The sequence below is a fragment of the Microbacterium sp. TPD7012 genome (genome assembly GCF_003075395.1).
In the GTDB taxonomy this organism is placed as follows: domain Bacteria; phylum Actinomycetota; class Actinomycetes; order Actinomycetales; family Microbacteriaceae; genus Microbacterium.
This window is the reverse complement of sequence record NZ_QDFV01000002.1, coordinates 115,344-228,815: the sequence shown is the minus strand read 5'-3', so window position 1 is coordinate 228,815 and position 113,472 is coordinate 115,344. Positions and strand designations below refer to the sequence as shown.

Sequence of the window (113,472 nt, the reverse complement as noted above, 5' to 3'; positions counted from 1 at the left end):
CTCCAGGGCGGTGCCCTTGTCGACGCCCTGCGGGGCGATGTCGAGCCACGCGGTCCAGCCGATCGCGTAAGAGACCTCGTTGAGCCCGGCATCCGCCACCAGCCGGTGGAAGTCCTCCTCGTCGTGGCCCGGCGAGACGACGACGATGCGCGAGACCGGCTCGGCTCCCAGCTCGTCGAAGTCGACCTGGCGGCCGCCGTCGAGGGTCCAGTCGTCGAGCTGCGCGGTGTAGAGACGCTGCGCGGAGGCAAGCTCGACCATGTATCGCGCGTCTGGCAGGCGCTCCTGCAGCAGCGCGAGGACCGGCCGCGGATCGAAGGTCTCGATCTTCCAGCGCTCCCACTCCCCGTCGACGCGGCGCATGGTCACGGCGCCGTTCGAGCAGACCACGTACTCCGCCGTCAGGCCGAGCTCCTCGACATAGCGTCGCGTCGCCATCCAGCTGCGGCCGGTGGCGATGGTGACCTCGTGCCCCGCCTCCCGCACACGGGCGACCGCCTCGGGCACACCGGGACTCATCGTCTCGTCCTGCAGCAGGATCGTGCCGTCGACGTCGAGGCCGACGAGCCAGGGTTCGCTCATGAGGTGGATCCCTGCGGGCGGATCACGTCGAGTCCGCCGAGGTACGGGCGCAGCACCTCGGGCACGCGCACCGATCCGTCGGCCTGCTGGTGGGTCTCGAGCAGAGCGACGATCCAGCGCGTGGTGGCGAGGGTGCCGTTGAGCGTGGCCACGTGCTGCGTCTTCGCAGCCCCCTCCGCTGCACCCTGGGTCCCCGAGCCCGTCGAAGGGGCGGGCCGGTGACGCACGTCCAGCCGGCGCGCCTGGAAGGTCGTGCAGTTCGAGGTCGACGTGAGCTCGCGGAACGCCCCCTGGGTCGGAACCCAGGCCTCGATGTCGTACTTGCGTGCGGCGCTCGACCCCAGATCGCCGGCCGCGACGTCGATCACGCGGTAGGCGAGGCCGAGCGAGGTGAGCATCTCCTCCTGCAGCGCGACGAGGCGGAGGTGCTCGGCCTCCGCGTCGTCGGGGTTCGTGTAGACGAACATCTCGAGCTTGTTGAACTGGTGGACCCGGATGATGCCGCGGGTGTCCTTGCCGTGCGAGCCGGCCTCGCGGCGGTAGCAGGTGGACCAGCCGGCGTAGCGGAGGGCGCCGTCCGTCAGATCGACGATCTCGTCCTTGTGGTACCCGGCGAGCGCGACCTCGCTGGTGCCGACGAGGTACAGGTCGTCGTCCTTGTCGAGGTGGTAGACCTCGTCGGCGTGCTCGCCGAGGAAGCCGGTTCCCTGCATGATCTCCGGCCGCACGAGGGTCGGCGTGATCAGCGGCACGAAGCCGTTCTGCAGCGCCTTGTCGAGGGCGAGGTTCATGAGGGCGATCTCGAGGCGCGCGCCGATGCCGCGGAGGAAGTAGAAGCGCGCACCCGACACCTTCGCACCGCGTTCCATGTCGATCGCCCCGAGGAGCTCGCCGAGCTCGAGGTGGTCACGGGGCTCGAAGTCGAAGGCGGGCACGTCGCCGACGCGGCGCAGCTCGACGAAGTCGGCCTCGCCGCCCGCCGGGACGCCGTCGATCACGACGTTCTCGATCCGGGCGAGCGCCGCCGCCGCCGACTCCGATGCCTCGTTCGCCGCCTGCTGCGCCTGCTTGACGCGGTCGGCGAGCTCCTTGGCCTGGGCGACGAGAGCCGCCTTCTCGTCCTTCGGCGCCTTCGCGACCTGCTTGCCGAACGCGTTCTGCTCGGCGCGCAGCTCCTCGAACGTCGTCAACGCGGCACGACGCGATCGGTCGGCCTCGAGTGCGATGTCGACGGTGCCCTGGTCGTTTCCACGGGCGGCCTGCGAACGGCGGACGATCTCCGGCTGGTCGCGGAGGAGTGCGAGGTCGATCATCCACCAAGTCTAGAGCGCGTGCCGGGGGCGTCAGCCGCGCCCGGTGAGCTCCCGCCACGCCTGAGCGAGACGTGCCACGCCCTCGGTCAGGTCCTGCTCGCTCACCTCCGAGAACGACAGACGAGCGAACCCACGGAAGCCCTCACCCTCAGCCGCGAACCACTCGCCCCGCTGGTAGGTGACGCCGCGGTCCTGTGCGGCCTCGAAGAGCTGCGCGAAGTCGAGGTCACAGCCGAGACGCGCCCACGCGAAGAACCCGCCCTGCGGCTCCGCCACCTCGACCGCGTCGCCGAACTCCGTCCGCAGCGCCGTGACCAGCACCTGGGCCTTGCGGGCGTACCCCGCGCCCGCCGCGGTGATCGAGGCGTCCAGTCGCTCGTCGCCCAGCATCCGCTCGACGACGGCCTGAAGGATGCCGCTGGTCTGGCCGTCGAGCCGGTTGCGCAGGCGGGTGACGCGCTCCGAGAGCCCGGCCGCGAGCACGATCCAGCCGAGACGCAGTCCGGGCCCGAGCGTCTTCGAGAACGTGTTCACCGCGATCACCCGATCGGACGCGCGGAACGCGCGACGGTCGGGCACCGCGACGCCGGGGAACGAGATGGCACGGTAGGGGTCGTCGGCGATGATCGTGAACCCGTACTTCTCGGCGAGGGCGACGAGTGCGGCTTCCTTCTCGGCGCTCAGCGTGACTCCGGACGGGTTCTGGAACGTCGGGACGGTGAACAGCGCCTTGGGGCGGAGCCCGGCACGGAGGCGCCGCTCGAGCTCGTCCACGTCGATGCCGTCCGGTCCCACCGCGACGGGGGCGACCTCGACGCCGATCAGGTCGAGCACACGGAGGAAGAGCGGATACACCGGGTCGTCGACGACGATCAGGTCCCCCGGATCGAGCGTGCTGAGCACGGCGAGGGCGAGGCCGTGCGCTCCGCCGTTCGTCACGAGGATCCGGTCGGCGGACACGCCCTCGCGCGCGGCGATCGCCGCGCGCAGCTGCGGCAGGCCCGGGGCGGGCGTGTACTTGAGGAGCGGCGCGAAATCCGCGCTCTCGGTCACGGCGCGGAACGCGTCGCGATAGATGTCCAGGGGAAGCAGATCCGTGGCCGGGTTTCCGCCGCCGAGATCGATCGAGCCCGGTGCGAGCCGGATGAGCGTCGCATCGCCGAAGCCCTGGCGCGCAGGGAGCCCGGCCAGCAGGGTGCTCGGAGTCGGGGCGAGGTCGGTCATGGGGGTCCGATCGGTTCAGGGGCGGAGGGGGACGAGCCGGGGATCGGCGTCGCCGTCGAGGTCTCGAGCGATCAGCTCGCCGAGCAGGGGGGCGAGCGTGACGCCGCTGTGCGTGAGGGCCACATACACATCATCCGCGACGGCGCCGACGAGCGGCATCCCGTCGGCGGCGTGCGGGCGCGCCGCGTGGTCGACGCGCACGCGCGCCGCGGCGGGGACTCGCCATCCGAGCGCGTGCTCGATCTCGTCGCGCAGGGCCGGCCAGACCGTGTCGACGGATGCCGTGACGCCGGCATCCCGCAGATCGGCTTCGATGCGCAGGCTCTGCGCGGCGATCCGCCCGTCGCCGTCGGGGCGCACCTGGAGCCCGGCGACGGAGCGGATGCGGTCGATCGGATGCCCGTCGACCTCGATCCGTGCCAGGAAGCCGTCGTCGCCGGCCGAGGACGACAGCCGCTGCACCCGCGGAGACACCGCCGCGACCAGCGCAGCGGTGCCGGTGCCGGCCGCCACGACGATCAGGTCCGCCGGGCCGACGAGGCCGCGCAGGTGCTCCAGCGAGGCCACAGGCGTCGCATCACGCACCGTGCCGCCGGCGCTGCGAAGATCGGCGAGCTGCGCCGCGAGGAATGCCGCCGTGTCGACGTAGCCGTCATCGGGATACAGGACGCCGTCGATCTCGGCTCCCGTGCGGATGAACCACGGGATGTCGTGTGCGGCGGAGCGCTCGGCGTGCCGACGCCGACCGTCGGCATTCAACCGCCGATACGACGCCGGTTCCTTGCCATGGTCGTTCACCCAGGCGAAGCTCGCCCGTGAGGCTTCCGTGCTCCCGGCCGGCTCGGCGGCGAGCAGGACGACATCCGCTCCGCGCTCGGCGATCCGCGCCGCGACGCACGCGCCGACCACGCCCGCCCCCACGACGACGACACGTCGGCGTGCGAGGGCGGCGTGGTCACGGCGCGCGGTCGACGTCATCCGTCGATGAAGTGCCGGGCGATCCGGTTGCCGATGAACTGCACCAGCTGCACCAGGGCGATCAGCACGATGATGATGAGGATCATGACGGCGTAGTCGAAGCGCTGGTATCCGTACGTGAGGGCGAGGTTTCCGAGTCCGCCGCCGCCGACCGCTCCGGCGACGGCTGTCGCGTCGATCAGCGCGACGAAGATGAACGTCAGCGACAGGAGCAGCGGCCCGAACGCCTCGCGCACCACGAACCCGAAGAGGATGTGCAGAGGCGAGGCTCCGAAGGCCTTGGCCGCCTCGATGACACCGGGATCGACCGCGACGAGATTCGACTCGGCGACGCGCGCGATGCCGACGGAAGCCGCGATCGTCAGCGGCAGGATCGCGGCAGCCGGCCCGATGCTGGTGCCGATGAGGGCGCGGGTGAGCGGCGTCAGGGCGATGAGCAGGATGATGAACGGGATCGGGCGCAGCGTGTTCACGACGATGTTCAGGGTCGTGTGCACGATGCGGCTGTGCAGCAGCTGTCCCGGGCGCGTGGCGTAGAGGAAGATCCCGAGGATCAGGCCGATCACCGAGGCGAGGAAGAACGCGACCGAGACCATGAAGAGCGTCTCGCCGAGCGCGCGGGCGACCTTCGGGATCACCACGTCGAGGTCGAGGACGTCGAGGCTCACCATGTCGTCACCTCCGTCCGGGTCGAGAGCGCAGCCACGAACCGGTCGACGGCGGCGTCCTCACCGTGGAGCGCGAGGCTGAGCTGCCCGTACGGCAGGTTCTTCACGCGCGCGACGCCGCCCTGGATGATCGAGAAGTCGACCTCGTGGATGCGGGCGAGCGACGAGAGCAGCGGCCCTTCCGCGACCGCGCCGTCCATCGCCACCGAGATGCGGCGACCGGCGAAGCTCGATGCCAGCTCGGCGCGCTGCGCGTCGCTGAGGAACGTGCGCGTGTACGAGCCGACCAGGTTCGCGGTGACCGGATGCTGCGGCCGGGCGAGGATCTGGTGGATGTCCCCCGATTCGACGACGTCGCCGTCGCTGAGGATCGAGACGCGGTCGGCCAGCTGGCTCATCACGTCCATCTCGTGCGTCACCACGACGATCGTGATCCCGAACTCCTGATTCACCGAGCGGAGCAGGTCGACGATCTCGGTCGTCGTCTGCGGATCGAGCGCGCTCGTCGCCTCGTCGGCCAACAGCACCGACGGCTTCGCCGCGATCGCGCGGGCGATCCCCACACGCTGCTTCTGACCGCCGGAGAGCTGCCGCGGACGCGCGAAGGCCTTGCCGCCGAGCCCCACGAAGTCGAGCAGCTCGGCCACGCGCCGCGAGATCTCGTCGTCCTTCCATCCCGCGAGCTTGAGGGGCGTGGCGATGTTGCTGAAGACCGTGCGCGAGTTCCAGAGGTTGAACTGCTGGAACACCATCCCGATGCCGTGCCGCAGCGTGCGCAGCTCGGCGGGCGGCAGTGCGTGCACATCGACACCGTCGACCAGCACGCGCCCCTCGGTGGGAGCCTCGAGACCGTTGATCATGCGCAGCAGCGTGGACTTGCCCGCTCCGGAACGCCCGATCAGTCCGTAGACCTCTCCGGCATGCACCGTGATGTCGACATCGCGGAGCACCCGGACGGGCTCGCCCTTCCCTCGGGCGGGGTAGTCCTTCGACACCCCGGAGAGCTGGATGCGCTCTGTCATTCGATCCTCGGTCTGGTCGTGCGGCTGCTCCGCACCGTGGCGGACTACTGGGCGACGAGCTCGGCGAGCGCCTTGCGGAGGTCGTCGACGGGGAGTTCGACGATGGTGGCCTCGCCGCGCTTCTCCTCTTCGAGGGCCGCGACCACGCGCTTGTCGCGGTAGGTCTTCTCCAGCAGCGCCCAGGCCGGGTCGTCGGCGCGGTCTGCGGTCGTCGCGACCACGATCACGTACGGGCTCGACGTGGTGGCCGAGGAGTCCTCGAGCACGAGGGCGTCGTCGCTGGTGATCTCGAGCGCGGGGTCGAAGTCGTCGGTCGCGATCACGACGGCGGAGATGGTCGGGTCGCTGTAGCTGGTCTGCACCGATTCGTGGGCGATGCGCACGAGCTCGATGCCGCGCGGGTTCGACGTGATGTCCTCCTCGGTCGGGAAGACGCCGGCGTTCTCGTCGACCTCGATGACACCGGCCGTCTGCAGGATGAAGAGGGCGCGGGAGAAGTTCGCCGGGTCGTCGGGCACGGCGACCTTGGCACCCTCCGGGATGTCGTCGGCGGAGTCGAGATCGTCCGAGAACAGTCCCCATGCCGAGATCACGGTCGAGAAGACCGGCGTGATGTCCGACCCGTTCTCCTTGTTGAATTGGCTGAGCCAGGCGACGTGCTGGAAGGAGTTGCCGTCGACCTCGCCCTCGACGAGGGCGGTGTTCGGCAGGTAGGGGTCGTCGAAGTTCACGAAGGTGAGGTCGAGCCCGTTCTCCTTGCCGACCTCGATGATGGCGTCCTGGAAGTCGCTCTGCGCGGTGTCGGCGATCGTCAGGGGGATCAGCTCCTCCGCGCCGTCGCCGGAGGCCTCGGGGGCGGAGTTCTGCACGACGATCGGGATCACGAACGCGGCGGCGATCGCGACGACCGCGACGGCCCCGCCGATCAGCCACAGGCGCGTGCGCGACTTCTGCTTCGAGAGGTGCGCGTCGATCTCGTTCTGGGTCTGGTTCTGCTCTGACATGTCGTGCTCCTGCGAGGTGGGCCGGTCGTCGGGAGTGCGTCCATCGTCCGCGCCGGCCGATCGGGACGGCGGCGCGGGGAGATGCGGGATGACTTCCGACGTTAGCCGCGGGGCGAGGGAGCACACGATCCCGGAGGTAACGCACGGAAACACGGGGGCCTGCGTCGCCGGAGAAGAGGGGGCCGATGCCGGGATTAGAGTAGCGCCATGACCACGAGCGATTCCGCCCGACGACAGGCGGCGCTCGTCTACAACCCGATCAAGGTCGACGGCAAGCGACTCCGCGCCGCGGTGCGCGATCTGTCGAGGGAGGCCGGGTGGGAGCATCCGGCCTTCTATCCGACGACCGTCGAGGACGCCGGCCAGGCGGCGACCGCGCAGGCGTTGGCCCGCGGCGTCGACGTCGTGCTCGTGGCGGGCGGTGACGGCACCGTGCGCGCGGTCTCCGAGGCGATCGCGAACACGGGTGTGCCGCTGGCCATCCTGCCGAGCGGCACCGGCAACCTGCTGGCGCGCAACCTGGGACTCCCGCTCGGCGATCCCGCGGAGATGATCCGCGCGGCGCTCGGCGACTTCCGGCATCCGATCGACATCGGCTGGGCGCGCGTGAGCCGCGCGAACGGCGAGGAGTCGGAGCACGCCTTCGTGGTGCTGGCCGGCATCGGCCTGGATGCCGACATGATCGCGAACACGCGCTCCGACCTCAAGAAGTCCGTGGGCTGGATCGCCTACGTCGACGGTGCGGCGCGGTCGCTCCCGCGGGCCAGGCCCTTCCGGGCCGTGTACCAGATCGACGACGGACGCCTGCACTCCACGAAGGTGCACAGCATCCTCTTCGCGAACTGCGGCACGCTCCCGGCCGGGATCGCGCTGATCCCCGATGCCTCCATCACCGACGCGACGCTCGACGTCGCCGTCATCCAGCCCACGGGCGTGCTCGGCTGGCTCGGCGTCTGGCGGAAGATCTGGTGGGACAACTCGGTCCTGCGACGCTTCCGGGCCGGACGCCGCGTGCTGAAGCGTCGCGGCAGAGACGCCTCGGTGCACTACTTCCGAGGAGCGGCGGCGGAGGCCGCGGCTCCCGGTCCGACTCCTGTCGAGCTCGACGGAGACGAGTTCGGCGAGGCGGTGCGCATCACCTGCCGGGCCGACCCCGGCGCGCTGCTGCTCGCGCTGCCCGCCGGGCACCCGGTGTCGATGCTCTGAGCCCGGCGGAGCGCCGGGCACCGGTCAGCTGCTGAGCACCTTCACGGTGCCCTCGAGGCCGCCGCCGGTGAGAGTCAGCGTGAAGTCGTCGTCGTCCACGTCATCGTCGGGGAAAGCGATGATCGTCGCCCGCGGCGCCATGTCCATGGTGCACACCTGGTCGGCATCCGTGACGAACGTGACCGTTCCCGAGTTGCCGGACCCCTCGACGGCCTCGACGACCGGAGCGCACGAGGAGGAGCCCCACGTGAGCAGCACCAGGCTGCCGTCGTCGAACCAGCCGGCCGACGGCTGATACTCGGTCGAGCTCCCGGGCTTCCCGGTGAAGGCGGCATCGCCGTCGAGCTCGACATCGTCGACGATGTCCCCGTAGGTGACCTGCAGGGTGATCTCGGCGGTGGGATCCACTCCCTCGGGGAGGGCTCCGATGCTCGCGCGCGGCGCGAAGTCGGCCGTGCACACCTTCTCCTTGCCGTCCTCGGCGTCGAGGTCCACGAGGTTCACGGTGACCGTCTGGCCCTCTGCCGAGACCTCGTCGACCTGCGGGATGCACCCGGACGACCCCCAGGTGACCACGGCGAACATGCGTCCCTCGTCAAGGAGAACGCCCTCGATGTCGCCGGCATCGTCACCGGTCGTCGAGCTCGGTGCGGGTGAGTTCGTCGGCGTCACGGCACCGGGCGTCGCCGTGCAGCCCGCACCGAGGAGCGCGATCGCGGCGAGGGACGAGAGGACGGCTGCGAGACGCGTGCGTGTGGCCATGGTCACAGGGTACCCGCCCGATATTCCGGTTTCATCCCCCAGACCGACCGGGATCGCGGCGGATCACTGCAGAGCGGAGGTGAGGCGTGCCAGGTTGTCGAGCACGGTCGACCGGAGGGGCTGCTGCATCCACTCCTCCAGGGTCAGCTCCCGGCTCAGGGAGCGGTACTTGTCCTCGACGGCCCGCATCTCGGTGACGAACTCCTCGCCGCGCACGAGCATCGACACCTCCAGGTTCAGACCGAAGGAGCGCATGTCCATGTTGCTCGAGCCGATGACCGCGACCTCGTCGTCGATCGTGAGGCTCTTGGTGTGGAGGATATAGGGCTTGCGGTACATCCAGATGCGCACGCCCGCCTTGAGCAGCACCTCGTAGTAGCTGCGCTGGGCGTGATAGACCATCGCCTGATCGCCCTCTTCCGAGACGAAGAGCTCGACCTCGACGCCGCGGTCGACGGCTGCCGTGACGGCGAGCAGCAGCGCCTCGTCGGGGACGAAGTAGGGGCTGACGATCATGATGCGGTTCTTCGCCGCGTAGAGCAGACCGAGGAACAGACGCAGGTTGTTCTCGACCTCGAAGCCCGGTCCCGACGGCACCACCTGGCAGTCCAGGTCGCCCGATCCGATGTTCGCGTGGGAGATGTCGATCTCCTCGAGCACCTCGTCGGTCTCGCTGTACCAGTCGCTGAGGAAGATCGCGTTCACGCTGAGGACGACCGGCCCGTCGATGCGCACCATCAGGTCGACCCAGTTGAGACCCCGCTTGATGTTCTTCGGGAGGTTGTACGTCGACGCCGTGACGTTCTGCGAGCCGAGGAAGGCGACCTTGCCGTCGACGACGAGGAGCTTGCGGTGATTGCGCAGGTCGGGCCGCTGCATCCTGCCCTTCAGCGGCTGCACCGGGAGCATGAGCTGCCAGTCGGCGCCCATGGCGTTCAGCCGCTTGACGGTGGCCCGGTAGCGCGGCTTCCAGCGGTTCGCCCAGTGATCGAGGAGCACGCGGACCTCGACGCCGCGGGCTGCGATCTCCTCCATGGCCCGGAAGAAGTTGTCGGTCGAGTCGTCGGACTGGAGGATGTAGAACTCGATGTGGACGTAGTCCTGCGCCTCGCGGATCGCGTCGGCCATCGCGTCGAGCGATTCCTGATAGTCCGAGATCAGGTGCGCGCCGTTGTCGCCGGAGAGGGGGAGGGCGCCGAGCTTCTGGTTCATCTCGACGATGGGGCCGAACCACGCCGGAGCGTGCGGCCGCAGGGTTCCGAAGTGGAGGTGCTCGCTCGTCTGCGCGATGTACTCGTTGATCTGGTCCTGCTTGCGGCGGCGGGCGCGCGGGAGGCGCGGGTTCCCGATCAGCAGGAAGAGGAAGACGCCGATGAAGGGGATGAAGAACACGGCGAGGAGCCAGGCCATCGCCGCCGTGGGACGGCGATTGCGCGGGATCACGATGATCGCCGTCGTGCGGATGACGAGGTCGAGCAGCAGCAGGAACGCGGCGGTCCACCAGGCCACGGTCTCCGGCGTCATCGTCTCCCCTTGCTCCGCCGGCGTCGATCACCGAGGGCTCGCGCGGTCGCCCGCGCATTGGCTACACAGTAGCCGATGGCTCGGACGTCTCTCAGGCGCGAGGAGGGAGGCCGCGCGCGGCGCGCTCCTCGGCCTCGATGCGCGCGTGCACCTTGCGCTCGGTGCGGTCGGAGCGGATGATCCCGCGGAGCACGAAGAAGAAGACGGCGCTCACTCCGATGGTCGGCAGGATCGACCATGCCGCGGCGAGCCAGAAGTTCTCCATGTGTCCATCGTACGCGAGCGACTCTTCGTCCACATTCCTCGCCTTTCGCCCGAACACTCCACAGGGGGCGCTATCGCCCCCTGACCGGTCGGGGTTCGATCACACTCCTGGAATGACCACCGTGCTTCGTGCCTCCGACTCCACCGACTTCCTCCGCGTCGTCCCCGCTCTCGCCGGGTTCACGCCTCGACAGAGCATCGTGCTCCTCCCCTTCCGCGGTACGCGCACCTACGGTGCGATGCGCCTCGACCTCCCCGATGACGGCATCTCCCTCGAGGAGTACGCCGACGCGGCGGTCGGGCTGGTGTCGCGCGTGGAGGGGACGGATGCCGTGGCCCTGGTCGTCTACACCGACGCCGAGGCGCACCCGACGCGCGACGGTCTCGTCCTCCCCTTCGCGGTCGAGGTCGACGAGCTGCTCGGCTGCGCGGAGGACGCGGGTCTCCGGGTCGTCGACGCCCTGTGCGTGACCCCGGCCGGCTGGTCGAGCTACCTCGTCGACGAGCCCGTGATCGGCCTGCTCTCCGACATCGGGGCCTCGCCCGCCCTTTCGTCGGAGGGCGACGTGTCCGGAGACCAGTTCGCCGGCGTCGACCTTCCGCCCTCCGACCTCGCCGAGAAGGAGCGGGTGGGACGGGCGCTCCTCGAGCTCACCGAGATGCTCTGCCTCGACAGGTGCGGCACCCTCACCGGGCGGGAGAACCCGATGGCGATCGCCGCCCTCGTGATGCTGGAAGACGTGCCGGCGTTCTTCGAATCGGTCCTCCGAACGCCGCAGGACCTGCCGCCTTTCGCCACGGCTGCGCTGCTGTGGAGCCTGAACCGGCCGCTGCTCCGCGACGTCGCCATCGCGCAGTGGGCGACGGACCTGGCCGGCGGCATGCGCACGCTCGCGGCACAGCTCGCCTTCGCCGGCTCCGGCACGACGGTCCCCGACGATCTGGGTCAGGTCTTCCTGGGCCGCGGCCCCGCTCCCGATCTCGACCGTCTCCGGCTCGCGCTGTCGGTGGTCCGCCGGGCCGCGGCGCAGGCGCCCCGCGCGTACCGACCGGCGCCGCTCACGGCAGCGGCGTGGTTGTCGTGGGCGCTCGGCAGGTCGACCCACGCGGGCCGGTATCTCGAGATGGTGCGCGAGATCGATCCGCAGTACGGCCTCGCGGCGCTGCTCGAGACCATGATCGGCGGTGCGCTGCTGCCGGAGTGGGCGTTCCGACGCGGCCCAGCTACTTGACCAGCGGGAAGAGGATCGTCTCGCGGATGCCGAGCCCGGTGATCGCCATCAGCAGACGATCGATGCCCATTCCCATGCCACCGGACGGCGGCATGCCGTGCTCCAGTGCCCGCAGGAACTCCTCGTCGATGGGCATCGCCTCGACATCACCGCGCGCGGCGAGCTTCGACTGCTCGACGAAGCGCTCGCGCTGGATCACGGGGTCGACGAGCTCGGAGTATCCCGTCGCCAGCTCGAAGCCGCGGATGTACAGGTCCCACTTCTCCACGACGCCGTCGATCGAGCGGTGCTCGCGCACCAGGGGCGACGTGTCGACCGGGAAGTCCATCACGAAGGTCGGGCGCACGAGGTCGCCCTTCACGAAGTGCTCCCAGAGCTCCTCGACGAGCTTGCCGTGCGTGGCCTGCGGCGGCAGATCGACTCCGCTCTGCTCGGCGAAGGCGATCAGGTCGTCGACCGAGTCCTGCGGGGTGACCGTGCGACCGGATGCCGCGGAGAGCGATTCGTACATCGAGATGCGGTCCCACTCGCCGCCGAGATCGTACTCGGTGCCGTCGGCCCAGGTCACGGTGGTCGAGCCGGTCACCGCGATCGCGGCCTGCTGCACCAGCTCCTGCGTGAGTGCGGCCATCTGGTTGTAGTCGCCGTAGGCCTGATAGGCCTCGAGCATCGCGAACTCCGGGCTGTGCGTCGAGTCGGCGCCCTCGTTGCGGAAGTTGCGGTTGATCTCGAAGACCCGCTCGATGCCGCCGACGACGGCGCGCTTCAGGTAGAGCTCCGGCGCGATGCGCAGGTAGAGCTCGGTGTCGAAGGCGTTCGAGCGGGTGATGAACGGGCGAGCGGATGCTCCGCCGTGCTGCACCTGCAGCATCGGCGTCTCGACCTCGAGGTAGTCGTGCCCGGTGAAGGTCGCGCGAAGGCTCGCGTTCACCGCGGCGCGGGCGCGGACGGTGGTGCGTGCCTGCTCGCGCACGATGAGGTCGAGGTAGCGGCTGCGGACCCGCCCCTCCTCGCTGAGCTCGGAGTAGGCGTTGGGCAGCGGGAGGATCGCCTTGGAGGCGATCGCCCAGTCGTCGGCCATGATCGACAGCTCGCCGCGGCGGCTGGAGATCACCTCGCCGTGCACGAAGACGTGGTCGCCCAGGTCGACGTACTCCTTCCAGTCCGCGAGGGACTCCTCGCCGACGTTCGCGAGCGAGATCATCGCCTGGATGCGGGTGCCGTCGCCGGCCTGCAGCGTCGCGAAGCAGAGCTTGCCGGTGTTGCGGCTGAACACGACGCGACCGGCCACTCCGACCACGACGCCGGTCTCGGCGCCCGCCTCGAGCTCTCCGTACTCCGCGCGGAGCGTCGGGATGGTGTGCGTCACCGGGACGCCGACCGGGAAGGCGCCGCCCGCGGCATCCGCCCGCTTCTCGATCAGGCGCGCGCGCTTGGCGAGACGGACGGTCTTCTGCTCGTGGGCGTCCTCTTCGTTCGAAGGGTCGGACGAGGCCGAATCGGGCGCGGCGGACGCGTCAGTCATGTGCGGGGCTCCTTGAAGTCCTCCCCAGTTTACCGAGACGGCGTGCCGACTCCTTCGCGCAGGCTGGGTAGCCTCGAAGCATGACCGCCACCCGGATCATCCGCGCGTTCGCCGCCATCGCCCTCGCCGTCGCCGCGGTCGCCGCCCCGACGTCGGCGACCGCCGCATCCGAGCCTGCCGACGCACGATCGACGGGCGCGCCCGCGAGCACCGTGGCGGACGCGGACGTCGACGACTTCTCCTACGCCTCCTGGGACGCGCTCTACGAGGTCGGGCTCGATGAAGAGGGCCGCGCGCGGATGCACGTCGTCGAGACGCTCGTCGCCCGCTTCCCCGAGTACGACCAGAACCGCGGCATCGTCCGCGGGCTGCCCACCGCGTACGAGGGGGCCGGCATCGACACCCGTGTGCTGTCGGTCACGGACGAGAACGGCGCCGACGTGCCGTACGAGACCGAGGAGGAAGACGGTCTGCTGCTCGTCCTCACCGGGAACGACGACTTCGTGCAGGGACTGACCACCTACGTGATCGAGTACGAGATGCGCGACGTCATCCTCGCGGCCGACGCATCGACCGGCTCCTCGACCCGCCAGAGCGTGCGCGGACAGGGCGAGGGGAACCCCGCGGTGGACGAGTTCTACTGGGACCTCCTCCCCCTCGACAGCACCCAGGCGATCGAGCGGTTCCGCGCCGACATCGTCTTCGACGCGGCGATGAGCGACCGCCTCACGGGAGCCGCGAGCTGCTACACCGGATACTCGGGATCGACCGACGAGTGCGACCTGCAGGGTCCGGCGGTCGACGGCGACGTCGCCACGTTCCGCGTCGAGTCGGGGGAACGCGCGGCAGGCGACGGGGTGACGGTCGCGATCGGATTCGCGCAGGGCACGGCCGTGCAGCCGTCCGCGCGCACGCCGAACCCGGTCACCGACACGGTTCCTCTGGCCGCAGCGATCGGCGCGGGAGGACTGTCGGTCGGCGCCTGGATCGCCGTGTCCGCCTTCAAGCGCCGCCGCCGCACCGCCACCGGTGTCATCGTCGCGCAGTACGACGTTCCCGACTCGATGCCCCCGCTGCTCGCCGCCGCCCTCCTGCCGAGCGCGAAGGATGTGATCCCCGCCGAGATCGTGCATCTCGCCGTGCGGGGAACGCTGCGCATCGAGGAGGGCGGCTCGCCCGAGCATCCGCGGCTGCGCCGCATCGCCGGGCCGCGCATCCCCGATCAACTCGACGTCGAGGCGCTCGACGCCCTCTTCCTGAAGGCGAACGACGGCGGCGTCGTCGACGTGCCGAGCGCCAGCGAGGCCTTCGCCATGCGCATGGTCGCTCTCCAGGAGGCGGGGAAGACCGCAGCGAAGACCCGCGGTCTCACGACCACGGCGCGCAGTCGCGGCGCGGCGATCGTGCAGTGGTGTGCGATCGCGATCGCGGCCGTCGGCATGGGACTGAGCGTGTGGGGCGTGGCCTCCGGCCGACTCTCCGCCGTCCCCGCTCTCGTCGCGATCTCCTTCGGACTCGTGCTCGTGCTCATCGCGAGCTTCTTCTCCTTCGCGAAGCACACGGTGCTCACCCCCGAGGGCGCCAGGGAATTCGAGTACCTGAAGGGCGTCGAGGAGTTCATCCGGGTCGCCGATGCCGACCGTCTGCGCATGCTGCAGTCCTACACGGGGGCGGAGCGCCGGCAGGACGGGACCGCCGACGTCATCCACGTGTACGAGCGCCTCCTCCCCTACGCGATGCTCTTCGGGATGGAGAAGGAGTGGGGCGACGTGCTCGAGACCGCCTACTCCCGCGAGCAGCGGGGACCCGGGTGGATCGGCGACCCGACCACCCCGTACCTCGGCGTCTACCTCTCGGCCTTCACCTCGTCGTCGCATGCCGCCGCGACCTACACCTCGCCGTCGTCGGGCAGCTCGTCGAGTTCGGGCGGGTCGTTCGGCGGCGGCTTCTCCGGCGGCGGAGGCGGCGGAGGGTTCTCGGGCGGACGCTGATGCTGCCCGTCGTGCGGGTCAGATCAGCGGCGGAGGATCGGATGCCTCGCGCAGGGCGCGCTCGACCGTCGACTGCACGAGCGCCGAGAGGTAGCCGCCGGGGTTCTCGACGCCGATCTCGCGCAGCCGCGCCGTGGACTGGCCGATGATCGACCGGGAGAACTCCGTCGCGGTCTGGATGGCGTCCGCGTAGGCGGGGCGATCCTCCTCGGCGATCACGATCGGCTCGCATCCCATCTCGACGGCGAGCGCCTGCGCGATGGGCAGCACCGGGGCAGGGGCCGTGACCGCGGCGAAGCCCGCCTGCAGCTGTCGCAGGTCGATCGAGGTCCCCGTGAACGTGATCGCGGGATGCACGGCGAGCGGGATCGCGCCGCGCTCGGCAGCGGGCCGCAGCACCTCGGTGCCGTGGCCGGGATCGGTGTGCAGCACGAGCTGACCGATCTGCCACCCGCCGACCTCGGCGATTCCCGCCACGAGAGAGGCGAGCTGGTCCGTCGGCACGGCGAGGATCACGAGCTCCGCCCTGCGCACGACCTCGAGGGCGTCGAGCACGGGCACCTCCGGGAGGACGGCCGACGCGCGCTCGTCATCCGATCCGCTCGTGATGCCGACGATCGCGTGGCCGGCGCCGCCGAGCGCGGCGCCGATCACCGGTCCGACGCGGCCCGCGCCGATGATGCCGACGCCGAGACGCCCGTCGCGCACCACGGGGTCACTCCCCGTTCGTGGGCGGCGCGGGCGGCGGCACGACCGGAGGTGCAGGCGGCGGCATCACCGGAGGCGCGTACGTCGGCGGTGCGACCGGAGGTGCAGGCGGCGCCGCGACCGGAGGCGCAGGCGGCGGTGCGACCGGAGGCGCAGGCGGCGGTGCGACCGGAGGCGCAGGAGGCGGCGTCACCGGAGGCGCGTACGTCGGCGGTGCAGGTGGCGCGGCCGGAGGCGGCGTCACGCCTGGCGCCGGGAGCGCGACCGGTGGTCCCGCAGGCGCCGGGAGGTTCGCGTACGCCGGAGGAGCCGGGTTCGCCGGAGCAGCCGCCGGAGCGTGCTCGCTCCAGCGATGGCTGGTGTCTCGCGACGCGGCTTCGGCCGCGGCGCGGCTGACATCGCCGAGCAGCGCCAGCGCATCCTCGCGCTCGAGTCCGGAGAGGTACCCCGTGATCGGTCCCGGTGCCGTGTGCACCTGGGCGCCCGAGACGCGCTGCGCCCGGTCGATGGGACCCTGCGAGAGCGAGACGCCCTGCAGACGGGCGAGCGGGAAGACCGCGAGCTTGCGCCACACGAATCCACGGCGCAGCAGGAGCCCGAAGTCGGCGATCGCATACCCGTGCCGCTTCCAGGACAGCGGACGACGCCACCAGGCACGTCGCGGCATCCGCCGGAACGGATCGCCGTCGGCAGGCCCGACGATGCCCTGCTCCCAGAGGAACGGGATGCTCGCCGCCGGCACGTCCGGCAGCACGAGGCCGAGCACGCGCTCGACATCGGCGCGCTTGCCCACCGGCAGCACCACGTTGAACTGCTGCGCGTTGCCGGACTGCTGCGCCGCCGCGCTCTTGCCGCTCATCCGGTTGATCTTGATCGTCCACCAGCCGAAGGGGCGCCACAGGAGCGACTGCGACACCTCGACCGCGAAGATGCGTCCGGGCGGCAGCGTCTCGGTCACCGTGGTGAGCAGACCGTACGTGATACGCACCCCGTCGGGCGTCGGCGCGATCGAATAGCGCAGCGACTTGGAGATCTGCGCCCAGGTGATGCCGACCACGGCGATGAGCATGGGGATGCCCATGGCGAGGCCGATGCCGAGCAGCACCACGCCGCCGCCGGTGTCGCCGTCGGCGACCAGGCCGATGATCGTGCTGCCGAGCGCGATCGCGAAGATGATGCCGAAGAAGAACAGCCACAGCAGCCCCGAGATGAGCTGCGATCCGATCAGACGACCGGCCGGGATCTTCACGACGCTCTCCGGAGCGACATCGGCGAGGTCGACTCCGGCGATCAGGCTCGTGACGCCCTCGTTGACCGAGCCGCGCAGCTGCGCCCGCGTCGTCGCGGGGACCGCAGCGGCATCCGGGCCGGACGCCGGGGCCTGCGGGTTGAGGGCCGCGTGACGCGCGGCCCGTGCCCCGGAGGCGAGGCGCAGGATGTCGGCGCGCACCGACTCCGCCCGAGTCGTCGCGAGGTACTCCAGGTCGACGTTCGCGTCGTTGCCCGCGCCGACCACTTCGAGCTTGGCGAGTCCGATGATCCGGGCGGGGAACGGACGCGTGAGGTTGACGCCCTGCACGCGATCGAGGGGCGCGCGCCGGTGCGAGCGGAAGATGATGCCCTTGCGCACCTCGACGTGATCACCGGTGATGCGGAACTGGTGGAAGCGCCAGAGCATCCAGAACACGAGCACCAGCACGACCACGAGACCGAGCACTCCGAGGAGCACCAGCAGGATCAGGTTGTTCTCGAACACCCAGTCGACCGGGTCGCGGCCGGCGTAGTCGCCGTAGTGCGCCTCCTCGGGCGTGAAGAGCGTCACCAGCCAGGTGATGATCCGGTCCCGCATGTTCGCGATCAGGATGCCGGCGACGATGATCAGCACCAGCCCGCCCTTGAACAGGGGCGTCAGCGGATGCATCCGATGCCATTCGCCGTCCGCCAGAGTCGTCGACGCGTCGCCGACCTGCGTGGGCGCCGGTGCGTGCGGGGCGGCGGGGAACTGCTGCTCGCTCACAGGCCGGTCCGGCGGGTCTCGGCCACTTCGATGAGGGTGTCGCGCAGCGCTTCGGACGCGGGCTGGGTGAGGCCGGGGATCTGCACGCCGGTGGTGGCGGCGGCGGTCACCATCTTCAGCTGGGAGATGCCGAAGGCGCGGTCGAGCGGACCCTGGGTGATGTCCACGAGCTGCATGCGCCCGTAGGGCACGGCGATCATCCGCTGCCACAGAATGCCCTTGCGGAAGACGATGTCGTCGGCGCGGAGCATGTAGCCGATGGCCCTGGCCTGTCGCGGCAGGATGATGAGCGCGATCACCGTGAGGAGCAGGATCACGCCGGCGGGGATCCACACCCAGTCCTGCTCCAGGAAGATGTTGAGCACCACGGCTGCCACGACCACCACGACGATGAAGATCACGTTCTGCACGATCTGCGAGACGACATAGCGGGGCGAGATCTGGTGCCAGGTGCCGTCCAGTTCCAGCCGCGCCTCGTTCCGCGCGGTGCGCAGCCGCGTGTAGGTGCCCTGGTCGAGGGCGTCGAGGTCAGTGCCCTCCGCCGGGTTCAGGGGCGCGGTCTCTGGGTTCTGAGTCATCAGGATCCTTCGGCAGGGTGCAGAACTGTTCGGCGACGAGCGCGGCGATCACGAGGACGATCGCGCTCCCGATCAGGGCCAGCATGGCCACAGTCGACCCTACCGGCGGATCGATGGGGCGGGTGAGGAGGAACACGAGGAGGCCGGCTCCGAGGCCCGCCATGATCGCGCCGAGCAGACTCGAGGCGCGGGCGAGGGTCGCCGCCCTGAGTGCGCGGAAGGGATCGATCCGGATGCCGGAGCGCACGCTGTTCCGCACCGGCCAGGCCACGCCGAGAGCAGCGGCCGCGATCAGCAGGAGAAGCACCGGCAGCAGCAGCGACGGGGTGAAGGTCGCGCGACCGCTCGCGGTGAGCAGGTGATCGACCAGGTACCCGAGCCCGACCCCGAGGAGGGCCAGAACGGCGAGGAGGCCGACGGACGTGCGCCTCATCCATCGCCCCGATCGCGCAGCTCCGCCGCGAGGTCGGCCACCCTGCCGTGCCCGATGAGCTCGGCGTCGGCATCGAGATCGAGCCACGGATCCAGCACGAAGAGGCGCTCCGCAGCGCGCGGATGCGGGAGCTGCAGGTGCGGCTCGTCCGAGACGACGTCGCCGTACGCGATGAGGTCGAGGTCCAGCGTCCTGTCCCCCCAGCGCTCGCGGCGCTCCCGGCCGTTCTCGTCTTCGATGGCATGCAGCATCCCGAGCAGGATCTCGGGAGCGAGCCGGGTCGTGACCAGCGCGACGGCGTTGACGTAGCCGGGCGCCTCGGGGTCGGGCCCGTCCACGCGCAGCGCGACGGTCTCGAACAGCGGGGACAGGCGCACCTCCCCGACGAGCGGCAGTCGCGCGATCCGCTCCGCGGCGGCGCGGATGGTCGCGTGACGTTCGCCGAGGTTCGCGCCGAGGGCGACGACGGCCACGGTTTCCGGACGACCCGGACGGCGCTCGGGGGCGTCCATGGGCTGGGCGAGATTCCGACTCATGCGGTGATGTCCTCCAGGCCGGGAGTGGGGCGGCTGCGATGAACCGTGACGGCCACGTCGGCGAACGTGAGCGGGATCGGGGCGTGCGGCTTGTGCACGGTCACGGTGACGCCCTGCACCCGGGGGTCTTCGAGGGCGGTGACGGCGATGCGTTCGGCGAGGGTCTCGATGAGGTTCACGGGTTCCCCGGCGACCACGGCCGCGACCTTCTCGGCGAGCTCTCCGTAGTGCACGGTGTCGCTCACGTCGTCGGATGCCGCGGCCTGGTCCAGCGCCAGCCGCAGGCGGAGGTCGACCGTGAACTCCTGCCCGTCCTCCCGCTCGTGGTCGTAGACGCCGTGGCGTCCGAACACGGTCAGCCCGGTGAGGGAGATCTCGTCGAGGAAGTCCATGTCCCTAGCGTACGGCGGCGGTCGAGCCGCCTCACCCCGTCCAGGCGTGGGCGATGGCGAGCGCATCGCGGGTCGCGGCGACGTCGTGCACCCGGACGGCCCACACGCCGGCGCGTGCGGCCAACGCGCTGGTCACGGCGGTGGCGAGGTCACGGCGAGCCTCCGAGATCCCGCCGGTCTCCCCCGCCTCGGACGGCAGCGTCTCGGCGAGGAACCGCTTGCGGGAGGTGCCGATGAGCACCCGGGGTCCGAGCGCCACGATCTCGTCGAGCCCGCGCAGCACGTCCCAGTTCTGGGCGCCCGCCTTGGCGAAGCCGATGCCGGGATCCACGATCAGTCGCGAGGGGGCGATACCGGCTGCCGCGGCCTCTCCGATGCGCTCCTGCAGCTCTCCGGCGACCTCCCTGGCCGCTCGGCGGTACTCGGCGTTGGCGTACATGTCGGCCGAGAATCCGCGCCAGTGCCCGACCGCGTAGTCCGCACCGGATTCGGCGACCGCCGCCCGCATGTCGGGGTCGGCGAGACCACCCGAGACGTCGTTGACGATCCGGGCGCCGGCGCGCACGGCCGCCGCGGCGGTGGCCGCGCTGAGCGTGTCGACGCTGATCGGAACGCCCGCCGCGGCGAGCTGCTCGATCACGGGGATCACGCGCTGCTGCTCGACATCCGTGCCGACGCGCTCCGCGCCGGGCCTGGTCGACTCGCCGCCGACGTCGAGCACGCTCGCGCCGTCGGCACGCAGTCGCAGGCCGTGGGCGACCGCCCTGTCGACATCGAGATAGCGCCCGCCGTCGCTGAACGAATCGGGAGTGACGTTGACGATCCCCCAGATCCCGGTCATGCGTCGGATCCTGAACCCGTCGGACGATGGGGCGCTTCGTCTCGCTGCGGTCGCTCGACGACCGGAGCGGCGCCCGAAGCGCCGATCAGCGTGATGAGCTCGGCCCGCGCCGCGGCATCCGTGTACTCGCCGCGCGCGGCGATCGTGAGCGTCGACGCCTCGGTCTGCCGACCGCCGCGCATGGTGACGCAGCCGTGGCTGGCGTCGAGCACGACGAGGACGCCGCGGGTGTCGAGGTGCTCCGCGATCGTGTCGGCGATCTGCTCGCCGAGACGCTCCTGCACCTGCGGGCGGGCGGCGAGGATCTCGACGACGCGCACGAGCGCGCCGAGTCCGACGACCTGCTCGCCCGGCAGATACGCGAGGTGCGCGTGGCCGGCGAACGGCAGGAGGTGGTGCTCGCAGACGGAGCGGAAGCGGATGTCGCGCAGGAGCACTGCCCCGGACGGGAGGGTGTCGGGCGCCGGCCCGCGGGTCACGCTGATCGTGCGCGCCAGCGGCTCCGCGGCATCCGCGCCGACGCCGTCGAAGAACTCCGAGTACAGCTCGGCCATGCGGGTCGGGGTCTGCTTCAGGCCGGGCCGGTCCGGGTCTTCGCCGATCGCCTCGAGCAGCTCTCTGGTGAGCCGTTCGACGCGCTGCCTGTCGACGGTCACGTCACGCCGTCGCGGGACGGGGGTTGCTCACTCCGGCGGATCCCTGCTGGGCGCGCGGCGTCGCGGAGGGCGCCTCGACGGATGCCGCGAGCGACACGTCCTTCTTCGGCACCTCGATCGGGGGGCGCTCGGAGACCGGGCGGTCCTCGCTCGACAGCCACAGCGGACGCTCGGGGAGCTTCTTGATCTCGGTGAAGATCTCGGCGATCTGGTTGTGGTCGAGGGTCTCCTCCTCGAGCAGCGCGAGGGCGAGCTTGTCGAGGATGTCGCGGTTCGCGCTGATCACCTCGTAGGCCTCGTTGTGCGCCTGCTCGATCAGGGCGCGCACCTCGGCGTCGACCCGCTCGGCGACCCGCTCGGAGTACTCACGGCCGCGACCCATGTCACGACCGGCGAAGGGCTCGCCGCCCTCGGTGCCGAGCTTGACGGGACCGACCTGCGTGGTCATGCCGTACTCGAGCACCATCTTGCGGGCGATCGAGGTCGCCTTCTCGATGTCGTTCGAGGCGCCGGTGGTCGGGTCGTGGAAGATGATCTCCTCGGCGACGCGGCCGCCCATGGCGTAGGTCAGCTGGTCCTGCAGCTCGTTGCGGGTGACCGAGTACTTGTCGTCCAGCGGCAGCACCATCGTGTATCCGAGCGCCTTGCCTCGCGGCAGGATCGTGATCTTCGTGACCGGGTCGGTGTAGTTCATCGCCGCCGCCGCGAGTGCGTGTCCGCCCTCGTGGTACGCCGTGATCAGCTTCTCCTTGTCCCGCATCACGCGGGTGCGGCGCTGCGGACCGGCGATCACGCGGTCGATGGCCTCGTCGAGGGCGCGGTTGTCGACCAGCTGCGCGTTCGAGCGCGCGGTCAGGAGCGCCGCCTCGTTCAGCACGTTGGCGAGATCCGCACCGGTGAACCCGGGGGTCTTGCGGGCGACGACCTCGAGGTCGACGCTCTTCGACAGGGGCTTGCCCTTGCTGTGCACCTCGAGGATCTTCTGGCGGCCCTTGAGGTCGGGGGCGTCCACGCCGATCTGACGGTCGAAGCGACCGGGGCGCAGCAGCGCGGGGTCGAGGATGTCGGGGCGGTTCGTCGCCGCGATCACGATCACGTTCGCGTTCGGGTCGAAGCCGTCCATCTCGACCAGCATCTGGTTGAGGGTCTGCTCGCGCTCGTCGTTGCCGCCGCCCATGCCGGCACCGCGGTGACGGCCGACGGCGTCGATCTCGTCGATGAAGATGATGGCGGGGGCGTTCTCCTTGGCCTGGCCGAAGAGGTCGCGCACACGCGAGGCGCCGACGCCGACGAACATCTCGACGAAGTCGGATCCGGAGATCGAGTAGAACGGGGCGCCGGCCTCACCGGCGACCGCGCGGGCGAGCAGCGTCTTCCCGGTTCCGGGAGGGCCGTACAGCAGCACGCCCTTCGGGATGCGGGCGCCGATCGCCTGGAACTTGGCCGGGTCCTGCAGGAACTCCTTGATCTCGTGGAGCTCCTCGATCGCCTCGTCGGCACCGGCGACGTCGGCGAAGGTGACCGTCGGGGTCTCCTTGTTGACGAGCTTGGCCTTGGACTTGCCGAACTGCATGACCTTGCCGCCGCCGCCCTGCATGGACGAGAGCAGCCACCAGAACAGGAGGCCGAGCAGCACGAGCGGCAGGAGAAGCGAGAGGAAGCCGTCGAACCACGTCGCACGCGGCACCGCGTCGTTGAAGCCGTCCTTCGGGGCGGCCTCGTTGATCGCGGAGACCACCTCGTCGGCACGGGCGTCGACGTAGTAGAACTGCACGTTCTCGGAACCCTCGAACGGCTTCGACAGCGTCATGTCGACTCGCTGGTCGCCGTCGGTGTTCACGACCTCGGTGACCGAAGAGCCCGAGAGCAGCTTCAGACCCTCCTGGGTCGTGATCTGCTTGGGCGCCCCGAGGTTCGAGATCAGGAGGAAGCCGCCGAAGAGCAGCACGCCGATCAGCGCGACGTAGATCAGCGGATTCCGGGTGAGCTTCTTCACATCCATGATCGGATCAGCGTATCGCGCGAGAACTAGGCACCCGCTGTGCGTTCACCCACGGCGTACCCCTCGTCAGGCTCAGGGACCCATGCACCGCTGGGCGCCCCACCTGGGTCGCTGAGCGTGTCGAAGCGTCAGCTGTAGACGTGCGGCGCGAGGACGGCCACGTCGCGCAGGTTGCGGTACCGCTCGGCGTAGTCGAGGCCGTAGCCGACGACGAAGTCGGTGGGGATGTCGAATCCGACGTACTTGCAGTCGATGACGACCTTCGCGGCTTCGGGCTTGCGCAGCAGCGCCAGCACCTCGATCGACTCGGCCCCGCGCGACTCGAAGTTCTCGAGCAGCCAGCTGAGGGTCAGCCCGGAGTCGATGATGTCCTCCACGATCAGCACGTGCTTGCCGTTGAGGTCGGTGTCGAGGTCCTTGCGGATCTGCACGACGCCGCTGGACTTGGTGCTCGCACCGTAGCTCGACACCGCCATCCAGTCCATCGGGGCGTGGAACGGCAGTGCCCGTGCGAAGTCCGCCATCACCATCACGGCGCCCTTGAGCACGCCGACCAGGACGAGCTCCTTGCCCGCGTAGTCGACGGCGACCTGGGCCGCGAGCTCGTCGAGCTTCGCGAGGATCTGCTCTTCGGTGACGAGGATCTGGGCAAGGTCGTCCTGGATTTCCGCGGCGCGCATGGATCGATTTTAGACTCCCTCCGACCCGGCATCCGCACTACTGTGAGCGGTGAGACGGGCGGATGCCCACCGACGGAAGGATTCACATGGCCCTGGACGACATCCTCAAGCAGGTGCCGATCGACGACATCGCCGAGAAGCTCGGAGTCTCGCGCGACGAGGCGAAGGTCGCGATCGAGCAGGGCGGTGCGGTGCTGCTCGGCGGGCTCGCCAAGAACGCCGAGACCGCGGAGGGCTCTGCCGCCATCCAGAAGGCGCTGCAGAAGCACGAGGGCTCCACCGGAGCCGGGAAGGTCGACGACGTCGATCAGGCCGACGGCGGCAAGATCGTCGCGCACATCCTCGGCGGGAACGAGAAGGAGGTCACCACGAAGCTCACGGAGTCGAAGGCGACCCCGGGCATCGACTTCGGCAAGCTCCTGCCGATCCTCGCGCCGATCGTGATGGGCCTCATCGCGAACGCGAACAAGGACAAGAAGGCGGATGCCGGCGCGCCGGAGTCCGGCGGCGGCATCGGCGACCTCATCGGCGGTCTGCTCGGCGGAGGCAACAGCGGCGGCGGCGCGGGCGGCGGGGGCATCGGCGACGTGCTGGGCGGCCTGCTCGGCGGCGGGTCGGGAGGCTCCGGAGGCGGCGGGATCGGCGACCTCCTGGGCGGCCTGCTCGGCGGCAAGAAGTAGTCAGCGACCGGATGCCGTGAAGACGATCTGCCCGCCTCGGCGCACGGCCGAGCAGCCGGGCAGATCGATCGGCCCCTGACCCGCCCAGTCCGTCACGAGTCTCGCGACCTCGACGGTCTGCGCGCGGGTCAGGCTGACGCCGAACTCGCTGTCGACCACGAGGCGGATGATCCGGTTCCGCAGCGCGGCGGGGTTCGCCGCGAGCGCGGCGACGCTGACCGAGATGCCCGCCTCCGCATGCTCGACGATGTCCTCGATCGTCTCGTGGATCATCTCGTCGAACGCCTCGGCGTCCTCGCGGAGCTGCTCCGCCGTTCGGGCGAGCGCCTCCGCGATACCCGGCCCGAGCTCTGCCTCGAGCACCGGGAGCACCCTCTCGCGCACGCGCACCCGGGCGAACCGGTCGTCGAGATTGTGGGGGTCGTCCCACGGGTCCAGACCGGATGCCGTGCAGAACGCACGCGTCGTCTCGCGCCGCACCCCGAGCAGCGGCCGCAGCCAGCGCAGCCCGTCCTCGTCCTCCCGCGCCGGCGCCATGCCTTGAAGGCTCGCCGCCCCGGAACCGCGCGCGAGCCCGAGCAGCACCGTCTCGGCCTGGTCGTCGAGCGTGTGCCCGAGGAGCATTGCGGATGCCCCTCTCTCGGTCGCGGCATCCCGCAGCACCCGGTAGCGTGCCTCGCGCGCCGCCGCCTCGGGGCCTCCTTCGCCGTCGACGTCGACACGCACCACGATCGCTTCGAGACCGAGTCCGGTGGCGATGCTCGCCGCACGCGCCGCGACCTCCGCCGAGCCGACCTGCAGACCGTGATCGACGGTGACGGATGTCGCCGGCATCCCCCTCTTCGAGGCCTCGAAGGCCGTGGCCGCGGCGAGCGCGAGCGAGTCGGCGCCCCCGGAGAGGGCGACGATCACCGTCGAGCCCTCGGGGAGGTCGGCGAGCGCGGTGCGCACGGCGAGGCGGATCTCGGCGACGGCGGGGTTGAGCGAGGGCACGACCCAACGCTAGCGGGGTGTGCCGCCGCCTGTCCTCTTCATCGGGCCGACCAGCCGCCGTCCATCGTGTAGCTCGCCCCGGTGACCATCGCCGCCTCGTCGCTCGCGAGCCATGCCACGAGACCTGCGACCTCGGCCGGCTCGACCAGGCGCTTGATCGCGCTCTCGGTGAGCATGATCCGGTCCAGCACCTCCGCCTCCGGGATGCCGTGCACGCGGGCCTGGTCGGCCAGCTGCTTCTCGACCAGCGGCGTCCGGACGTACCCGGGATTGACGCAGTTACTGGTGACCAGATGCGCTCCGCCCTCCAGCGCGGTGACCTTCGACAGCCCTTCGAGCCCGTGCTTTGCCGCGACGTACGCCGATTTGTACGCAGACGCCCGCAGCCCGTGCACCGAGGAGACGTTGACGATCCGCCCGAAGCGCTGCGCGTACATCGCCGGAAGAGCGGCGCGGATCAGCAGGAACGGCACCTCCAGCATGAGGGTCGTGATCCTCCGGAACTCGCGGGGATCGAAGTCCTGGATCGGGCTGACGTGCTGGATCCCGGCGTTGTTCACCAGGATGTCGACTCCGTCGAGCGCATCCGCCAGCCGGTCGTCCGCGAGTGCTGCCGGGTCCAGCAGGTCGACGGTCCAGGCCGAGCCGCCCACCGCCGCAGCGGCCGCCGCGCAGCCCGCGGCATCCCGGTCGGCGACGACGACGTGCGCACCGCGAGCCGCCAGCTCCTGTGCGACGGCCAGCCCGATCCCGCTGGCACCGCCCGTGACGAGCGCCCGTCGGCCGGCGAGCGACTGCGGCGCGGCGCTCACCGGGCGGCCCTGGCCAGGCCGTGCGTGCGGGCGTCGGCCTCGTCGACGTCGAGCAGGGAGATCCCGCGGGTCTCCTTCATCGTGATCACCGCGAAGGCGGTGACGGCGCAGGCCACGGCCACGTAGACGGCCACCGGCATCCACGACCGGTACTGCTGCAGCAGCGCAGTCGCGATGATCGGCGCCAGGGAGCCGGCGACGATCGAGGTGACCTGGTAGCCGAGGGAGACACCGGAGTAGCGCATGCGCGTGGGGAACATCTCGGCCATGATCGCGGGCTGGCCGGCGTACATCAGGGCGTGGAAGCAGAGTCCGATGGTGACGGCCGCGATGATCAGGAGCGGGTTCAGGGTGTCGAACATCGGGAAGGCGAAGAACGCCCAGGCGGCTCCGAGCACGGCGCCGGCCAGGTACACCGGACGGCGCCCGAAGGCGTCGGAGAGCCGGCCGACCTGCGGGATCACCAGGAAGTGGATGACGTGGGCGATCAGGAGCGCCAGCAGCAGCTGGCTGGTGTCGTACTGGTGCACGGTCTTCAGATACACGATCGTGAAGGACACGATGATGTAGTACAGGATGTTCTCCGCGAAGCGCAGGCCCATCGCCCCGAAGACGCCCCGCGGGTACTTCTTCACGACCTCCAGCACGCCGTAGCCGGCGGCCTTGTCGGCCTCCACCTGCGCACGGGCCTCGAGGAAGATCGGCGCCTCGCTGACGTGGGTGCGGATGTAGTAGCCGATGATGACGACGATCGCGGACAGCCAGAAGGCCACACGCCAGCCCCAGCCGAGGAACTGATCGGACGGCAGGATCCACGACATCCCGAGCAGCACCAGGGTGGCGAGGAGGTTGCCGACGGGGACAGCGGCCTGCGGCCAGCTCGACCAGAAGCCTCGCGACCGGTCCGGGCTGTGCTCGGCGACGAGCAGCACGGCGCCGCCCCACTCGCCGCCCACCGCGAAGCCCTGGATGAAGCGGAGCGCCACGAGCAGCGCGGGCGCCCAGTAGCCGATGGTGTCGAAGCCCGGCAGGCAGCCCATCAGGAACGTGGCGACGCCCACCAGGATGATCGTGATCTGCAGGGTGTGCTTGCGGCCCAGCCGATCGCCGATCTGGCCGAACACGATGCCGCCGAGCGGCCGGGCGACGAAGCCCACCGCGTAGGTCAGGAAGGCGGCGATGATCCCGTCGAGCTCGGTGCCGGCATCCGGGAAGAAGAAGGTGCCGAAGACCAGTGACGCGGCGGTGGCGTAGAGGAAGAACTCGTACCACTCGACGACGGTGCCCACCATCGAGGCGGCCACGATCCTCTTCAGCCCGGATGTCCGCGGCTCCGTCTCCGGGACGGTCGTCGTCTTCTTGCCGCTCATGGGTGCACTCCTTCGTGTTCTGCAGTGTCCGCATCGACAGCTGCTGCCCTGGCCCCGCGCTCCCTCGGGAGGGGGAAGCCCCAGCCAGTATGGGCACGACGGATGCTGTGCACCAATGACCAGTCAAGCAGAGGCGTGGTGCAGAATTGCAGATGTGAACGCATCGCCCGGAAGCTCCGCCAGCCCTGACGATCTGCTGATCCTGCTCGCCGTGTCGCGGACCGGGCGCTTCACGACCGCCGGAGAGAGCCTCGGGCTGAACCACACGACCGTCTCGCGTCGGATCGCCGCACTGGAGGCCGGCCTCGGCGGTCGGGCGCTGGCCCGCACCCCGGGCGGGTGGGAGCTGACCGACCTGGGGCGTCGCGCCGTGCGGGCCGCCGAAGACGTGGAGACCGCGATGGCGAGCATCCACGAAGACGGCGAACAGTCCGACCAGATCACCGGCGTCGTGCGCATCTCCGCCACCGACGGGTTCAGCGCGTTCATCATCGCCCCCGCGCTCGCACAGCTGCACCGGAGGCATCCGCGTCTCAGCGTCGAGATCGTCAACGTCACCCGCCGCGCTCTCCAGCACCGCTCCGGTCTGGACATGGAGGTCGTGGTCGGCGAGCCGCAGGTGCACCGCGCCGAGGCGATCCTGCTCGGTCACTACACGCTGGGCATGTACGCCGCGCGCAGCTATCTGGACGAGTTCGGCACGCCCGCCGGCATCACCGAGTTGAGCGCGCATCCGCTGGTCTACTTCGTCGACTCGATGCTGCAGGTCGACGTCCTCGATGCGCCGCGGCGCCTCGTCCCCGGCATGCGGGATTCACTCAGCTCCACGAACGTCTTCGTGCACGTCGAGGCCACCAGGGCCGGGGCGGGGATCGGCTTCCTGCCGTGCTTCCTCGCCGACCGGCATCCGGACCTGGTGCGCCTCCTCCCGCAGGAGTTCGCCGAGCGCCTGCCGTACTGGCTCGTGCTGCGGCCCGACTCGCTGCGCCAGCCGGCCGTGGCCGCGGTCGCCGATGCGCTCCGGCGCCGCACGGCCGCCATGCAGGACGAGCTCCTGGGTGCGGTGACGGACGTCGATGCCTGACAGGTCAGCGCGAGCGGTCTAGTCTGGCGCCGTGACCGATCGCACGAGCCTCCGCTTCTCGACCGAGCGCTTCAAGGCGTTCGCCGACGCCGTCGTCGCGATCGCGATGACGCTGCTGATCCTCCCGCTGCTGGAGGCGGTGTCGGATGCCGGCACGAAGGGCCTCGCCACCGGAGAGTTCTTCGCCGAGAACGGCGGGCAGCTGTTCAGCTTCGCGCTCAGCTTCCTGCTCATCGCGAACTTCTGGATGGAGCATCACCGGCAGTACACCGAGGTCACGGCGATCACGCCTGCGCTGCTCTGGATCAACATCGCGTGGATGGCGACGATCGTCTGGCTGCCGGTGCCGACCGCGATGCTCGGGCAGATGGACACGGACCCACTGCAGGAGACGGTCTACATCGGCACGCTGATCCTCACCCAGGTCGCGACCCTCGCGGCGAAGCTGTACCTGCTGCGGCATCCCGACCTCACGAGCGCGCCGATCGCACGCGTGCGGCAGGACGTGGCCGGCGACGTCGCGGCGATCATCCTCTTCGGCCTGGCGCTCGGGATCGCCGTCGCCATCGGCGACCAGGGCTACTTCGCACTGTTCCTGCTGCTTCTCACGGGCATCCTGGCCCACGCGCTGAACCGGCTCTGGACCCGGCGGGCTCCGGGACGCGCGGAGGAGACCGTCGGAGACGACGGACCCGGCGCTCCCCGCGCACGCGGGTAGGCTGGTCCGCGGCATCCAACCGTCTTTTCTGAGGAGCACACGCATGGGCGCACACGACGCCGTCATCGAGATCCCGCGCGGCAGCCGCGTGAAGTACGAGGTCGACCACGAGACCGGACGAGTGCACCTCGACCGCGTGCTCTACACGACCTTCGGGTACCCGGCCGACTACGGCTACTTCGACAACACCCTGGGCGAGGACGGCGACCCGCTCGACGTGCTCGTGCTCCTCGACCACGCCATCTACCCCGGCGTCGTCGTCGAGGTGCGTCCCGTGGCCGTGCTCAAGATGAGCGACGAGGCCGGCGGCGACGACAAGCTGGTGGCCGTGCTGTCCAAGGACCCGCGCTGGGCGCACATCCAGGACATCGGCGACATCGCCGAGTTCACGAAGAAGGAGATCGCGCACTTCTTCGAGCACTATAAGGACCTCGAGCCCAACAAGTGGGTCAAGGTCGACGAGTGGGGCGACGCCGCTGAGGCGCAGCGCATCCTCGACGAGGCGATCGTCCGCTTCGGCGAGCAGGGTCACTGACCCGCTGACGCACGGATGGGTCGCTGAACCTGTCACTGATGGGTCGCTGAGCCTGTCGAAGCGAAGACCCCCGGCCGCTCAGCGGCCGGGGGTCTTCTGGCGTCGAGGACGACGGCGCTCAGATCCAGATGTTCCGGTCAGCCATGAAGTCGGCGGGGTTCGTGTAGCGGCCGTCGATGTAGACCTCGAAGTGCAGGTGGCATCCGAAGGAGCCGCCGGTGTTGCCCGCATAGGCGATGACCTGTCCGGCCTCGACCCAGTCGCCGTTGCTGACCGCGAATCCGCCCGGCTTGATGTGCGCATAGCCCGTGGCCACCCCGTAGCCGTGCTGGATGCGGACGTAGTTGCCGTAGCCGCCGTTGTAGAACGCGGCATCGACGGTCCCGGAGTAGGCCGCGTAGATCGCCGCGCCGCATCCGTTCGCCAGATCGATGCCGTAGTGCCAGCTCGACGAGCATCCGTTGGAGTTGCACTGCTGCGAACGGGGGCCGTAGCCCGAGCTGCGCTCGCCGCCGTGCGGGCGCACCCAGCCTCCGGTGCCCGGGGTGCCTCCTCCGCCGCTGTTGCCGCCGGCATTGGCCGCGGCCTCGGCCGCTTCTCGTTCCCGCCGCGCCTGAGCCTCGGCCTCGACTCCGGCCTGGTATCCGGCGACCGTCGTGGCGGTGGTGTCCTTGAGAGCGGCGAGCTGCGCCTGCATGGTCGCGAGGTAGGTCGACTGCTCCTCGAGCGCGGCCTTCGCGGCATCCGCAGCCTGCTGCGCCGCCTGCATCTTCTCCTCGGCGACCTTCTGCAGACGGTCCCGCTCGTTGCGGGCGACGACGGCCTGGTCGCTGAGGGACTGCGCGGAGTTGCGGGCGGCGACGGCGTCGTCGTAGACCGACTGGTTGTACTCGAGGAGCTTGTCCATCGTGCCGAGACGGGCGAGGAGCTCGTCGGCGTTGTCGGCGGATCCGGCGAAGAACAGCTCGAGCGACGTGTCGTCTCCGCCGTTGCGGTAGAGCTGGGCAGCGACCTGTCCGGCCTTGCGCGCGGACTCGACGGCGATGGCGGACTGCTCATCGGCCTTGGCCTGCAGCGTGTCGGCCTCCGCGATCGCGGCGAAGTAGGCCTGCTGCGCGGCATAGAACTCGTCGGACGCCAGCTTGGCGGCGGCCTGCGTCTCGGCGACCTTCTGGGTCAGCGCCTGGATGAGGCCCTCGATACGGGTGACCTCCGCGGCGGCGGCGGCCTCGTTCTGCTTCGCGGCCTGCACGTCGTCCCAGCTGGGGTACGAGGCGGCGTACGCGGCGGAGACACCGGACGAGACACCGAAAGCACTGAGCGCGACGACGCTGAGCACGCCGATGCCGAGCGCACCGCGACGGCTGATCCCGGGCTTCGAGAAGGCGCGCTGTTCTGTCGGGCTGGGTGCACAGCCGCATTCCGCGGATGCAGCCTCAGCAGCATCCAGCGTGTTCCTGTCGTTCACTCGGCCCCTTCCGCCGGTTTCACACATGTCACACTAACAACAACATTCACTTCCGCAACAGGGTGTGGATACGGATGCCGTGACACATCTGACGTGTCCATCGTCCTCCTGATCCGTCCGTCGAGGAAGCCGCCGCGCCCTCGATTCGCGATTTGCCCGAAACATCCCTTATGCTTGAGCGTCGGCAAGGAAGTCCCCCGGGACTGACTCGGCCCCATCGTTTAGCGGCCTAGGACGCCGCCCTTTCACGGCGGTAGCACGGGTTCGAATCCCGTTGGGGTCACTCCATCCGATATAATTGAAAACAAGTATGGCCCTGTAGCGCAGTTGGTTAGCGTGCCGCCCTGTCACGGCGGAGGTCGCGGGTTCAAGTCCCGTCAGGGTCGCTCTAAGCGTCGAGCTCTTTCTTCGGAGGGGGCTCTTCGTCTAGGAAGCGACAGCATCGCCGTCGCTCGGCTCTGTAGCTCAGTTGGTAGAGCGCACGACTGAAAATCGTGAGGTCACGGGATCGACGCCCGTCGGAGCCACAGGGTGATCATTACAATCACCTTAGAAACCCTCGCCTAGCTTCTACATGGCGGGGGTTTTGCTTTGCCCCGGCGGAGCTCCCGTTCGTCGAGCGAGCGAAGCGAGACGAGACGCCTGCGACTCCTCGGGGCGTCTTCGTTCCGTCAGTCCTCTTCGGGAAGAGCGAACCAGCTGCCTTCCGAGATGACGCGAACGCTGCCGTCCATGACGGCGATCGCCGTCTGATCGTCGATCGCATACGCCGGTCCCCCGACCTCGGTCGCCCACTCACGCGCGCGCTCCGCCGTGTTGGAGTCCCATCCGGGATAGTCGAGGTGCGGGAAGATCGAGAAGTCCACGAGGCCGAGGCCCTCGTCGCCCTCCTCCGGCCGCCACTCCGCGAAGTCCGCGCCGATTCGGGGCGTGAGGGCCATGCTGCCGCCGCTGACCCCGACCCAGACCATGTCGGTCAGCTCCGGCAGCAGCCGTTCGAGACCCGACTCCCGGATCCAGTAGGCCAGGTAGATCGCCTCTCCGCCCTCCACCAGGAGGACGTCGGCATCTCTGACCCAGGGCTCCCACCGATCATGGCCGACACTCGGCAGAGCGGTGAGCTCGAGCAGCCCCACCGACTTCCATCCCAGCTCGACGAGATCCTGTCTCTCCGGCCAGCCGCCGGCGACCGACCTCCACGCCGAAAACGGCGAGCACATCGGGTGCCCCCACTGCGCCGTCGGGATGAGAAGGGCCGTGCACTGCTCGATCGGCTTGCCGAGCATCTCGATCAGGGCGTCGCGGATCGAGGCATTGGTCACGCCGCCCGAGGTCAGCAGCAACTTCATCATCGGCTCCCTTCGGCTGACCCTCATTGTCGCCTCCCGTGATCGCGAGGGGAACCCGGCGCGAGAACACCCGCAGCGAGGATGAGAGGATGCATCCGACGCGTCTCGCCGATCGCAGGAGCACCATGCCCGAATCCCCCCGCCGCATCGAGCTGACCATGCACAAGCCGTGGTTCGCGCTGTATGCCGGCATCCGCCCCACCCTCGTGCTCGCCGGAAGAGGGCAGCCGACCCAGTGGGGACTCGGAACCTGGCAGGTCCCGACCGACGAGACCGTGACCGTCGGCGTCTTCCTGTTCAACCGGCTCTGGCGGTTCGGTCAGGCGGAGTACGCCCTCGCCCCCGACGACACGGCGCTCGAGTACCGGGCGCCGGCGCTGCCGTTCCTTCCCGGCCGGATCGACCCGGCATCCCCCTCGCGGGCTCCTCGCGCCTAGGCTGCCGACATGGCCTCGGACCGCGCCCTCCCGAACCTCCCGTCGAGCGACTTCGACGTCACGCAGCGCTTCTACGAGAGCTTCGGCTTCCGCCCGACGTTCCGAGACGACGGCTGGATGATCCTGCGACGAGGCGCCGTCGAGATCGAGTTCTTCCCGCATCCCGAGGTGGATCCGCTGACCAGCAGCCATCAGTGCACGATCCGCGTGGACGACCTGGACGAGCTGTGGCAGGCGATCCATGCGGCGGGCGTGCCGATCGCCGACCGAGGGCGTCCGCGCCTGCACGAACCCCGCGTCGAGAGCTCCGGACTCCGGATCGGCTACCTGATCGACACCGACGGCACGCAGCTCACGCTGATCCAGAACTAGGCACGGCGTCCCTGCGCCCCGGCACCCGTCGGCCGATGAAGAGCAGACCGAGGCCGATCGCCGTCAGCACGACACCCGCGCCGGCGGCGACCCACGCCGTCGATGCGGGGATGTCGAGGTACACCGTGATCCCGAGGATCCGCGACAGCCCCCACGGGAGCAGACCCATCTGGTCGTTCCACGCGGTGAGCGCTCGCTCGAGCCCGACCACCGCGATGACCGCAGCCGGCACCGCGAGACCCGCGCCGACGGCGGCGAGCACCGCGCCCGTCGCGCGCCGCGCGCCGATGCGGGCGGCCAGCGCCCAGCCGACGGCGACGAACAGCCAGACGAAGAGCGCGAACGCCACGGCGATGTAGAGCGAGCGGCGCACAGGATCGGTCCAGAACGCGAACCAGTAGCCCCCCGGACCGCTGAACGACAGCGCCGTGAGCACGAGCGCGCAGCGCAGCACGACGACTCCGCCGATCGTGGCGAGCACCGCCCACCCCCACCGTCCGCGGAACAGCACGAGCAGCAGGGCGACGAACACGGCCCACGCTCCGAGCGTCACCGCGAGATGCACCCAGGACAGGAAGGACGTCTGCACCGCCCTCGTCGCGACGAGGAGCGCACCCGGCACGAGGACCAGCAGCACATGGTCGGCCCGCAGCATCCCGAGCGTCGACTCCCCCGCCCGCCACGGACGGGTCGAGCTGACCCAGGTCGCGCGCGCCGCCATCGCTCCCGGACGCCGGACCAGTCGCGTCCGCGCGGACAGGATGCCGATCAGCACCCATGCCGCGGTGAGCACCAGCAGCACCCGAGCCATCCACGCCATCGCGAGATCGCGGTCGCCGCGTTCGATCCCGAGCTCGGCGGCCGTGAGGTTGAACGCCGGGTGGTCGACGTCGCCCTCGTACGCGGCGAGGTGGGCGGCGGCCTGCGCCGTGTAGGCGTCACGGGCCGTCTGCCATGCGGCGTACGAGTCGGCGGAGAGCGTGTCGTGCCACGCTGCCTGATGCAGGATCGTCGCCCGGTAGGCCCCGAGCAGGTCGAGCGTGTCCTGCTCGTAGTCGAGGCTGCCGAGGAACGCCTCGCGCAGCCCGGCGTCGCGCCAGGTCGATGGGTCGGTCCCCTCGATCAGCGCGCGCATCCGCTCCACGGCGTCGGATGCGACATCGCCGCCCTGCACAGCCTCGTCGAGTCGGTCGCGGGAGATCGTGTAGATCACGTCGAGCACCGCGGAGTCGCCGGTGAGGATGTCCCACTCGAAGATCCACATCATGGGCGGGGGCTCCAGCCCGATCGCCGAGACGCGCTGCTCCGCGAACGGCGGGATGTACAGCCCCTGCTCGATGGCGGTGCGCGACAGCGCCATGGCATCCGTGATCGCCCGGACGGTGGCCGGGTCGTCGGAGAACCACTCCCGAGCCCACCCCTCCGTGATCTCGGCAGGGTCCGCGTCCGGATCGCGCGCGAGCTGCACGGCCAGCTGCGAGTTCAGGTCCGCGAGCTGCCAGAAGCCCGCCTTGTCGTAGAGGATCATCGGTCCCGCGCGCCACGGGCCGCCGTCCTGCGCCCACGCCCAGATGCCCTCGATGCGATCGTTCGACGCGAGCAGCTCCTGCAGCGCCCAGGCGTACTCCGCACCGAGGTCGTTCGGGAACGCCCCGTTGTTCTCGAACTCGCGACGACTCTGGAACTCGACGATCCGCCGCTGCTCGCCCTGCTGCAGGGTGTCGTTCAACGGCAGCCAGCTGTAGAAGTCCCCGAGCGTGTACTTCGTCGACACGATCAGCGCCGGCGAGTCGACCCCGCCGAGCACGGCCTCGTACGACGCGGCGTTCGTGTGCATGTCGCCGACGGCGCCGACGCCGACGCTCCAGGTGCGGAAGATCACCTCGCGTCCGGAATCCTCGGCCTGACCGGTGAGCGCGGTGAGCATCGCGCGCACTGCCTCGGGCGTGGTCACGGCCAGCGCCGAGTAGTAGTCCCAGCCCGCCACGTCGTACACCCGCCCCGCCTCGCCGATGCGGATGAGCACGCCGTCGAGCGCGGGCTCGGCGGCGTAGAGCTCGTCGAGCCCCGCAGCATAGACATCCCAGAGCTCGGGTGACGTGGTGTCGAGGGTGCCGAAGCGGTCGGTGAGATAGGCCTCGAGCGGCGAGGTGAGGGTGAGCATGTCGGTGCGCAGGAACACCTTCATCCCGAGCTCCTCGGCGCGGTCCCAGAACGGCCCGAAGGCCTCGCGCAGCGCGAGCGCCTTGGCCACGTGCTCGTCACCGTCCGCATAGACCCCGTCGACCTCGTCGAAGGTCGCGAACTCGACGAAGCCGGGGAAGGAGATGGCGTTGTACCCGTCGGCGATGACGCGGCGGAGGTATCCGTCGTAGTCGTCGTAGGCCGCGGCGAGCGCCTGCTCGTCGATGTAGGGCGCCTCGGGGAGGAACACATCCGCGAACGCCTTCGACGCGTGGGAGTAGTCGGTTCCCGGCAGCCATTCCGCCGGGTCCGCAGCGACGCCGACGGCACCGAGATCGACCATGCGGAACGGGAGTCGCGACGTCACCGGGGTTCCGATGCCGGCGGTGATGTCCTTCCCCTGCCGGATCGCGGCCGCCAGGTCGTAGATGCCGCGCGCCGCCCCCGCCTCCCCGGCCTCGATGCGCAGCGCATCGGGCGTGCCCGCCAGCAGATAGCCCTCGTCATCGACCGCACCCACGTGGGGTTGCACGAGCACGACGGTCAGGGTCGCGCTGCCCGCGGTCTCGACCCCCGCCAGCGCGGCATCGAGCTCGTCGACGGCGACGCGCATCCGCTCGGACCCGCCGGCACCGACCACGGTGATCTGCGGAGGCGGGACGGATGCCGGCACCGTCTCGACCGCGCGAGACTCCCCGCCCATCCGCTCGGCGGGCTGGGCCCGGATCCCGAGGGCGTCGCCGACCACCAGCCCGACGCCGGCCCCCGCGGCCAGGAGCACGGCGACGACGATCAGCGCGAGGATGCCGCGGGCGCGCGCCGACTTCTCGGGCACGGCCGTCTTCGCTCGCATGGAGGAACTCTATCGACGTCCGGGGACGGTTCTCGCCACGGTGTCCCGCGTCGGAGCGCCCCGCTACAGCTCCTCGACCGCGCGTCGCGCCTCGGCGACCTCGTCGGCGGCGGCATCCGCCTGCTCCTGAGCCTTCGCCTGCGTCGCCTCGGCCTCGGGCGTCTCCCGCTGCACGCGGTCGCTCTCCTTCCGCACCTTCGCCAGCCGGGCCTCGAGGTCGGCCTCTTCCTCGGACAGCTCGGCGGCGCGCGAGCGGAGCGCCTCCAGCGCAGTGGTCTGCTTCGCCAGCGCACGCTCGGCCGTGGTGAGCTCCTTCTCCGCAGCGGCGACCCGTCGCTCGGCATCGCGGCGCACCCGCCGGGCCTGCAGCTCATCCGCGGGGCGCGCGGGAGCGGCCGGGAGCGCGGTGACCTCGCCGGCCACCGCGTCGCGCACGTCATCCGCGCTTCCGGTGGGCTCCAGGGCGCGGGTCAGCCGCCCCGAGGCGACCGCCGCCGCGGCACCGGGGTCGAAGAACGCGGCCGAGATGGTCTGCTCCACGGCCTCGAGCGTCGCCGGGGTGATGCGCTCGCCACGGGAACCCGCGAGTTCCGCCGCGGTCTCGGCCAGCCGTCGCGTGAGCGTGCGCCGTTCCCTGCCGAGCTTCGCCAGCGTCGCGGCATCCAGATCGTCCTGTGCCTCACGGAGCTCGGCGGCGAGCTGCAGCGCCTGGTCCAGCTGCCCCGCGCGCTCCTGGGCGAACAGGTTCACGACCCAGGCCGCGATCGACGGCTTGCGGAGCGCGCGGATCTGCGCGGACAGGGCGGCGTCGCCCACTTCCTTGGCACGGGCGTTGCGTGCGGACACGAAGTCCTCCGGTGGGCCGGCGCAGAGCCCGGCCGCGATCTCCTCGAGAGTCGGATCGGCCATGCGCCCACGATACGCGGACGACCCCGTCCGTCCCGGCAGATCGGGAACGCTACTCGATGGACAGGTAGTCGGCGGCGTCTGCGGCCACGAGCGTGCGGGCGTTGAAGCCGCCCTTGCCATTGCCCGGATAGAGGAAGAGCTCTCCCGCAGGAGTGCGTCCCAGCAGATCGGCGCGCTCGTCGCCGTTGTAGTCGACGCCGCCGGTGAGGGCGGTGAACTCCAGCCATCCGGCACCGGCCGTGCGCCGTGCGCCGAACCCGTTGACGCCGCCGGGATAGAAATAGAGGGAGCCCGTGTCGTCGATCCCGATGATGTCACCGCGCCCGTCGTTGTCGAAGTCTCCGCCGACGAGGAAATGGAACCCTTCCCAGCCGCCGCCGAGCGTCACGTAGGGCGTCGCGAAACCTCCCGACCCGGAGCCGCGGAAGATGGTCATGACTCCGGCGGCCGAGACGCCGATGACATCCTGCTTGCCGTCTCCGGTGTAGTCCGCGCCCGATGTCACGTGCAGCATGTCGTACCAGCCGTTGCCCACGACCGCGACCGCCTGGAACCCTCCGTTGCCCACGCCGGCGAAGTACTCCAGCGCCCCATCGGATCGCGCCGCGATGATGTCGGCCTTGTCGTCCCCGTTGAGGTCGGTGTGCGTGAAGTGGCGCCGGACGGTGCCCAACCCGACGTACGTGGCGGTCTTCTGGAACCCGCCGGCGCCGTTGCCGGCGCGGAGCTGGACGTCCCCGTTGCCCGCGACCGTCAGCAGGTCGGCCTTGTCGTCGCCGGTGTAGTCGGCCGAGGCGACCACGGAGCCGTTGTCGCTGCCGAGGCCGGGGAAGAACAGCGGGATCGGGTCACCGCGCCGCACGTCGCTCAGGCAGGTGAAGCCGCCGTTGATCGCCGTGTAGACCGCTCCGTTCAACCGCACCTCGAAGTGCAGGTGATTGGCGGTGGTCGCCCCGGTCTTGCCCACCACTCCGATCTGCTGGCCCCGCACGACCGCGGTGCCCGGCGGGTACCATCCGGGGGCGACCATGTGGGCGTAGCGCGTCACATAGCCGCCGGGGTGCTCGATGTCGGTGTAGTTCCCGTAGCCGTTGTTGGCCGTGCGGGTCTTGATCACTCCGTCGTACGCGGCGAGGATCGGATCTCCTCCGCGCCCGGTGATGTCGATGCCCTCGTGCGGACGGTAGTCGCCGAGGCATCCGTCCCAGACGATCGACTGGATGTTGCCCGAGGCGGGGAAGATCATCTGCCCGTCGGTGGCCGCTGCGGCCGGGGCTCCACCGGAGAGGGAGGGCACGAGTGCTCCGACGACCAGCACCATCGCGGTGACCGCGCTCACGCGCACGAGACGCCAACGGGATGCTCGCTTCATCTCGACGTTCTCTCTGCTCGGTCGGCCCCAGGGACGCAGTGTCCTCCGCCGTCACCGTACCAGGGCAGGTGCGGCCGATCGGCGAGCCTCGGCCGGGGACCGCGGGTGTCGCCCTGACGCGCATCGCCTCGGTCAGAGCAGGTCGAACGTGCCCCCGAACGGCGCGCTGTCATCGCCGTTGTCGCGGTGGTCGTACTCGACGGTGTCGACCGAGATCACCACCTGGGTCGCGGCGGAGACCAGCACGCTCACCGAGCGGTTCCCGACCACGATGAACTCGACGAAGCGCGGACCGGCCCGCACGGCCGACTCGATCTCCCCCTTCAGGTCGTCGACGTCCTGTCCCTGCGCCAGGAAGTACCCGACGTCGTTGACCGTGACCTGGGTGCGCACCATGGTCCGCATCGCACTCATTCCACTCGCCTCCCCGTTCTCCGTCATCCGGCGACACTAGACCGCCGGCGGTCGCCGCAGAAGGGGATTGCGCGCAGGACGATTCCCGGGCATGCACCGACGGACCTGCTCGGGTGTACGGTTCATGAATGGGCAGACTCCGGTACGACGGCACCTCGGATCCGATCCTCATCGAGGACAAGACCCTGGCGCATCTGAAGATCGTGATCGCGACCAAGCTCCGCCGCCAGGAGAGCTTCATGATGACGTGGCGCCCGGTCAACGGCGGCGAGGACCAGCGCGCGACCGTCTGGATCCACCCTGCGATCCCGTTGCAGTTCGGATTCGACAGCGCCGACCCGCCCGCGGTCGACCCGCACCTGATCGCCGACATGATGAAGGCCCTCAACGCCACGGGAGAACTGGTCCTGGACCACCTCGTCGACCCTCGCTGACGACACGGCGGAGGTCGCCGCCCTCACCGCCCGGAAAACCGAGCGCGCACGATGCGGAAGACGGAACTAGGCTGTATGCGCGCCCGCGCACGGCCTGACCTCCGCCAGGTCTCGGCCGCGGCGTGAGCCCATACGACCTCCCCCCACGGTCCACGTGTTCCCCGCTCGGCGGGACGGAGCTGCAGCTCCGCGACGTGGCCTCGCCAGAAAGGCTTGCAGCTCATGAGCGAATCCTCCGGAAGCACCGATCGCGACGAGCGGTCCCCCGACTTCTTCGATCAGCTGATCGAGACCAACCCGCGTGAGCCGCAGGCGGCCTTCACCGTGGGATTCCGCGGCTACGACAAGGGCGAGGTCGATGCTGCGCTCAGCACCCTCCGCACCCAGATCGAGCAGCTGACGACCGACCTCGCCGCGACCAAGGCCGCCCAGGCCGAGGCCGTCGAGGCCATCCGCGACGAGGAGCGCGCGGCCCGTGAGGCGCTCGAGGGCGAGCTCAGCGCCGCGGCGGCGAAGGCCTCCGACGCCGAGCAGCAGATCGCGACCCTCACCTCGGAACTCGTCGACGCCCCGCAGCCGGATGGCAAGGAAGCGCCGTCCCGCCAGCAGTTCGAGGCGATCCTCCGCGTGGCCGAGGAGCAGGCGAACGTCCTGATCCAGAACGCCGCCGTCCAGGCCGATCGCCTGATGACCTCGGCTCGTGAAGAGGTCACGGCGCAGCGCGCCGAGGCCGAGGCCGACGCCGAGCGCATCACCGCGCAGGCGCAGCGCGACGCCGATCAGGTGCGCCTGAAGATGGACACCGAGTACACGGCGCACGAGGCGCGCATCGAGCGCGAGGCCGCGCACGCCGCCGAGAAGGTGAACCAGGCCGCGCAGGAGGCGACCGCGATCCGCACCGAGGCGGAGAAGGGCGCAGCCGCGCTCCGCTCCCTCGTCACCCGCGAGACGACCCAGCTGCGCGCGGATGCCGAGCGCGAGGTGCGCGACATGAACGCGCGCGTCCTCGAGTTCGAGGAGACGCTGAGCCGCCGCCAGGATGACGCGCAGCAGGAGTTCCTCGTGCTGCACAACCAGGCCGTGGCCCACGCGGAGCGCATCACGAACGATGCCAACGAGCAGGTGGCGGCATCGCTCGAGCACGCCCAGCGCATCTCGTCCAGGGCCGAGGACTACGAGCACCTGACGCGCTCGCAGGCGCAGGCGATCGAAGCCGACGCGAAGGTGCGGGCCCGCGAGATCCTCGATCGCTCCCGTGTGAAGTCGCAGAAGATCGTCGAGTCGGTCACCGGTCACACCACGGCCGTGCTGCGCGATGCGGAGGACCGCGCCCGTCAGCTGCGCTGGCAGCAGCAGCAGCTGACGAGCTTCATGGCCGAGGTGCGCGAGCTCATCCGCCCCGACGGCATCTTCTCCGACGAGGCCCTCCCCGCGGAGATCGCCGAGAGCGCTCCGGCAGAGAACGCGGACGACGAGGTGGCCGACGACGAGTTCCTCGGAGACGAGCTGCTCGAGGACGAGCTCGACGACGACCGCCCGCTCGAGAAGATCACGATCGACGTGGTCGACGCCGAGGAGAGCAGCAAGCGCTGACGCGGTCGAACGATCGGAAAGAGGTGCGCGCGGGTGACCGCGCGCACCTCTTCTTCGTCCCGTCGGCATCCACCGATCGGTGGATGCCGTGATCCGCCGGTCCACCGCTACCGCCCACGGCTGCGCACCGGCAGTCTGGGATGCATGACAGAGAGCGTGATCGAGGTCCGCGACCTCCGCAAGGACTACGGCGACTTCACGGCGGTGGACGGCCTCAGCTTCGACATCGAGCGCGGCGAGACATTCGCGCTCCTCGGCCCCAACGGCGCGGGGAAGTCGACGACGATCGAGATCCTCGAGGGCTACCGCCACCGCAGCTCCGGCGAGGTGCGCGTGCTCGGCGTCGACCCGCAGCACGGCGGCCTGGACTGGAAGGCGCGGCTCGGCATCGTGCTGCAGTCCACCGGGGAGGCCGGCTCGTTCACGGTGCGGGAGCTCCTCAAGGAGTTCGCGGGCTACTACCCGCGGCCGCGCGACATCGACGAGGTGATCGCCGCCGTCGGCCTGGAGGAGAAGCAGCGCACGCGGGCCGCACGACTGTCGGGCGGTCAGCAGCGTCGGCTCGACGTGGCCCTCGGCATCATCGGCCGGCCGGAGCTCCTGTTCCTCGACGAGCCGACCACCGGGTTCGATCCCGAAGCCCGCCGCCAGTTCTGGGAGCTCATCCGCTCGCTCAAGGCCGAGGGCACGAGCATCCTGCTCACGACGCACTACCTCGACGAGGCCGCGCAGCTCGGCGACCGCGCCGCGGTCATCGCCGGAGGGGCCATCGCCGCGATGGGACGCATCGACGAGCTCGGCGGAGCGGAGTCGCGCATCCCGCTCGTGCGCTGGACCGACGGCACGGGGGCACGGCGCGAGGAGCGCACCGGCGAACCCGGGGCGCTCGTCGCCGCTCTGCAGCGCGACGGCGGCGAGCCCCGAGACCTCGAGGTCGTCCGCCCCACTCTCGAGGACATCTATCTCGACCTGATCCGCGCGTTCGACTCGCGCACCGAGGAGACGGCAGCATGACCACCACCACGATGAGCACGACGCCGACACGGTTCGGTCCGGGCCGCACGATCCGCCTGGGAGTCCGGCGCATCCCGTTCGAGCTGCGCCAGTACTTCCGGGCCGGAGATCAGGTCTTCTTCACGTTCCTCTTCCCGACGCTCATGTACGTCGTCTTCGCCACCATCTTCACGGGCGACATCGGCGAGGGCCCGGATCAGGTCAGCATGGCGACCTACTACCTGCCGGGACTCATCGCCGGTGGCATCCTGCTATCCGGAGTGCAGGCACCCGCGCTCGAGATCGCGGCCGAGAAGAGCGACGGCACCCTGAAGCGCCTCGGCGGGACACCGATCTCGCCCGTCACCTACTTCATCGGCAAGATCGGCGAGGTGTTCGTCACGGCGATCCTGCAGATCGCCCTGCTGATCGTCGTCGCCGTCGTCGTCTACCGTGTCGAGCTGCCGACGGACGCGGCGATCTGGGGCCGCTTCGCCTGGATCTTCGCTCTCGGGCTGATCGCGTGCACCCTCCTCGGGATCGCGCTGTCGTCCGTCCCCCGCTCGGGCAAGTCCTCGGCAGCGGTGGTGATCCCGATCGTGCTGCTGATCCAGTTCGTCTCCGGTGTCTACATCGCATTCTCGATGCTCCCCGAATGGCTGCAGAACGCGGCAGGCGTCCTTCCCGTGAAGTGGATCGCCCAGGGGATGCGGTCCGTGTTCCTCCCCGATTCCTTCCGCGTGGCCGAGACGAGCGGCTCGTGGGACATCGGGCTCATCGCCCTGATGCTGGTGGTCTGGCTGGCCGTGGGGCTGGTGCTCAGCCGGCTCACGTTCCGCTGGATCCGTCGCGATCGCTGACATCGATGGAAGAGTGGTCGGCATGAGGACGACCTTCACGGAGCGCGTGGGATGGGACCTCGCGTCGGCGGCCCTGTTCGTCGTGACGCTCATCCTCGCCTTCACCCTGCCGCCGCGCTTCCCGGGCTCGTCCTGGCTGCTCGTCGCCACCGCCTGCGGCGTCGCCGCCGTCTACGCGTTCGGCGCCCGACGCTACGTGAGCTTCCGCGAGGGCCCGGAGCCCTCTCCCCTGGTCTCGGGACTGCTGCAGGCCGCCCTCGTCGCCCTGCTGGCGATCGGCACCTCGATCGAGCCGACCATGATGCTGCTGCAGACGCTCGTGCTGCCGCTGATCTGGATGACGTCGCGCTCCACCCGGCAGTCCATCATCGTCACTCTGCTGAACGCCGTGGTGCTCGCGATCGCCTACGCCGCGTCCGACGGCTTCCGCCCGGGGACGCTGCTCGCCGGAGTCGTCACCTCCGGCCTGTCCGCGGCCTTCAGCGTCGCGCTCGGTCTCTGGATCACGCGGATCGCCGAGTGGGGCACGGAGCGTCAGCACCTGCTCGCCGATCTCACCGCGGCGCAGCACGGGCTGGAGGCCGCGAGCCGGGAGGCCGGTGCCGCCGCCGAGCGCGCCCGCCTCGCCCGGGAGGTGCACGACACGATCGCGCAGAGCCTCACCAGCATCGTGATGCTCGCCGAGCGCAGCCGCCGAGACGGCTCTCCGGAAGCGATCGCCCTCATCGAGGATGCCGCGCGCGAGGCGCTGCGCGAAGCGAGAGCCCTCGTCGTCGTCGAATCCTCGGCGGCCGATCCCTCGGGGTCGCTCGCCGAGGCGCTGCGGCGGCTCGGCGAGAGGTTCAGCCGCGAGACCGGCCTTCCGGTCTCGGTCGACGCCTCGCCGCTCGTCGTCCCGAGAGACCTCCAGGTCGTCCTCCTGCGCTGCGCGCAGGAGGGCCTCGCGAACGTGCGCAAGCACGCGGCCGCCGGAGCGGCGTCGCTCGTGCTGACCGTGGACGACGATGCCGTCCTGGTCGTGACCGACGACGGTCGCGGCCTGCGCGGCGCCCGTCCTGACGGCGGAGACATCGGTGAAGGCGGCGGGTTCGGCCTCGCCGGCATGCGCGATCGGGTCGCCCTCGTGGGCGGCACGCTCGAGGCGCGCGACGGCGAGACCTCCGGGACGACGCTCACCGTGCGCATCCCGCTCGCCGTCGGGCAGGAGACGGCATGATCCGCGTCATCGTCGTGGACGACCATCCGATCGTCCGGTCCGGCATCGTCGGCCTGCTCTCGCTGGACGACGAGATCGATGTGGTCGGCGAGGCCGCCGACGGCGCCGAAGCCATCGAGCTGGCCTCGGCCCTGCGCCCCGACGTCGTGCTCATGGACCTGCGCATGCCGAACGTGTCCGGCGCAGACGCCACCGCGCGGATCACCTCGGGACTCCCGGGGGTGCGGGTGCTCGTGCTCACGACGCACGAGGGAGACGACGACATCCTCGGCGCGATCGAGGCGGGCGCGAGCGGCTATCTGCTCAAGGCCGCGCCCCAGGCCGAGATCGTCGCCGGCATCCGATCCGTCGCCGAGGGGCACACCGTCCTGGCGCCCAGCATCGCGGCGACGCTCGTCACCCGCATGCGTCGGGAGGAGTCGACGCGCCCGTCGCTCAGCCCTCGAGAGCTCGAGGTGCTGCGCCTCGTGTCACGCGGCCGGAGCAACCCGGAGATCGCCCGCGAGCTCTTCATCGGCGAGGCGACGGTGAAGACGCATCTGCTGCATGTCTTCGAGAAGCTCGAGGTCTCGGACCGGACCCGAGCGGTCACGCTGGCGCTGGAGCTCGGTCTGCTCTGAGACCGCGCCCCGGCGCCCGGCGCTGCGGCTACGCGCGGCCGAACTGCGCGACGGCCGGGCAGTCGAACGGGTCGGCGCCGGCGGAGAGCCCCACACGGTTGAGATAGTCGATCACGATCTTGTACGACCGCAGAAGGCTCGTCTCCGTGTACGGCACGTTGTTCGCCGCGCAGTAGTCGCGGACGATCTCGCGCGCCTTGGCCAGGTGCGGCCGCGGCATGCTCGGGAACAGGTGGTGCTCCACCTGGTAGTTCAGGCCGCCCATGAGCCAGGTCGTCCACCATCCGCCGCTGATGTTGCGGGAGGTGCGGACCTGCTTGGTGAAGAAGTCGAGGCGGGCCTTGGGATCGATGATCGGCATGCCCTTGTGGTTGGGGGCGAACGCGGCCCCCATGTAGACGCCGAAGACGGCGAACTGCACGCCCATGAAGGCGAACGCCATTCCGAGGGGGAGCATCATGAACACGGGCACGAGGATGAGGGCGAACCGCAGGGCGATGATGCTGAGCTCGGTCCAGCGGCCCTTCACGTTCTTCGTCGTCGTGAGGTACTTCAGACCGAGGAAGTGGAGGTTCAGCCCCTCGAGCGTGAGCAGGGGGAAGAAGAGCCAGCCCTGCTTGCGGGTGATCAGCTTGATCAGGCCCTTCGCCTTCGCGGCGTCCTCTTCGAGGAACGAGATCGTGTCGACCTCGATGTCGGGGTCCTTGCCGACCTGGTTCGGGTTTCCGTGGTGCTTGGTGTGCTTCGAGTCCCACCACGAGTAGCTCATGCCGATGCTGGCGATCACGATGCGGGCCAGCTTGAAGTTCGCCGGCCCCGTGGTCAGGATCTGGCGGTGCGCCGCCTCGTGTCCGAGGAACGCGATCTGGGTGAGCACGATGCCGAGACCTGCGGCGATGAGCAGCTGGAACCAGCTGTCGCCGAGCAGGATGAAGCCCGTGATCAGTCCGCCGAGGGCGACGGCGATGCCGGCCGCGACGGCGACGTAGAACCACTGCGCGCGACGCAGGAGACCCGTCTCCTTCACGACCTGCGAGACCTGCTTGTAGGCCTGGGCCATCGGAGGGAACTCCGCGTTGCCGGCGTAGGTCTGACGGATCGGACCCAGCGTTGCCGCGGTCGTTTCGATCTGTGTGATGGAGATGATGCTCTCCCGTCGATCGGAGCCCTTGAGCTGTGAAAGCCCAAGGCGACTGCCCAACGCTTACCTCACGATAGCCCGACCCACATACGGCTCCGGGAATACATCCGGGGCCCTTGACGCGCCGCTTTCCGTGTGCTCGGCGTCAGGCGCGAGCGCGTCGCGGACGACGGCGGAACGCACGGGGAAGCACGAGTGCACGGCCCTGCGCGATCGGGGCCTTGGCGTGCTGGCGGCGCTCGAGAGCGGAGCGCGCGTCATCGAGGGAGTCGAAGGCGCCGAGCTCGGTGCCGTGGTTGTCGCGCACGAGGTGCGCGGTGCCGTCGAACTCGACGAAACCGGCGAATTCGCCGTTCCGGGTCGCGACGTGCACGTCGGCGTCGGCCTGCTTCCAGGTCAACGGATCGGATGGGGGGAAGGTGGTGGTGCTCATGGTGATGCTCATTGCTGTGTGGCGGGCACGCGTGGGCGCTCCGCAAGATGTGAGATTCAGAGCGGATGCCGCGCGCATCGATGTGCGTGGTCCGTGATGGCCCTGATCAGTGGCGACGTGGCGGCCGAGAGGGGCACAGCACACACGTTGCATGAACAGTGTAGCAGACCCTGCCGCACCCTCCTCCGCCTCCGTCTCACCGACTCAGTTCGAGGGCGGCTGGCCGCCTCCTCCCGGACCCCCCGCACCGCCGCCCGGTGCACCACCGGCGGCCGGCGTGGTGCTCGTGTCGACGCCGACCACGAGCGTCGCCGTGTACCCCTTCGTCGCATCGCCGCTGAGGGTGGCGAGCTGCGCGGCGCCCGCGTCGTCGCCGAACACGTTGTCGCCCGCGAGCGTGACCTGGGCCAGGTTCTGCGCGGACCCCGCATACGCGGACTGCGCATAGACGGCCGAGCAGGCTGCCTCGGGAAGCGCCATCTGCGAGGTCGCGATCGCGTTGGCGGCGTCGGTGATCGACGCGGCGTCGGGGAACACCTCGAAGTGGATGTGCGGCCATCGACCCGAGTAGCAGCCGGGGAAGATCGAGGTGAACGACACCCTGCCGTCGGCATCCGCCACCTGCACGCCGCGCAGATAGGTGACGTCCTCCAGGCCTGAGGAGTAGAGGGAGTACTCGCCCTGCGCCGTGCAGTGCCACGCGTAGACGGCGACGCCGGCGAAGGGGACGCCGCCGTTCGCCAGATCGACGATCTGGAAGGCGATGGTGAGCGGCACGCCGTCGGCCGTCGCCGCCCCGTCGATCGACGAGCGGATGTCGCGGCGGATGATGCCGGAGTCCTCGAGGACGTCCGGCCCGTTGGAGCCGTCGCCGGGATAGGGCCCCGCGGTCTCGTCGGGGATCTCCCCCGTCACGACCGCGTCCCCGGCGGTGGGCGTCGGCGTCACGGTCGGCGTGGGCGTCGCGGTCGCCCCGCCGGAGGCGGCCGGCGCGCAGGCGGCCAGCACGACGGCGCCGACACCGAGCCCGGCGAGGCCGAGGATGCCGCGGCGGCTCATCAGCGTGCCGATGTCGAAGACCACGCCCTGGTCGACGACCTCCTCGTCGGCCCGATCGAGCAGCCGCCCCTCGTAGGCGGGACCGTCGGGTGTCTGGATGGGTTCGGGGATACGGCTCATGGTCGGGCTCCTCTCGAGTGAACCGATGGTGGGTCGTCACCATGGTCCTCAACCACTCGATCAGGATGCTCTGCCCGGGCTATGGGCTTCCTATGTCTCGGAGCGCGGCGCGGTGACGGAGTCGCGCGGCACCGGAGGACGGAGGACCAGCACCACGACGACGATCACCAGGATCAGTGCGGAGAGCGTCACCGGGATCGGAAGCACGGGGTCGAGCAGCACGAGGAGAGCGCCGACCGGGACGACCGTGTTCACGACACGGTCGGCGTTCTCCCGGATCGCGATCCACCAGATGCCGATCAGGAACACGGCGATCGGGATCGTGACGGTGAACGAGGCGGCGATGTTGGAGATGTGGCTCTCGTGCGTCAGCACGTCGAGCTCCACCTCGATGCCGGCGGAGAACGCGGCCGCGGCCGCGAAGACGAAGTAGTGCGTGTACCCGTACCGCAGGGAGTTGCGGAAGCTGCTGATCGCGCGGTGATGCGGCGGCCAGAAGTAGATCCACCAGAGGGATGCCGTCACCACGAGCGTCAGCACCGAGATCGCGATCAGCGGACCGAGGGTCTCGACCTCGTCGAGCGCGTCGATGATCGCGTTCGCCGAGGCCAGCAGGCTCTCGCCGAGCACGATCAGCGTGAACAGACCGTAGCGCTCGGTGATGTGATGCGGATGCCACGGCGTCTGCTGCCGGTACTCGGCGAAGACCGGCACGCCGATCTCGATCAGCAGGAACACCACGAAGGCAACGATCTGCAAGGGACCGACCGGCACCAGCAGGAAAAGCACCCACAGCACCTGGACGGCGGCGATGCCGACGGCGTAGCGTATCGTCGCCGCACGCAGCGGTCCCGCCGAACGGGAGGCGCGCAGCCACTGCGCGACCATCGCGATGCGCATCACGACGTAGCCGAGCACCACGACCGTGAAGTCCCCCTCGTTGAACGCCCGCGGGATCCCCGCCGCGAAGACGAGGACGCCGCCCATCTGCACGAACGTCGTGACGCGGTACAGCCAGTCGTCGGTGTCGAACGAGGTCGCGAACCAGGTGAAGTTCATCCACGCCCACCAGATCGCGAAGAACAGCATGGCGTAGGAGGTGATGCCGTGCAGGAAGTCGCCGTGGCTGAGGGCGTGATGCAGCTGCGCCGAGGCGATGCTGACGGCGACGACGAAGACGAGGTCGAAGAACAGCTCCAGCGTGCTCGCGGTGCGGTGCGGCTGGGCGGGATCGCGCGGCAGCATGGTGCGAAGCTGGAAGCGCGAGGCGGCGGAGTTCACGGTCACCGCGCCAGGATAGCCCCCTCCGGAATATTGATACGTCCATTCGGCGGAGATATCTTCCGCTCACGCCATCCATCCGCTACAGTGTTCAAAGTCTGCTGTGCCTGCTGCTAGCGACCGCCGTGTGGGACGGCGAAATGCACTCCGTGAGTGGGATCACCGAGTTCCAGCAGGACCCGAGGGGTCGGGACGCAGACGATTGCCGTGAACGTGGGGTTCATGGTCTGGGGAAATCTGGGGAATCACATGTCGCACTGGGGATTTTTGCGTACATTCACGGCTCAAGGGGCCTCGGCATGACTTCCGTCGAGGATGCTCTGAGCATCTCTCGTCCGGGCTCGGTCTTCCTGCCGATCGCCGCTCCGAGAGCGACCAAGTCGGTGACGCGCACGGTGGTCACACCTCGCGCCTCCGCGACTCTGGAAAGACGTCGCCAGTGGGAGCGCCGCTATCGGATGCGACTGCGGATCACGGATGCGGCCGTCATCCTGTTCGCCGTCGTCCTGACCGCGACGGTCCAGCTGAGCGCCGGCATCACCGGGTTCGAGGTCCTTCGAGACGGCGTCCCCCTCGCCGCTCTCTGGTACTTCATGCTCAGTGCTCTGCACACGCGGGACGCCGCGTTGTTCCGTGCGAGTGCCACCGAGTACCGCGGCGTGGTCCACGCCAGCGGGCTCGCCTTCGGGATCATCGCCATCGTGGCGGTGCTGCTCGCATGGGAGTCGATGCAACTGACGCTGCTGCTGGGGCTGCCCGTCGGTGTGCTGACTCTTCTGGTGACCCGGTGGTTGTGGCGCCACTGGCTCCAGGCCCAACGCACGCAGGGGAGGTTCGCCTCGCGGACCCTCGTCGTGGGCAACAGGGATGACGTCGAGTACGTGGTGCGCACCCTGCACCCGATCGGCGCGTCCGGCTACCAGGTGGTCGGCGCGACGCTCCTCGACGGCAATGCCCGCGAGGTGGAGATCGACGGCGCGGTGTTCCCCGTTCTGGGGAACGTGAACACCGTGTCGTCGGTCGCCGCCGAGCTGGGAGCCGACACGATCATCGTGGCCAGCCGTCCCGAGGGCGAGCCCGAGTTCGTGAAGCAGCTGAGCTGGCAGCTCGAGGGGACCGCTGCCGAGCTCGTGCTGTCGAGCCGTCTCACCGACGTCGCAGGCCCCCGGATCTCGTTCGCGCCCGTCGAGGGGCTGCCGCTCATCCAGGTCAAGATCCCGACGTACGAAGGCGGGGTGCACGTGCTCAAGCGCGCGCTCGACATCGCCGTCGCCACGGTCGCGCTGATCCCGATCGGACTGCTGACTCCGGTCCTCGCCGCGCTCATCAAGCTCGACTCTCCCGGACCCGTGTTCTTCTTCCAGGAGCGCGTGGGCCGCGACGGCCGCACGTTCAAGATCGTCAAGTTCCGCTCGATGAAGACCGACGCCGAGCAGCAGCTCGCCGCCCTCAAAGAGGCGAACGAGGGCGCGGGACTCCTGTTCAAGATGAAGGACGACCCTCGGGTGACCCGCGTCGGCAGGATCCTGCGCAAGCTCTCTCTCGACGAACTGCCGCAGTTCTGGAACGTCCTCGTCGGCGACATGAGCGTGGTGGGTCCGCGTCCGCCGCTTCCGAGCGAGGTCACCGCCTACGACGGCACCATCTTCCGCCGCCTGTACATCAAGCCCGGCATCACGGGTCTGTGGCAGGTGTCCGGCCGCAGCGATCTCTCGTGGGACGAGAGCGTCCGCCTCGACCTCCGCTACGTGGAGAACTGGTCCGTGATGAACGACCTGCAGATCATGTGGCGCACCGCCAAGGCGATGGTGCAGCCGAGCGGTGCATACTGAACGGATGAGTCCAGGGAACACGGCACCCGTCGCTGAGTCCGTCGACATCGCCGGCGTCCGCGTCGACTCGTTCACCGAGGCCTCGCTGGTCGACCACGTGCTCGAGATGGCGAAGAGCGACGGCGTCGACGTGGCGGTCGGCGTCAACGCGCACGTGTGCAACCTGGCTCGCAAGGACCCGCGGTTCCGTCGCCTCGTGGACGACGGCTCCACGTACGCCGACGGCCAGTCCGTCGTGTGGGCCGCGAAGCTGCTCGGCGGGCATCTCCCCGGGCGGCTCGCGACCACCGACATCGCCGAGCCTGTGCTGCGCGCGGCAGCGGATGCCGACATCCCGGTCTACTTCTTCGGTGCTGCAGAGGGCGTTGCCGAGCGTGCCGCGGCGATCCTCCGGGCGAAGATCCCCGGGCTGCGGCTGCGTACGCACCACGGCTACGTGGCTGCCGACCGGATCGACGAGGTCCTCGACGACATGCGGTCGCACGGCACCGGCATCCTCTTCGTCGGTATGGGGGATCCGGCGCAGCAGCTCTGGATCGACGCTCACCGCGATCGCCTGCCTCCCGCTGTCCTCACCTGCGGCGGCCTCTTCGACTGGCTCAGCGGATCGAACAAGCGCGCGCCCGCGTGGATGATCCGCGGGGGTCTGGAATGGCTGTGGCGCCTCATCATCGAGCCCCGACGACTCGCGAAGCGGTACCTTCTGGGCAATCCGTCGTTCATGGCCGCCGTCGCGACGCAGAGACTCCGCGGGTCCAGGGCATGAGCGGTGCCGCGAGCTCGCCGCGCGGCGAGCTCGCCCGCGGCGGTGCGCTGAGCTTCGCGGGGTCGGCGGTGAGCGCCGTCATGGGGCTCGTGCTGATCGTGATCCTCGGCCGGCTGCTCGGCGACGCGGGCTCCGGAGTCGTGCTGCAGGCGGTGGGCATCTTCACGATCGCCCTCGGGGTCGCGCGTTTCGGGATGGACTCGGCGGCGATCTGGATCCTTCCGCGTCAGTTGGAGGACCAGCGGCAGCTGCTGCGGCCGACCGGGGCGTTCCTGCTGATCACATCCGCCGTCGTCGGACTGGTCTGCTCCGCCGTGCTCTTCGTCGGCGTCCTGATCGTCGAGGCGCAGGCCCCGGGAGACGAGGTCGCCGCGGCGCTCCGGACGATCGTCTGGTTCCTGCCGGTCGCCTCCGTCATGCTCACCGCGCTCTCGGCGACGCGGGCGCTCGGCAAGGTGAACGCCTACGTCCTGGTCGGCAACGTGGCACTCCCGACCCTGCGCCCGATCGCCATCGCCGTCGCGGTCGGGCTGGGAGCCGGAGCGGTCGCCGCCTCCTTCGCCTGGGCGCTGCCGCTGCTCCCCGCCGCGATCGCCGCGATCGCGGTGATGCTCGTGCAGCTCCGACGGCTGGGGCGGACGAGCGAGCCCGGATTCCTGCGATCCGACGTGCCCAAGCGCACCCTGCAGTACGCACTCCCCCGCGTCGTCTCCTCGGCGCTCGAGCAGCTGCTGATCTGGCTGGCGGTGATCATCGTCGGCGCGATCGCCGGCCCCGCCGCCGCAGGCGTGTACGGCTCCGCGAGTCGCTTCGTCGCCGCCGGGATGATCGTCGACACCGCGCTCCGCGTGGTCGTCTCGCCGATGTTCAGCCGGATGCTGCACCGCAAGGACACCGGCGAGCTCGAATCCGTCTATCGGACGGCCACCGTGTGGCTGGTGCTGTTCAGCACGCCCGTGTACATCCTCCTCGCCGTCTTCGCCCCGGTCGCGCTGTCCCTGCTCGGAGAGTCGTTCGCCGACGGCCAGAGCGTCCTGATCGTGATGTCCGTCGGCTCGATCGTGACCTTCCTCGCCGGCAACATCCATTCCGTGCTGCTGATGAGCGGCCGCAGCGGATTGGCCGCGCTGAACAAGGCCGTCGCCGTCGCCGTCAACGTGGCGCTCATCTATCTCTTCGTGCCCCTCTGGGGCATCACGGGCGCCGCCGTCGCGTGGGCGGTCGCCTGCGCGCTCGACGCAGCACTCGCCTCCCTGCAGGTGCGCTTCGTCCTCGGGCTGCGGGTGTCGCCGCTCGCCGGTCTCTACCCGCTCGTCGTCGCCATCGTCACGATCGGCGTCCCCGCCGCGGGCTTCCGACTGCTCTTCGGCGCGACGTGGCTCGGCCTGATCGCCACAGCCATGGTCGGCGCCGCGCTGTTCCTCACGTGGTGCCGTCTCGATCGCCGGCGTCTCCACCTGGATCAGCTGCGCCTCCCGGGCGCACGATAGATCTGAAGACAGGTCTGGTGCGGAATACACCGGCATGCTAGAGTGCCGCCTGGGGAATCTTCTCGTCTCTACGTATGAGAAGCCGCTCGGTGGGACGAGCAAATCAGAATCTGGGGAAAACAGGGGATGTCTAACGACGTTTTGGGGACGCCTGCTGCGAGAAAACGCAGCACGGCACTATGGATAGCGATCGCGGCAGTGGTACTCGCCGTCGTCGGGACGATCAGCGCGTTCGCGCTCACCGCCAACCGCGACGACCAGGCTGCGACAGGCTCAGGACCTTCGCCGACGCCGAGCGTGACGGCGACGCCCGCTCCGGCAGCGCCGCCGACCGTCGCCGGTGAGATCGACGCCGACGAGGCGCAGCTCACCATCCAGACCGCGCTGGCCGCGCCGATCGGCACCGCCGGTACGTCGGCTGATCTGGCCGCCGTACTGAAGGACGTCGCGGTCGACGCCTATGCGGCCGAGGTCGAGGCGCAGTGGCAGGAACTCATCTCGCAGGGCTGGAGCATCGACGGCTCGCCCACGCTGGTGTCGACCGAGGTCACGAGCCTCTCCGCCGACGCCGAACCTCCGACGGCGGAGATCACCGCCTGCGTCGACTCGTCCGCGGTGACGATGCTCGACGCGAACGGCGATCCGATCGGCGACGACTCGGCGAAGACGCCCCGAGCGCTCCACCTCTTCACACTCATCCAGGGAACCGATGACATCTGGCGGATCTCCGCCCACGGCTTCCCCAACGACCCGACATGCTGAACACGGCTGCTGACGAAAGGCGCCCTGCAATGACTCGCTCCACCTCACGTCGCTCCGGCCGCATCGCGGTCGCCGCGGCGACCGCTGCCCTCACGATCGCCGCGCTGTTCACTCCGGTGTCGGCTGCGACGGCGGCAGAGCCCACGCTCCCGACGGCCGACGGCCTGACCGAGATCACCGCCGCCGCGTCGTGCTGGGAGATCAAGCAGCGCAACCCGCAGTCGCAGAACGGCGTCTACTGGCTCAAGACGCAGGCCATGGTCGCCGCCGACCAGTTCTACTGCGACCAGACGTCGAACGGCGGCGGATGGCTGCTCGTCGGACGAGGCCGCGAGGCATGGTCGACGTCGACCAACGGCTCGGGCTCGCCCGAGCAGGTGCGCACCGACATCACCGGCGAAGCGGCGTTCAAGCCGCGCCAGCTGTCCGGTGAGCTGATCGATCAGCTGGCCAACAACCAGCCGATCAAGAACCTCGCCGACGGCGTCCGTCTGGTCCGTGCGACGAACACGGCCGGCACGACCTGGCAGGACTTCACGTTCACGTTTTCCAGCCCGCGTGACAAGTGGACCTGGATGTTCAACAACGAGCAGCGCGTCAATCAGTACAAGGTGGGCGGTGTGACCCGCAGCGGCGGCAACACCTCGAACTTCGGCAACGACAACAATTACGTCCGCGTCCGCACCATCACCGGTGCGACCGAGGGCTGGGCGATGGGCTTCGGCTTCGGCAGCAACATCCGCGGCAACCCCGCGAGCTCGAGCTACCTCTGGTCGAAGGACACCAACACCGGCTACGCCCGACCGTTCACCCAGGTGTTCATCCGTCCGCAGCTGTCCACCGCGTCGTTCGAGAGCATCCCCGCGACCGGCACCGCCGCGATCGCGAACCAGGCCGTCGTCGACAGCTTCGCCCAGACGCAGAACTGGGGAGTCGCCGGCCTCGGCGCCGGCGCCGCCTCGACCGAGGGCAGCAACGAGGTCTCGGCGTTCACCGAGGTCGGGAGCACGGTCTTCGTCGGAGGAAACTTCACCACCGTGCAGAAGACCGCAGGCGGTGGCAGCGCGCAGTCGCAGGCCTACCTCGCGGCCTTCCAGCGCGATACGGCCGAGTTCATCCCGACCTTCCGGCCGACCTTCAACAACCAGGTCAAGGCGCTCGCGCCGCTCCCCGGCAACCGGGTCGCGGTCGGCGGGTTCTTCACCCAGGTGAACGGCCAGAACGCTGCGGGCCTCGTGGTCCTCAACGCGACCACGGGTGCGATCGACACGGCATTCACCGGCCGCCTCATCAACGCGCTCAGCGGCGGCATCCCCGTCGTGCGCACGCTCGACGTGCAGGGCGGATGGCTCTACGCGGCCGGCGTCTTCACCCACTCCACCGGGGGCACCTCCACCACGCAGAGCTACACGCGTGGCGCCGTGCGCTTCAACGTCTCCAACGGCACGCCCGACGGCACGTGGAACCCCGAGTTCAACGGCACCGTCATGAGCGTGGACGCATCCGCACAGGGTGACCGCGCCTACTTCGCCGGCTTCTTCACGATGTCGAAGGGCCGCCCGGCCGACAAGGCGGCGGCGATGTCGACGGCGAACACCGACCTGTTCCCGTGGGCCGTCGTCTTCTCGAACCGCAACAGCGGCAGGACCGGCTACCAGCAGGCGGTCCTCGAAGTCGGCAACCGCGTCTGGCTGGGGGGATCCGAGCACTCGCTGTTCAGCTACTCCCGTGACGGTCTCACGCTGCAGAGCTCGTCCGTCGGCAACGCCGGCGGCGACTTCCAGGCGATCGCGACCGACGGCAACGCCGTGTACGGCGGTTGCCACTGCTTCGAGACGCAGTACGACGGCTCGACGACATGGAACCCGGTCGGCACGGCCTGGACCGCTGCGGATGCCGTCTACGGCTCCGGCGCATGGAGCGCCTCGACGGGTGCGCGCATCCCGAGCTTCAACGGCGACTTCGACACCAACCGCGGCGCCGGCTCCTGGGCCCTGTTCGTCGACTCGACCGGCACTCTGTGGCAGGGCGGTGACTGGACCTACTCCACCCAGCCCGGCTACGTGCGGCAGTGGTCGGGCGGCTTCGTCCGCCACGGTCAGCGCGACATCGTCGCGCCGACGACGCCGACGAACCTCGTCGTGAACACGAAGCCCGACGGCGTGGCCCTCACGTGGGGCGCCTCGACGGACAACCGCGGCGTCACGGCCTACCAGGTGCTCCGCAAGGATCGGGTCGTCGCCACGGTGACCGGCACCACGGCGACGCTCCCCGCCGCACCTGCCGACACGCTCTACTTCGTCCGCGCCATCGACGCACGGGGCAACGCCTCGGCATCGACGGCCGGGGTGACGGCGGTGGCGCCTCCGGCGCAGCCGACCACGGCCACGCTCGTCGCGGCGGGATCCAACTGGTCCTACCTCTACAACGCGACCGGTCCGACCGGCGCCTGGACGACCCCGGGCTACGACAGCACGTCGTGGCAGACCGGCGCCGCTCCGCTCGGCTGGGGACAGACGACCCTCGGCACGACGCTGACGACCAGCGTCACGCCGAAGCCGCTCGCCTCCTTCTACCGGCAGACGTTCCAGGTGGCGAACGCCGCGGTGGTCGAGTCGGTGAAGATCACGACTCGCGCGGATGACGGCATCGTCCTCTACGTCAACGGCACCGAGGTCCTGCGCAAGAACGTCGACGCCGGGACGGCGGGTGTCGGCACCTATGCCAACGTCGCCGTCGGCGCTGCCGCCGCGCTCGCGAACCCCGTGACGATCACCGTGCCGGGCAACCTGTTCACCACCGGCACCAACGTGATCTCGGCCTCGGTCCACTCGAACTACCGGACCACGCCGAGCCACAGCTTCGAACTCGAGGCCGTGGCGACGATCGGCACCCAGCCGGCCCCGCCGGCAGAGCCCGAGCCCGAGCCGGAGCCCGAGCCCGAGCCGGAGCCCGAGCCGGAGCCCGCCGTCACCACGGTCGTGTCGGCAGGTTCGGCCTGGTCGTACCTGTTCTCGAACGACGCGACGCCCGCGAACTGGGCGGCGACGGACTTCGACGCCTCGACCTGGACCTCCGGCACCGGCGCGTTCGGCTGGGGGCACACCGAGCTCGCGACTCCGCTCGACACCACGCTGAGCCCGCGTCCGATCACGAGCTACTACCGGCACCCGATCACGCTCTCGTCGGTCGACTTCACGAAGCTGACCGTGACGACGCGAGCCGATGACGGTGTCGTGGTCTACGTCAACGGCATCGAGGTCGCACGGAAGAACCTGAACGCGGGTGCCGTCACGCAGGGCACCTATGCGAACGCCGCGGTGTCTGCTGCCGCCGCCGTCAGCACGCCGTTCGTGTTCGATGTCCCGGCCTCGGCCTTCGTGGCGGGTGCCAACGTGATCGCGGTCGAGGTGCACTCGAACTACCGCTCGACTCCGAGCCATAGTTTCGAGCTGTCCGCCGTGACATCATGACGGGAGTGATCTCACAGAGTCGGCCCGGTTTCCGCGAGTACCTCGCAGACCTCAACCGCGCCCAGAAGAGCGGCGCGGGGGTGCCCGCGTACACCCGCTGGGTGAACCGTCGGCTGGCCCGTGGGATCGCTGCCGGATCCTCGGCGCTGGGGCTCACCCCCAACGCGGTCACCACGATCAGCGCGATCCTGTCGGCGGCCGGGCTGGCTCTGATGATCGTCGTAGGTCCGACGTGGTGGTCGGCGCTGCTGACGGCCGCGCTCCTGGCCCTGGGCTATGTCTTCGACTCCGCCGACGGCCAGGTCGCCCGCCTCACCGGGACATCGAGCCCGGCCGGCGAGTGGCTCGACCACGTGGTCGATGCGATCCGCACGCCGGCGATCCACCTGACCGTGGCGGTCGCGGTCGTGCTCCACCGCCCGGAGCTCGTCTGGGTCGCGATCATCGCGCTGCTGTTCACCGTGATGAGCGTCGGGCAGTTCATGAGTCAGATCCTGGCCGAGCAGCTGGTGCGCAACTCCGGCGGCGAGGCCGAGGAGGGCAGCGGGCTGCGCAAGTCGCTCTTCCTCCTGCCGACCGACACCGGGGTGCTCTGCTGGAGCTTCGCGCTCTGGGCGTTCCCGCCCGCTTTCGCCGTGGTCTACGCACTCCTGTTCGCGATCAACCTCGTGCACACGGCGGCGTCGATGCGGCGCAAGTACCGCAAGCTCGTCGCACGCTGATCCCCCGCGCCGGTCGCGTCCATCGGACGGCCGGCGCGTCGGCGTGTGTCAGGAGTCCGCTGCCACCGGGTTGCGCGCCTCGTGGCGCAGGGTCGCCGCCCGCTCGCTGCGTGCGGGGAACGGCCAGGCGATGCCCGACTCCTTGCGCTGCGCGCGCGGCAGGCCGCGCTCCGCGATCGCCCCGAGGATCCGCGTGTCGATCCCGTCGGCCTCTTCCCTGATCCAGCGGATCTCGGAAGTGGTCGTGTCACGCTCGCGCGTGACGACCACGACCGACTGCGCGACCCGCAGACCGGCGAGGATGCTCGCGGGATGAGCGGCCGACGAGAGCACGAGGAACGTGATCTCGTCGCTGCCGGCGTTCTCGATCGCCGCGTAGGTCTGATCGGTGAGCAGCAGGTCTCCCTGGTACTCGTCACCCTCGTCGGTCGCCGAGAACACGCGCAGAGAGGGGATGGTCGCGGAGGTCGCCGTGCCGGCTTCCTCCTCCTCGAGCGCGAGTGCCGCGCGCAGGTGCTCGTGGAACTCGTCCGTGCCCTCCGGGACGATGAACTGCACGTCGTGTCCTGCCTGCGCGGTCACGACCGCGAGGTTGACCGCGGTCGGCGACGTCTCCGTGCGGTGCGTCGCGTCGATGACCAGGACCGTCGTGCCCAGATAGATGTCGACGAGGAGACGCTCGCGGGTGACGCGCAGCGAATCGGCCGCGGCACCGCGCGCCGGCACGTCTTCACGCCGCGCATCGACCGTCGCGAACACCGGGGCCCGGAGCGCCCGTGACATCTCCTTGGCGTTGCGCAGCCGGCGATCGAAGGGATTCCAGACGAACGCGGCGATGAGCCCGAGGACGAGTCCTGCGGCGATGCCCGTGAGCAGGGTCACGGTGCGTCCCGGCGCGAAACCGAGTTCGTTGTCCTCGGCGGCCGAGAGGACGATGCCGCCGGTCGTGTCGACGCTCTGCAGACCGTTGCGCTGCGAGAGCAGTCCGTCGAGCTCGGTGAGGATCTGCTGGCGCTGCGTCGTCGCCTGCGCGTAGGCGGCGCTGGTCACATCGGCGCTGACGAGCGCCTGGTTGGCCTCGCCGAGAGTCGTGTTGAGCGCATCGATGCGCTCGGTGAGATTGGTCACCATCACCGTGATGCGCTCCTGCGCCTGATCGCTGCGGAAGGACAGGTACGCGGAGGCGACGGCATCCGCCCCCTTGATGGCCTCCGCAGAGCTGTCCGCATCGAAGTCGACCGTGACGACAGCCGCACCCGACGAGGTCGTCACCGTGGAAGCGGCGCGGATCTCACTCGGGCTGAGATCGCCGTCGAGAAGATCGGACGCGCGCGAGGCGACCACGTGCGAACGGGCGATGGCCGTCTCGGTCGCATCGTCGAGCAGACCGGACGCCGCCTTCTGCGCACTGAACGGCTCGGTCGTGATCACGTTGAGGTTGATCGTCGTGGTGGCCGTGACGGTCTGCTGCGCGACCACGAGATATCCCGCTGCCGCGATGCCCCCGAGCACCGTCGCGGCGAGGATCACCCGCCACTGCCGCTTGAGCACGAAAACGTACTGCTCGAATCCGAGCGTCGTCGTGCTTCCCTGATCCTCGTCCATCAACGATCTTCCCCTCGACTGCGAGCGCGCCTGTGTCGACCCCCGGGCTCCCAGCCCTCTTCAGTGTCCGTGGGCCTATCCTAGGGGCGGAGCCTGAGTGAAAACGGAGGACGCGTGCGTACGGATCTCGCCGTCGTCGGTGCGACGCCCCCGTCGACGGTCGCCCGCGCCGCCCTGCCTCGGTGGCCCTTCACGGCGATGCTCGCACTGTTCCCCCTCTGGTGGGGTCTCGGGGTCGCCGAGATGGCCTGGATCCCGCTGGCCGGATGCATGGTCGTGCTCATGGTCAGACGCGGCGGCATCCGGGTCCCCCGCGGCTTCGCGATCTGGCTGCTGTTCATGGTCCTCATGTGCGCGTCGGTCATCGGCATAGACACGTCGGGCCGCCTCATCGGGTTCGTCTACCGTGCCCTGCTGTATGCGACCATCACCGTCGTCTTCGTCTACGTGTACAACGCGAAGGAGACGCTCACCCTGCGCTACGTGCTCGGGCTGATGACGCTCTTCTGGCTGTGGGCGGTCCTCGGCGGCTTCGCGGGTGTCATGGCACCCGAGTTCGCCTTTCGCACGCCGCTGTCGTACATCCTGCCGCAGGGTCTCCAGGCCAACGAGCTCATCAGCGAGATGGTGGTGCGGCGGCTGACGCAGTTCAACCCCGAGAGCTGGCTCGCGCTCGATCCGCGACCCTCTGCACCGTTCCTCTATACGAACGGCTGGGGCAACGTCTACTCGGTGACTCTCCCGATGGTGGTCGCTTACATGACCCTCATCCGCCGCGGCAAGGTCTTCTGGCTGCTGCTGCTCGCCATCCCGCTCTCGCTCATCCCGGCCTTCCTCACCCTCAACCGCGGCATGTTCATCGGACTCGCGGTGGCCGCCGCCTACCTGTTCTTCCGCTTCGCGATGGCCGGCCGACTCCGGCAGGTGCTGCTGCTCACCGTCATCGGCGTGGTGGCGGCCGTCGCCGCGATCGCCCTCGACGTGGGCAGTAAGCTCACCGATCGCGTCGAGACGAGCTCCTCGACGGAGGATCGCGCGAACCTCTACGAGGAGACGTTCGTCCGCACCCTGCAGTCGCCGCTCTTCGGCTACGGGGCACCGCGCCCCTCGTTCACCGACGGGGCGCCGTCGGCCGGGACGCAGGGCCATCTGTGGATGGTGATGTTCTCGCACGGCTTCCCCGCACTGATCTGCTTCGTCGGCGCCCTGGTGTGGATGTACTTCGCCACGATCCGCGGCCGCAGCACCGCGATGCTGGTGCTGCACACCGTGCAGCTCGTGATCCTCGTCGAGGTTTTCTTCTACGGCGTGCTGCCCAACGGCCTGATCCTCACCTTCCCCGCCGCGGCGCTGGCCATGCGGGAGCTGAGAACGACGTTGTCGCCGCCCTCGTCGAACCGGTAGGATGTAGCCCGTCACGCCTGAAGGGGAGCGCGTGGCATCGACCAAGACTTTGGGGAGTCAATGGTGCAACCGATCGTTAGCGTCGTCATGGCGACGCGAGACCGTCCGCAGCTGCTTCGTCGCGCCGTGGCATCCGTCTTCGCGCAGGAACACGTCCACCCGATCGAGGTGGTCCTCGTCTATGACGGCACGCCGATAGACGAGCTCGACGACCTCGAGCGCGGCCCGCACGTCCTGCGCGCCGTCAACAACGCGAGGACTCCGGGGCTCGCGGGTGCCCGCAACACGGGCATCCTGGAGGCGAGTGCGCCTCTCATCGCGTTCTGCGATGACGACGACGAGTGGAAGCCGGGCAAGCTGAGCGCGCAGCTGCCGCTGTTCGACGACCCCGAGGTCGTGCTCGCCGCGACCGGTATCGAGATCCACTCCGCGGGCGGAAAGCACGAGCGCCACTCCCCCGCGTCGGTGGATCTGGACGACCTGCTGCGATCGCGCATCACCGAGCTGCATCCGTCGTCCTTCGTGATCCGCGCCGAGGTGCTCAAGGGCGCACTGGGGCTGGTCGACGAGGAGCTTCCCGCGTCATACGGCGAGGACTACGATCTGCTGCTCCGCGCCGCCAAGGTCGGCCGCGTGCGGGCGGTGCCCGAGGCGCTCACGATCATCCACTGGGACCGCACCTCGTACTTCAGCGAGAAGTGGCAGGGGATCGCCGACGGTCTGAGCTACCTGCTGGCCAAGCACCCCGAGTTCACACGGAGCGGAGAGGGCCAGGCGCGCATCGAGGGCCAGATCGCCTTCGCGCACGGTGCCCTGGGCGACCGGCCGCAGGCGCGCTCCTGGGCCCGACGGGCCATCGGCCACGACGCCCGCCAGCCGCGCGCGTACCTGGCGATGCTGGTCGGCATGGGAGTCGTGTCGGGAGAGCGGGTCGTCTCCGCGCTCAACAAGCGCGGACGGGGCATGTAGATGCCTCGCCTCTCGGTGATCGTCCCGGCCTACAACGCCGCCGGCACGATCGCCTCCGCTCTTCGATCGACCCTGAGGGCGCTGCCTCGCGACGCCGAGATCGTCGTGCTCGACGACGGGAGCACCGACGACACCGCCGGCGCCGCGCGGGGCACGGGAGACCGCAGGGTTCGCGTGCTGTCACGCCCGAACCGCGGCGTCTCCGCGACGCTCACCGATCTGCTCGATGCGACGGACAGCGAGCTCGTCGCCCGCATGGATGCCGATGACCTGGTCCTGCCCGGTCGATTCCGCCGGCAGCTCACGGCGCTCGACGGCGGTGCCGATGCGGTGTTCACCACGGTCGTCACGTGGGGCTCCGGGCTGCCCGGCGTGCCGCGCCCCACGGGGATCGACGCCGAGGACTTCGGCCTGCATCTGCTGCTGACGAACCCGGTCGCCCACTCCACGCTCGTCGCCCGGCGCTCAGCCATCGTCGATGCCGGGGGCTACCGCTCACTGCCCACCGAGGACTACGACCTCTGGCTGCGCATGGCCGAGCGCGGCGCGCGGATCCGACGGCTCGCGCTTCCGGGCCTGGCCTATCGCGTGCACCCGGGCCAGGTGACGGCATCCGAGACATGGCGACGCTCCTCGTGGGAGAACACGGAGATCGCCGAGTCGTACTCGACTCTCGCCGAGCGTCTGATCGGCACGCCCGCGACGCGCATCACCTCGCTCTCGATCGACGACTCCCTGAGCGCGAAGGAGAAGCTCGCCGAGGTGGACCGCTTCTCGGCGCTGTTCCGGCGCGCCCTCGACGGGCATCGGCCGTCGGCGCAGCGAGCGCTGCGCCGCAAGCTCGCGGAACGACGGGCCTGGCTCGCCGCACGGGTCGACGACGCGGCGGTGGCGGCGCGATGACCGCGCAGAGCCCGCGCCAGCGGTACCGGACCGCGTGGGCGGCCGATCGGCGGGCGAACGCCTCCTACCCGAAGAGCAGATTCGTTCTGCGGTGGTTCCGCAGCGCGCAGCGGTGGCGCGCAGGCCGTGGCCCGCTCGCCCGCCTCGTCTTCGTCGTGGTCGGCGGCTCCTACAAGCTCGTCACCGAGGGCTTCATGGGGATCGAGCTGCCGGTCAGCACGGAGGTCGGCCCCGGGCTGCGCCTCCGCCACGGCGTCGGGGTCGTCGTGAATCCGGCCAGCAGGATCGGCGCGAACGTCATGATCCGCCAGGGTGTGACCCTCGGCAACCGCAAGCTCCCGAACGACTGCCCGACCATCGAGGACGGCGTCGAGATCGGTGTGGGAGCGGTCGTGATCGGCGCGGTGACGGTCGGCGCCGGTGCGCGGATCGGTCCGAACGCCGTCGTGTTCCGCGACGTCCCGCCCGGCGCGGTCGTCGCCTCCCCGGCGAGCGAGATCCGCAGCTGACGCCGGTCGGGCGAACGCCCGATCGTGTCATGCGATTTGACCTCGGTACTCGAACGTGCTGTGATGAAAGCGTTATTTTCCGCGGAGGGGGTCCGACGGAATGAGTCTCCCGAATCATGCGAACCTCTCGAAGAACGTCTTTTGCTGCGCTCGGCGCCGCAGTTCTCACCTTCTCCCTCCTCAGCGGAGCTCCAGCTCTCGCCGCTGATGAGGACCTCCCTGGATGGACATTCCAGGAAGATGTCGACCTGTCCGATTCGAGCCGCTGGACGCTCGAGACCGGCCAGGCGTCGAACACCTCGTCGTACGACCTCCCGAGCAACGTCTCGTTCGGCAGCGACGGCCTGACGGTCGTCGGCGCCGAGGAGAAGCGCTCCTCGGCGGCCTACACCTCCGGTGACGCGAAGGGGCTCGACATCACGATCCCCAACTACTCGCGCGTCGAGGTGGTCGGCTCCGTCCCGTTCGGCCCCGGTCTGTGGCCGGCTCTCATGTGGCTGCGTCCGCTGGACAGTGCACACGGCGAGATCGACCTCATGGAGGTCTTCGGCGATGATGCTCGCCCGGCCGCGACGATCCACAACGAGTACGGCTCCACGCACCGCAGCCTGCAGGGATCCGTCCGGTGGGAGAACCTGCCGAATTCCGACCCGACCGGTGTGCACACCTACGTGATGGAGAAGACGCCGAATCGCATCGTGATCAGCGTCGACGGTCACGTGATGCTCGATGCGGGGCCGGAGGACGTGCGTCCCGGATTCGACTGGAACGCCATCTTCGAGCGCCCGGGAGCCACCTGGTACCCCCGCGTGACTCTGCAGATCGGATGCCCGCCGCTCGATCTGCTGTGCGGCATCGGTCTTCCCCTCACCGGCTGGCAGGGCGGTGCGATCAACCTGCAGAGCCTGAAGATCTGGCGCATGGCCGAGCCCGGCGAGCAGCCGCCCGTCGTGGAACCGCCCGTCGTCGAACCTCCCGTCGTCGAACCTCCCGTCGTCGAACCGCCCGTCGTGGTGCCGCCCGTCGTCGAACCGCCCGTCGTGGAACCGCCCGTCGTCGAGAACCCGGTCGAGGCCGGCACGTTCGCGCTCTGGCCGGGCAAGGAGGTGCGCCACGAGTACGACGCCGGCGCAGCCGACGGCTCGGAGGCGCAGGTCGCCTTCACCGTGCCGAAGAACATCGGCACCGGGGTGATGTACCACTCGCTGCAGGTCGCGTCGTCCGATGACGGTCGCAGCGGCTACCGCGCGACGGTCACCCTCAAGGCATCCGGCAGCATCCGGCTGACCCTGGCGAGCGTCACCGGCAACAGGAGCACGGTGCTCGAGGACGTGACGGTCGCCAAGCGCGGCACCTACGCCCCGGGCGACGACGTCCAGGTCGCGATCAGCGTGAAGGACGGCACGGTCTCCGCCAAGTCGTGGGTGGCCGGTGCGGAAGAGCCGGACTGGCAGCTGACCGCCGACGGAGCGAAGCCCGCCGGTGACGGCGTGCTCCTCCTCGGCTACCTCTCCAAGCGAGCACCGAGCGCGGTCATGGCGCCCTGGTCCGACCTCGGCGTGACCGCTCCCTAGAGCTCGCCCGGTCTCATCGCTTCGGCATCGATCGCGCGTATCACGCGCTGCGCGGCGGTATCCGGCTTCGGCTCGGATGCCGCCGCGTCGGTCTTGCGGCGCCGCTGCGGCGCGTAGACGACGAGCGAGTGGAAGAGGAACCGCGCGAAGAAGGCGACGATCAGCGAGAGCGCCGTCGCCAGCACGCTCGAGATGTGCCAGCTCTCCACCATCAGCGCCATCACGGGGATCCGCAGCGCGGCCTCGACGTTGTTGAAGGCGAACGAGCTGGCGAAGCGGATGCCGAGGGCACGGGCGTCCGTGCGCATGTCGGCGAACACGAATCGTTCCTGCAGCAGGAAGTTGCCGATGATCGTGACCTCGGCTCCGATGATCGCGGCCCAGATGTAGGGCACGCCCGCCGCGGTCAGCCCCCACATGATCGCGAGGTTCGCCACCGCCCCGATCGCGCCGATCAGGGCGAACAGCGACATCTTGCCGAAGCGCAGCCGCGCGAGATGCGCGAGGAACGTCGCCCCCTGGCGCAGGCTGGCCTTGGAGCTGCCGTGGCGCCTCTCGGCGAACTCCATGGGCATCTCGGCGATCCGCAGGTCGGTGCGCGCGAGGATCTCCAGCAGGATCTTGAATCCCTGCGGCCGGAGCGATGCGAGGTCGAGCCGGCTGCGGTCGACCAGGAAGAAGCCCGTCATCGGGTCGGTGCTGCGTGCCAGACGGATCGGGAACATCGCCCGCGTCAGCCAGGTCGCGGTGCGCGAGACGCCGAACCGGACGGCCGTGCCGAGTCCGCTGGTGTCTCCGCCGCCGATGTAGCGGGACGCGGCGACGACGTCGGCGTCGCCCTGCGCGAACCGGTCGAGGAGCACGGGCAGCAGCTCCGGCGGATGCTGCAGATCTCCGTCCATCACGATGCAGATGTCGGATGCCGCGGACACGAGTCCCACGACGACGGCGCCACCGAGACCACCGCTGTTCTCGTCTCGCCGGATCACCCGCACGGGGATCGGTGCATCCGCGGCGACCCTGGCGACCTCCACCGCCGTGTCGTCGGTGCTGTCGTCGACGAACAGGATCTCGGCGTCGCGCCCGGCGAGCGCGGCGGCGGTGCGCGCGACGAGCTCCGCGACGTTGTCGCGTTCGTTGAACGTCGGCACGATGACCGTGACGGCTGCCCCCACGTGCTCCCCCATCTCCACCTGATCTGCGGGCTCCATCGTTTCACGGGTTCCTATGGGTCGGGAAACCGGTTCTGCTAGACTCGGCACGGCGGCTGTGGGAGTCGTCAAGCGGGTGGGGATCCGCTTACTGGGGAATTACTGATCTGGGGAGATCATGGGGACGCGTATCGGCTACGCCGTTGGTGCTTTCGACCTGTTTCACGTCGGGCATCTCAACCTTCTTCGTCACGCCAAGCAGCAGTGCGACATCCTGATCGCCGGCGTCGTGAGCGACGAGATGCTGCGCCAGGTGAAGGGCATCGAGCCCGTCATCCCGACGGCGGAGCGTGCGGAGATCGTCAAGCACATCTCGTTCGTCGACGATGTCTACGTCGAGACCACGCCGTCGAAGATGGACTCCTGGCGAGACGTGCAGTTCACGCACTTCTTCAAGGGCGACGACTGGCGCGGCACCGAGAAGGGCCTGCGCCTCGAGCGGGAGTTCGCGGAGGTCGGCGTGGAGGTCGTGTACTTCCCGTACACCGCTCACACCTCGAGCTCGTCGCTGCGGCGAGCGCTCGACGCGATCACGGCGGGCGCGAACACCCCGACGGCGGCGATCTCGCGCTGACTCAGTTCGCGACGCCCAGCAGGCTCCGCGCCATCCGGGCGACGTGCGGCGGCGTGTGCGGGCCGAGCCAGACGGTCCACTGCGCCGGCGGCTCCGTGCAGGTCCACTCGACGCACCAGGCGTGCACCGCGCTCGCGAGCCGCTCGCCCTTGGTGTGCGCCCGGATTCCGTCGCCGCGCACGAGCCATCGCACCGACACGCCCTCCGGCACGTCGATATGGCGGAACTGGATGCGGGCCGCGGCCTCCAGGATGATGACGCCCTGCGCATCCCATGGCAGCCGGGCGGCGACGCGGGAGATGACAGCGGCATCCGCCGCATCGCCGGCGATGAGCACGGCTCCGTCGATGTTCTCCCAGTCGGGATCGTCCAGGTGCTCGCACGCGCTGCTCATGCCAGAAGTATAGGTAAGGATAGCCTTACCTGGCAAGAAGCGGTGCGAGGACTTCCGCCTACTCCGTCCGCTCCTCGCCCGTCAACGCACTTGTCCGCGGCAGGAGCGGAGAGCACGCTGAGCGGGTGAACACATCGTCGCGCTTCCGGCGTCGCCCCCGCTCGGCGGGCATCGTCGCGGTTCTCGCCCTGTCCGGCGCTCTCACCGGATGCGGACTCTCGGTCCCCGCCGACCCGAACGGCACACTGGATGCCGTGACGGGCGGCGAGCTGCGGGTAGGGACATCACCGGACGGCACTCTCGTGGAAGTCCGCGACGGCGTGCCGTCGGGCAGCATCGTCGAGCTCGTCGACGACTACGCGCAGAGCATCGATGCCGAACCCGACTGGACCGTCGCCTCCGAGGAGAGCCTCGTGACGATGCTCGAGGACGGGGAGCTCGATCTCGTCGCGGGTGGCATCACCGCGAAGACCCCGTGGCTCGAACGCGCCGGAGTCAGCCGGGGATACACCGGGATCGAGGGAGCAGACGGGCGCGAGATCGTCATGCTGGTGCCGCTCGGCGAGAACGCGTTCCTCTCCTCGCTCGAGACCTTCCTCGACGCGGAGGTCGGCTCATGAGCGAGACCGGCCAGTTCGGCCGGATCACGCTCCCTCCCGAGCAGCAGCGGGCGATCCGCCGGGCGGTGAAGTGGGAGGTCTTCACGATCGTCTACACCTCCATCACGATCGCCGTGATCGCGCTCGTGGTGGGCAACTCCCAGGCCATGCGGACGGCATGGATCGAGGACATGCTCTCCCTCATCCCGCAGATCGCGTTCCTCACGGCCCTGATCTTCGTCCGGCGCCGCCCGACGCTCACGCACCCGTACGGGCTGCATCGGGCCATGGGGGTCGGCCATCTCGTGGCCGGCGTCGCCCTGCTCGCGGTCGGACTCAACCTCGCGGTCGAGTCGGCCGTCGGACTCGTCGCCGGCGAGCATCCGACGATCGGGACCGTCGTGCTGTGGGGCCACACGATCTGGCTCGGCTGGCTGATGGTGGCCGTGATGGCGGTGGTCATCATCGGACCGGTCTTCTTCTACGGTCCGGCGAAGGCCAAGCTCGCCCCCGTGCTCCACAACAAGCTGCTGTATGCCGACGCCGACATGGCGAAGGCCGACTGGCAGACCACGGTCGCCTCGATCGTCGGCGTGCTCGGCGTGGGTGCCGGCGTGTGGTGGCTCGACGGCGCGGCCGCCGTGTTCATCTCGCTCGGCATCATCTGGGACGGCTTCCGCAACACCCGGGCCGCAATCGTCGACCTCATGGATCAGCGGGCCCGAACCTATGACAGCAAGGAGGCCCATCCCCTCGCCGCCGACATCGTCGCGTATCTGCGCGACCGCCCCTGGGTGTCGGATGCCGCGGTGCGGATGCGCGACCAGGGGCAGGTCTTCCACATCGAGGCGTTCGTCGTGCCGCGCCGACGCAAGGTCACGGTGCACGACCTGACCCGGACCGCCGAGGGCGTCGCCGCGCTCGACTGGAAGGTGCAGGACGTCGTGATCGTGCCGGCGGAGCACCTGCCGGACGAGGCGGACACCGGACGATGAGCGCGCGTCACACCCGGAGCCCACCCAGCCAGGCGGCCGTAGGCTGGATGCATGACCTCTCCCGCTTCTGACACCCTCACGATGTTCGGCGCCGAGTGGTGCAGCGACTGCCGCCGCACCAAGAAGCAGCTCGATGAGCTGGGCGTCGCCTACACCTACGTCGACCTCGAGGCCGACCCCTCGGCGGCAGACGTCGCCAAGGAGATCTCCGGGCGCATGAACATCCCCGTGGTGCTGTACCCCGACTCCTCGCACCACGTCGAGCCGTCGAACGCCGACGTCGAGTCGAAGCTGCGCGAACTCGCACTGATCTGACCCGTCGCCGCGCCGATACACTGGCGCGATGAGCACCGAGGCTCGATCCGAACGAGCATCCGTCCGCCTGTCCCCGCGAACCGTCGTGCTGTACGCGATCGGCTCCCTCGGGACCGGCGGCTACGCCACCCTGCCCGGCCTGGTGCTGACGTACTTCCTGACCGACAACCTCGGCGTCGCCGCGCTGGCGGCCGGACTCATCGTCACCGCGGCGAAGATCTGGGACGTCATCATCGACCCGCTGATCGGCGCGGCCTCGGACCGCCAACTCGCGCGGACGGGATCGCGACGAGGGTTCATGGTCACGGGCGCCCTCACGCTCCCTCTCTTCTTCGCCCTCACGTTCGCGGTTCCCCCGTCGTGGGGTCCGGCCGCCGGCGCCGTGTGCGTTCTTCTCGCCTTCCTCGCCACGGCGACCTCCTTCAGCCTGTTCCAGGTGCCGTACGTCGCGCTGCCCGCCGAGCTCACCGACGGCTACGACGAGCGCACCCGGCTGCTCGGCTGGCGCGTGGTCGTGCTCACCGCCGCGATCCTGCTGTTCGGCGCGGGCGGCCCCGCCCTGCGCAACGCCGGCTCCGACCCGGTCCTCGGCTACCTCGTGATGGGCATCGCCGCGGGACTCGTGATCGGCGTCGGCATGCTCATCGCCGCACGGACAGCCGGCCCGTCGACACGCTCAGGACCCCAGGACGGAGTCTCAGGGAGTCCGGTGCCGGCCTCCCCCTGGCGCGATCAGTATCTCTCCGGCTTCCGGGCGCTGCGGCGCAGCCAGCCGTTCCGCGCACTGCTCGGCACGTTCCTGCTGCAGGCCCTCGCGACCGGCACGATGCTCGCCGGAGCCCAGTACGTCGCGACCTGGGTGCTGCGCTCCGAGGATGCCGTGACGTTCGTCTTCGTCGCACTCGTCGCTCCTGCGCTCCTCGCCACCCCCGCGTGGACCGCGATCGCACGTCGGATCGGCAAGGAGCGGGCATTCGCGATCGCGAGCGCGCTCTTCACCGTGGCCGCGCTCACCGTCACCGCCGCGGTCTGGGCACCCGGTGCGTGGATCTACGGCTCCGTCGCGGTCGCCGGCATCGCCTACGCCGGGCTGCAGTCGCTGCCCATGGCCATGCTGCCCGACGTCATCTCGCACGACGAGCGCACGAGCGGTCCCGGTCAGGCTGGCACGTTCACGGGCATCTGGACGGCCGGCGAGACGGTCGGCTTCGCCCTCGGCGCGACGGCCGTGTCTCTGACCCTGGCCGCGACGGGCTACATCTCGACGGTCGCCGGCGCGGTCGTCGAGCAGCCGGACGCCGCGATCACCGGGATCGTGCTGAGCTTCAGCATCCTCCCCGCCGTGCTCATGGCTGCAAGCCTCCTGGCACTGCGCCACTACCGCCTGCGGCGTCACGACATCGACGTCGCCGCCGAACCCGGCGCATAAGCTGGGATCCCGTCCGAGAAGGAGACGCCGATGACCTCTGCGACCACGCCGGCCACCCCGTCCACTCCCGCGAAACGCGCACCGAAGACCGTGACGCCCGCACTCGGCGAAGGCGTGCGGGAGCGGCTCGACGCGGCGATCGCGGATCTGCACGACGGCGCCCGCACCTGGTCGGCCCTCACGGTCGCGCAGCGGGTGACGCTGCTGCGCGCGGTGCGCACGAGTGTCGCCGCCGCCGCGGAGGACTGGGCGAACACGGCCGCCGCGTCCAAGGGGCTCGACGGCCGGCATCCGCTCCGTGGCGAGGAGTGGCTCAGCGGTCCCTACAGCGTGCTGGGCGCCCTCGACGCGTACATCGAGACGCTCTCGCGTCTGGCCGCCGGCACGAACCCGCTCGACGGCGTGCGCGTCACCCGAGCACCGGGAGGCCGCACACGCGTGCACTCCTTCCCGTTGACCGGCATCGATCGATTCCTGCTCTCCGGCTACACCGGCGAGGTCTGGCTGGAACCGGGCGTCACGCCGAACGCCGCACGCGCCGCCGCCGGCCTGGCTCAGCGCACGCCGGCCGAATCCGGGGGCGTCGGACTCGTGCTCGGCGCGGGGAACATCACCTCGATCCCGGTGCTCGACGTGATGTACGAGCTGCTCGCGCACAACCGCACCGCCCTTCTCAAGGTGAACCCCACGCAGGATGCGCTGGTGCCCGTGTACAAGCGCGCCTTCGCCCCGCTCATCGAGCCGGGATTCCTGCGCATCGTCCGCGGCGGGCCGGAGGTCGGCGCCTACCTCACCGGTCATCGCGACCTCGCGCACGTGCACATCACCGGCTCGGCGGCCACCTTCGACGCGATCGTCTGGGGTCCGTCGAAGGGCGCCGGGGCCGCGGCGGCCGCACGACGGCGGCGCGAGAACCGTCCGCAGCTGAAGAAGCCGATCACGGCGGAGCTCGGCGGCGTCTCTCCGATCATCATCGTGCCCGGCGCGTGGACGGATGCCGACATCACCTATCACGCGGAGCACGTCGCGACCATGCGTCTGCAGAACGCCGGCCACAACTGCATCGCCGGCCAGGTCGTCATCCTCTCGTCCGACTGGGATCAGGCGGATGCCTTCCGCGCGGCGCTCCGCCGCGCGTACGCGAATGCGCCGGAACGCCCGATCTGGTACCCCGGGTCTCCCTCGCGCATGCACCTCGCGACGGAGGAGTACCCCGATGCCCTCGTGCTCGGCGACCGTCTCCTCGTCGAGATCGACGGCGACGACGACCCCGCGGCCCTCCAGAGCACCGAGTACTTCGCCCCGGTCCTCGGCGTCGTCACGGTGCCGGGCACGGGTCAGGCGTTCCTCGATGCGGCCGTGGCCCACGCGAACGAGAAGCTGCAGGGCACCCTGGGCGCCAACCTGCTGATCGATCCGGTCACCGAGAGATCGCTCGGCGCCGGCTTCGAGCGGGCGATCACCGCGCTGCGCTACGGATCGATCGCGATCAACGGCTGGACCGCCTTCGGGTTCATCACCCCGACGCTCACGTGGGGGGCCTTCCCCGGCAACACGATCGACGAGGTCGGCAGCGGCATCGGTGTCGTGCACAACGCGCTGCTCCTCGACCGGGTCGAGCGCTCCGTGATCCGCGGGCCCTTCCGGCCACTGCCGCGTTCCCTGCCGCTGCTCAACGGCGGCGGACGCCTGACCATCCTGCCCAAGCCGCCGTGGTTCGTCTCGGCGCGCACGGGAGCAGAGGTGAGCGAGGGCCTCACGCGGTTCCGCGCGAGCGGCGGCACGCTCGGGCTCGTGAAGACGCTGCTCCGCGCGATGCGCGCCTGAGCGCGGTCAGTAAGCGGCGAACCGGTCTGTCGCGGCGCGCAGAGCCTTCTGGATGCCGGGCTCCGCGGCCGAGTGACCGGCGTCGTCGACCACGACGAACTCCGCCTCCGGCCAGGCCCTGTGCAGGTCCCACGCGGTCATCATCGGCGTGCAGACGTCGTGACGCCCCTGCACGATGACGGCGGGGATGTGCCGGATGCCGGCCACCCCGGCGATCAGCTGCCCTTCGACCCACCAGCCGCGGTTGACGAAGAAGTGGTTCTCGATGCGGGCGAATGCAGTCGCGGTGCGCGGGTCCGACATCGCGGCGATCTGGTCGGCATCCGGTCGCAGGGTGACGGTCGACGCCTCCCAGGTCGACCAGGCGATCGCGGCCGGCTCATGCACGGCGGGGTCGGGGTCGAACAGGCGGCGATGGTACGCCTCGATCATGCGCGAGCGCTCGAGCACCGGGATGGGAGCGATGAAGTCCTCCCAGAGATCGGGGAACAGCGCCGCGGCACCGCCCTCGTAGAACCACTCGAGCTCTTCGCGCCGCAGCGTGAAGATGCCGCGGAGCACGAGCTCGCTGACGGCATGCGGGTGCGCCTGCGCGTAGGCGAGCGCGAGCGCACTCCCCCAGGAGCCTCCGAAGACCTGCCACCTGGCGATGCCGAGGTTCTTGCGCAGCAGCTCGATGTCGGCGATCAGATGCGCGGTCGTGAGGAACCGCAGGTCGGCGTCGGGGGCGCTGGCGTGCGGGGTGCTGCGACCGCAGCCGCGCTGATCGAGGAGCACGATCCGGTAGACCGCGGGGTCGAAGAACCGTCGCTGCCACGGAGAGGTTCCGCTGCCCGGGCCGCCGTGCAGGAAAACCACCGGCTTGCCCTCGGGATTGCCGCTCACCTCCCAGTACATGCGGTGGCCGTCGCCGACGAGCAGCTCACCCGTCTCGAACGGCTCGATCGGCGGATACAGCGCATCCAGGTTCATCGTCATCGATCCCCGGTCTCCGGTGTCTACAGGTCGCCCTCGGCGAGGGTGAAGGTCTGCGCGCAGACGCCGAGTCCGTTCTGGTACCCCTCGGCGAACCAGCGCTGACGCGACTCGCTCGAGCCGTGCGTCCAGCTCTCGGGATTGACGGTTCCGGACGACTGCTCCTGGATGTGGTCATCGCCGACGGTGGATGCGGCGTTCAGCGCATCCCTGATCTCCGCCTCGGTCGGCGCGATCAGGTACGGGTCGCCGTCGGCATCCTTCTGCTCCGTCATCCGGCCGATCCAGGCGCCGGCGTAGCAGTCGGCCTGCAGCTCCATCCGCACGCCGTTGCTGCCGGGACCGGTGCCGTTGTTGGGGTACCGCTCCATGTCGCCGGTGATGTTCTGAATATGGTGGCCCCACTCGTGACCGACGATGTACAGCTGGGCGAGGTTGCCGGCGGATGCTCCGAACTGCTGCTGCATGAGTCCGAAGAAGGCGGGATCGATGTACACGCCCTGCTCGGGCGGGCAGTAGAACGGTCCGACCGCATTCGACGCGGTGCCGCACTGCGTCGAGGTCGCGCCGTCGACGACGATCATCTGCGGCGGGGTGTATCCCTCCACGTTCTCGCTCCAGAAGGCGTCGAGCGCGACCTGCGCACCCGCCATCCGGCAGTCGACGTCGGCGTTCGCATCCTCGCCGGTGGCGCAGTTCTCGATCACCGACCCGCCGGCGGGCTCATTCCCGCCGCTCGGAGCGGCACCGCCGCCCAGCAGTCCGGTCAGATCGATGCCGAGGAGGGGGCCGGCGATCAGCGCGATGATGCCGAGCACACCCACGACGCCGCCTCCGGCGATGGCGGCGTTGCGTCCGCGTCGACGTGTGGTGTTGCCCGAGATGTCGGCGTCGGGATTGAAGGTCATGCGACGAGGGTACTCCGCGCGGCGGACGAGCAACGGACGTAGGCTCGAAGTCATGACGACGACGATCACCATCACGGGCGCGGGCGGGCAGATCGGCTACGCGCTCCTGTTCCGCATCGCGGCCGGCGACCTGCTCGGTCCGGACGAGAAGGTGCGGCTCCGGCTGCTCGAGATCCCGCAGGGACTCGCCGCCGCGGAGGGCGCGGCGCTCGAGCTGCAGGACGGCGCGTTCGGCCTGCTGCAGCACGTCGAGGTGACCGACGACCCTGCCGTGGGCTTCGACGGAGCCGACCTCGCGCTGCTCGTCGGCGCGCGCCCGCGCGGGCCGGGAATGGAGCGCGCCGACCTCCTCGCGGCCAACGCCGGCATCTTCGGACCACAGGGTGCGGCGATCGCGGCGAACGCGGCATCCGGCGTGAGGGTCACGGTCGTCGGCAACCCCGCCAACACGAATGCGCTGATCGCCGCAGCATCCGCCGACGGCCTGCCCGCCGAGCGGTTCACCGCGCTCACGCGTCTCGACGAGAACCGCGCGCGGGCGCAGCTGGCCCTGGCTCTCGGCACTCCGGTCGACACCGTGCGGCGCGTGCCGATCTGGGGCAACCACTCGGCGACGCAGTTCCCCGACATCTCGCACGCCACCGTCGGCGGACAGCCGGTGCACGAGGCGCTCGAGCAGATCGTGGGCGACGTCCCGACCTGGCTCGACGAGACCTTCATCCCCCGCGTCGCGAAGCGCGGCGCCGAGATCATCCAGGTGCGCGGGTCGTCTTCTGTCGCGTCCGCCGCGAACGCGACGATCGACCATGTGCGCGACTGGGTGCGCGGCACCGACGACTGGACGTCGGCCGGCGTCGTCTCGCACGGCGAGTACGGCGTGCCGGAGGGCCTGATCTCATCGTTCCCCGTGCGATCCGTCGACGGTGAATGGCAGATCGTGGAGGGGCTGGAGCTGAGCGACTGGGCTCGCGCCCGCGTCGACGCCTCGGTCACCGAGCTCGTCGAGGAGCGCGAGGCGGTGCGGTCTCTCGGATTGCTCTGAGTGTGGTCACCGCGCGGAGCCGGTTCAGTGCAGAATGGACCCAGGAGGTGCGCGATGAGCGAGACGATCGATCCCACGAAGGCTGCGGCATCCGTCGACGAAGCCCTCACCAGCCCGCTGCACCTGCCGCACGCCGCGGCCGAATGCCCGAAGTGCTTCACCGAGCTGCAGCAGAACCGCGACTGGTGGCTCGCCCGCCCGGTCGGCTCACGCCTGGTCGGCCTCGTCGTGTCCCGTGAGGGGATGCCGTCGGTCGTCGAGCAGCGCGACGATCTCACCCGCTTCGGCGTGCCGATCGAAGGGTTCCGTCACCCGGCGCCCGACATCCTCGAGAGCTGGGGCGACCGGCTCGGCCGTCTCATCGCGACGCTCAACGTCGGCGACGTGCTGGTCGTCGCGAACATCAACGCCCTCGGCCGCGACGCCGAAGAGGGCAGGCGCACGGCCGCAGAGCTGCGCCGGCACGGGATCATCGTGAAGGTCCTCAACCACAACGCGCGCCACCTCGCCGACGCCACGCGCTGAGCGCTGCCACGGCGGGACTCAGTCGCCGTCGGAGTCGCTCTGGTTCCTCAGCGCCTCGTCGTCGAGCAGCGGCAAGTCTGCGCGCGTGACCACCTGCGATGTCACGGCGTACTCGACCAGGCGGGCACGACGGTTGGTCGCCAGCTTTCCGGCGCCGCCACGGAGACCCTGCACGCCCATGCGGTCGAGCTTGTCGCACACGTTGTCGAGCTTGCGGTTGAACTTGCTCATGGTCCAGCCGAGGCGCTTGGCGGCGTCGCTCGACGACGGCAGTTCGTTCATGCTCACGCCTTCGCGGCGCAGCATGGGCTCGGCGAGTGCGACGATGAGCTGCTTCTGCAGTGGCGTGAAGCTGGCCGGCATGACCGTGGTCTCGCCGCTCATCGACATCTCCACCTGACGCGAGACCTCGTAGGGGGCCTGCTCGGTGTGCAGGCTCAGCTCATAGGTGAAGGGCCCCGCGGTGAACACGATCACGCTGCGCTCGAAGACGAGCGGCATGCGGGCTCCGGGCGAGAGCCAGGACTGGACGGCACCGCCGGCACTGGAGATCGTGGCGGCGAGGCGCACACCCACGTTCGCGAGCCACCACAGCCCATCCCGGTTCTGCAGCTCCAGGAAATGGCGATGAAGATAGGGGTTGTCGTCGATCTCGAGGTCGCCCTCTCGGCCGATGATGAACGGCCGGTCGTGCGGCAGGTCGTGCCACTCCCCGGCGAACTCCAACCGCAGTGGCACGATCTGCTTCCCCTCGGCCACCTTCGTGCCCGCGCCGAGCTCCGTCGCATTCCGATCAGTCACGTGACTACCCCCCGGGGTACATCCTGCCACGCTCGGACTCGGGCGGTGGTAGAGGGCGACTGCCGGATTTCCAGGATCCGCTCGGTCAGGACGCGGGATCGGGCTGCGCCTCGCCGGCGAGGAGCTTCCCGACCAGGCGGTGCGCGTAGTACTGAGTGAGACTCATGTCGAGCTGGGACTCTTCGGCGACCTGCTTCGCACTGTCACGGCCCTCGGCGTAGCGACGAACATCGGTGATCTCGGCGTTGAGCGCTCGTCCGACGGCGGGAGGATGCGCGAAAGGTCAGGAGCGCTTCAGGAACCGCCCGACAGGCTCGGCTCCGTAGAACGCGTCGAGAGGATGCTCGAGATGCGGGTCGATCTTCGAGGGATCGGCCCCGCGGGCGTAGAGCGCACCGAAGACCCGATCGAGATCTGCGACGAGTTCGTCGTTCAGCGGCTTGGGGTCGACCCAGTCGGGCTCGTTGTGCCGGTGCTTGGGCAGGACCTGACGCGCTGTCACGACCGCACGGCCGAGCGCCGAGTTGCCGTACGAGTCGAGGGCGTGGACGTCGGCACCCTTCTCGAGCAGCAGCTCGAGCACCGCGAAGGCCTCGTCGGACTGATCCTTCGACTGCGCGAGGTGCCACTCCGGAGGATTGGCCGAACGGTCGCCGGGACGAAGCCAGCGCGACCGCATCACCGCGGCGACCACCGCATCATGCAGCACGGGTGCCGACCACCCGTTCGGGCTGTCTGTGTCGACGAAGTCCACGTCGGCCCCGTGCTCGACGAGCAACGAAGCGATCGCGAACTGCCCGGAGCGAACAGCGACCTGCAGCGGCGACTGCCCGCCGTACTTCTTCGGAGGAGCGGTCGCCGTCAGCGCGACGATACCGGAATCCCGTTCGAGCCGCTCGACGACCTTCTCGGTTTCTCCGTCGATGATCTCCTTGAACAGAGCCTGCATGTCAGCTTCCTTCAGGCAGGCGGACGCCCTGCCGCTCGATGGAGAACAGGCTCAGTGCCCGATGACACCCTGCAGGTCTACCGCGACCTGGATCGATGCGATGGTCTCCCTCTTATGCAGGTTCTCCACCTTCTCCTGACCGCCCAACGACAGCAAGGGCACGAAGATGAACGACTGGTCGTACGGAAGCTCACCGTGGGCCTCGACCGCCTTCGGGAAGATCTCTGCTCTCAGCCGGCTCAGGATCAGGCCGTCTTCGACGAGACGGAACACGCTGCGCACCCGCGAGCCGAGCCCGTACACGGTGCCGAGACGATACTGGATGGCGACGATGCCCAGGCTCGGCTCCCAGGTGATCAGGTCGCCGAGGCCGGTGACCATGATCGGGATCGCGATACCGTCGCCCTGCGTCTTGCCGATGCAGTCGCCCACCTCGGCCTCGTAGAGCTTCGGGTCGATGAGCCGCAGGAATCCGCCGCCGAACGTCCCGTACCCGTACTGCTCCCAGATCTCCACGAGCTCGTCCGGAACCCGCCCTCGGAACTCCTCGATGATCTCCGCCGGAACCGGCGCGTGCACCACAAAGTCAGCGATCTCAACCATGCTTCACAACCTATCGGAGGATGACGTTGATGTTCACGTCGTTGAGATCGACGCCCGGATTGGCGTTCACGTAGTCGATGATGGCCGTGTCGATGTCGCCCACGCGAGTCCTCCACTGCGACCCGAGCGAGGAGTTGATCCGGGTGTCTCCGACGCGGGAGATGTCTGTGACGTCTCCACCGGCGATTCCGTCGAGTCGATGCAGAGCAGCCTGGCCTTTGAGCCACTCCGCGGCGGCCTGCTGCGCCTGCTCGACGCTGAGTCCTTCATCACGCAGCTCGTCGTACTTGTCGTTGAGCGCCGCATCACGCGCAGCCTGCTGGGCGCGAAGCGAGTCGGACGTGCGGCCGTTGTCCAGGTATTCGATGCGGTTACGCAGCCAATCCGCGGCCGACATGTTCTGTAGAGTGTCCATCTGCTCGTTGTACTGGCTGTTGTACTCCGCCGAGTCGTGCTTCGGATTCCTCTTGAAGCGCTTGAGGCTCACGTCGATCGCGTTGTCGAACCGATCGTTGTCCCTGACTTGCCGGACCACACTGTCGAGGTGGTCGTTCATGTTGTCGGTGAGCTGGTGCAGCCTGTCCCTGGCGTGCACGCCACCTTTGAGAGCGGCCTGCTTCAACTCGCGGATGATTGGCTTGACCGCGCTCATCAGTCATCTCCTCCAAAGTCCAGCGCCGAGAACTCCGAGAAGAAGTTCGACGTCAGTGTCTGGATGTCCGCGCCGTGCACCTTCATGGTGGACTGCGCCTCTTCCAGTGCCTGCAGGTCGGTGTAGAACTCATCCGAGTCCCCGATGTTCCCCTCCACCATCGGCGCATCCAGGATCGCGTCGATCACGGCGGGAAGCTGCTCCGCCAGCGGCTCGATCGCCATCGGCGCCAACTGGTTGATCAGCTGCTCGACCGCGATGTCGACAGCGGCGTTGAGCAGCTTCTTCTTGATCAGCAGCATCGGTCCGGCGCCGGCCGCCGTGATCGGGTTCGTGAGCATCGCGACCAGGGTGATCAACGTCGACGACACATCGACGATCACCTTCATCTTCAACGCGAAGATCGCATCCGCACCCACATCCATCGCCGTCGCCGCCGGCGGCATGATGTCGATCAGCTTCTGCAGGTTCTGCGAACGATTGGCGTTCCAGGCGCTCATCGTGGCGGGCCCGGTCTGGCCCCGCATCGCTCCGGCGAGGTCGCCGTTGACCTTGCGATCGACGGCCTGGATCACATCCTCCAGATCCGACCCGAAATTCCGCACCAGGGTCGCCCCCTTACGAACCTCGTCCTCATCGATATCCGGCCACTCGAAACCCAGCTTCTCCATCACCCAGACAAGCTCATTCGGCAACATCATCCCCACAGCGACACCTCCTGCACAGACTGTACGTGGCAGTCACTCGCCCACACCATGGGTAGCACTCCCCCTGGGCGCGCGACGATGGATCGGACTCTTCCCTCAGGCGTGGCTCAGTGGCCGATGACGCCCTGGAATTCCACCATCACCTGGATCGCGGCGATCGTCTCCCGCTTCTTCAGGTTCTCCACCTTCTCCGGACCGCCCAGAGAACGCAGAGGCACGAAGGTGAACGACTGCTCGTAGGGCAGTTCGCCGTGGGCCTCGACCGCCCGGGCGAAGATGTCCCAGTTCAGCGTCCGCGACAGATAGAAGTCTCGCGCCCTGTTCAGCATGTCCAGGAAGTGGCTCAGTTCGCTGTTGAGTCCTGCAGCCCGACCGTCTCGATACCTGATCGCGATGAATCCGTTCAGACTCGGCTCCCACGTGATGAGGTCCGCGAGCCCCGTCACCATGATCGGGATCGCGATGCCGTCGCCCTGGGTCTTGCCGATGCAATCCGCCAACTCCGCCTCGTACACGGCGGGGTTGATCACACGCAGGAAGCCCGACGCGAACGATCCGTACCCGTAGGTCTCCCACAGTTCGATCACCTCGTCGGGAACACGGCCCCGAAAGGCCTCGACGACCTCGGGCTCGACCGTCCCATGGTGCACGAAATCTGAGATCTCGATCATGTTCTTCGCCCTTCGTCGAGCACCTCGTCCTCTTGCGGACCGCCGACGAAGGACGGGTCCAGTTCGCGGAAGACGAACGGCTCTGCGAGGGTGCCAGTCTCGTAATATTGCGTGAAGACCGCGGCCGCGTCGTCGGCGGAGAAGACTTCGTCGGCGAAGACCCTCACCGCCCGTTCGTCGTTGATCGGAATGAGGATCGTGGCTTCACCGGTTGCGGCACCTCGACCGACTGTATAAAGACGGCCCTTGCCGTCAGGGCCGGGCTTCCGGATCTCTAGCGTCATGGCCGAAGCAGAACCAGCCGCCTGCAGAAACGTGTCGCCGGTATCCTTCCGCGTCACGATGATGCTCTCCGGATTCGTCGCCCGCCAGATGCTGTAGGTGTACTTGCCTACGCCGTCCAGGTGGCCGAGCATGAGCCGGAGATGCTCGGGCACAGGGCGGCGTGCCCCGTCGAGCCAGCCCGTCTGCCCGCGAGGGGTGGTCTCGGCGTAGGGTCCGTACCGCGTCATGGTTCCTCCCGAACGATCACTCGTGTGACCAGAATGTCCTGATCCGGCGACTCGAAGCCCAGCTTCTCCGCCATGAGGTTACCCCCAGCCGGGACGGCGCAGCGCGATGGGTAGATCAACCCACCGTCATCGGGTCAGATGGAGTTCGCGGAGGTGTACGACTCGGGGACCTCGTCGGTCTGGAAGTAGACGTAGAAGACGTCGGCCGCCTCGTCGGCGGTGAACATCTCGTTCGGGTACACGGTCGTGCTGTGACGTCCGTCCTCCCAGTGGATCACCTCGGTCGGGGCTCCGGCTGGTCGATCGCCCGGCTTCCCGATCACGTATTGGTGCGCAGCGCCGTTCGCGTCCAGCACGCGCACCTCGACGGTCATGACCTGCGCGGTTCCCGCACTCTGCACGTACTCGTCGGACAGCGGGATGTCCTTCAGGAAGTCGGTGCCCGCGGGAGCGCGCCACAGGCTGTATGCCCAGAACGACGTGCCGTTCAGCCGGTTCAGGGCGAAGCGGATCGCGTCCGGATACGGACGCACGCTGTCGATGAGCGGGCCCCGACTGTATCCGTTGGACTCCACCACATGGGTGTGACGGCTCATGGATCTCCTGGTCCGGTGCTCGGGTCTCACGCCTCGGCGCCGGGCAGCACGACGGTGACGGCCGTGCTCAGTCCCGCATCGAAGTCGAAGCGCAGATAGCGGTCATCCACCAGGTAGAGATCCATCTGCTGACTCGTCTGTCGCGGGGTCCCGAAATGCGCCCCGATGGTGTCGCGGCTCGCCGGCAGGGCCAGTCCGGCGATCAAGAGCTCGGGGGTCGGGTAACCGGACTTGCCGTCCTCCGCTCGGAGCTTGATGAGCGCGCCCACCAGCACGTCCTGCCTGAACTGGAGCGTGACACCGGTTCTGGCCGAATCCTCGTACTGCCACATCGCACCGCCGCGCTCCTCGTCGTAGGACTCGGTCGCCGGACCGGCGAGCCCGATCACCGCCATGTGCGTCGGCGAGAACATCGAGTGGCCGACAGCGCGCATGAAGACGGCGAGGTCGCCATCGACGGTCTTCGCCCCCTCGACCTCATCGGCCGCGGCCTGCGGAGCGTCGCCGCCGACCACCTCCCGCATGACGACGAGCATCTTGAGCGCGTCCCCGTCGAAGTCGAACTGCACGAATCCGGGGTCTATCCGATACCGCACGAATGACTCCGTCGAGCGAAGCGGTGCGCCGAGCGCCTGCACGACATCGTCCGGTGACGCCTCGGGGGAGACCCCGCCGACGAGGCTCGCCCATCCGCCGTAGGTGCTCTGATCGGGTGTGTCGGTCGCGTAGACGAAGACCGTACTGAGCACGCCGTCCTTCAGCAGGAAGTCGACCCCGCGATCCGTCATGACGAGGTACTTCTCCTGCACGCCGCCTTCGTCGAACACCTCGACCTCGTGCGGGCCGTCGACGAACGCGAGAGCATGCTCCAGGCGCGGATCGCCTTCCCGCGCTCCGAGAGCGTTCAGGAAGGTGAAGACGTCACCCTGGAGCATCCGGTGTCTGGTCTCCTCGCGCGTCAGGGTTCCTACCGGTCACTTCTGAGTCTCGGGGTGGAAGAAGGCACCCCAGTCACCGAAGTCCGGGATTCTGGTCCAGTTGGCGGTCACGTCGACGTTGCGGAACTCGCGCGTCTCCACGTCCGCGGGCTCGCCGAAACCCCGTTTCGTGACCCGTTCTTCCTTGCCGTAACCGTCGGGGCCGAATGTCATCGACACGTTGCCCACGGACGCGTTCCTCAGATAGAAGCGCAACTCGTCCGGATAGGTGTACCACGTGATCGCGCTCAAGAAGACCCGGCTGTCATCGCCGTCGTAGTGCGCTGAATCGGACGGGGTGTAATAAGCGCGCCAGGTGTAGGCGACGTCGACGCTTCCCTGCGCGTTCAGCTTGTGCATCTCCACCCCATTGGCCCTCGGGCACATCTGCAGGTAGGCGTGCGGCCGCTGATCGTCGGACTGGAGCACCACTCCGAACCAGTCCTCGCGACGTGCGGCATCGAGGTCGTAGCGAGCGACGGCCTCATCCGTCGTCAACTCCTTGCTGAAGAGTCCCCATTGCTTCTTCGGGTGCTCCGGACCTGCTCCGACTTTGTCTGTGTAGATGTATCGCTCCGTCATGGTGATCCTAGTTATACACGTTTCCGAGGACGTCCCGTATCTGCACGGGCGGCTCCTTGCCATTGGCGTGGTCGATCACGGATTGCGGTATGGGGTCGGTCTGTACGGGTACCTCGAGAACGGGCTGCCCGCTAAGCACATCGGGGGAGCCCGCGATGGGGGTACCGGGTGGGTACTTGTTCAGCAACTCATCGATGTACGAGTTGGCCGTCTCGGGTCGTACGCTGTCGAGCTGAGTGTTCTTGCGCGACACGATCTCCTCACCCGGCAGATACGAGTCCAGGCGCTTACCGTTCCCCAAGGTGACCTCGTTCTGGGGATAACGATGGTGGTTCTGGTAGTTGAACTGGTCCCCCTCTGCCATGCGGCGACGCCAGAATGGAAGGTCGTCGCGGTCCAGACGTTCGTTCAACCAGTCAGGATTCCGGTCCCGCACGATCGGCGGGTTCCCCGGCGCGCCGTCGAACCGGTCCTGGCCCCGCACGCGGACGCCGACGTCATCGACGTGCTTGACGATGTTGTCGGCGAGCTGGTGCAGCTTGTCCTTCGCGTGGGCGAAACCCTTCAACACCGACTGCTTCACCTCACGGATGATCGGCTTGATCGCACTCATCAGTCATCACCCCCGAAGTCCAACGCCTCGAACTCCGCGAAGAAATTCGACGTCAACGACTGGATATCCGACCCATGCAGCTTCATCGTCGACTGCGCATCATCCAACGCCTGCAGATCCGCATAGAACTCATCCGAATCCCCGATGTTCCCCTCCACCATCGGCGCATCCAGGATCGCATCGATCACCGCCGGCAGCTTCTCCGCCATCGGCTCGATCAACATCGGCGCCAACTGATTCAACAACTGCTCCACCGCGATATCCACCGCCGCATTCAACAGCTTCTTCTTGATCAACAGCATCGGCCCCGCACCCGCCGCCGTGATCGGGTTCGTGAGCATCGCCACCAACGTGATCAACGTCGACGACACATCGACGATCACCTTCATCTTCAACGCGAAGATCGCATCCGCACCCACATCCATCGCCGTCGCCGCCGGCGGCATGATGTCGATCAGCTGCTGCAGATTCTGCGAACGGTTCGCGTTCCACGCAGACATCGTCGCCGGACCCGTCTGCCCCCGCAGCGCCCCACCCAGGTCCCCGTTCACCTGACGATCCACCGCCTGGATCACATCCTCCAGATCCGACCCGAAGTTCCGCACCAGGGTCGCCCCCTTACGAACCTCGTCCTCATCGATATCCGGCCACTCGAAACCCAGCTTCTCCATCACCCAGACAAGCTCATTCGGCAACATCATCCCCACAGCGACACCTCCTGCACAGACTGTACGTGGCAGTCACTCGTCCACACCATGGGTAGCGCTCCCCCGACCAGGGAAGGATCATCTCCCGTCGGGACGCTCGATCTCGACGCTCATGAAGCGCGAGCCGGGGATCGACGTGACCTCGAGGGTCGCCCCGTCGAGGGAACCCGGCGCCAGCCCGAACCGCGCCTCCAGCTCGCCGTTGCTCAGACCACGCAGGTCGCCTGCCTCGCTCGCAGGTGCGAGGAAGCGCATGTCTCCCTGCGCCGTCTCGCCGTACTTGTCGGGGCTGTCCTGACCGATCGCGTCCTCGTACAGCTCCTCCAGCAGCTGTTTCGGCGCTTTCTTCGGCACGCCCTTCACCTCGTCGAGCACCTCGCCGGGAAGCCCTCGGACGTCCTTGCCCAGCGAGGTTCCCAGATCGCGGGCGGCGTCGTAGTCGGGGTCCGCGTGCTTCGGCACGTACCCGAGCGTCTCGAGACCGCGCCGCACATCCTCCCGGATGTCGTAGTCCTTCGCATGCGACGTCGGCGGCTTGCCGTCTCCGCGATGCCGCGGCTCGTCGTCGACGTTCCGCCGATCCCACCCGCGGATGATGTCGGCATCCGCACGATGCTTGCCGCCGCGTTTGCGGAAGGCGCTCGAGAACCCCTGCTTGAACTCGTGCCCTGCACCGTCCACCGCGTCGACGAGGTCATGCATCAGCTTCTTCAAGGTCATGGGTCAGCTCCCCGAGATCTGCAGGTTGGCGATGTCGGCGAGCAGCCGATCGGTGAGGTCCTCCACATCGGCCGCGTGCGCGTCCATGTCAGATGCTGCCTGGTCGAGCGCATCGAGGTCGGCGAAGAACTCGTCGACGTCTCCGATCGTCCCCTCGACCACGGGCGCGTCCATGAGTGCCATGACCAACGTGGGGACCTGCTCGGCGAGGGGTTCGATCGCCAGCGGGAGCACCTCGTCGATGACCTTCTCGAGCGTGATCTCCATCGCCATCGAGAAAAGCTTCTTCCGCGCGATGATCAGCAGCGCAGCCCCGCCCGCCCCGAAGGGGCCGGCGGCGAGCAGCGGGATCAGTTGGGCGAGGGTGACCGTGACGTCGACGATCACCTTCACCTTCAGCGCGAGCACGATGTCGGCGGCGATGTCGATGCCCACGGCCGCAGGCCCCAGGATGTCGAGCAGCTGCTGCACGTTCTCGGAGCGGTTGCGGTTCCAGCCGGTCACGTGCGCCGTGCCTGCCTCGCCGCGCATCGCAGACGCCAGCTCGCCGTTGATCCGACGATCGGCGGTCTGCACGAGCGACTCCATGTCGTCGCGGTAGGCGCGCACGTAGACGGCGGCCTTGTGCACCTCGTCCTCATCGATGTCGGGCCATTCGAGGCCCAGCTTGTCCATCACCCAGATGAGCTCGTCCGGCAGCATCATTCCCACGGCGACCACCTCCGGCCCCGACGCTACCCAGGGGCGGATGCCGACGCGATGGGGAGATCAGCCCATCGCGCCTCAGCCCATCGGCCGCCCCTCAGGAGGTGCGGGGCGCCTCGCCCGGCACGAAGTACCGCAGCGGAGACAGGCCTGTGCGGACGATGGCATCGCCACCGGCCTCGAGGAACTGCGCCATCGTGGCCACGCTGAGTTGCGTGCCTTCGCCGGAGCTGTCCGCGATGATCACGTTGTCGACCACGGGAAGCAGCGACGCGACGCCCTTCGGCCACGCGGCGAACGTCGTCGTCACGCCCGTGTCGAGCACACGGATCTTCGGGTCGATGTAGCGCACGTCCGGACGCTGCAGAGCCGCCGTCTGGGCTTCGTACACGCGCACGCTGAACAGACGGAGCACGCGTTCGAACCGCATCTCGAGCGCCGGGAACCTCTCGCGCCACGGGAACGGCGCCCAGCCCTCGTCGGTGAGCGCGATCGGGTGCGCACTGACGAGGGGAGTGCCTGCGTCGTAGAGCTCCTCGGCGAGATCGAGCACGCGCACAGCGGCCGACTCATCGTCCGTCCCGACGATCGCGAAGCGATCGCGCGCGAGCCCGAAGACGACCGGCGCGCCCGCGATCCGGGCTCCTTCGAGCCGCGACGGATCGATCAGAACGGCGGATGCCGTCGCCTCGTCGTCGATGACGATGAGGCCTTCGGCGGCCTCCGGGAGGGCGCCTGCTGCGGCGACCGCCGACGCCACGACGTCGGGGAACGGCCGCGACCACCCTTCGGCCTCGCCCTCGGTGACCGCGGTGCGGTCTCCCGCCCGGTCGAGCCCCACGAAGAGCTCGCCGCCGGCGTACTGGACACGAGGGTGCGCATCCCCCGGCGCGGTGACCGCGAGGACCCCGAGCTCGTTCGCGCCGTAGACACGCGGGACGACGTTCACGTCCGCTCCCTCGAATGCCATCGACATGCGTTGCGGTCCTCTCCTCGGGTTCTCATCAGACTATCCGGCGCTGGTCACGTGCCGAGCCTGCCGCCGACCGGCTCACGCGTCGCTCACCAGGACGATGCCAGGGACACGACGTCCGCCCAGGACCAGGCGACGTCGATCGGCTCGTCGAGCGGTCGTTCCAGAGCGTCGGGCGATGCCACCCATCCGCTCGGCACGATGTGGAGCGCATGGGTGAGAGTGCCGGCATCCGGATCGCCCGAGACGACGAGAACAACCGCGAGACCCGGCTCCGGCCGCCAGACGCCCGCACGCGTCGCCCCGGCCACCGCGAGCTGCGATCGATACGAACGCTCCCCCGACGGCGGCGCGTCCGCGAGGTCCAGGCTCACCCGGCTCCCTGCGCGGTGCTCGAGGGCCCACCGGACGCTGTTCGACAGCTCCACCAGTTCGTCACGCACATCCGCCTGATACTCCAGGGCCGCGCCCTGCGCACCGAGCGGAATGATGGTCGCCGCCCCGCGCTGCAGCACCGGAACCCGAGATCCCATGACCCCGTCGGTGGCTCTGCCGCGATGCAGGATCCCGTCGACGACGTCCATGATCTGGCGGGCCGAGGCGAGCACGACGGCTCCTGTGCGCAGCGACGCCTCCCCGAACACGTCCTCGGTCGTGAGCGGTGCCGCGCCGCGGGCACGGCTGCGCGCGTAGAGCTCGGCGGCTTCCCGAGGGCCGAGACCCGCGAAAGCCGCAGCGTCGAGATCGTCGGAGTCCCGCAGGTCGAGAACAGTGTCGACAGTGGGGGCCGGCCGCTCGATCCGCGCTTCTGGAGCGGATCGGAAACCGGTCACCTGGTCGTCCTCGCTGCGCGGAGCGATGGTCTCGATCCGCATCGCCCCGCCGGGATACGCGTCCCACTCGACCTGATAAGCCGTCGGGCCCTGATCGCCGTCCTGTTCGAACCGCGCCTCGCCGCCAGCCATCCGCACCCGATCGCCGTCCTGCACCCAACGCTCGCTCCGCACGCGGCGACCGTCGGCGGCGTACTCGTTGACGACGTAGTCCCGACCGCGCCGGGCCGTGAGCGACCAGGGCACGACGTCTCCCGCGTCGTGCGCGGGGAGCAGGTGAATCTCCTCCCCGGTTGCCCATCGCATCTCGGCATCCTGGGCGCTGATCTGCGGCACCCCCGCTGTCCGGCCGAGCCGGTCATCGAACGGATGCAGCACGACCGTGCCGTCCGGAAGGCCCGCGTCAGCCGGGTTCTGCTTCTTGCGGAAGATCATGGCGCGGTCACCGCAACTCGTAGTTGCCGCCGAACGTTCCCGGCCAGGATGCCGGGCCGCCGCCGCCGTTGCGCGATCCGGTGGCGGTGTCCGGCATGGTGATCACGCCTTCGGGCACACCCGTCGGAAGATAGCCGCCGGGCAGCCAGTTCTCGTTCGCGCCGTTCTCGCGACCCGACGGAACGGTGAGTCCGTTGAGCTCATCCGGCGAGAAGTGGCGGATCTCGATCTGGAGCGGGTTGCCGTCCTCGTCGCGCAGCGATCCCCGATCGAAACCGAGCAGATCCTCGAGCTTGTCGGTGTCGTGACCCGCCTCGTTGAGAACCCGGTCGAGGTCTTCGGTCGGGAAGACGAAGGCATCGTGGTCGGCCTGCGCCGGCCCGTAGTTGTTGAGGGAGTCGGACACGTAGATGCGGCTCGCGCCGTTGTCGAACCGAGCGAGGTGCCGGTCGATGTAGTCCTTGCTCAGGTAGTCCTCGGGGTCAGGACGGTCGCTCTTGTGATCGTGGTCGAACCGTCCGCCGGGGGTGTAGTCGCCCGGCTGGGTCGACGAGTTCCGGTCCCATCCCCCGCGCAGCGCCCACGGCGCGTCCCTGCCCTCGAACTTGTCCTGGCCGCGCACCCGCTTCGCGACGTCGTCGACGTGGTTGAGCATGTTGTCGGTCAGCTGGTGCAGCTTGTCCTTCGAGTGGGCCATGCCCGAGAGGACCGCCTGCCTCACCTCGCGCATGATCGGCTTGATCGCGCTCATCGGTCGTTTCCCCTCATTTGACCTGATACGTGTAGTAGTTGCCGAGTTTCCTGATCGCGGCATCCGACAGCTCCGGATGCCTCTCACGCATCACGCGTTCGAGCTCGTCACCGATCTCGCTGAGGGACATGCCCGCCCAGTCGATCCGGGTGCTGATCGTCTCGTCCAGCATCGCACGTACCTGCTCACGGACCCCAGTCGAGCCGTATCGTGCCTCGAAAGCGGCCTCGTTCTTCCCCGGATAGTTCGTGAGGTGCACCACGATGGCTTCGCTCAGATCTGTGTTCTGGTCCGTCACGGCCGGGTTCCTCTCGCACCGTACGCGGCGTCGTAGGCCGCGAGATAGTCGCTCCCCAGCCGCAACCGCACGTACTCGTCGATGGCCTTCAGCGCTTCCCGAACCTGGTCCCGAGTGCCGCGGATCGACAGCCGCTGCCCGAGGATCTCGGACACCGATGCATCTCCGCCCAAGAGGATGCCGAATCCCCAGTTGCCGCTGCCGTAGTCATCGTATGAGCCGCGCACGGCGAAGGCGTCGTACAGGACGAAGGTCAGTTCGACATCCGACCTCTTGTACCGCTTCGTCGCAGCGGGGAGATGCGCGCGAACGAGGTCGAGCACATCGTCCACCGTCATGTCGTCATGCGGCATCTCTCACTCCTCCGTCGCAGCCGGGTTCGGGAAGTCGATACCCAGCGCCTGCTCGAGATCATCGAGGTCAGGAAGCTCGCGTCGTGCCTGGTCGCGGGAGATGACCCGGGGGTAGCTGAAGGCGCCGACCTCCCAGTAGGTGCCGCAGGAGCGGCAGCGACGCACCTCTGCCATGAATTCTTCGCTCTCGCCGATCGTCACGGCGCGCGCCTCCGGCGCGTATGTCGCCCAATACCCCGAACAGACCTCGCAGGCACCCGGGTACGTCGAGTCGACGTGCGCTGTCACGAGTCCACTCTCATGGTCGGCGTCTGTCGGTCTGGCCTGATCGGCGTAACGGCTCCATACGTTCTCGTTGCGCCGCCATCTGCTCGGCGAAGGTCACGATCTCGTCGAGCGCCGCGGCCGCGAAGGTCACCACCGGCTCCGGTTGCGCATCTTCCAGCGATTCCGGGTGCCTGTACACCATGAGGGCGCCCGCCTCGCCCTGCATTCCGCTGGGAAAGCAACGCACCGATGCGCCCTGGACCGCGACCCTCCACCCCAGAGGCTCATACTGTTCACGCGCTCTCTCGAAAGCCCAGAACGCGTCCGCGCCCAGGCCCGTGAACACGTGCTGATCGAACTCGACGGAGACCGCGTACTCCCTGCCGTTGGGGCGATCGAAGTCCTGCACTACGGCAACCGTCGCGGGGACAGAGACATTTCCCGCAGCAGCGATGATGCCGCCGTAGGTCAGATTCTTCATCAGTCCTCATCCGTTCGCGCCCGATGTCGAATCGCCTCGTACAGCCGCTCGGTCTCCGCCCGCTGCACGGCCACCGTGGTCACCGACGCGGGATCCACCGGCGCGAACGTGTCCACGAGATCCCCCACGCTCTCGGACGTCATCCGATACGCGCGCAGACCGCCGCCCTGATCACGAGCCATGCCGCTGGGCCAGACGTCGATCTGCGCACCCGCTACGCCGATCCGCCAGCCGAATGGCTCGAGCTCTTCCCGCACGAGACAGAGCGCCTCGAAGGCGTCGTCCGCGCGTGCTTCGGCCGTTCCGAATCCGGAACCGCGTACCTCCACGACCCAGGAGAAGGGCTCCTCGAACCGCCACGACACAGCGGCGTCTCGCACGATCCCTTCGCGCATCACCTGGATCCCGAGCGACCCTGCCGTCATGCTTTCAGGATATCTGCGGGGTTCCTTGTCCATATCCAGTTCGCTCAATTCCCGCCACTGTCGTGCGGACTCGGCGTCGATTCACTCAGTGCCGGCCTCGCTCTCCGCGGAGGCGCATGGGTCCTTTCACAGAGCGACTCTCCACGGCGCACAGGATTCCGTCACGATCGGGCTAGTCTTCGACGCGATGGCATCAGCTGCCGTAAGCAGCCTCGTGCGCGGCGAGATACTCGGGCCCGAGCCTCAGACGCGCGTACTCGTCGACGGCTTCGAGAGCCGATCGCACTTCGTCCCGAGTGCCGCGAATACCCAGGCGCCGCCCGAGAACAGTGGACACGACGGCGTCTCCGCCCAAAGCAATACTGAATCCCCAGTTGCCGCTGCCGTAGTCGTCGTACAATCCGCGGACACTGAACGCGTCGTAGATGACGAAGCCGAGTTCGACATCCGACTTCCTCACCAACTGATTCGCAGCGGGGCGTAGTTCGCCGACCAGGGCGAGGACGTCATCCACGGTCAGAACCTCGTGTGCCATTGTCATTCCTCAGGTCAGGGACGATACGCCTGCATCGTCGTCGGATCGAACACGTACCCGTTCCTCTGCAGGAAATCGAGTTCAAAGTACAGTGCGCTGCCTGGGAAGTCCTGCGGGTTGTGGGAGAATCCGATCGGTTTCCCTTCGGCCATCATACGTTCCAGGAAAGGAACGTTGAACGCATCGAACATGTCGTCGTCTGACAGGCCATTCGCATCCTTGATGCTGTCCCACTGGTCGCCGAGGCTGAAGTACGTGGCCGGGGGGTGCCGCCCCTCGGCCACATCGACGTAGCTCGAGGTGCCGGGGACGTAGTATTTGCCGAGGATCGCTTCGAGACCGTTCGGGTTGTGCACACTCTCGTCGAGGAGGTCGAGGTAGTCCTCATCGCTCATCCCCTCGGGCTTGCGGTTCCGGTTCGGCTGCCACGGGTGCGTCGAAGGACCGTTTCCGGAACCGCTGTTGCCGTTGGGGTTGTCGAACCGGTCCTGGCCGCGCACCTGCACGCCCACGTCATCGACGTGCTTGACGATGTTGTCGGCAACCCCATGCAGCTTGTCCTTCGCGTGGGCGAAGCCCTTCAACACCGACTGCTTCACCTCACGGATGATCGGCTTGATCGCACTCATCAGTCATCACCCCCGAAGTCCAACGCCTCGAACTCCGCGAAGAAATTCGACGTCAACGACTGGATATCCGACCCATGCAGCTTCATCGTCGACTGCGCATCATCCAACGCCTGCAGATCCGCATAGAACTCATCCGAATCCCCGATGTTCCCCTCCACCATCGGCGCATCCAGGATCGCGTCGATCACCGCCGGCAGCTTCTCCGCCATCGGCTCGATCAGCATCGGCGCCAACTGATTCAACAACTGCTCCACCGCGATATCCACCGCCGCGTTCAACAGCTTCTTCTTGATCAACAGCATCGGCCCCGCACCCGCCGCCGTGATCGGGTTCGTGAGCATCGCCACCAACGTGATCAACGTCGACGACACATCGACGATCACCTTCATCTTCAACGCGAAGATCGCATCCGCGCCGACATCCATCGCCGTCGCCGCCGGCGGCATGATGTCGATCAGCTGCTGCAGGTTCTGCGACCGGTTCGTGTTCCAAGCGGACATCGTCGCCGGACCCGTCTGCCCCCGCAGCGCCCCACCCAGGTCCCCGTTCACCTGACGGTCCACCGCCTGGATCACATCCTCCAGATCCGACCCGAAGTTCCGCACCAGGGTCGCCCCCTTACGAACCTCGTCCTCATCGATATCCGGCCACTCGAAACCCAGCTTCTCCATCACCCAGACAAGCTCATTCGGCAACATCATTCCCACAGCGACACCTCCACAGACGACCTTACGAGTCGCGACCGCACGGTCGCGATGGGGAGAACAACCCATGAGACCGCGATCACGGAACCACTTCCCACTGCGAGACGCCGTAGGTGAGGGGGGCCGCGACACCGGTGCGCGGGGCGATACCCGTCACCGAGCGATCGATGATCGTTGCCCGGGGGTTCATCGCGATGGGCAGCGCGACAGCGGCGCGGACGATCGTCGACTCGATCTGCGCGAGAAGATCTCTCGCCTCGTACACGTCGGTGGTCTGCGCGTACTGCGCGACCAGTGCATCGCGTTCCGGATCCGTGCTCCCGGTGATGGATGCCGAGCCGTGGCCGCCCCACTGGTCGAGGATCTGCTCAGGGGTCTGCGGCACCGGCACACGGGCGATCACGGCATCCCACGCGCCGGCCGCGAGCGCAGCCTCGAAGTCCGCGCTGCCGCAGTCGGCGATGCTCCAGCCCGCTTCCGCGGCGACTTCGCCCAGGGCGACGAAGGCCCCGGTCGCGAACTCGCTCCCGGTGTCGTACAACACGCACACAGACGATCCCGCGGCGATCCCGGCGCTCTCCCGCTCCAGGGCTGCGTCGTCGGCGGGCGTGCCGAGAGCAGCAGTGAACCCGGAGTCCTCGTTGACGATGTCGTAGGCACGCGAACCCGGTGCCGAGAGCATCGACGTGGTTCCCGTGTAGGCGGTCGCCCATACTCCCGAGCCGCGCTCCGTCAGCGCCGTCGCCGGTATCGCACGGAGGAACGCGGCCCGCGCCTGCGGCTCGGTGAAGATCCCGGTCGGGTCGAGCATCAGCGCCCAGAGGGTGCCGTCGTGCCGCGTGTCGACCGTGAAGTCCTCGCGCTCGAGCTGACGGATGATCTCGCGGTTGGCTGTGGTGGGGGCCACCTGTGCGACATTCAGTCGCTCGCCGACCTCGGCCTCGGGCAGGTCGCCGGCCGGAACGAGCTCGATGCGCGCGACCTTGGGCGTCACGAGACCCCGGTAGGAGGGATTCGGCACGAGCGCGACGCTCTGCCCGTCGCCGTCGTCACTGATGCTGTCGACCCGGAAGGGCCCGCTCGAGAGCAGCAGGTCCGCCGCGAGCTTCCCGTCCTTCCCGACCTCGAAGTCGTCGTTCCACACCGCCGCGATCTTCGCGAGGGCGTCGTCGTCGCCGTCCTGGATCGCGCGGATGACGGCCTGCTTCGCCTCCATGGGATCGTCGGTGCCGAACGCCCGGTGCCCGACGACGTGAGCGGGCACGGGTGCGGTGACGGCCTGCTGCCAGCCAATGATCGGCTGCGGGTAGGTCACCTCGATGGCACGGGCGAATTCATCGAGCGCGGGCACCGCCGTCTCGACGGGCTCCGCATCGGCCGAGGCGTCGTCGCCGTCGGCATCCTCTGCGTCGAAGTAGCCGGCCGCGCCCGCCCACCCCAGCAGCAGGTCGGCGGCGTCGAGGGGGATGTCGTCCGACCAGACCGGCTCGGCGAGGTCGTACCGCACGGTGAACGGATCGTCGGAGACGATCGTGACCGAGCCGAAGCCCTCGTCCGCCACGAACTCGCCGTCCACCAGGTCGCCGAAGTCACCGCGGATCGTCTCGGCGATGTCGACGTTGCCCGGTGCAGGAGATGCCGCCGCATTCGCCGAGGTGAACGCGCCCGTCCAGCCGACGGTGATCTGCGTGTCGGGCACGACCGTCTCCGGCAGTGCCGGCGTGCAGGCGGCCAGGCCCACCGCGAGCAGCACGGCGATCGGTGCCGCGACGCGGCGCACCCCCCTCATGAGCCGACCGTCACGCGAGGTCGGTGCCGTCTTCTTCTTCGACCAGCGCGCGGAACGGCTCGCTCTCCTCGCTCTCGAGCCAGGCGCGGGCATGCTCGAGCAGCATCGCCGGCGACTCCTCCGCCTCCTCCGGCGAGCCGAACGGCCCGATGACGTCCTCCGAGGGACGCTCGTCCGCGCGCACCACCGACTGCGAGGTCAGGTTGTACCAGTAGTAGCTCTGTGTTCCGGTCATCGCTCGTGTTCCCCTCGTCTTCCCGACTGATTCTATTCGGGGCGATCCGCACACGCCCCTGCACAGAGAGAGGTCGTGGGGTCGATCTTCCGATCAACCCCACGACCTCTGCGCGATGGTTCAGGCGCCGCCGGCCATGCTCGAGTCGGTGTCGCGGATCTGGTCCGCCATCCGGTCGAGGGCCTGGGCCATGTCGTTCACGGCCTCGGCTGCGTCGTCGAGCGACGTCGTGAGCTCCTCGTACGCCGTGGCGTAGGCGTCGGACGCGTTCTCGGTCTTGAAGCCGTCCTGCACGAGGTCGTCGATGACGCCCTGCAGCTCCTTGAGCGTGTCGGTCACAGAGCTGCGTCCGTCACGAAGTCGCGCCGCGGCGCTTTCCATCTCGCTGTACGTTGCGCCAAAATCATGGGCCATGAGAACCGCCTCCAGTATCTTCTCGTTCAGGCCGCTCGGCCTCTTACGTCGAGGTTAGCCAACGATCCCCGATGGACAAATGGGGAGCGGTGCCCATCTCGGCTCTACCCGTTCGCCGGGGCGTCGGGAACGAACGGGATCTGCATCGTGACCGTTCGCCCCGCCTGCACGAAGATGCCGCGACCGACCGGGAAGTCGGTGCGCTTGACCCGGCCGAACGGCGCCTTGAAGATCGCGTCGCCATCGTAGGTGTCGGGCTTGAGAACGATGCCCTGACGACCGGTCTTCCACTCGCCGAGCACGCCGATGCTCCCGCTGGCGCGGCTGATCTCCGCATCGGCGATCAGCATGTGGTCGCTGTTGTTCATCGCCTGCAGGAGCGCGCGCATCGGGCGGTCTGCGGGACCGTCGGCGAGGTGCGGGATGTCCTCGATCACGATCAGGATGCGGCCGCCGGAGATGTCGCTGACGACGAGCTCCGTGAGCTCGGTCGCGAGATCCTTCTCCTCCTCCGGCCGGACGGCGCTCTTCACCCACGGACGGAAGTCCTTGAGCTCGGAACGGCGCGTGCCGAAGTGGTACAACCGGATGCTCGGATCGAACCGCTCCATCGCGACGACGAGGGCCTTCAGCGTGTTCGTCTTCCCCGAGGCCGGAGGACCGGAGATCACGAACGATCCGATCGGCTCGAAGCCGTGCGCGGACAGGGTGTCGTCCGCGACGCCGAACACCGGCATCCCGTCCATCTTCGTCGGCATCTCGCTCGACAGGACCATCGTCGGCAGAGCGCCGATCTCGGGAAGATCCCGCACGCCGCTCGCGCGGAGCTTCTCGCCCAGCGCGGTGAGCGCCTTGGTCTGCTCGACCACGTTCAGCGTTCCGCCGAGCACGGCGATCTGCGCCTCGTGGCCGTCGACGATCGCGCGCCCCGGTGCCGACTGCTCGTCGAGCACGTCGCGCGGGGCGCCGAGCAGCATGTACTGGCTCGGGTCGCCCATGCGGAGCACGATGCGGCGCGAGATGTTCGCGGCGACCGCGCTGGGCACGGCGTTGCCGCGGTCGGCGGTGATGACCGTGTGCACGCCCAGCGTGCGACCCTCGCCCAGGATGCGCATGAACATGCGGTAGAACGCGTTGCGTCCCGCCGTGACCTCCCAGTCCTTCTTGAACTCGGGGTAGTTGTCGATCAGGAGCAGGATGCGCGGCATCCGCGGATCCCGCAGCTCGCGATACTCCTGCACGGACGCGGCACTGGCGGCGGAGAAGGCCGCCGCACGGCGATCCATCTCGCCGTCGAGCGTGCGCAGCAGACGCTGGATGCGCTCGACATCGGCGCCGTCGACGACCGATCCGACGTGCGGAAGCGACGCGAGCGCACCGAGTGCACCGGAGGCGAAATCGAGGCAGTAGACCTGCACGCGCCCGAGGTCCGGTCGCATGCCGGCCGCCGTCGCGATCGTCTTGAGCACGGTCGATTTGCCCGACCCCGATGTCCCGTAGATCACGAGCGAGCCGTCGCGGTCGGGGGCGAACACCGCCGACTGCTGCAGCTGCTTCTCCGGCACGTCGACGAGCGCGAGCGGGATGCGCGTGTCGCCCTCGTTCGGCAGGTCCTGCAGATCCACGAGCGGCGCCAGGTCGTCGAGCCACGGACGGCGCGGGCGCGGCAGGGCCGCGGCCTCGCTCGCCCGGATCAGCGTCGACACGATCCGCTTCTGGTCGTTGGGACCGAGGTCGGCCTCGTGGGCGTCGGAGTCGGCCGGGACATCCGGCTCCCACTCCGCGGCGGAGCCGAAGCGCAGCGGCGCCACACGCACCTCGGCAGCGGCACCGTCGTCTTCCGTGGTCCAGCCGCCCGCGTACGCCGACTGGAACGGCACGAGGCGTCCCGGTCCGGTCTTCGCGATCGCGCGGCCGGGGATGGTCGCGGGGAAGGTCGCGGCGACGCCGTCGTCGACGACGTCTCGCGAGTCCGCCTCGTCGGCCATGCGGAGGGCGATGCGGAGGTTGGTGTTGGCGCGCAGATTGTCCTTGATGACGCCGGCCGGTCGCTGGGTCGCCATGATCAGATGGATGCCGAGCGAACGGCCGCGCTGGGCGATGTCGACGACACCGTCGACGAACTCCGGCATCTCGGATGCCAGGGCGGCGAACTCGTCGATCACCAGGACGAGCGCCGGCGGGACCTCGGGATCCTGCCGCTTCTCGAGTTCGAGCAGGTCCTTCGCCTTCTTGCGGTTCAGCAGGTGCTCGCGGTGCTGCAGCTCGGCCCGGAGGCTCGTCAGGGCGCGCCGGACGAGGTGCGGGCTCAGGTCGGTCACGAGTCCGACGCAGTGCGGCAGCTCGACGCAGTCGGCGAACGCCGACCCGCCCTTGTAGTCGACGAACAGGAAGGTGACGCGGTCGGGGCTGTGCGCAGCCGCCATGCCGAGTACCCAGGCCTGCAGGAACTCGGACTTTCCGGCACCCGTCGTTCCGCCGACGAGCGCGTGCGGACCCTGGGTGCGCAGGTCGAGCGCCATGGCGTCGCTCGCGCCCTGCCCGATGATCGCGCGCAGCGTGCTCGCCTTCTTCAGGCGCGGCCTCGGGTTCGTCGAGCGGTCGACGATCGTGTTGTTCTGCCGCCAGCGCTCGATCACGACGTTCGGATCCTCGGCGATCGCCGGGTCGACGAGCTGCAGGAACATCACGGCGCCCGGGATGTCGGACGAGTCGTGCACGGCCGTGCTGGCGTCGAGCACCGGCGCCAGACGTCGTGCGAGCATGTGCATGTAGGCGTTGGACACACCCTCGACCCGCACGTGCTCGAAGTACTCGCCGTTGCGGACGAGGCCGACCCGCGCGTCCTCGAGACCCGTGGTGACGTCGATGTAGCTGCGGCATACGGCCGGCAGGGACTCCACGGTCGGCGACACGAAGACGGCGTGCACGCCGTGATCCGCGCCCCGCTCGAGGACATCGGTGAGCCGGCCGCGATCGACCGGAGCGTCGCCGCTCACGAACACGATGACGGACAGCGGCGGGGTGCCCTGGTGGTCACCGGCCGCACGCGAGACGTCGGTGCCGTAGAGGAGCGGATTCCACTCCTCCTTGAACGGTCCGCGCGGCTCGCCGCGCCCTTCGCCGGCTCGCTGCACGTACTCCTCGAGGCTGCTCAGCAGGGCGGCGCTCGTCGGAGCGGAATCAGCGAGCGCCATGTCGCGGAACGGGCTCTTCTCGCTGGAGGTGTGCGGCATCCACTTGAGCCAGTCCAGCTCGGGTGTCCAGGCCGAATCGGCGAATGCCACGGCCACCACGTCGTTCGGTGCGTGCAGCCCCAGCAGCTGCACGGCGATGCCGCGCATCGTGTCGGCGACGGGATCCTGCGGGCCCGCGATGCCGATGGATCCGGCATCCGCCATCGTGTCGAACACCGGCACGTCGTCGACGAACTCGTAGCGCTCGCGCAGCCGGTCGACGCGGTCGATGAACTCCGGCAGACCGTCGGGCACCTCGGCATCGTCGATCTTGTTGCGCGCAGGGAGCCGGCAGCTGCCGAGCCGCAGGCCGAGGAAGTTCCAGTGCTCCGGCCGCCGCGTCCACAGCATCGGTCCGAGCCGCATCGCGTGGTCGTAGATCTCCGCGACGGGCGGGGCCTCGGCGTTGCGGGCCTGCTCCTCCTCGGGCTTGCCCCGGAAGAAGTCCTCTTCGAGCTGCTCGTACTGCCGCTCGAAGAGCAGCACCTCGTGATTCTCGCTCTTCTTGCTCTGCGCCGCCTGGTTGATGATGTTGCCGAAGGCCATCAGCGGCGTCATCACGATCATCAGCAGGGATCGCGGGTTCTCGTTGAGCGCGTAGAGCGCCAGGCCCATCAGGATCGGGGCGATCATGATCGGCCACGGGAACAGCTTGCCGATCTTCTCGGTGGGCAGCCGCGGCACCTTGAAGAGGGTTCCCGGGAAGCGCACCTCGACGCGAGGGCTGCGGTTGAAGAGCAGACCGCCGCCGCGTTCGATGATCGGCTCCTCGGTCGCCGAGCCGTCGAAGGAGCGCGCGAGGCGCAGCACGAGGGTCGTGCCGCCGATGATGAAGGGCTCGCCCTCCTCGATCCGCACGCGCTGCACCGCGACGCCGTCGACGAGCACACCGTTGGCGGAGTTCAGGTCCACGACCTCGATGTGCGTGCCGACCTCGAGTCGCGCATGGCGCTTGGAGACCATCGGATCCGCGAGGACGACGTCGTTGCCCGCGTCGCGACCGAGGAAGACATGGCCGGAGGAGATCGGGAACTCCTGACCCGCGAGCGCCCCCGACGTCGCGAGCAGCACCCCGGCGACATCGCGCTGTCCCGCGAAGGAGTAGTCGGGACCGTAGTTGACGATGGATGCCGCGAAGCCGGAGCCGATCGGCGCCTCGCCGATCGGGACGTCGGGCTGCAGGGGCACGAGTCGCTCGGCGTTCGGAGGTGCGACCGCGAGAGTGAGCACATCGCCCTCGGCCACGGGGACCGATCGGGTCGGGTCCGCCGCGGCGACGTGACGGGCCACGTCAGCGGCGGTGGCGGTGGAGTCCGTCGTGATCACGATGTCGACGGGCTCGCCCTCCTGACGGTGCAGGGTCAGCTTCAGCCTCATTCGTCTCCCCCAATGCCGCTGGACTCGCCGGCGACCATCATCGTTCGTCCATGCTCGCTCACGCGCGGACCACCGCGGCCACGCGATCGCCGAGGCGGATCATGTCGCCGTCCACCGTCTGCACGGGTGTGCCGGCGGCGACGCCGTACTCGGTGCCGCCGCGGATCAGGCCCGACCCGTTCGTCGACCGGCAGTCGACGATCTCGAGGCCGCCGTCGATCGGGCGCACCAGCATGTGCGTCTTGGACAGCGACCGGCTGTCGTCGACCAGCGCGATCGGACGAGCGCCGGGATGCTCCGTCGCATCCGGGTTGCGTCCGAGGAGCACGGGTTCGGTGATCAGGATGCTCTCGCCCGTGTCGAAGCGCAGTCCGTAGCGGGCGGCGGGCGGGGGTGCGGGCGGCGCGGCCGACGCGGCCGGCGCGGCGGGCGGCGTCGCAGCGACGGGCGGCGCTGCAGGGGCGGAGGCCGGCTCGGGCGCCGGCTGAGGCACGGGAGCGGGATCAGGCGCAGGAGCCGCGGCGGGCACCGGAGCAGGAGTAGGAGGAGAAGCCGGCTGCGGCGCCGGCGCCGCGCTCGAGAGGTCCGCGCGGACCACGCGGTCCCCCTCGGGGATGCGGTATCCACCGAGCACCGGCTTTCCCGCCTCACCGGGGCCGACGTCGACGACGGGCGCAGCGGGCAGGCCGACAGACGGACGCTCGTGGGCCTCGTACGGGCGCGCGACGCCGAGCACGCCCGCGCTGACCCGGCTTCCGGGCCGGTACGAGGGCTGAGCGGCCGGGTCGATCGGCGTGGCGAGAGACGGCAGGGCGGAGCGCTCCGGTGTCGGCTCGGCCTTCACGACCTTGCGGGCGACGCGCATCCGCTTCTCATCGAAGGGGTTGAGACCCTTGCGCACGTCGACGAGCCAGATCTTCGAGGCCTTGTCGTGCAGTCCGCGACCGCGGCCCTCGGGGTCGAACGTCGGGGAGGCGAGGATGACCGCGGGGCCCAGCACCGGAACGATGCCGGCGACCACGACGAGGAGGAACCGCAGCAGGACCGCGCCGACCTTCGGTCGCTCCAGCGTCACCACGTTGATGCTGCGCAGGCCCATGAACCCCTTGCCGATGGTCCGACCCTTGAGCCCGTGCAGGAACAGCTGGACGATGAGGAAGATCAGACTGAGCAGCGTCGACGCCGCCGCCATGACCACGGCACGGACGAAGTCGGGGTGGTTGACGAACCCGTACGACGAGATCGCCCCGCTCGCGAGCTTGAGCACCAGCGGGATCGCGCCGATCCAGAGGGGCAGCTGCAGCAGCATCCAGATCGCGACATCGATCACGGCGGCGAGAGCGCGCCGGCCGAAGGGAGCGCGCAGAAGGCCGAGCGCCGCGGCGTACGCGGGGTCGGGACGTCCCTGAGCGTCGAGTCCCTCGATCGTCTGCTTCTGCTCGTCGATTTCCCAGATCATGTCAGTCGACGCACCCCCGCGCCGGCTCGGACACCCGTCCGTCGTCGCGGCGCAGCATGACATCGATGCAGACCGTACCCGCCGTCGCCGGCACCTGTGCCGCCGGCGTCTCGGACTGCTGCGGATCGACCTGACCGGAGACGTCGACGAGGCTCCAGATGAAGGTGTCGCCGTCCTGCGGGTCCTTGTTGACCCACGTGAACGCGATGAGATCGCCCTGACGCGTGCCGCTCAGCTCCGCGACCTTCGGGACGAAGTCCGAGACGACGTCCTGCGGCTCGGCGGTCTCCGTCGTCTCCACCGGAGTCTCGATGCCGGCGACCAGCACGTTCAGTCCGATGATGGTCCCCACGACGACCAGGACGGCGGCGGCGGCCGACAGCGCGATCCACAGTCCGCGCCGACTGCGCGGCGTCGCCGGGGTCGGAGCATCGCCGACGGGAGCGGCGGGAGCGGCAGCCTGCGGCGCCGGGGCAGCGGATGCCGCGGGCAGCGGCGCGACCACCATCGGCGGGCGGGCGATCGTGCGATCGTCCGGCTCGGGCGGCGCGCTCGCGGTCGGGACCCGCATCTGGGTCGCCTCGTCGACGGCGTCCACCCGGGGCGGCGAGTCGAAGCGCGGCACCTCGGGAAGGCCCGGCAGGGCGCTCTTCGGCTGCGTGGCCGCGGAGGGGCGCGTGAAGGCTGCGACATCCGGATCGATGCTGACGATCTCCCGCACGCGGGTGAGGCCGTCGCCGTCGTCGTCCAGATCCTCCGCGGTCGGGTGGTCGTCGACGATGTCGATCGGCGTCACCGAGTGCGAGAGCTCGATCTGCACCTTCTGCAGCGCGCGCGCGAACGCCACCGCGCTGGGGTAGCGGTCATCGGGGTTCTTCGCCATCGCGCGCTCGAGCACGCGCTGCAGGCTCTCCGGGGAGTCCGGACGCCCCAGCGACGTGAGGGCCGCGCGCTCGATCCGCTCGATGAGGTCGGCGCTGGAGTTGCGCTCACCGGGCCGCTCGAAGGGCGAGCGTCCGGCGAGCAGGGTGTAGATCGTCGCGCCGAGAGCCCACACGTCGGTGCGCGGGCCGCTCGACGGCGACTCGGCGAACGACTCGGGCGGCGACCACGGGATCGACATGCCGGATGCCTCGCCGGTGGCGCCGGTCGTCGAGGCGATGCCGAAGTCGGTCAGCGCCGGTCGGTTGTACGCCGTGACGAGGATGTTGGCCGGCTTGATGTCGCGGTGCAGCACGCCGGCGCGGTGCGCGGTCTCGACCGCACCGGCGACCTGCACGCCGACGCGCAGCGCCTCGGCCACCGAGAACGACTCGCGGCGCGCGCGCAGCTGGAGGTTCGGCCGGGGGCAGTACTCCATGACGAGGTACGGCCGACCGTCGCCCGCGACGCCCGCCTGATAGATCGTGACGATCGCGGGATGCGTCGACAGCATCGCCATGACGTTCGCCTCATCGGCGAACTCCTGCGCGGCGCCGCTCGAGATCCGATCGGCGAGCAGCACCTTGACCGCCACCTGGCGACGCGGCATCTCCTGCTCGTACAGGAAGACGTCGGCGAAGCCGCCCGTGCCGAGCGGTTCGAGGTAGCGGAACCCGGGGAGCTGGGGAGGTGGAGAGGGAGGACGACTCACGGCAGGTCCTCGAACGCGACTTTCACGCCGTCGCCGAGATCCACCACGTCGCCGGACAGCACGAGCGTCTGCTCCCCGGGGTGCAGGCGGATCGGGTCGGCGCCGGGCCGCAGCAGGGTCGACCCGTTCGTGGTGTGCAGGTCGATGACGACGACGGTGTCGCCCTCCGGCCTGATCTCGAGGTGGCTGCGGGAGATGTCCTGCTGCGGGCTCTCGACGGCGATGAGATGCGGGAGGTTCGCGCCGCTGGCCCGCGTCGAGCGCGGACGGCGACCGATGATGACCGTGCGATCGAGCGCGACGACCTGGCCCGTGGACACGCGGATCCGACCGGTCGCCCCTGCCGCGACGCTCTCCACCGGGATCACCGCGGTCGCCACGTCGTCGGCGACCGGAGGCTGCTGACGCATGGCTCGCAGCTCCGCCGCGGAGATGGTCGCCCCGTCGTGGTCGCCCTGGATCGCGGCCGGGATCACCGGGGCTGCGGCGGCCGGCGCGGAGTGCACCGTGGCACCCCAGAGCTGGTCGAAGTCCTCGGTGGACGGCGCGAGCGTGACCTCGGTCGGCACGATCGTGGCGCCATCGACCGCCGGTGCCGCTTCCGGCTCGGCGACCGGCTCGCTCGGGTCGTCGCCGGGTGCCTCGGGGACATCCTCCACGACCGGCTCTGCCTCGGCATCCGGCTCTGACTCGGCCTCTTCCTCGACCGGCGACTCCGCCTCGACGGGTGCGGGCGGAGCATCCGTCACCAGGGGCTCGACGTCGATCGGCGCGGGCGCGGGGAGCGCGTCCGGCGCGGAGTCGACGGATGCCGCCGCCGGAACGGCCGCGGCGAAGTTCGCGATCGACGGACCCGGGGTGCCGGTCAGGGCGGCGGCGGACGCGCCCGCCTCCTCGATCTCGATGATCGGGACCGGTCCGAGGACGCCCGTGAGCGGACGGTCGTCGCCGGACTCGAGCTCCGCGCTCACGGCCGCGGCGCGCACGACGCCGCTCTGCACGGGAAGCGCGGCCTCGCTCTCCACGGCCTCGACCGTGACCTCGACGCGCGATGCGCCGCCCACGAAGCGCTCGCTCCACGTCGTGACCTCGGCGCCGGAGAACTCGCGCGACTCGGTGCCCGAGCTCACGCGGGCGCTGACGCCACCGCGCAGCGCGATGCGGATGTCGGTCCCTTCGGCCACGGCGGCCACGAACGGAGGTAGCGAGGTGAAGTCCCCGCCGGCACGCGCGGTGAGGACGTCGACGACCGTCGCGAGCGTCTTGCTCTCCGGCATCCGCTCCCACAGCCGCGCCACGACATCTCCCGGCACATCCGGCGGCAGCGCCACGAGGGCGCCCGGCATCACGATCAGGTACCACTGTCCCGGTCGGTAGATCGTCTGCATCAGCGAACCCCTCCTGCTGCGGCCTCACGCGGACGCGTGTCCATGTCGATGTCCGAGTCCGTCTCCAGGAGCGTCCCCGGTCGCGAGGCGACCGAGACCGCATCCACGACGACCACGGTGATGTTGTCCCTGCCTCCGGCGGTGACGGCGTCGTCGACGAGCATGTCGGCCGCCTTCTGCGGGTCGGGGGTGTTCTGCAGCACCTCGCGGATCCGGGCGTCGGAGACCTCGGACGTGAGCCCGTCGGAGCAGACCATGATCCGGTCGCCGAGCTCGGCGGGGAACAGCCAGTAGTCGGCGTCTCCCGTGCTGCTGGCCCCGATGGCGCGGGTGATGATGTTGCGCCGCCGATCGGTCGCGGCATCCTCGACGGTGATCTCGCCCGCCTCGATCAGCTCCTGCACGACCGAGTGGTCCACGCTGATCTGCTCGAGCTCTCCGTCGGCCAGGCGATAGGTGCGCGAGTCGCCGATGTTGACGGCCAGCCAGTACCCCATGCCGTCGACCGAGGCGATCACGACGCCGCTGAGCGTGGTGCCGGCGCGGCCGTTGCCCGAGGTCGACAGCTCCTCGACGCTCGCCCTGGCCCGTGACAGGGCCAGCCGCACGTCGTCGAGCTCGAGCGACGCGCGTCCGACGGAGCTCGAGAACTCCGCGATGACCGCCGCGCTCGCGCGCTCCCCCGCCTCGTGACCGCCCATGCCGTCGGCGACCACGAACACCGGGGCGCTCGCGAGGTGCGCGTCCTCGTTCAGGGCTCGGCGAAGACCGGGGTGCGTCGCCGACCCCGTCGAGACGATGAGCGCGGGCCTCACGCGTAGCCGCCGATCGTGACGATGCGGTCGCCGATCTCGATGGCGTCGCCCAGGCGCACCGGGACGCGCTGTCCGGCGGGGCACGCGATCCGCTGCCCGTCGCGGACGAGGGTCATCCCGTTCGTGGAGTGCCGATCCAGCACCCAGCCGCCGGACGACTCCGCCGCCGCCTCGAAATGCGTCTTCGAGAGCGAGAGGGTCTCGTCGCGCACGGGCACGACGACCGCGCCGTCCTCGGCTGCGGGGTTCCGGCCGAAGATCGTGCGCCGCGACACCGAGACGCGGGTCCCGTCGTCCCAGGTGAACACGAGACGGTGCCCGGGGATGCTGATCCGGGTGTCCTCGATGTCCTCGGGCTCGGCGACGAGCGCAGGCGCGGGCGGCACGACGGGCGCGGGCGGTGCCGGCGGGACCTCCGCCACGGACGGGGCCGGCGGCACGGACGGCGCAGGCGGCACGGGCGGTGCGGCTGCGGGCGGCACCGCGGGAGCCGGCGGCGCCACGGGTCGCGCCGGGGAGTACCCCTGCACGGTCGCGTCGAGCTCGGAGACGGCCTCCGGCTGCGGCGCGGGCGTCACGCGAGGCGGCGGAGCATCCTGGGTGATGCCCGGGACGAAGGCGATCAGCGAGCCGTCGTCGGATGCCGGGGCCGCAGGACGCGACACCGACGCCGGGATCACGGGCTGCACGGGGAACGCCGGCGCCGCGGTAAGCGACGGGGCGACCACCGGCTGCGCGGGAGCCGGTGTCACGGGCTGCGCCGTCGGATGCGGGATGCCGGGGATCGCCGGGGCGGCGGGGCGCGGCGGCTCCGCCGAGAGCCCGGGCGCGACGGCAGCGGCAGCGGAGGCAGCGGTCGGTGCCGATGCTCGCGCATCGAGCATCAGGGAGCCGGCGACCTTGTCGTGCCAGCCCTGGAAGCGGCCGGAACCGTCGAACAGCGGCGTGAAGTAGCCCACCACGATCGAGCCGGCCAGGCCGAAGATGATGTTGCGCAGCAGCGTGCGACCGAAGCCCAGCGGGCCCTGATCCTTGGCGGAGACGAGGCGCAGACCCTGCGCGCGCATGCCGATGGATCCGTTGCCCGCCTGCATGAGCGTGTAGACGACGAACCAGCCGAGCAGCAGCAGCGAGACGATCGGTCCGCCGATGAGCAGCGTGGTCAGCATGCCCTCGAGGCCGCCCGCGAGGCTGGCGGTGATGAGCAGCGCGCCGCCGAGCACCACGGAGAGGCCGGCCGCGATGAGCGCGTCAATGAGATAGCCGATCGCGCGGCGGGAGATCGGCGCGATCTGTGCGAACGCGGGCTGCGTCATGGTGTCTCGCTCTCGGGTGCGGCGGGAGTGCTGGTGCTGCTGCTGCTCTCGATCGTGCCAGGTTCGCGCCGCACGCGCGCGGTCGCCGCCTCACGGAGTCCCTGGAGACCGGTCGAGAGGGCGCTGCCGCCCAGCAGCGACCGGAGGCTCAGCCGGGCCTTCGTGCGCTTCCAGAACCCGGCGTCCTCCCCCAGGCCGCCGACGATCGTGTCGACCTCGCTCCAGAACGCCTCGACGTCCTCGGGCGTCGGGTCGGTGGGTCCGAAGACGTCGGCGTCGGCACGGTGCGCGAGGTCCGCGACACGCGGCACGGCGAGCGTCGCCACCACGGCGGCGGCCTCCTCCGGCCGCGTCCCGCCCGGTGTCAGGCGTGCGCCGTAGTCGACGGCGCGGTCCGTGAGCTCGTCCCAACCTCCGCTGATCCGGTCGGCGGTGCGAGCGGCGGCGCGGCGCGAGCGGCGCTTGGCGGCCTTCCACGCCCCGATCACGATGAACGGCGACATCAGCAGCGCGATGATCCCGAGCGAGATCCCGCCGATCAGCAGGATCGCGCCGATGATGCCGGCGAGGTTGAGGTTCTCATCCTCCGACTCGCGGTCATCCGGCAGCGTCGGGGGCAGGTCGACGGGCTCCTGCGGAGGAGGCGGCGGCTGCAGCACCTGCGGCTTCGGGTCGACGCGCGGCTTGGTGTTCTGGTCGTTGGGGACCTGGTCCTCGGGCGGCGTCGGGTTGAACGGAAGCCAGCCGAACCCCTTGAAGTTGACCTCGACCCAGGCGTGCACGTTGTCGCCGGTCGCGGTGAAGACGGGCTCGCCGTCCTGCTCGTCGTCGGGGTAGTAGCCCATGACGACGCGGACGGGGATGCCGATCTCACCGGCGAGGAGCGCCATGGCGACGGCGTACTGCTCGTCGTCGCCGATCATCTGGTCGCCGCCGATGAGCGTGGTGATGCGTTCGGACGTGTGGCCGGCGCGGGACAGCACCTCGCCCTCGAGCCCGTGACTGAAGAAGCCGCCCTCCGCGAGGAAGGTCTCGAGCGCGCGCACCTGCTCGATCGGCGACTCCGCGCTCGACACCGTCTCCGCCGCGAGCGCGGTGAGCTCCTCCGGCACGTTGCTCTGCTTCGGCAGCGTGACCGTTCCGAAGTCCACGTCGGCCAGCCGGTCGTCATCGGGCATGTTCGGGATGACGGCGTCGACCGAGTACTCGTCGCCCTTGCGCAGCTTCGGGGTCGCGACGGCGGTCCCGGTCGCGGTGTTGACGTAGGTTCCGCGGCGCAGCTCCTCGGCGCGGTCGCCGGTGAAGCGGATCTCGGACAGCACCCCGGCCGTCGGCATCCACACGGCGTCGTATTCGTCGACCGCGATGTTGAGCGTCACGGGCACGCCCTCGGCGTCCGGGGACATGTTGGAGCGCAGCGGCGAGAAGGCACTCGAGGAGGTCGGTCCGCCGTCGGTGACGTTGTAGACCATGCCGTCGTACTGGTCCATGACGGCGGTGCGGATACGCGCCCCCTTGGGGAGCCCCTGCACCGTGAAGAGCGTCTCGTCGACCTCGTCGCGCACGTTCTTGCGGAACGCCTGGAGCGGGCTCGGGTAGTCGCGGATGTTGAACGGGGGGATGATCACGTCACGGAACACGTGCCGGGGCTCGGTCGGAGCGGCGATCGCGCTGGTCGCGACGCCCGCGCCGCCGGCCACGGCGAGCACCGCGACGCCGGCGAGCAGTCGACGCAGGCGCATGTGCGCGGCGCGCGAGGGATCGACCTCGCTGACCGAGACGGCCATGTTCTGCGGGGCCCAGATCTGACGGAGGGCGAGCCAGGCGATGCTGACGATCGCGAAGACGAGACCCTGCACGATCGGGAACGCCGGCTGCGGGGTGCCGAGCGCGATGACGAGCATCAGCGCCGCGCCGGCGGGCAGCAGCGCCCAGGCCACCTGCGGCAGCCGCAGGGCGAGGGATGCCGTGACGGTCGTGACCACGAGCGCCAGCAGGAACGGGACGATCAGATGTCCGTCGGCCGCGGCGACGGGCGCCACGGTCGTGAGGAGCTGCTTCCAGGCCGTGACCGTTCCCACGGCCAGTCGCTGCAGCGTGTCGAGGGTCGGGATGACGCCGACGATCGCGGTGTGCGGGAGGGCGAATGCGCCGCCGAACACGAAGTAGGCGGCCACGGTGAGACCGGCGATGAGGAGGATGCCCCAGCGACGCCAGGCCGCGACGCCCGCGATCGCGAGGCCGATGACGATGCCGCCGACGACGGCGGGGATGAACGACGGGCCCGCGAACGTCGGCCAGAAGCCGACGAGCGCGACGGCGACGAGCAGAGCGGTCGCACCGAGGTCGAGGCCCCAGCGGCGCACGGAGATCGCAGCGGGTTCGGTGGCTGGCGCTGTCATGCGAGGACCTTCTGCAGGGCGAGCGGGATCTGGTCGAGCGCGCCGATCGTGACGACGTCGGCGTCGCCGATGCGGCGCAGAGCCGGGGCCTGAGCGGACGTGTCGGCGACAACCGCGAGCGCGCGAGCCCCGAACGGCAGACGTGAGCAGGCCAACCGCAGGTCGTCGGAGCGTACCTTCGATCCGCACACCAGCACCACGACGCTCGCCAGCGGCATCGTGGCGGAGAGGACACCGGCGAGTTCGGCGATGCCGCCGTCGCGCGGCTTGCTGTTCTCGACCGCCGACAACGAGTCGAGCAGCTGCTTGCCGGTTCCGGCGGGCAGCTCGCGTCCCTGCACGCGCATGTCCACGCGCTGCGAGTCGCGGAGCGCGCGGAGGCCGATCGAACCCGCCGCCGAGATCGCGAGCTCGAAGTCGTCGGCCGAGGCGTAGTCGCCGCTCGATCGCGACAGGCCGATCACGAAGTGCGACCGGCGGGTCTCCTCGTACTGACGGACCATCATCGTGCCGGTGCGGGCCGTGGACTTCCAGTGCACGTGGCGCAGGTCGTCACCCGGCTGGTACTCGAGGAGGGCGTGGAACGACACGTCGTCGCGGGACAGGTCGGCGGCGGGCATGCCTTCGAGGTCGCGCAGGTAGCCGAGCGACTGCCCGTCGAACAGCACGGTGCGCGGGTGGACGAACAGATCGACCGGCTCGTCGCGCCGATGCGCACGCTCGAACAGGCCGAGCGGATCGCCGCGCACGACGCTCACCGGACCGACCTTCACCACACCGCGCTTCTGGGTGGGGATCGCGAAGAGCTCCTCCGCCTCCTCGCCGGGGGCGAGACGCTGGATGCCGAACTCGCCGCGCCCGGAGCCGACCGGGAGCACGATGCGCGACGGGAGGATGGCTCGCGTGCCGCGGTTCGCCAGGGTCAGCGCGCCGACCGCGCGCTCGCCCACGACCACGCGCGTGCGCGCGAGGTCGAGCGACACGTCGTAGGCGGTGCGCCCGATCAGGAAGAGGGCGCAGAGCGCCACCGTGATCGCGATGACGATCGCGGCGACGGTGAACTCCGACCAGCCGGCGATGCGCCCGAGGATCCAGAAGCCGACGGCGAGGGCCATCAGCACCCAGGCGAGCGGACGGATGGCCGAGGCGATGATGCGGAGACGTGTCAGGACGCGCGCGCCGATGACGGCCGCGACGTCACGCCAGCCGGCGTCGCGATCCGTCTGCGCCGCCGGCGCCGAGAGTGCCTCCGTGGTCATCAGGCCGCCGTTCGCGCCTGGGGTGCGGCGATCCCGTCGAGCACGCGGGCGATCACGGTGTCGCTGCTGGTACCGGCGAACTCGGCCTCGGCGTCGAGGAGCAGACGGTGCTGCCACACCGGCCGTGCGAGGGCCTTGATGTCGTCGGGCAGCACGAAGTGACGGCCGTGCGCTGCCGCCCAGACCTTCGCGATGCGGATCATGGCGATCGCGCCGCGCACCGAGACGCCCAGGCGGATCGCGGAGTCGTTGCGGGTGGCCTCGGAGAGCTCCGCCACGTAGCGGAGCACGGCGGGCTCGACGTGCACGGATGCCGCGAGGTCAGCCATGTCGGCGACCGCGCTCGTCGTGATGATCGCGCCCAGGCCGGCCGACGGGTTGCGATCGGATGCTCCGGCCAGGATGCTCTCGGTCACCGCGAGGTCGGGGTAGCCGATCGACGTCTTGATGAGGAAGCGGTCGAGCTGCGCCTCGGGCAGCTTGTACGTTCCGGCCTGCTCGATCGGGTTCTGCGTCGCGATCACGAGGAACGGGCGTCCGGTCTCGTGCGTGACGCCGTCGACCGTGACCCGGGATTCCTCCATGACCTCGAGCAGCGCGGACTGCGTCTTCGGCGAGGCGCGGTTGATCTCGTCGGCGAGCACGATCGACGCGAAGATCGGCCCCTTGTGGAACTCGAAGCGGTGCGACTGCTGGTCGTAGATCGTGACGCCGGTGACGTCGGACGGCAGCAGGTCGGGCGTGAACTGGATGCGGGCGCTCGTGCCCTGCACGGTCGCGGCCAGCGCCTTGGCGAGGCTGGTCTTCCCTGTTCCGGGGGCGTCCTCGAGGAGGACGTGCCCCTCGGCGAGCATCGACGCCAGCACGAGGCCGACGATCTCGCGCTTGCCCTGCACGGCCTTGTCGATGTTGTCCACGAGGCGCGTGAAGGTTCCCTGGAACCAGGCGGCCTGTTCGGGGGTCATGCTCATGTGGGTTCTGCTTCCTCTGGGGGTGACGATTTCCTCTGGGGGCGACGATGGGTCGAGCGGGGCACTACCAGGCCCGGCGTTCGTAGTCGGTTCCGCCGATGGTGACCCAGACGTCGGTGCGGCCGCCGTAGCCGTGGTAGCAGCCGAGGTCGAATGTCCCGTTGGCGGGAACGGACACCGATCTGTAGGTGGAGAAGGACCTGGTCACTCCGCTGTTGCAGGTCACCGTGTAGGTGCCTGCCGGGAAGTCCTTGGTGGTGACCCGGAACGTCGCGCAGGTGCCGTCGTTGCAGTTCGCGTTGCTGACAGGTGTTCCGCGCGTCACCCACGCCCGCGGCGGCGGCGGATCACTCGTGCGCGCGGATGCCGAGGCGACCGGCGACCAGGTCCCGTTCGAGTCCTGCGCTCGGACGTCGATGCTGTGGTTCTGCTGGTACCCGTTGCCCACCGTGCGGGAGCCGCTGGCCCCGACATCCTGCCAGCCGCCGCCGTCGATCCGGATCTGCGTGGTCTGGATCGGACGACCGTTGTAGGAGCGGTCGGAGTTCCAGCTGACCTCGACGCTCGTGCCGAGGTTCCTGGCGTTGGCCGCCGGAGCCTGGGGTGGGCCGAACGGGGTCTGCGCGACGCCGTTGGATGCCGCGCCGACGTACTGCACGCCGTCGACGTTCGCGACGCCGCGCACCTCGACCGTGTAGGACGTGCCGTTGTTCAGCCCGCCGATCCTGTTGTTCCCCGGCATCCCGGCCCAGCCGCCGCCGTTGAGCCGGTACTGGTAGCTCACCTCGGTCGTCTTGGCGCCGTTGCGGTTGCCCGCCGACCACACGACGTCCACGAACCCGTCGCCCGCGTTGACCGCACTGATGGACGGGGCGGACGGGGCGATGACGCCGCGTCGTGGCGCCGACATCGCGCTCCACTCGCCCCAGCCGGCCTTGTTGTGGCCGCGGATGCGGTAGGTGTAGCCGTTCTCCGAGGTCGGGACCACGACCGCCTGGCTGAAGGATCCCGGACTGGGCGTCAGCGTCCTCTGCAGACTGGACCCCTCCCAGACCTCGAGCTGCAGCGCATCGATCGCGTCGCCGTTCGCCGGCACCGTCCCCCAGTTGACCTGCATCTGCGCCTGGTTGCCCACGGGCTGCAGTTCCGCCGTCGTCGGCGCACCGGCCGCCAGCGGGGGCCCGGCGGGCACCTCGGATGCCGACCATGCGCTCCAGCTGGAGGGATCGGGCGCGCGGTTGTGCGCCTGCACGCGCACCTGGTAGTTGCCGCCGTTCTCCAGGCCCTCCCACGTGAGCGAGTTGCCGGTCACCTCTTTCTGGGTGATGCCGGACGGCGGGGCGGGCGAGATCTGCAGCGTGTACCGCTCGACGGGCGAACCCGGTGTCGTCGGCGTGGTCCAGGAGACCTGGAGCGACTTGTCGCCGAACTTCAGGGTCGGGGGGTTGGGCGTGTCGGGACGCGCGTCCGGGCGGGCGACGGCCGACGAGCCGGACGGCTCGGACTCGCCCACGCGGTTCGTCGCGGTGACCTGGAAGACGTACTCGACGTTGTTCGTGAGCCCGTCCAGGGTGCAGGTCGTCGACTGGCACTCCTTCGAGTACGAGCCGCCCTGCACCGACTTCACCGTGTACTTGGTGATCTCGGCCCCGTTGTTCGACGGAGCGCCGTACGTCACCACCACGGTGCGGTCCTGCACGCTCGTCACGGTCGGCGCGCCCGGCGCGTTCGGGACGCCCTGCACCGTGAGCACGACCTGGCCTGTCGCCTGACGATCGGCATCCTCCGTCGCATCCTGGATCGTGTAGCGCACCACCATGGTGCCGACGAAGTCCTTCGACGGCGTCGCGACGACGTCGTCTCCCTTGATGCTCACCTGACCGGAGCCGGTCTCGACGTTCGCCGTCAGCAGCTTGAGCGGCGTCTCCGGGAAGGGGTTGAAGTCGTTCGCGAGCACCGGAACGGTGACGCTCTTGCCCTGATCGGCTTCGGCGACGGTGTCGGTGTTGGCGGCGGGCATCGCGCGGTTCGAAGCGGTGACCTGCACGAGGACGGAGCCCTCGACGGGTTCGGTCTCACCGTCGCTGACGCGCAGCGTCAGCGTGGTCGCCGTGCCCTTCTTCGCGTTCGACGATGCCTCGACGAGCAGCTTGTCGCCGTCGATCTTCGCGGTGATCCCCTTGCCCTCGCCGCCGACGAGCGTGTACTTGTGCTTGCCCTTATCCTCGGGATCGGGGTCGACCGTGAGCGCGGCGAGGTCGAGGACGCTCGCCTTCTCGCCGGGGGCCACGTTCATCTGACCGCCCACGAACTTCGGCGGCTGGTTGTCGGGTGGGAGCACGTTGATCGGGATGCTGAGCGTGGCCTTGCGGCCCTCGGGGTCGTCAGGTCCCGTGCCGTCGGTGACCTCGAACGTCAGCGAATCCTGACCGAAGTATCCGGGCGCCGAGGTGTACAC

111 protein-coding genes and 3 tRNA genes (2 of these 114 running past the window's edge) are annotated in these 113,472 nt (G+C 69.4%); 37 read left to right on the top strand and 77 right to left on the bottom strand.

Going from position 1 to position 113,472, the window contains the following annotated elements:
* The 7 genes in view from DC434_RS05145 to DC434_RS05115 are tightly spaced (at most 44 nt apart) and all read right to left on the bottom strand, a layout consistent with a single transcriptional unit that may run on beyond the window.
* On the bottom strand, positions 1-582 hold the 5' portion of the coding sequence (locus tag DC434_RS05145) for an HAD family hydrolase (RefSeq protein ID WP_116634218.1). It extends 240 nt beyond the left edge of the window; the window shows 582 of its 822 coding nt (coding positions 1-582); its start codon is at positions 580-582; its stop codon lies off the left edge, out of view.
* Positions 579-1,895, bottom strand: a complete 1,317-nt coding sequence (gene serS / locus DC434_RS05140) for a serine--tRNA ligase (protein WP_116634217.1) — start codon at positions 1,893-1,895, stop codon at positions 579-581. Before serS ends, DC434_RS05145 begins: the two co-directional genes overlap by 4 nt.
* Positions 1,896-1,925: 30 nt before the next feature.
* Positions 1,926-3,119, bottom strand: a complete 1,194-nt coding sequence (locus tag DC434_RS05135; RefSeq protein ID WP_116634216.1) for a PLP-dependent aminotransferase family protein — start codon at positions 3,117-3,119, stop codon at positions 1,926-1,928.
* A 15-nt stretch (positions 3,120-3,134) separates the two neighbouring features.
* Positions 3,135-4,097 carry an FAD-dependent oxidoreductase gene (locus DC434_RS05130; RefSeq protein WP_116634215.1) on the bottom strand — a complete coding sequence of 321 codons (963 nt, stop codon included), beginning with the start codon at positions 4,095-4,097 and terminating at the stop codon, positions 3,135-3,137.
* Positions 4,094-4,768, bottom strand: coding sequence for a methionine ABC transporter permease (locus DC434_RS05125; protein ID WP_116634214.1), 675 nt, complete (start codon positions 4,766-4,768; stop codon positions 4,094-4,096). Before DC434_RS05125 ends, DC434_RS05130 begins: the two co-directional genes overlap by 4 nt.
* Positions 4,762-5,787: a methionine ABC transporter ATP-binding protein gene (locus tag DC434_RS05120; RefSeq protein WP_116634213.1), complete on the bottom strand. Its 1,026-nt coding sequence runs from the start codon at positions 5,785-5,787 to the stop codon at positions 4,762-4,764. Before DC434_RS05120 ends, DC434_RS05125 begins: the two co-directional genes overlap by 7 nt.
* A gap of 44 nt (positions 5,788-5,831) precedes the next feature.
* Positions 5,832-6,791, bottom strand: coding sequence for a MetQ/NlpA family ABC transporter substrate-binding protein (locus DC434_RS05115; protein ID WP_116634212.1), 960 nt, complete (start codon positions 6,789-6,791; stop codon positions 5,832-5,834).
* 207 nt (positions 6,792-6,998) lie between these two features.
* Between DC434_RS05115 and DC434_RS05110 the strand changes: the two genes are divergently transcribed.
* The gene (locus tag DC434_RS05110) at positions 6,999-7,997 is read left to right on the top strand and encodes a diacylglycerol kinase family protein (protein WP_116634211.1); all 999 of its coding nucleotides are present in this window, start codon (positions 6,999-7,001) and stop codon (positions 7,995-7,997) included.
* A gap of 24 nt (positions 7,998-8,021) precedes the next feature.
* Here the strand turns inward: DC434_RS05110 and DC434_RS05105 are convergent, their stop codons facing one another.
* From DC434_RS05105 to DC434_RS20080, 3 genes are all read right to left on the bottom strand, one after another.
* Entirely contained in the window at positions 8,022-8,759 is a 738-nt protein-coding gene (locus DC434_RS05105) for a hypothetical protein (RefSeq protein ID WP_243408819.1), read from the bottom strand.
* 63 nt (positions 8,760-8,822) lie between these two features.
* Positions 8,823-10,283: a cardiolipin synthase gene (gene cls / locus DC434_RS05100; RefSeq protein ID WP_116634209.1), complete on the bottom strand. Its 1,461-nt coding sequence runs from the start codon at positions 10,281-10,283 to the stop codon at positions 8,823-8,825.
* A gap of 91 nt (positions 10,284-10,374) precedes the next feature.
* Positions 10,375-10,548 carry a hypothetical protein gene (locus tag DC434_RS20080; protein WP_165808000.1) on the bottom strand — a complete coding sequence of 58 codons (174 nt, stop codon included), beginning with the start codon at positions 10,546-10,548 and terminating at the stop codon, positions 10,375-10,377.
* Between the two features lie 112 nt (positions 10,549-10,660).
* On the opposite strand from DC434_RS20080, the gene DC434_RS05090 reads away from it, so the two are divergent.
* Positions 10,661-11,779, top strand: a complete 1,119-nt coding sequence (locus DC434_RS05090) for a DUF4192 family protein (protein WP_116634207.1) — start codon at positions 10,661-10,663, stop codon at positions 11,777-11,779.
* On the opposite strand, the gene lysS is transcribed toward DC434_RS05090, so the two are convergent.
* Entirely contained in the window at positions 11,772-13,304 is a 1,533-nt protein-coding gene (gene lysS, locus DC434_RS05085) for a lysine--tRNA ligase (protein ID WP_116634206.1), read from the bottom strand. The two genes, DC434_RS05090 and lysS, sit on opposite strands and share 8 nt — an antisense overlap.
* A gap of 80 nt (positions 13,305-13,384) precedes the next feature.
* Here lysS and DC434_RS05080 point away from each other — a divergent pair, with 80 nt between their 5' ends.
* Positions 13,385-15,295 (top strand): DUF2207 domain-containing protein, encoded by a 1,911-nt coding sequence (locus DC434_RS05080; RefSeq protein ID WP_116634205.1) that lies wholly within the window; start codon positions 13,385-13,387, stop codon positions 15,293-15,295.
* A gap of 18 nt (positions 15,296-15,313) precedes the next feature.
* On the opposite strand, the gene DC434_RS05075 is transcribed toward DC434_RS05080, so the two are convergent.
* From DC434_RS05075 to hpt, 10 genes are all read right to left on the bottom strand, one after another.
* The gene (locus tag DC434_RS05075) at positions 15,314-16,006 is read right to left on the bottom strand and encodes a DUF2520 domain-containing protein (protein ID WP_116634204.1); all 693 of its coding nucleotides are present in this window, start codon (positions 16,004-16,006) and stop codon (positions 15,314-15,316) included.
* Positions 16,007-16,010: 4 nt separating this feature from the next.
* The gene (locus tag DC434_RS05070) at positions 16,011-18,020 is read right to left on the bottom strand and encodes a PH domain-containing protein (protein WP_116634203.1); all 2,010 of its coding nucleotides are present in this window, start codon (positions 18,018-18,020) and stop codon (positions 16,011-16,013) included.
* Positions 18,017-18,598, bottom strand: a complete 582-nt coding sequence (locus DC434_RS05065) for a PH domain-containing protein (protein WP_116634202.1) — start codon at positions 18,596-18,598, stop codon at positions 18,017-18,019. Before DC434_RS05065 ends, DC434_RS05070 begins: the two co-directional genes overlap by 4 nt.
* Positions 18,549-19,031, bottom strand: coding sequence for a DUF3180 domain-containing protein (locus tag DC434_RS05060; RefSeq protein WP_116634201.1), 483 nt, complete (start codon positions 19,029-19,031; stop codon positions 18,549-18,551). The genes DC434_RS05065 and DC434_RS05060 overlap by 50 nt, the downstream gene beginning before the upstream one ends.
* Complete coding sequence (gene folK / locus DC434_RS05055; RefSeq protein ID WP_116634200.1) at positions 19,028-19,567, bottom strand: 2-amino-4-hydroxy-6-hydroxymethyldihydropteridine diphosphokinase; 540 nt, start codon at positions 19,565-19,567, stop codon at positions 19,028-19,030. Before folK ends, DC434_RS05060 begins: the two co-directional genes overlap by 4 nt.
* Positions 19,564-19,959 (bottom strand): dihydroneopterin aldolase, encoded by a 396-nt coding sequence (gene folB / locus DC434_RS05050; protein ID WP_116634199.1) that lies wholly within the window; start codon positions 19,957-19,959, stop codon positions 19,564-19,566. Before folB ends, folK begins: the two co-directional genes overlap by 4 nt.
* Before the next feature lie 31 nt (positions 19,960-19,990).
* The gene (gene folP, locus DC434_RS05045; RefSeq protein WP_116634198.1) at positions 19,991-20,800 is read right to left on the bottom strand and encodes a dihydropteroate synthase; all 810 of its coding nucleotides are present in this window, start codon (positions 20,798-20,800) and stop codon (positions 19,991-19,993) included.
* Positions 20,797-21,456: a GTP cyclohydrolase I gene (gene folE, locus DC434_RS05040; protein ID WP_243408818.1), complete on the bottom strand. Its 660-nt coding sequence runs from the start codon at positions 21,454-21,456 to the stop codon at positions 20,797-20,799. The genes folP and folE overlap by 4 nt, the downstream gene beginning before the upstream one ends.
* A 1-nt stretch (position 21,457) precedes the next feature.
* Complete coding sequence (ftsH, locus tag DC434_RS05035; protein WP_116634197.1) at positions 21,458-23,458, bottom strand: ATP-dependent zinc metalloprotease FtsH; 2,001 nt, start codon at positions 23,456-23,458, stop codon at positions 21,458-21,460.
* A 128-nt stretch (positions 23,459-23,586) separates the two neighbouring features.
* The gene (hpt, locus tag DC434_RS05030; RefSeq protein ID WP_116634196.1) at positions 23,587-24,138 is read right to left on the bottom strand and encodes a hypoxanthine phosphoribosyltransferase; all 552 of its coding nucleotides are present in this window, start codon (positions 24,136-24,138) and stop codon (positions 23,587-23,589) included.
* 86 nt (positions 24,139-24,224) lie between these two features.
* Between hpt and DC434_RS05025 the strand changes: the two genes are divergently transcribed.
* Positions 24,225-24,818: a DUF937 domain-containing protein gene (locus DC434_RS05025; protein ID WP_116634195.1), complete on the top strand. Its 594-nt coding sequence runs from the start codon at positions 24,225-24,227 to the stop codon at positions 24,816-24,818.
* On the opposite strand, the gene tilS is transcribed toward DC434_RS05025, so the two are convergent.
* From tilS to DC434_RS05010, 3 genes are read right to left on the bottom strand one after another with little or no spacing between them, the layout of a single operon-like run.
* Complete coding sequence (tilS, locus tag DC434_RS05020; RefSeq protein WP_116634194.1) at positions 24,819-25,811, bottom strand: tRNA lysidine(34) synthetase TilS; 993 nt, start codon at positions 25,809-25,811, stop codon at positions 24,819-24,821.
* 38 nt (positions 25,812-25,849) lie between these two features.
* Entirely contained in the window at positions 25,850-26,623 is a 774-nt protein-coding gene (locus DC434_RS05015) for a 3-hydroxybutyrate dehydrogenase (protein WP_116634193.1), read from the bottom strand.
* Positions 26,620-27,993: an MFS transporter gene (locus DC434_RS05010; RefSeq protein ID WP_165807999.1), complete on the bottom strand. Its 1,374-nt coding sequence runs from the start codon at positions 27,991-27,993 to the stop codon at positions 26,620-26,622. The genes DC434_RS05015 and DC434_RS05010 overlap by 4 nt, the downstream gene beginning before the upstream one ends.
* A gap of 115 nt (positions 27,994-28,108) precedes the next feature.
* On the opposite strand from DC434_RS05010, the gene DC434_RS05005 reads away from it, so the two are divergent.
* Genes DC434_RS05005 through DC434_RS04995 form a run of 3 tightly spaced genes read left to right on the top strand, consistent with a single transcriptional unit; the run spans position 28,109 to position 30,330 of the window.
* On the top strand, positions 28,109-29,077 hold the full coding sequence (locus tag DC434_RS05005) for a LysR family transcriptional regulator (RefSeq protein WP_116634192.1): 969 nt from the start codon (positions 28,109-28,111) through the stop codon (positions 29,075-29,077).
* Between the two features lie 31 nt (positions 29,078-29,108).
* Entirely contained in the window at positions 29,109-29,795 is a 687-nt protein-coding gene (locus tag DC434_RS05000; RefSeq protein WP_243408817.1) for a TMEM175 family protein, read from the top strand.
* A 43-nt stretch (positions 29,796-29,838) separates the two neighbouring features.
* Positions 29,839-30,330 carry an inorganic diphosphatase gene (locus DC434_RS04995; RefSeq protein ID WP_116634191.1) on the top strand — a complete coding sequence of 164 codons (492 nt, stop codon included), beginning with the start codon at positions 29,839-29,841 and terminating at the stop codon, positions 30,328-30,330.
* Between the two features lie 118 nt (positions 30,331-30,448).
* Here DC434_RS04995 and DC434_RS04990 read toward each other — a convergent pair whose 3' ends face one another.
* Positions 30,449-31,798, bottom strand: a complete 1,350-nt coding sequence (locus DC434_RS04990) for a M23 family metallopeptidase (protein ID WP_243408816.1) — start codon at positions 31,796-31,798, stop codon at positions 30,449-30,451.
* Between the two features lie 210 nt (positions 31,799-32,008).
* Here DC434_RS04990 and DC434_RS04985 point away from each other — a divergent pair.
* The 3 genes from DC434_RS04985 (at position 32,009) to DC434_RS04975 (ending at position 32,325) form a co-directional block, all read left to right on the top strand.
* Positions 32,009-32,081 (top strand) — tRNA-Glu (locus DC434_RS04985).
* A 29-nt stretch (positions 32,082-32,110) separates the two neighbouring features.
* Positions 32,111-32,184, top strand: a tRNA-Asp gene (locus DC434_RS04980).
* Between the two features lie 68 nt (positions 32,185-32,252).
* Positions 32,253-32,325, top strand: a tRNA-Phe gene (locus DC434_RS04975).
* Between the two features lie 144 nt (positions 32,326-32,469).
* On the opposite strand, the gene DC434_RS04970 is transcribed toward DC434_RS04975, so the two are convergent.
* On the bottom strand, positions 32,470-33,147 hold the full coding sequence (locus DC434_RS04970; protein WP_116634750.1) for a Type 1 glutamine amidotransferase-like domain-containing protein: 678 nt from the start codon (positions 33,145-33,147) through the stop codon (positions 32,470-32,472).
* Positions 33,148-33,272: 125 nt separating this feature from the next.
* Here DC434_RS04970 and DC434_RS04965 point away from each other — a divergent pair, with 125 nt between their 5' ends.
* Positions 33,273-33,584: a hypothetical protein gene (locus DC434_RS04965; RefSeq protein WP_116634749.1), complete on the top strand. Its 312-nt coding sequence runs from the start codon at positions 33,273-33,275 to the stop codon at positions 33,582-33,584.
* 9 nt (positions 33,585-33,593) lie between these two features.
* Complete coding sequence (locus DC434_RS04960) at positions 33,594-33,956, top strand: bleomycin resistance protein (protein WP_116634189.1); 363 nt, start codon at positions 33,594-33,596, stop codon at positions 33,954-33,956.
* On the opposite strand, the gene DC434_RS04955 is transcribed toward DC434_RS04960, so the two are convergent.
* The 4 genes from DC434_RS04955 to DC434_RS04940 all read right to left on the bottom strand — a co-directional run bounded on the left by DC434_RS04955 (position 33,937) and on the right by DC434_RS04940 (position 39,688).
* Positions 33,937-36,993: a hypothetical protein gene (locus DC434_RS04955; protein WP_207769907.1), complete on the bottom strand. Its 3,057-nt coding sequence runs from the start codon at positions 36,991-36,993 to the stop codon at positions 33,937-33,939. The two genes, DC434_RS04960 and DC434_RS04955, sit on opposite strands and share 20 nt — an antisense overlap.
* A gap of 63 nt (positions 36,994-37,056) precedes the next feature.
* On the bottom strand, positions 37,057-37,902 hold the full coding sequence (locus DC434_RS04950; RefSeq protein ID WP_116634188.1) for a transposase: 846 nt from the start codon (positions 37,900-37,902) through the stop codon (positions 37,057-37,059).
* Positions 37,903-37,951: 49 nt separating this feature from the next.
* Positions 37,952-39,274 carry a VCBS repeat domain-containing M23 family metallopeptidase gene (locus tag DC434_RS04945; protein WP_116634187.1) on the bottom strand — a complete coding sequence of 441 codons (1,323 nt, stop codon included), beginning with the start codon at positions 39,272-39,274 and terminating at the stop codon, positions 37,952-37,954.
* 132 nt (positions 39,275-39,406) lie between these two features.
* The gene (locus DC434_RS04940) at positions 39,407-39,688 is read right to left on the bottom strand and encodes a hypothetical protein (RefSeq protein ID WP_243408815.1); all 282 of its coding nucleotides are present in this window, start codon (positions 39,686-39,688) and stop codon (positions 39,407-39,409) included.
* Between the two features lie 128 nt (positions 39,689-39,816).
* Between DC434_RS04940 and DC434_RS04935 the strand changes: the two genes are divergently transcribed.
* The 6 genes from DC434_RS04935 (at position 39,817) to DC434_RS04910 (ending at position 45,404) form a co-directional block, all read left to right on the top strand.
* Positions 39,817-40,122 (top strand): hypothetical protein, encoded by a 306-nt coding sequence (locus DC434_RS04935; protein ID WP_116634185.1) that lies wholly within the window; start codon positions 39,817-39,819, stop codon positions 40,120-40,122.
* Between the two features lie 222 nt (positions 40,123-40,344).
* Complete coding sequence (locus DC434_RS04930; RefSeq protein ID WP_116634747.1) at positions 40,345-41,715, top strand: cell division initiation protein; 1,371 nt, start codon at positions 40,345-40,347, stop codon at positions 41,713-41,715.
* 144 nt (positions 41,716-41,859) lie between these two features.
* Complete coding sequence (locus tag DC434_RS04925) at positions 41,860-42,729, top strand: ABC transporter ATP-binding protein (RefSeq protein WP_116634184.1); 870 nt, start codon at positions 41,860-41,862, stop codon at positions 42,727-42,729.
* Positions 42,726-43,568 carry an ABC transporter permease gene (locus tag DC434_RS04920; RefSeq protein WP_116634183.1) on the top strand — a complete coding sequence of 281 codons (843 nt, stop codon included), beginning with the start codon at positions 42,726-42,728 and terminating at the stop codon, positions 43,566-43,568. The genes DC434_RS04925 and DC434_RS04920 overlap by 4 nt, the downstream gene beginning before the upstream one ends.
* 22 nt (positions 43,569-43,590) lie before the next feature.
* Positions 43,591-44,784 (top strand): ATP-binding protein, encoded by a 1,194-nt coding sequence (locus DC434_RS04915; RefSeq protein ID WP_133192777.1) that lies wholly within the window; start codon positions 43,591-43,593, stop codon positions 44,782-44,784.
* Positions 44,781-45,404, top strand: coding sequence for a response regulator transcription factor (locus tag DC434_RS04910; protein ID WP_116634181.1), 624 nt, complete (start codon positions 44,781-44,783; stop codon positions 45,402-45,404). Before DC434_RS04915 ends, DC434_RS04910 begins: the two co-directional genes overlap by 4 nt.
* A 28-nt stretch (positions 45,405-45,432) precedes the next feature.
* On the opposite strand, the gene DC434_RS04905 is transcribed toward DC434_RS04910, so the two are convergent.
* From DC434_RS04905 to DC434_RS04890, 4 genes are all read right to left on the bottom strand, one after another.
* Complete coding sequence (locus tag DC434_RS04905) at positions 45,433-46,551, bottom strand: acyl-CoA desaturase (protein WP_207769928.1); 1,119 nt, start codon at positions 46,549-46,551, stop codon at positions 45,433-45,435.
* Positions 46,552-46,690: 139 nt separating this feature from the next.
* Positions 46,691-46,978 (bottom strand): hypothetical protein, encoded by a 288-nt coding sequence (locus tag DC434_RS04900; RefSeq protein WP_133192776.1) that lies wholly within the window; start codon positions 46,976-46,978, stop codon positions 46,691-46,693.
* Positions 46,979-47,182: 204 nt separating this feature from the next.
* A complete protein-coding gene (locus tag DC434_RS04895; RefSeq protein WP_116634179.1) occupies positions 47,183-48,157 on the bottom strand; it encodes an intradiol ring-cleavage dioxygenase in 975 nt (324 codons plus the stop codon).
* Positions 48,158-48,247: 90 nt separating this feature from the next.
* Positions 48,248-49,402 carry a low temperature requirement protein A gene (locus tag DC434_RS04890; protein ID WP_116634745.1) on the bottom strand — a complete coding sequence of 385 codons (1,155 nt, stop codon included), beginning with the start codon at positions 49,400-49,402 and terminating at the stop codon, positions 48,248-48,250.
* A gap of 335 nt (positions 49,403-49,737) precedes the next feature.
* Between DC434_RS04890 and DC434_RS04885 the strand changes: the two genes are divergently transcribed.
* The 6 genes from DC434_RS04885 to DC434_RS04860 all read left to right on the top strand — a co-directional run bounded on the left by DC434_RS04885 (position 49,738) and on the right by DC434_RS04860 (position 58,483).
* On the top strand, positions 49,738-51,270 hold the full coding sequence (locus DC434_RS04885; RefSeq protein ID WP_116634178.1) for a sugar transferase: 1,533 nt from the start codon (positions 49,738-49,740) through the stop codon (positions 51,268-51,270).
* 4 nt (positions 51,271-51,274) lie between these two features.
* Positions 51,275-52,036: a WecB/TagA/CpsF family glycosyltransferase gene (locus DC434_RS04880; RefSeq protein WP_116634177.1), complete on the top strand. Its 762-nt coding sequence runs from the start codon at positions 51,275-51,277 to the stop codon at positions 52,034-52,036.
* Entirely contained in the window at positions 52,033-53,526 is a 1,494-nt protein-coding gene (locus DC434_RS04875; protein WP_165807998.1) for a polysaccharide biosynthesis C-terminal domain-containing protein, read from the top strand. Before DC434_RS04880 ends, DC434_RS04875 begins: the two co-directional genes overlap by 4 nt.
* A gap of 198 nt (positions 53,527-53,724) precedes the next feature.
* Entirely contained in the window at positions 53,725-54,288 is a 564-nt protein-coding gene (locus tag DC434_RS04870; RefSeq protein WP_116634175.1) for a hypothetical protein, read from the top strand.
* Positions 54,289-54,317: 29 nt separating this feature from the next.
* Positions 54,318-57,761 (top strand): fibrinogen-like YCDxxxxGGGW domain-containing protein, encoded by a 3,444-nt coding sequence (locus DC434_RS20075; RefSeq protein ID WP_165807997.1) that lies wholly within the window; start codon positions 54,318-54,320, stop codon positions 57,759-57,761.
* 5 nt (positions 57,762-57,766) lie between these two features.
* Positions 57,767-58,483, top strand: a complete 717-nt coding sequence (locus DC434_RS04860) for a CDP-alcohol phosphatidyltransferase family protein (RefSeq protein WP_243408814.1) — start codon at positions 57,767-57,769, stop codon at positions 58,481-58,483.
* 48 nt (positions 58,484-58,531) lie between these two features.
* Here DC434_RS04860 and DC434_RS04855 read toward each other — a convergent pair whose 3' ends face one another.
* Positions 58,532-60,088: a Wzz/FepE/Etk N-terminal domain-containing protein gene (locus DC434_RS04855; protein ID WP_116634173.1), complete on the bottom strand. Its 1,557-nt coding sequence runs from the start codon at positions 60,086-60,088 to the stop codon at positions 58,532-58,534.
* A gap of 114 nt (positions 60,089-60,202) precedes the next feature.
* Between DC434_RS04855 and DC434_RS04850 the strand changes: the two genes are divergently transcribed.
* The 5 genes from DC434_RS04850 (at position 60,203) to DC434_RS04835 (ending at position 65,447) form a co-directional block, all read left to right on the top strand.
* A complete protein-coding gene (locus tag DC434_RS04850; protein ID WP_243408813.1) occupies positions 60,203-61,492 on the top strand; it encodes an O-antigen ligase family protein in 1,290 nt (429 codons plus the stop codon).
* An 87-nt stretch (positions 61,493-61,579) separates the two neighbouring features.
* Complete coding sequence (locus DC434_RS20245; RefSeq protein WP_243408812.1) at positions 61,580-62,461, top strand: glycosyltransferase family 2 protein; 882 nt, start codon at positions 61,580-61,582, stop codon at positions 62,459-62,461.
* Entirely contained in the window at positions 62,462-63,364 is a 903-nt protein-coding gene (locus DC434_RS20240) for a glycosyltransferase family A protein (RefSeq protein WP_207769905.1), read from the top strand.
* A complete protein-coding gene (locus DC434_RS04840) occupies positions 63,361-63,873 on the top strand; it encodes a serine acetyltransferase (RefSeq protein WP_116634172.1) in 513 nt (170 codons plus the stop codon). Before DC434_RS20240 ends, DC434_RS04840 begins: the two co-directional genes overlap by 4 nt.
* Positions 63,874-63,989: 116 nt before the next feature.
* The gene (locus DC434_RS04835; protein WP_116634171.1) at positions 63,990-65,447 is read left to right on the top strand and encodes a family 16 glycosylhydrolase; all 1,458 of its coding nucleotides are present in this window, start codon (positions 63,990-63,992) and stop codon (positions 65,445-65,447) included.
* Here DC434_RS04835 and DC434_RS04830 read toward each other — a convergent pair.
* On the bottom strand, positions 65,444-66,658 hold the full coding sequence (locus tag DC434_RS04830; RefSeq protein WP_116634170.1) for a glycosyltransferase: 1,215 nt from the start codon (positions 66,656-66,658) through the stop codon (positions 65,444-65,446). The genes DC434_RS04835 and DC434_RS04830 overlap by 4 nt on opposite strands.
* Positions 66,659-66,776: 118 nt before the next feature.
* Between DC434_RS04830 and DC434_RS04825 the strand changes: the two genes are divergently transcribed.
* Positions 66,777-67,232, top strand: a complete 456-nt coding sequence (locus DC434_RS04825; RefSeq protein ID WP_116634169.1) for an adenylyltransferase/cytidyltransferase family protein — start codon at positions 66,777-66,779, stop codon at positions 67,230-67,232.
* Position 67,233: 1 nt separating this feature from the next.
* On the opposite strand, the gene DC434_RS04820 is transcribed toward DC434_RS04825, so the two are convergent.
* Positions 67,234-67,626: an SIP domain-containing protein gene (locus tag DC434_RS04820; protein WP_116634168.1), complete on the bottom strand. Its 393-nt coding sequence runs from the start codon at positions 67,624-67,626 to the stop codon at positions 67,234-67,236.
* Between the two features lie 125 nt (positions 67,627-67,751).
* On the opposite strand from DC434_RS04820, the gene DC434_RS04815 reads away from it, so the two are divergent.
* Genes DC434_RS04815 through DC434_RS04795 form a run of 5 tightly spaced genes read left to right on the top strand, consistent with a single transcriptional unit; the run spans position 67,752 to position 72,791 of the window.
* On the top strand, positions 67,752-68,246 hold the full coding sequence (locus DC434_RS04815; RefSeq protein ID WP_243408811.1) for a hypothetical protein: 495 nt from the start codon (positions 67,752-67,754) through the stop codon (positions 68,244-68,246).
* Complete coding sequence (locus DC434_RS04810; protein ID WP_116634167.1) at positions 68,243-69,220, top strand: cation transporter; 978 nt, start codon at positions 68,243-68,245, stop codon at positions 69,218-69,220. The genes DC434_RS04815 and DC434_RS04810 overlap by 4 nt, the downstream gene beginning before the upstream one ends.
* Before the next feature lie 51 nt (positions 69,221-69,271).
* On the top strand, positions 69,272-69,535 hold the full coding sequence (locus DC434_RS04805; RefSeq protein ID WP_116634166.1) for a glutaredoxin domain-containing protein: 264 nt from the start codon (positions 69,272-69,274) through the stop codon (positions 69,533-69,535).
* A gap of 28 nt (positions 69,536-69,563) precedes the next feature.
* Complete coding sequence (locus DC434_RS04800) at positions 69,564-70,964, top strand: MFS transporter (RefSeq protein WP_116634165.1); 1,401 nt, start codon at positions 69,564-69,566, stop codon at positions 70,962-70,964.
* A 30-nt stretch (positions 70,965-70,994) separates the two neighbouring features.
* Positions 70,995-72,791, top strand: a complete 1,797-nt coding sequence (locus tag DC434_RS04795) for an aldehyde dehydrogenase family protein (RefSeq protein ID WP_116634164.1) — start codon at positions 70,995-70,997, stop codon at positions 72,789-72,791.
* 6 nt (positions 72,792-72,797) lie between these two features.
* Here DC434_RS04795 and pip read toward each other — a convergent pair whose 3' ends face one another.
* Both pip and DC434_RS04785 read right to left on the bottom strand, forming a co-directional pair.
* A complete protein-coding gene (gene pip, locus DC434_RS04790; RefSeq protein ID WP_207769904.1) occupies positions 72,798-73,769 on the bottom strand; it encodes a prolyl aminopeptidase in 972 nt (323 codons plus the stop codon).
* 20 nt (positions 73,770-73,789) lie between these two features.
* Positions 73,790-74,674, bottom strand: coding sequence for a neutral zinc metallopeptidase (locus DC434_RS04785; protein WP_116634163.1), 885 nt, complete (start codon positions 74,672-74,674; stop codon positions 73,790-73,792).
* A 52-nt stretch (positions 74,675-74,726) separates the two neighbouring features.
* Between DC434_RS04785 and DC434_RS04780 the strand changes: the two genes are divergently transcribed.
* Positions 74,727-75,716, top strand: coding sequence for a malate dehydrogenase (locus DC434_RS04780; protein ID WP_116634162.1), 990 nt, complete (start codon positions 74,727-74,729; stop codon positions 75,714-75,716).
* A gap of 54 nt (positions 75,717-75,770) precedes the next feature.
* Entirely contained in the window at positions 75,771-76,241 is a 471-nt protein-coding gene (locus tag DC434_RS04775; RefSeq protein WP_116634161.1) for a dehydrogenase, read from the top strand.
* Between the two features lie 18 nt (positions 76,242-76,259).
* Here DC434_RS04775 and DC434_RS04770 read toward each other — a convergent pair whose 3' ends face one another.
* From DC434_RS04770 to DC434_RS04585, 38 genes are all read right to left on the bottom strand, one after another.
* Entirely contained in the window at positions 76,260-76,982 is a 723-nt protein-coding gene (locus tag DC434_RS04770) for a hypothetical protein (RefSeq protein WP_116634741.1), read from the bottom strand.
* A 343-nt stretch (positions 76,983-77,325) separates the two neighbouring features.
* The gene (locus DC434_RS04765) at positions 77,326-77,991 is read right to left on the bottom strand and encodes an ankyrin repeat domain-containing protein (RefSeq protein WP_116634160.1); all 666 of its coding nucleotides are present in this window, start codon (positions 77,989-77,991) and stop codon (positions 77,326-77,328) included.
* Positions 77,992-78,042: 51 nt separating this feature from the next.
* Positions 78,043-78,594, bottom strand: coding sequence for a GAD-like domain-containing protein (locus DC434_RS04760; RefSeq protein WP_116634159.1), 552 nt, complete (start codon positions 78,592-78,594; stop codon positions 78,043-78,045).
* Between the two features lie 10 nt (positions 78,595-78,604).
* A complete protein-coding gene (locus DC434_RS04755; protein WP_243408810.1) occupies positions 78,605-79,246 on the bottom strand; it encodes a polymorphic toxin type 15 domain-containing protein in 642 nt (213 codons plus the stop codon).
* Positions 79,246-79,917, bottom strand: a complete 672-nt coding sequence (locus DC434_RS04750; protein ID WP_243408862.1) for a hypothetical protein — start codon at positions 79,915-79,917, stop codon at positions 79,246-79,248. Before DC434_RS04750 ends, DC434_RS04755 begins: the two co-directional genes overlap by 1 nt.
* A 143-nt stretch (positions 79,918-80,060) precedes the next feature.
* Positions 80,061-80,624 (bottom strand): T6SS immunity protein Tdi1 domain-containing protein, encoded by a 564-nt coding sequence (locus tag DC434_RS04745; RefSeq protein ID WP_116634157.1) that lies wholly within the window; start codon positions 80,622-80,624, stop codon positions 80,061-80,063.
* Positions 80,621-81,040: a hypothetical protein gene (locus DC434_RS04740; protein ID WP_133192775.1), complete on the bottom strand. Its 420-nt coding sequence runs from the start codon at positions 81,038-81,040 to the stop codon at positions 80,621-80,623. The genes DC434_RS04745 and DC434_RS04740 overlap by 4 nt, the downstream gene beginning before the upstream one ends.
* 230 nt (positions 81,041-81,270) lie before the next feature.
* Entirely contained in the window at positions 81,271-81,732 is a 462-nt protein-coding gene (locus DC434_RS04735) for a hypothetical protein (protein WP_116634155.1), read from the bottom strand.
* Positions 81,733-81,758: 26 nt separating this feature from the next.
* Complete coding sequence (locus tag DC434_RS04730) at positions 81,759-82,667, bottom strand: hypothetical protein (RefSeq protein ID WP_116634154.1); 909 nt, start codon at positions 82,665-82,667, stop codon at positions 81,759-81,761.
* A 39-nt stretch (positions 82,668-82,706) separates the two neighbouring features.
* Positions 82,707-83,291 carry a hypothetical protein gene (locus tag DC434_RS04725; RefSeq protein WP_116634153.1) on the bottom strand — a complete coding sequence of 195 codons (585 nt, stop codon included), beginning with the start codon at positions 83,289-83,291 and terminating at the stop codon, positions 82,707-82,709.
* 7 nt (positions 83,292-83,298) lie between these two features.
* A complete protein-coding gene (locus DC434_RS04720) occupies positions 83,299-83,904 on the bottom strand; it encodes a hypothetical protein (protein WP_116634152.1) in 606 nt (201 codons plus the stop codon).
* The gene (locus DC434_RS04715; RefSeq protein WP_243408861.1) at positions 83,904-84,575 is read right to left on the bottom strand and encodes a hypothetical protein; all 672 of its coding nucleotides are present in this window, start codon (positions 84,573-84,575) and stop codon (positions 83,904-83,906) included. Before DC434_RS04715 ends, DC434_RS04720 begins: the two co-directional genes overlap by 1 nt.
* Before the next feature lie 114 nt (positions 84,576-84,689).
* Positions 84,690-85,331 carry a hypothetical protein gene (locus DC434_RS04710; protein ID WP_116634151.1) on the bottom strand — a complete coding sequence of 214 codons (642 nt, stop codon included), beginning with the start codon at positions 85,329-85,331 and terminating at the stop codon, positions 84,690-84,692.
* 3 nt (positions 85,332-85,334) lie between these two features.
* A complete protein-coding gene (locus tag DC434_RS04705; RefSeq protein WP_116634150.1) occupies positions 85,335-86,036 on the bottom strand; it encodes a hypothetical protein in 702 nt (233 codons plus the stop codon).
* 97 nt (positions 86,037-86,133) lie between these two features.
* Positions 86,134-87,012 carry a hypothetical protein gene (locus tag DC434_RS04700; protein WP_243408809.1) on the bottom strand — a complete coding sequence of 293 codons (879 nt, stop codon included), beginning with the start codon at positions 87,010-87,012 and terminating at the stop codon, positions 86,134-86,136.
* A gap of 86 nt (positions 87,013-87,098) precedes the next feature.
* Positions 87,099-88,277: a hypothetical protein gene (locus DC434_RS04695; RefSeq protein ID WP_116634149.1), complete on the bottom strand. Its 1,179-nt coding sequence runs from the start codon at positions 88,275-88,277 to the stop codon at positions 87,099-87,101.
* A gap of 7 nt (positions 88,278-88,284) precedes the next feature.
* Positions 88,285-89,028, bottom strand: coding sequence for a hypothetical protein (locus tag DC434_RS04690; RefSeq protein WP_116634148.1), 744 nt, complete (start codon positions 89,026-89,028; stop codon positions 88,285-88,287).
* Between the two features lie 13 nt (positions 89,029-89,041).
* Complete coding sequence (locus tag DC434_RS04685; RefSeq protein ID WP_116634147.1) at positions 89,042-89,326, bottom strand: hypothetical protein; 285 nt, start codon at positions 89,324-89,326, stop codon at positions 89,042-89,044.
* The gene (locus DC434_RS04680; RefSeq protein ID WP_116634146.1) at positions 89,323-89,679 is read right to left on the bottom strand and encodes a hypothetical protein; all 357 of its coding nucleotides are present in this window, start codon (positions 89,677-89,679) and stop codon (positions 89,323-89,325) included. Before DC434_RS04680 ends, DC434_RS04685 begins: the two co-directional genes overlap by 4 nt.
* 3 nt (positions 89,680-89,682) lie before the next feature.
* A complete protein-coding gene (locus tag DC434_RS04675; RefSeq protein WP_116634145.1) occupies positions 89,683-89,880 on the bottom strand; it encodes a hypothetical protein in 198 nt (65 codons plus the stop codon).
* Positions 89,881-89,977: 97 nt separating this feature from the next.
* Complete coding sequence (locus DC434_RS04670; protein ID WP_116634144.1) at positions 89,978-90,427, bottom strand: hypothetical protein; 450 nt, start codon at positions 90,425-90,427, stop codon at positions 89,978-89,980.
* Positions 90,427-90,852: a hypothetical protein gene (locus DC434_RS04665; protein WP_116634143.1), complete on the bottom strand. Its 426-nt coding sequence runs from the start codon at positions 90,850-90,852 to the stop codon at positions 90,427-90,429. Before DC434_RS04665 ends, DC434_RS04670 begins: the two co-directional genes overlap by 1 nt.
* A 193-nt stretch (positions 90,853-91,045) precedes the next feature.
* Complete coding sequence (locus DC434_RS04660) at positions 91,046-91,366, bottom strand: hypothetical protein (protein WP_133192774.1); 321 nt, start codon at positions 91,364-91,366, stop codon at positions 91,046-91,048.
* 35 nt (positions 91,367-91,401) lie between these two features.
* Positions 91,402-92,016 carry a hypothetical protein gene (locus DC434_RS04655; protein WP_116634141.1) on the bottom strand — a complete coding sequence of 205 codons (615 nt, stop codon included), beginning with the start codon at positions 92,014-92,016 and terminating at the stop codon, positions 91,402-91,404.
* The gene (locus DC434_RS04650; protein ID WP_243408860.1) at positions 92,016-92,687 is read right to left on the bottom strand and encodes a hypothetical protein; all 672 of its coding nucleotides are present in this window, start codon (positions 92,685-92,687) and stop codon (positions 92,016-92,018) included. Before DC434_RS04650 ends, DC434_RS04655 begins: the two co-directional genes overlap by 1 nt.
* Before the next feature lie 112 nt (positions 92,688-92,799).
* Positions 92,800-94,509: an ABC transporter substrate-binding protein gene (locus DC434_RS04645; RefSeq protein WP_116634139.1), complete on the bottom strand. Its 1,710-nt coding sequence runs from the start codon at positions 94,507-94,509 to the stop codon at positions 92,800-92,802.
* A gap of 10 nt (positions 94,510-94,519) precedes the next feature.
* On the bottom strand, positions 94,520-94,744 hold the full coding sequence (locus tag DC434_RS04640) for a hypothetical protein (protein ID WP_116634138.1): 225 nt from the start codon (positions 94,742-94,744) through the stop codon (positions 94,520-94,522).
* A 120-nt stretch (positions 94,745-94,864) separates the two neighbouring features.
* Positions 94,865-95,158, bottom strand: a complete 294-nt coding sequence (locus DC434_RS04635) for a WXG100 family type VII secretion target (protein WP_279303202.1) — start codon at positions 95,156-95,158, stop codon at positions 94,865-94,867.
* A gap of 104 nt (positions 95,159-95,262) precedes the next feature.
* Entirely contained in the window at positions 95,263-99,771 is a 4,509-nt protein-coding gene (locus DC434_RS04630; RefSeq protein ID WP_116634136.1) for an FtsK/SpoIIIE domain-containing protein, read from the bottom strand.
* Positions 99,772-99,829: 58 nt separating this feature from the next.
* Entirely contained in the window at positions 99,830-101,230 is a 1,401-nt protein-coding gene (locus DC434_RS20235; RefSeq protein WP_207769903.1) for an RDD family protein, read from the bottom strand.
* A 1-nt stretch (position 101,231) separates the two neighbouring features.
* Positions 101,232-102,863, bottom strand: a complete 1,632-nt coding sequence (locus DC434_RS04620; protein ID WP_116634135.1) for a serine/threonine-protein kinase — start codon at positions 102,861-102,863, stop codon at positions 101,232-101,234.
* On the bottom strand, positions 102,860-104,251 hold the full coding sequence (locus DC434_RS04615) for an FHA domain-containing protein (protein ID WP_116634134.1): 1,392 nt from the start codon (positions 104,249-104,251) through the stop codon (positions 102,860-102,862). Before DC434_RS04615 ends, DC434_RS04620 begins: the two co-directional genes overlap by 4 nt.
* Positions 104,251-105,066, bottom strand: coding sequence for a protein phosphatase 2C domain-containing protein (locus tag DC434_RS04610; RefSeq protein WP_116634133.1), 816 nt, complete (start codon positions 105,064-105,066; stop codon positions 104,251-104,253). Before DC434_RS04610 ends, DC434_RS04615 begins: the two co-directional genes overlap by 1 nt.
* Positions 105,063-106,382, bottom strand: coding sequence for an RDD family protein (locus DC434_RS20410; protein ID WP_116634132.1), 1,320 nt, complete (start codon positions 106,380-106,382; stop codon positions 105,063-105,065). The genes DC434_RS04610 and DC434_RS20410 overlap by 4 nt, the downstream gene beginning before the upstream one ends.
* Entirely contained in the window at positions 106,379-108,784 is a 2,406-nt protein-coding gene (locus tag DC434_RS04600) for a transglutaminase domain-containing protein (RefSeq protein WP_116634131.1), read from the bottom strand. Before DC434_RS04600 ends, DC434_RS20410 begins: the two co-directional genes overlap by 4 nt.
* Positions 108,781-110,043, bottom strand: coding sequence for a DUF58 domain-containing protein (locus tag DC434_RS04595; protein ID WP_116634130.1), 1,263 nt, complete (start codon positions 110,041-110,043; stop codon positions 108,781-108,783). Before DC434_RS04595 ends, DC434_RS04600 begins: the two co-directional genes overlap by 4 nt.
* Positions 110,043-111,014, bottom strand: a complete 972-nt coding sequence (locus tag DC434_RS04590) for a MoxR family ATPase (RefSeq protein ID WP_116634129.1) — start codon at positions 111,012-111,014, stop codon at positions 110,043-110,045. The genes DC434_RS04595 and DC434_RS04590 overlap by 1 nt, the downstream gene beginning before the upstream one ends.
* A 64-nt stretch (positions 111,015-111,078) precedes the next feature.
* Positions 111,079-113,472, bottom strand: the 3' end of a protein-coding gene (locus DC434_RS04585) for an Ig-like domain-containing protein (protein WP_243408806.1). Its footprint extends 3,645 nt past the window's final position; the window shows 2,394 of its 6,039 coding nt (coding positions 3,646-6,039); its start codon lies beyond the right edge, outside the window — the gene reads right to left on this strand; it ends in the stop codon at positions 111,079-111,081.

Bases quoted from the DNA above. Each gene is read 5' to 3' on its own strand.
- serS (WP_116634217.1), bottom strand. From the start codon at position 1,895: ATGATCGACCTCGCACTCCTCCGCGACCAGCCGGAGATCGTCCGCCGT.
- DC434_RS05135 (WP_116634216.1), bottom strand. From the start codon at position 3,119: ATGACCGACCTCGCCCCGACTCCGAGCACCCTGCTGGCCGGGCTCCCT.
- DC434_RS05130 (WP_116634215.1), bottom strand. From the start codon at position 4,097: ATGACGTCGACCGCGCGCCGTGACCACGCCGCCCTCGCACGCCGACGT.
- DC434_RS05125 (WP_116634214.1), bottom strand. From the start codon at position 4,768: ATGGTGAGCCTCGACGTCCTCGACCTCGACGTGGTGATCCCGAAGGTC.
- DC434_RS05120 (WP_116634213.1), bottom strand. From the start codon at position 5,787: ATGACAGAGCGCATCCAGCTCTCCGGGGTGTCGAAGGACTACCCCGCC.
- DC434_RS05115 (WP_116634212.1), bottom strand. From the start codon at position 6,791: ATGTCAGAGCAGAACCAGACCCAGAACGAGATCGACGCGCACCTCTCG.
- DC434_RS05110 (WP_116634211.1), top strand. From the start codon at position 6,999: ATGACCACGAGCGATTCCGCCCGACGACAGGCGGCGCTCGTCTACAAC.
- DC434_RS05105 (WP_243408819.1), bottom strand. From the start codon at position 8,759: ATGGCCACACGCACGCGTCTCGCAGCCGTCCTCTCGTCCCTCGCCGCG.
- cls (WP_116634209.1), bottom strand. From the start codon at position 10,283: ATGACGCCGGAGACCGTGGCCTGGTGGACCGCCGCGTTCCTGCTGCTG.
- DC434_RS20080 (WP_165808000.1), bottom strand. From the start codon at position 10,548: ATGGAGAACTTCTGGCTCGCCGCGGCATGGTCGATCCTGCCGACCATC.
- DC434_RS05090 (WP_116634207.1), top strand. From the start codon at position 10,661: ATGACCACCGTGCTTCGTGCCTCCGACTCCACCGACTTCCTCCGCGTC.
- lysS (WP_116634206.1), bottom strand. From the start codon at position 13,304: ATGACTGACGCGTCCGCCGCGCCCGATTCGGCCTCGTCCGACCCTTCG.
- DC434_RS05080 (WP_116634205.1), top strand. From the start codon at position 13,385: ATGACCGCCACCCGGATCATCCGCGCGTTCGCCGCCATCGCCCTCGCC.
- DC434_RS05065 (WP_116634202.1), bottom strand. From the start codon at position 18,598: ATGACTCAGAACCCAGAGACCGCGCCCCTGAACCCGGCGGAGGGCACT.
- DC434_RS05060 (WP_116634201.1), bottom strand. From the start codon at position 19,031: ATGAGGCGCACGTCCGTCGGCCTCCTCGCCGTTCTGGCCCTCCTCGGG.
- folK (WP_116634200.1), bottom strand. From the start codon at position 19,567: ATGAGTCGGAATCTCGCCCAGCCCATGGACGCCCCCGAGCGCCGTCCG.
- folB (WP_116634199.1), bottom strand. From the start codon at position 19,959: ATGGACTTCCTCGACGAGATCTCCCTCACCGGGCTGACCGTGTTCGGA.
- folP (WP_116634198.1), bottom strand. From the start codon at position 20,800: ATGACCGGGATCTGGGGGATCGTCAACGTCACTCCCGATTCGTTCAGC.
- ftsH (WP_116634197.1), bottom strand. From the start codon at position 23,458: ATGGATGTGAAGAAGCTCACCCGGAATCCGCTGATCTACGTCGCGCTG.
- hpt (WP_116634196.1), bottom strand. From the start codon at position 24,138: ATGCGCGCCGCGGAAATCCAGGACGACCTTGCCCAGATCCTCGTCACC.
- DC434_RS05025 (WP_116634195.1), top strand. From the start codon at position 24,225: ATGGCCCTGGACGACATCCTCAAGCAGGTGCCGATCGACGACATCGCC.
- DC434_RS05010 (WP_165807999.1), bottom strand. From the start codon at position 27,993: ATGAGCGGCAAGAAGACGACGACCGTCCCGGAGACGGAGCCGCGGACA.
- DC434_RS05005 (WP_116634192.1), top strand. From the start codon at position 28,109: ATGACCAGTCAAGCAGAGGCGTGGTGCAGAATTGCAGATGTGAACGCA.
- DC434_RS04995 (WP_116634191.1), top strand. From the start codon at position 29,839: ATGGGCGCACACGACGCCGTCATCGAGATCCCGCGCGGCAGCCGCGTG.
- DC434_RS04970 (WP_116634750.1), bottom strand. From the start codon at position 33,147: ATGAAGTTGCTGCTGACCTCGGGCGGCGTGACCAATGCCTCGATCCGC.
- DC434_RS04965 (WP_116634749.1), top strand. From the start codon at position 33,273: ATGCCCGAATCCCCCCGCCGCATCGAGCTGACCATGCACAAGCCGTGG.
- DC434_RS04960 (WP_116634189.1), top strand. From the start codon at position 33,594: ATGGCCTCGGACCGCGCCCTCCCGAACCTCCCGTCGAGCGACTTCGAC.
- DC434_RS04955 (WP_207769907.1), bottom strand. From the start codon at position 36,993: ATGCGAGCGAAGACGGCCGTGCCCGAGAAGTCGGCGCGCGCCCGCGGC.
- DC434_RS04950 (WP_116634188.1), bottom strand. From the start codon at position 37,902: ATGGCCGATCCGACTCTCGAGGAGATCGCGGCCGGGCTCTGCGCCGGC.
- DC434_RS04945 (WP_116634187.1), bottom strand. From the start codon at position 39,274: ATGAAGCGAGCATCCCGTTGGCGTCTCGTGCGCGTGAGCGCGGTCACC.
- DC434_RS04940 (WP_243408815.1), bottom strand. From the start codon at position 39,688: ATGAGTGCGATGCGGACCATGGTGCGCACCCAGGTCACGGTCAACGAC.
- DC434_RS04935 (WP_116634185.1), top strand. From the start codon at position 39,817: ATGGGCAGACTCCGGTACGACGGCACCTCGGATCCGATCCTCATCGAG.
- DC434_RS04930 (WP_116634747.1), top strand. From the start codon at position 40,345: ATGAGCGAATCCTCCGGAAGCACCGATCGCGACGAGCGGTCCCCCGAC.
- DC434_RS04925 (WP_116634184.1), top strand. From the start codon at position 41,860: ATGACAGAGAGCGTGATCGAGGTCCGCGACCTCCGCAAGGACTACGGC.
- DC434_RS04920 (WP_116634183.1), top strand. From the start codon at position 42,726: ATGACCACCACCACGATGAGCACGACGCCGACACGGTTCGGTCCGGGC.
- DC434_RS04915 (WP_133192777.1), top strand. From the start codon at position 43,591: ATGAGGACGACCTTCACGGAGCGCGTGGGATGGGACCTCGCGTCGGCG.
- DC434_RS04910 (WP_116634181.1), top strand. From the start codon at position 44,781: ATGATCCGCGTCATCGTCGTGGACGACCATCCGATCGTCCGGTCCGGC.
- DC434_RS04900 (WP_133192776.1), bottom strand. From the start codon at position 46,978: ATGAGCACCACCACCTTCCCCCCATCCGATCCGTTGACCTGGAAGCAG.
- DC434_RS04895 (WP_116634179.1), bottom strand. From the start codon at position 48,157: ATGAGCCGTATCCCCGAACCCATCCAGACACCCGACGGTCCCGCCTAC.
- DC434_RS04890 (WP_116634745.1), bottom strand. From the start codon at position 49,402: ATGCTGCCGCGCGATCCCGCCCAGCCGCACCGCACCGCGAGCACGCTG.
- DC434_RS04885 (WP_116634178.1), top strand. From the start codon at position 49,738: ATGACTTCCGTCGAGGATGCTCTGAGCATCTCTCGTCCGGGCTCGGTC.
- DC434_RS04880 (WP_116634177.1), top strand. From the start codon at position 51,275: ATGAGTCCAGGGAACACGGCACCCGTCGCTGAGTCCGTCGACATCGCC.
- DC434_RS04875 (WP_165807998.1), top strand. From the start codon at position 52,033: ATGAGCGGTGCCGCGAGCTCGCCGCGCGGCGAGCTCGCCCGCGGCGGT.
- DC434_RS20075 (WP_165807997.1), top strand. From the start codon at position 54,318: ATGACTCGCTCCACCTCACGTCGCTCCGGCCGCATCGCGGTCGCCGCG.
- DC434_RS04855 (WP_116634173.1), bottom strand. From the start codon at position 60,088: ATGGACGAGGATCAGGGAAGCACGACGACGCTCGGATTCGAGCAGTAC.
- DC434_RS20245 (WP_243408812.1), top strand. From the start codon at position 61,580: ATGGCGACGCGAGACCGTCCGCAGCTGCTTCGTCGCGCCGTGGCATCC.
- DC434_RS20240 (WP_207769905.1), top strand. From the start codon at position 62,462: ATGCCTCGCCTCTCGGTGATCGTCCCGGCCTACAACGCCGCCGGCACG.
- DC434_RS04840 (WP_116634172.1), top strand. From the start codon at position 63,361: ATGACCGCGCAGAGCCCGCGCCAGCGGTACCGGACCGCGTGGGCGGCC.
- DC434_RS04835 (WP_116634171.1), top strand. From the start codon at position 63,990: ATGCGAACCTCTCGAAGAACGTCTTTTGCTGCGCTCGGCGCCGCAGTT.
- DC434_RS04830 (WP_116634170.1), bottom strand. From the start codon at position 66,658: ATGGAGCCCGCAGATCAGGTGGAGATGGGGGAGCACGTGGGGGCAGCC.
- DC434_RS04825 (WP_116634169.1), top strand. From the start codon at position 66,777: ATGGGGACGCGTATCGGCTACGCCGTTGGTGCTTTCGACCTGTTTCAC.
- DC434_RS04820 (WP_116634168.1), bottom strand. From the start codon at position 67,626: ATGAGCAGCGCGTGCGAGCACCTGGACGATCCCGACTGGGAGAACATC.
- DC434_RS04810 (WP_116634167.1), top strand. From the start codon at position 68,243: ATGAGCGAGACCGGCCAGTTCGGCCGGATCACGCTCCCTCCCGAGCAG.
- DC434_RS04805 (WP_116634166.1), top strand. From the start codon at position 69,272: ATGACCTCTCCCGCTTCTGACACCCTCACGATGTTCGGCGCCGAGTGG.
- DC434_RS04800 (WP_116634165.1), top strand. From the start codon at position 69,564: ATGAGCACCGAGGCTCGATCCGAACGAGCATCCGTCCGCCTGTCCCCG.
- DC434_RS04795 (WP_116634164.1), top strand. From the start codon at position 70,995: ATGACCTCTGCGACCACGCCGGCCACCCCGTCCACTCCCGCGAAACGC.
- pip (WP_207769904.1), bottom strand. From the start codon at position 73,769: ATGACGATGAACCTGGATGCGCTGTATCCGCCGATCGAGCCGTTCGAG.
- DC434_RS04785 (WP_116634163.1), bottom strand. From the start codon at position 74,674: ATGACCTTCAATCCCGACGCCGACATCTCGGGCAACACCACACGTCGA.
- DC434_RS04780 (WP_116634162.1), top strand. From the start codon at position 74,727: ATGACGACGACGATCACCATCACGGGCGCGGGCGGGCAGATCGGCTAC.
- DC434_RS04775 (WP_116634161.1), top strand. From the start codon at position 75,771: ATGAGCGAGACGATCGATCCCACGAAGGCTGCGGCATCCGTCGACGAA.
- DC434_RS04765 (WP_116634160.1), bottom strand. From the start codon at position 77,991: ATGCAGGCTCTGTTCAAGGAGATCATCGACGGAGAAACCGAGAAGGTC.
- DC434_RS04760 (WP_116634159.1), bottom strand. From the start codon at position 78,594: ATGGTTGAGATCGCTGACTTTGTGGTGCACGCGCCGGTTCCGGCGGAG.
- DC434_RS04755 (WP_243408810.1), bottom strand. From the start codon at position 79,246: ATGAGCGCGGTCAAGCCAATCATCCGCGAGTTGAAGCAGGCCGCTCTC.
- DC434_RS04750 (WP_243408862.1), bottom strand. From the start codon at position 79,917: ATGGAGAAGCTGGGTTTCGAGTGGCCGGATATCGATGAGGACGAGGTT.
- DC434_RS04745 (WP_116634157.1), bottom strand. From the start codon at position 80,624: ATGATCGAGATCTCAGATTTCGTGCACCATGGGACGGTCGAGCCCGAG.
- DC434_RS04740 (WP_133192775.1), bottom strand. From the start codon at position 81,040: ATGCTCGGCCACCTGGACGGCGTAGGCAAGTACACCTACAGCATCTGG.
- DC434_RS04735 (WP_116634155.1), bottom strand. From the start codon at position 81,732: ATGAGCCGTCACACCCATGTGGTGGAGTCCAACGGATACAGTCGGGGC.
- DC434_RS04730 (WP_116634154.1), bottom strand. From the start codon at position 82,667: ATGCTCCAGGGTGACGTCTTCACCTTCCTGAACGCTCTCGGAGCGCGG.
- DC434_RS04725 (WP_116634153.1), bottom strand. From the start codon at position 83,291: ATGACGGAGCGATACATCTACACAGACAAAGTCGGAGCAGGTCCGGAG.
- DC434_RS04720 (WP_116634152.1), bottom strand. From the start codon at position 83,904: ATGAGTGCGATCAAGCCGATCATCCGTGAGGTGAAGCAGTCGGTGTTG.
- DC434_RS04715 (WP_243408861.1), bottom strand. From the start codon at position 84,575: ATGGAGAAGCTGGGTTTCGAGTGGCCGGATATCGATGAGGACGAGGTT.
- DC434_RS04710 (WP_116634151.1), bottom strand. From the start codon at position 85,331: ATGACCTTGAAGAAGCTGATGCATGACCTCGTCGACGCGGTGGACGGT.
- DC434_RS04705 (WP_116634150.1), bottom strand. From the start codon at position 86,036: ATGATGCTGCCGGACGAGCTCATCTGGGTGATGGACAAGCTGGGCCTC.
- DC434_RS04700 (WP_243408809.1), bottom strand. From the start codon at position 87,012: ATGTCGATGGCATTCGAGGGAGCGGACGTGAACGTCGTCCCGCGTGTC.
- DC434_RS04695 (WP_116634149.1), bottom strand. From the start codon at position 88,277: ATGATCTTCCGCAAGAAGCAGAACCCGGCTGACGCGGGCCTTCCGGAC.
- DC434_RS04690 (WP_116634148.1), bottom strand. From the start codon at position 89,028: ATGAGCGCGATCAAGCCGATCATGCGCGAGGTGAGGCAGGCGGTCCTC.
- DC434_RS04680 (WP_116634146.1), bottom strand. From the start codon at position 89,679: ATGCCGCATGACGACATGACGGTGGACGATGTGCTCGACCTCGTTCGC.
- DC434_RS04670 (WP_116634144.1), bottom strand. From the start codon at position 90,427: ATGAAGAATCTGACCTACGGCGGCATCATCGCTGCTGCGGGAAATGTC.
- DC434_RS04665 (WP_116634143.1), bottom strand. From the start codon at position 90,852: ATGACGGCAGGGTCGCTCGGGATCCAGGTGATGCGCGAAGGGATCGTG.
- DC434_RS04655 (WP_116634141.1), bottom strand. From the start codon at position 92,016: ATGAGTGCGATCAAGCCGATCATCCGTGAGGTGAAGCAGTCGGTGTTG.
- DC434_RS04650 (WP_243408860.1), bottom strand. From the start codon at position 92,687: ATGGAGAAGCTGGGTTTCGAGTGGCCGGATATCGATGAGGACGAGGTT.
- DC434_RS04645 (WP_116634139.1), bottom strand. From the start codon at position 94,509: ATGAGGGGGGTGCGCCGCGTCGCGGCACCGATCGCCGTGCTGCTCGCG.
- DC434_RS04640 (WP_116634138.1), bottom strand. From the start codon at position 94,744: ATGACCGGAACACAGAGCTACTACTGGTACAACCTGACCTCGCAGTCG.
- DC434_RS04635 (WP_279303202.1), bottom strand. From the start codon at position 95,158: ATGGCCCATGATTTTGGCGCAACGTACAGCGAGATGGAAAGCGCCGCG.
- DC434_RS04630 (WP_116634136.1), bottom strand. From the start codon at position 99,771: ATGAGGCTGAAGCTGACCCTGCACCGTCAGGAGGGCGAGCCCGTCGAC.
- DC434_RS20235 (WP_207769903.1), bottom strand. From the start codon at position 101,230: ATGATCTGGGAAATCGACGAGCAGAAGCAGACGATCGAGGGACTCGAC.
- DC434_RS04615 (WP_116634134.1), bottom strand. From the start codon at position 104,251: ATGCAGACGATCTACCGACCGGGACAGTGGTACCTGATCGTGATGCCG.
- DC434_RS20410 (WP_116634132.1), bottom strand. From the start codon at position 106,382: ATGACGCAGCCCGCGTTCGCACAGATCGCGCCGATCTCCCGCCGCGCG.
- DC434_RS04600 (WP_116634131.1), bottom strand. From the start codon at position 108,784: ATGACAGCGCCAGCCACCGAACCCGCTGCGATCTCCGTGCGCCGCTGG.
- DC434_RS04595 (WP_116634130.1), bottom strand. From the start codon at position 110,043: ATGACCACGGAGGCACTCTCGGCGCCGGCGGCGCAGACGGATCGCGAC.
- DC434_RS04590 (WP_116634129.1), bottom strand. From the start codon at position 111,014: ATGAGCATGACCCCCGAACAGGCCGCCTGGTTCCAGGGAACCTTCACG.